This is a genomic window from Ensifer sp. GW101-20A05 (assembly GCF_059424735.1).
The window spans coordinates 1-115,343 of record NZ_JBWKZT010000011.1; the positions used below are offsets into that span (position 1 = coordinate 1).

Consider the following 115,343-nt stretch of genomic DNA (forward strand, 5'->3'; position numbering starts at 1 on the left):
TCAGCACCAGCCAACTCAGCGTGATCCCGAGCGACAGCCCAAAGCCAGGCAAAACACTCGGCTGGCGAAATCGCCAGGGCGCAGTCTTCGTCGCTTCCGTCAATGACACTACCTTTACAAAGCTCGCGAGACGTAGTGAACCGCGCTTCGTGCCAAGGGCCCGGCGCGGCGCAAAGCAAGACGCGCGGCCGGATTGTCCGGCCGCGCGTCCAAGGTCGGTCTTATTGGCCCGGCTTGTAAAGCTGGTCGAAGACGCCGCCGTCGCCGAAGAATTTCGGCTGGGCTTCCTTCCAACCGCCAAAATCTTCGATTGTGACGAGCTTCAGGTCGCCGAACCGCTTGATATCAGCCGGATCGGCCGCTGCCGGCTTGAACGGCCGGTAGTAATGCTTGGCCGCAATCTTCTGACCGGCATCGCTGTAGAGGTAGCCGAGATAGGCTTCCGCCACCTTGCGGGTGCCCTTGGCGTCGACGTTGCCGTCAACGAGCGCCACCGGCGGTTCGGCCTTGATCGAGATTGACGGCGTGACGATCTCGAATTTGTCGGGGCCGAGTTCCTCGAGCGACAGATAGGCTTCGTTTTCCCAGGCGAGCAGCACGTCGCCAAGGCCGCGCTGCACGAAGGTCGTCGTCGCGCCGCGCGCGCCGGTATCGAGCACCGGAACATGCTTGAAGAGTTCCGTCACATATTCCTGCGCCTTGGCGTCATCTCCGCCATTGGCAGCCCGGCCATAGGCCCAGGCAGCCAGGAAGTTCCAGCGCGCGCCGCCCGAAGTCTTCGGGTTCGGCGTGATCACCTGGATGTCCGGCTTCACCAGATCGCCCCAGTCCTTGACGCCCTTAGGGTTGCCCTTGCGCACCAGGAATACGATCGTCGATGTGTAAGGCGCGCTGTTGTTCTCGAACTTCGTCTTCCAGTCCGCCGGGATTTTGCCGGTTTCCTTGGCGATCGCGTCGATATCGGCTTCGAGCGCCAGCGTTACGACATCGGCCTGCAGGCCGTCGATGACGGAGCGGGCTTGCTTGCCCGAGCCGCCGTGCGACGTCTGGATCGTCACGGTTTCGCCAGTGTCGGCCTTCCACTTCTCAGCGAAGGCAGCGTTGAAGTCCTTATAGAGTTCACGTGTCGGATCGTAGGACACGTTCAAGATCGTCGTGTCGGCAAACGCAACACTCGCAGCTCCCAGCTGCAGGCCCCCGAGCACAATTGCCAGTCCCACCATTCCGGTAATTCGTCCAAAGACCATTTCGACCTCCATCGGTTACCAGATAAAACTATCAATTTTATCGACTGCTACAACGCAAACAGATGACCCTGAGGGCGGCAAACGGGAAATGTCCTATCGTTCTCGCCGCCTTTTCGGGAACGGTTTGCCTGCAACCGCCCAGTATGGCCGTGCCGGCCCGCCAAGGTCATTAGATGGAGGGCGCGATGCCGGTGTCCAGTGGACGCGCGTCGATTCTCCTTTCGAGCGTTTGCTGGACCAGCCCGTCGAAGAGCCTTCAGCCCTGCATTTCTGGCGAATGCGCGGTTCTCCCGGCGAGCACAGATTTCTGCAGAATAGGGTCTCTAAGGCGCGATTCTAAAGCACGCGGCCGCGGGCGACGATCGGCCAGGTGTCCTTGAGCGTGGCGCCTTCGACGATGTGGACCGCATCGACCATGTTGGTCACGACGCAGGCATGATTGGGCACGATGCGCAGCTGATCACCGACCTTGAGGTTGATCGGCCCATCGGTGACGAGGCGGCCGTGTTCCTCCGAGAGCTGGTCGATGCGGATGTCGTCGCGGCCAAGAACGTGGCCGTAGCCGGTGAGCCCAAGCAGATCCGAGGTCAACACCTTGCTGCCGGCATCGATGATCGCGCGGTTTTCGGAGGGGACCGAGACGACGGTCGCAAGCACGGTCAGCGCGCAATCGTCCCAGCTGGCGACACCGCGCGAAACCAGGGAGCGGTCGTTGTAGATATAGGTGCCCGGCCGATACTCGCTGGCAACCGGCGCACCGGCGGCATGCATCATGCTCGGCGTGCCGCCTGAGGTGATCACCGGCACCGCGTTGCCGTCGGCTTCGATCAGGCTTTTTGCTTCGCTCATGAAGGCCTGGACCTTTGCCTCGCCGTTGACGGGCGGATAGGTCATCAGTCCACCGAAGACGAGCCCTTGGGCATCGGCGATCCGCCGCGCCAGCCGGGCCGCCGCCTCGGGAGCTCCAACGCCACAACGATCGGCGCCGGTGTTGCATTCGACGAAGACTCGAAGCGGCTTGTCCTTGCCGGCGAAATAGCCCGCAAGCCCGTCGATGACGGTCTCGCTGTCGGCGACGACGGCAAGCGCGACGCGGCCATTGAGCCGCTCCAGCCGTGCCATCTTGGCCTCGCCGAGAATGTTGTAGGTGATCAGCACATCCTGGATCCGGTCGCTGCCCTCGACCATTGCTTCGGCTTCGGTCACCTTCTGGCAGGTGATGCCAACGGCGCCGGCCTCAAGCTGAAGCTCGGCCATCTGCGGCAGCTTGTGCGTCTTGATGTGCGGGCGCACGCGAATGCCATGTTCATCGGCATAGGCCTGGAAGCGCTCGATATTGCGCTTGGCAATTTCGAGGTCGACGAGAACGGCCGGCGTTTCGATCGGCAGGGGCATCGCGGTCACTTCCTCTTCTCGCGCGGGACAACGTGTGATGAACGATTCTCACAAGAAGGAAAAGGCGTTGCCAAAGCAATCCCGGTCGTCGCCCGCAGGCACCCTCAGTCTTTCGCCAGCGATCGGCCGGTGTCGGGATCGAAGAGATGAAGGGCATCCGCCTCGATCGTGAAGGCGCGCTCTTCGCCCGACAGAACCGCACTGCGCGGTGGCAGGCAGGCGGTGATGCGCTGGTCGCCGATCCGCGCCGTGGTGACGAGTTCGGGACCGGTCAATTCGACCACCTCGACGCGTGCCTTGAACTGCGGCACCGGCTCGTCACCAGCGGCAAGTCGCAGCGCTTCCGGGCGAATACCAGCCTTGACGCGCTGGCCATCGGAGACAACGTTGCGGAGGCGTGCCGGCAGGGCGATCGCCTGGCCGTCGCCGGCGATTTTCAACCGACCTTCCACAACGGTCGCATCCAAGATGTTCATCGGCGGCGAGCCGACGAAGCCGGCGACATAGAGCGTGGCCGGGCGGTCGTAGATCTCTTCCGGCGTGCCGAGTTGCTCGATCCGCCCGTCACGCATCACCGCGATGCGGGTCGCGAGCGTCATCGCCTCGATCTGGTCGTGGGTGACGTAGACGATCGTGGTCTTCAGCATCTGGTGCAGGCGCTTGAGCTCGGTGCGCATCTCCATGCGCAGCTTGGCGTCGAGGTTGGAGAGCGGCTCGTCGAAGAGGAACACCTGCGGATTGCGCACCAGCGCCCGGCCGATGGCGACGCGCTGGCGCTGGCCGCCCGAGAGCTGGCTCGGCTTGCGGTCGAGCAGGTTCTCGATTTGCAACAGCTTTGCCGTCTCCGCCACCGCCTTTTCGCGCTCGGCCGAGGGGACCTTGCGCATTTCAAGGCCAAAGCCGATGTTCCTTGCAACGCTCATGTTCGGGTAGAGCGCATAGGACTGGAACACCATGGCGATGTCGCGATCCTTCGGATGCGCGCCGAGAATGGATCGGTCGCCGATGCGGATATCGCCGCCGCTCGGCTCCGCAAGCCCGGCGATGATGTTGAGCAGGGTCGACTTGCCGCAGCCGGAGGAGCCGAGCAGCACCAGGAACTCGCCGCTCTCGAGATCGATGTCGATGCCCTTCAGCGTCTCGACCTCGCCATAGCGCTTGTGAATGTTCTGAATGGCGAGTGCGCTCATGCGCCGGTCTCCTGAAGGTAGGACGAAAGCGGTTTGCCGTAGCTGCGCGGCAGGGTGGAAATCGCCTCCGAGGCGATGGCGACGCCGGTGCGAAGACAGGCCTCCAGAGGCATCTCGGCGGCAAGGGCTGCCAGGAACCCGGCATTGAAGACGTCGCCGGCGCCGATGGTATCGACCACAGTAACCGCTGGGGCGGCGGCCGATGAAAGACGGCCTTGCGCATCGATAGCGATCGCGCCATGGGGACCACGCTTGACGACGACGATTGCGCCTTCGGGCATGTGGTTCCTGAGCTCGTGGGCTGCCTCGGTCGGGTCGGAGAGGCCCGTCAGCGTGGTCGTTTCAACCTCGTTGAACAGTGCGAGCCGGCAACGCTTGAGCCAGCCCACGGTCGCCGCGCAGTTCGTTTGCGTCCAGCCGTCGAGCGGCCAGCCGGTGTCGAGCGCGACAGCGATGTCGTGGGCATCGGCCCAGTCGAAGAAGCGGTCATAGTCCGATGTCAGCGCATCGGTCAGGAAGGCACCGGTCAACAGCGCATAACCACCGCGGAGCTTCTCGCCGTTGAGCATGGTGCGGACTTCGTCGAAGCTGAGCAGCGGCAGATGCCCACGCGTCGTGAAGAAGGTGCGCTCGCCGTCGGGATGGGTGATGCCGACGGAAAGCGTGGTCCCGACATTTTCGACCGGCCAGGACTTGGACCGCGCGGGAAAAGCCTCTTTCAACCAGGTGCCGAACTGATCGTTGCCGACATTGGCGGCGATCGCGTAGTCGACGCCGAGGGAATCCCAGGCGAGCGCGCTGTTGCCGGCGCAGCCGCCGACACGCAGCTCGTCGTGGTCGACGATGATTTCGGTTCCGGCTTTGGGCCAGGGGGCCGCCGGCCCGAGGATGAGATCGACATTGGCATTGCCGACCACGGCAAGAGGACGCATCGTTTATTCGCTCCGGGTGATCTTGGTCGAGCGCACGGGAGTGCCGGCATTCTCGACACGCGACGCCGCAAAGGCGATCATGAAGGACTGGGCGACGGGCAGCATGGCGAAGATCGCCGCCATGCCCGCGGCCGGCGCAAAGGGAATGGTGGTGACGCCTTCGATGGGCGCCTCGCCGGAGGCATCGAAGACGATGACCGGCGAGCCGGCTTCGGCGGCGGAAAGCGCCATGGCTTCTACAAGGCCGGCGGTCGGATCTGTCGCGCGGAAGAGCACAACACCGACGGATGGACCGAGCATTTCCATCGGGCCGTGGCGAAGCTGGCCGCCTTCAAGCGAGAAGCAGGGCAGGCGGGAAAGCTCGGTCAGGCCGAGGCCGATCGCTTCGGCGAGGCCTTGCAGCCGGCGGCCCGAAGTTACAACGGATCGGACGCTGTGCAGGGCTTCGAGTGCCGCCGACGTATCGGGCGATTGCGGGTTTTCCAATGCGTGAAGGGCATCGGCCGGATCATCAGCGAGGGCGGCGAGAATGGCGAGGTGCAGGGCGAAGCTGATGGTCAGGCTGCGGGTGGCGGCAAAGGCCTTTTCGGTTCCGCCAACGCCGACCAGAGAAGGCGCATTGCTGGCGAGGAAGGAACCGCCTTCAAGCGTCAGTCCGAAGGTGTGCGGCGTTGCGCCATTGGTTTCGCTGAACCAGCGCAGCACCTCGGCGCTTTCGCCGGACTGCGAGGTGATGAGGATCGTCTTGCCTTCGATGACAAGCGGCTGGCCGAGTTGTTCCGAGAGCGGCAGGGCAATGGCGTCGATGCCATGGGCGCGGTAGAGCGGCTCGACGGCGCGACCGACGGCATGCGAGCCGCCCATGCCGAGCAGCAGCAGCTTGCCGGTAGACTTCAGTGAGGCAGCGACACTGGCCGCCATCGCTGTCGCCTGGTGCACGGAGGCGATGGCGTCGGAGGCCTGACGCGCCATTTCGCGATCGATCGCGACGAGCCCGGCGGGGCGTTCCGAATTGGTCATAGCCGTCATCCTTTGACGCCGCCGCTGGTGAGCCCGGAAATGAGGGCACGCTGCATGACGAGACCGATCAACACCGGGGGCAGGGCGGCCAGCACCCCGGCTGTGGCGATCAGCCCGTAATCGGAGACACGGCCGCCGGCGAGATCGGAAATGGCAACCGTGAGGGTCTTGGCGCGCAGATCCGACGTGAAGAGCAGCGCGTAGAAGAATTCGTCCCAGGCGAGCAGGAAGGCAAAGAGCGCCGACGTCGCCATGACGGGTGCCGCGAGCGGCAGGGTGATGAGCCGGAGGATCTGGTCGAGACGGGCGCCGTCGATCATCGCGGCACTCTCGATTTCCTTCGGGATGGAATCGAAGCCGGATTTCAGCAGCCAGGTGGTGAAGGGCGCCAGAATGGTGAGATAAACAAGCGCGAGGCCGAAGACCGAGTTCAGAAGGCCGAGATAGGCAAGCCCCATATAGAGCGGCACGGCAAGCGCTACTGGCGGCAGCATGTAGGTGGCGATGACCGCATAGAGCGACCAGGAAACGTTGGATGTGCGCGATACCGCCCAGGCGGCGGGAATGGCGACCGCGATCGCCGCCAGCGTCGCCATCCCGGCAACCTTCAGGCTGTTGAAGAGCGAGGTAGTAAAGGCGGCGCCGGTGCTGTTTTCGATCGTGGACAACAGCAGGCGGTAGCGCGACAGATCGATCTCGTTGGGCCACCAGTTGAGCGGCTTGGTCGAGAGGTCGGCGGCCGACGAAATGCTCATGACGAAGAGCCAGAGAATGGGGGCCAGGATGATGGCTGCCAGCAGGAGAGCCGCAGCATAGACGAAGGCGGTGAAAACCGGGTTCTGGCGTTCCATCAGGATGCTCCTGCGGCTTTGCGCACCATTGCTGCATAGGCGACGGCGAGTACGGTGACGAGCAGCGTGACGATCAGCGCCAGCGAGGCGCCCGATCCGGCACGCTGGAAGGAGAACGCTTCCTGGTAGACGAGGATCGATAGCGTGCGCGTGCTGTTGGCCGGCCCGCCGCGGGTCATCACCCAGATCAGGTCGAACACCTTGAAGGCCTCGATCGTGCGCAGCACCAGGGCCACCAGCAGGGGACCCGCCAGATACGGCATGATGACATAGCGAAAGCGATTGAGCGGACCCGCGCCATCGACGAGCGAGGCGGCGGTGATGTCGCGCGGCACGGCCTGGAGTGCCGCGAGCGCGATCAGCGCAACCAGCGGAAAGTTCTTCCAGCAGTCGGCGATGATCAGCGCCGTCAGCGCCGAGCCGGGTTCGCCGAGCCAGGAGCGGTAGCTGTCGATCAGGCCGATTTGCGTCAAGGCGGCGTTGAGCGCGCCATATTCCGGATTGTAGATCAACCGCCAGAGCGTGGCGTTGACCACCGTCGGCAAAGCCCAGGGCAGGATCATCAAGGCTCTGAGAGCCGTGCGCCCGCGAAATTGTTGATTGAGCAGCAGGGCTGCGAGCACCCCGAGCACCATTTCAGCGGTGACCGAGACGACGGCGAACCAGGTCGTCGTCACGAAGGCGCGCAGGAAGTTCGAGCCGCCGAGCATCTTGGCATAGTTGGCGAGGCCGACGAACGTGCCTTCCGTGCCGACGAGCCTGGCGTCGGTGAAGGAAAGCCTGACCGTATCGATCAACGGCCAGCCGATGACGGCGATCATGACCACCAGCAGCGGCAGCATGAGCAGCCATGCGCGCGTTGTTATCCAGGTGCCGGACATAAGATGGAAACCTTCTCGGGCCTAGGGAGCCCCGTCATGCTATCGCATATTGCCCCGGATCGTCATCGACCCAAGCGAATGATGCACCAAATCAAAGTGTTAAAGCGCGTGGATGCCAGCGCTACCGCATAATTCCCGCGGTCCCCGGGCGGTTACCCGCCCGGGGCTTGGGAGGGCGGCTCAGAGGCCGCTGTTTTCGGCCGCCGTCTTCAAGGCGTCCTCAGGCGAAGCCTGGCCGAGCAGTGCTTCCTGGATCGCCTGCTGAAGCGCAGTCGAAAGTTCCTGGTATTTCGGTGTCGTCGGACGCGGATACATGGCCGCGAGGCCGAGCTTGGCGGCGCCGATCAGCTCTTCCTGGCCCTTGGTGACGCTGGCATCTTCGTAGGAAGAGGCCCAGATCGGCAGGCTGAGCTTGGCGTAGGCATTCTGCGTCTGCTGCGAGGTCATGTAGACGATGTACTTCCAGGCCTCGTCCGGGTTCTTGCTGGTCGAGGTGATGCCAAGACCCATCGAGCCGTTGACGGCGGAGACTTCGCTCTTGCCGGCAACGCCCGGCGCCGGCACGACGCCGACCTTGCCTGCAACCTTGCTTTCCTTCGGATCGTTGGCGAGGTTGTACATATAGGTCCAGTTGAGAGCGAAAGCGGCTTCGCCGTTCTGGAACACCTTGCGGACATCCTCCTCCAGAAACTCCTTGGAGTTGGGATTGGTGAGGCCCGAAGAGTAGCTCGCCACCATGTAGTTGAGCGCGTCGAGGCCGCCACCGGACGCGAAGGCCGGCTTACCGCCGTCAATGAACTTGCCGCCGTAGGCGCTGACGAGCGTGGTATAGTCGCAGATCGCGGCTTCGGCCTGCGACCAGCTCCAGGCGATCGGGGTCGCGAGCAGACCCTTGTCCTTGATCACCTTGGCCTGTTCGGCAAGCTCGTCCCAGGTCTTCGGCGGCGCCTTGATGCCGGCCTTCTCCAGGATTTCCTTGTTGTAGAACAGGTATTTGGTGTCGAGGATCCAGGGCATGCCATAGCGCTTGCCGTCATATTCGACGGTCGTCCAGGCGCCCGGCAGCACGCCGGATTTCATCTCGCCTGTGATGCGGTCGGTCACATCGACGAGCACTTTGTTGCTTGCATATTCGGCCGGCCAGATCACGTCGAAGAGCACGACGTCGTAGCCGCCGCCGGAACCCTGCGCCAGCACGGTCTTGTCGTGCAGGCCCTCATAGGGCACGAATTCGAGATTAACCTTCACGTCCGGGTTGGCCTTGGTGAAGGCCTCGGTCATGGCGCGCACATCCGCCTCGCTATAGGCGGCCTGGGCCATGAAGAGGGCGTTGAGCGTCGTTTCCGCATGCGCGTGGCCGACGAAGGAGACGCCGGCGAGGGTCGCGCAAAGCAAGGTGGTTCTTATCGATTTCAACATGATTTCCTCCAGTAACTTGAGCGTTTCAGCCTTCTTCGGCGCGCCTCTGCGATGCGCCGTATGCGAGAAGTCCGTCCGTTTCCGAGCGGCCGTCGACATATCCATCGGAGCGCCCGCAGCGGTGCTTGCCGCTGCTTTCGTTCCCCCGGAGCTCTTTTGGGCTCCTATTAAGTCAATTGTCTTGACTTATTTTTTGTTCAATATTCTAACAGTGTCAAGAGGGGTTTTTTGGATGAACGATATGCGCCTGATCCGGGCGAAGAGCGGCACCAACCAGGAGGGGACGAGCGCACACAACCGGCGCGTCATGATCGACGCGCTGCGGCTGAACGGTCAATTGTCCCGGGCGGACCTTGCCCGCGCGACGGCGCTCACGAAGCAGACGGTCTCCAACATCATCGAAGACCTGGAGCGGGACGGGCTGGTCGAATCGCTCGAGGCGGTGCGCAACGGCCGCGGGCAACCTTCGACGCCCTATCGCCTGGTGCCGGAGGGTGCTTTCGCGATCGGCCTGCAAATTGACAGGCATGTGACGCGGACCATCGCTGTCGATCTCGTCGGCCGGGTGCTCGCCCGTGGCGAGGCCAACCTGCCGGTCGGTGGGCCGGCGACAGGCGTGCGGACGATCCTCGAACTGATCGAGAAGACCCGCCGTGATCTCACGGAGATCGCGCCGCAATCGGAGGATCGCCTCGTCGGCCTTGGGGCGGCGATGCCCGGCCCCTTCGGTATCGAAGCCGACGACGACGATACCTGGATGATGGCGGCGTGGCAGAATTTTCCGTTGCTCGAGACGCTTGCGACCGGCACGGGGCTCGATGTCGGCTTGCAGAACGACGCGGCCGCGGCCGCTACTGCCGAGCGCATGGTTGGCGCTGCGCACGGTGTCGACCATGCCATCTGCATCTATCTCGGCTATGGCCTTGGCGCCGGGCTGATCCTCAACGGCGAGCTCTACCGCGGCGCCAATGGCAATGCCGGCGAGATCGGCATGATCCTCAGCCTGCCGCGTGGCGCATCGCTGGACGAACGCACGCCGCTCGAACATCGCGCTTCGATCGCCTCGCTCTGCAGGCTGCTCGACCTCGATCCCGCCGATCCTGAGCTTTACGCCCATATCGATGCGATTGCCGCCGGCCCGGACGAGCGGGTGCGGCGCTGGCTCGATGCGGCGGTCTTTGAACTACGCGCCGCCGTTCAGGCGCTCGAAACGATCTTCGACCCGCAGACGGTGATCCTGTGCGGTGGGCTTCCGCCGGGGCTCGCGCGCCTGTTGGTCGAGGCGATGATGCCGCTGCTCCCCTCGATCGCCGATCGGCGAGACCGCAGTCTCCCGCGATTGCAGATCGGTTTCACCGATCCCTGGGCGGTGGCGATCGGTGCGGCGGCAGAGCCGATCAGCCGCACGTTCGATCCGCGCTTCTCCGCGATCTTGAAAACACGAGAGCACGCCACGGTGTAATGGCGCGACCGTCAGGTTCTGGGCTCGTCCAGACGGGCAAGTTCAGCATATCCGGCGGCCAGAAAATCGAGCAGGGCGCGCACCGAAGGAAGCAAACCCCGGCGTGAGGGAAAGACCGCGTGAATGATGCCGGCCCTCGGCGCCCAGTCGGGCAGCACATCGACAAGCGTGCCATCCTTCAGGTCTTGCCGTATCACCATCTCCGGCAGTTGGCAGATGCCGACACCGCGCAGGGCGGCAAGCCGCAACGTCACCATGTCTTCGGTGGCGAGCCGCGGCCGATGGCGCACGATTGCGGTTGCGCCGCCGGGGCCCTCCAGCCGCCAGTCGTGCTCCGGGCGATCAGGGTTCCAGGCAAGGCTTGGGAAGGCGGCGAGGTCGGCCGCCATCAACGGCTTGCCGATGGACGCGAGCAGCCCCGGGCTGGCGACCAGCCGCTGCCGGCTCTCGGCAAAACGTTTGACGACAAGATCGCTTTCTTCGAGTGGCGGAAAGCGGACGCGGACGGCGATGTCGATGCCTTCGCGTAGCACGTCGGCGCGCCGGTTGGTGCTTTCGAGCACGACCTCGACCTTCGGGCATTCTGCCATGAACCGGGCGATCATTTCTGCGACCTGGAAATAGACCACTGAAGAGGGGCAACTGACATGGACCACGCCCTGTGGCTCGGATCGCATGCGCTCGATCATCTCCTGCGCCGCTTCGGCTTCCACCAGCATGGCGACGCAATGGCGGTAATATTCCCTCCCGATCTCGGTGATGACGAAATGACGCGTCGAGCGCTGCACCAGCCGCACCCCGAGCCGCTCTTCCAGAAGGCCGATGCGGCGGCTCAAACGTGAGCGCGGCATATTGAGCTTTCGGGCGGCAGCGGCAAAACCGTTCTGCTCGACCACGTCGACGAATAGCTTGAGATCGTTCAGGTCCTGCATGAGTAATTGTCCTATTTTCAGGACATTATAGCTCGATATGGCCGTCTACTGCTAGGTTTGGTGCAGGGATATCTTCTCCTCAACGCCAACCACCATGGATGGGGTGGTTGCTCAACCGAAAAGGAGCAAGACCATGACACCTGCAAACTTCAACGGACAGCGCCCGGTCATCGACCCCGATGACGCCGTGATGCTTCTGATCGACCACCAGAGCGGCCTGTTCCAGACCGTCAACGACATGCCGATGCCGAAGCTGCGCGCCCATGCGGCGGCACTCGCCAGCATGGCGACGCTGACCAAGATGCCCGTCATCACCACGGCCTCCGTGCCGCAGGGCCCGAACGGCCCGCTGATCCCGGAAATCCATGCCAATGCGCCGCATGCCAAGTACGTCGCCCGTCGCGGCGAGATCAATGCCTGGGACAACCCGGATTTCGTCGCCGCGGTGAAGGAAACCGGCCGCAAGACCCTGATCATCGCCGGCACGATCACCAGCGTCTGCATGGCCTTCCCGGCAATCAGCGCCGTCCATGATGGCTACAAGGTCTTCGTGGTTGTCGATGCTTCGGGCACCTATTCGAAGATGGCTGAGGAGATCACCCTTGCCCGTGTCGTTCAGGCCGGCGTGGTGCCGATGGATACGGCGGCAGTCGCCTCCGAACTGCAGCGCACCTGGCACCGCGACGACGCCCAGCAGTGGGCAGAGATCTACACCAAGATTTTTCCGGAATATCAGTTGCTGATCGAGAGCTACCAGAAGGCGCAGCAGGTCGAAAAGGACCAGGAACAATTGGACTCGCAGCGCGGCTAAGAACGCAGGCAAGCCGTGAAACCGGTTTGCAAGCACCCACGGCAGACTGTCTGCCGTGGGTGCTTGGCTTTATCGGTCAGCGCCGGTCGAGTTCCAGGATGGTCTGGAACAGAACCTCTGCGCCACGGGCGCACTCTTCGGGCGCGGTGTATTCCGCTTCGTTGTGCGACAGCCCGTCCTTGGAAGGCACGAAGATCATTGCGGTCGGCATGATCGTCGCGATATGCGCCGCATCATGCCCGGCACCGGAAACGACGTCCGTGGCCGAATAGCCGAGCGCTTCCGCGCTGTTGCGGACGGCATCCACGATCGATGGATCGAAGACGACCGGCGCTTTCGACCAGATGCGCGTCAGTTCGGCGCTTGCCCCGACGCTGCGGACGGTATCCTCCAGCGCCGCCTGCATCCGATCAAGCCCGGCCTCGGACGGGTGACGCATGTCGGTCTGAAGCCGGACGGTGCCGGGCACGACATTGCGCGAATTGGGACCGACATCGACGAAGCCGACGGTTCCGACACCGGGCGGATTTTCGCGGGCGATGTTGCGGACGGCGAGCACGATTTCGGCCGCGGCGACAAGCGCATCGTCGCGCTGCGCCATCGGCGTGCTGCCGGCATGGGCCTCGGTGCCGGTGACAGTGATATCGAACCAGCGCAGCCCCTGGATGCCGGTGACGACGCCGATCTCGGTTGCGGAGGCTTCCAGCAGCGGTCCCTGCTCGATATGGAGCTCGACATAGGCGGCGAAGACGGCCGGCGCGACCCGTGCTTCGCCGCGATAGCCGATGGCGTCGAGCGCCGCGCCGACCGTGACGCCGTCTCGGTCGGTGAGCGCGTGCGCCGCATCGAGCGAAAGCGCACCGGTAAAGACGCCGGATCCCATCATCGCCGGCGAGAAGCGCGACCCTTCCTCGTTCGTCCAGTTGACGACCGTCAGCGGGTGGCGCAGCCGGGTGGAGGTTTCCTTGAGCGTGCGCAGCACCTCAAGGCCCGCAAGCACGCCGAGGATGCCATCGAACCGGCCGCCCTGTGGCTGCGTGTCGAGATGGCTGCCGACGGCAATTGCCGGCAGCGACATGTCTTCGCCCGGATAGGTCGCGAAGATATTGCCGATGCCGTCGACTTCGACCGTGCAGCCGAGCGTCCGGCACGCGGCGACGAACCAATCGCGGACCTCACGGTCCTCCTCAGTCAGCGTCAGGCGGGTGACCCCGCCTTTATCGGCGGCGCCGAAGCGTGCGGTCGCGACGATGTCGTTCCACAGCCGGTCGCCGTTTGTAACCGGCGTGTTGATGCGCTTGGGCTCAGTGCGCAAGGCTTCGGCGCTCATTTCGGCTGCTCCGGTGCGTCCTTGTTCAGCTTGTAGCGGAAGTCGCAATGGGAGGCACCCTGCATCACCGTCTGGGTGCGCTCCAGCGTGATGCGCGGATCGTAGCCGGTACAGAAGACGCCGTCGCGGTTGCAGGAAAGCAGGTGCCCGATATGGCCGAGCCCCATCTCGCGATAGGTTTCGGCGTAGCGACAGCGCTTCACATTGTAGTGGAATTCCTCATCCGTCGCCTTGGTCACCTCGATGACAAGCGCGTCGTCCTGCGTCCAGAGGTCCTGCAGTTCCTGGAAGGTGCGCAGGTTGGTGCCGCCAGGCGTCTTTGCCGCAAAGGTCCTGCCGGCTTCGATCGCGGCCTTGGTGATCGCCTTGTCGAGGATTGCTTGCGCGCGCTCCTCGCCGATCTCCTCGCGCATCGCCTCATAGATCGGCGCGATGATGCCGGCCTCGATGCGGCGGCGCGCGAGTATGCCGATCTCGCCATCCATTGCCGCCCGCGAGGTGGTTTCGGTGTTTTCTTTGTCCGTCTTTTCCATGGAATGCCTCCCTGTCTGCCACAGGGCAGAACAACGGCGGCAGGATACTACGTGGGCAATGCCTCTGTGTTGCAAATCTGTGCCGGGGGTATTTCGCGTCGTGCAAAAATTTTGCGCTATTCCGCGATTATGCAGGAATCAATCTTAGCCCGACCGATGCCACGCGAACTGCAGTCGCGTGGGGGCCCGGATTCGGCTGTGCGCAATCAGCGCTCGCTGCTCGAAACGAACCAGCGGTAATAGGGATTGTCCGGCTCCACGCGCATCAGCAGTTCCATGTCACGCGCCCATTCGTCGCGATAACCGGCATAGGCGTTGAGCGAAGCCTGATAGAACAGCATTAGCCGGTTGTGGGCGTCCGCTACGGATTTCTCGAGCGCCGCGTCCGCTCCGACGAGCGGTGCCTTGCTGCGCAGGCCGACGAGCGCTGGGAGTGTGCGCTGCAACTCGTCGGGACGAACCCAGCTTGCATATTCGATCCGCGGCTGGTCGTCGGTGACAGGCTGCGCCGGTCCGGCATAACGATCAAGCCCAGCGCGGTCGGTCATCCAGGTCGCGAGCAGGTCGGCCGCACCACCTATGCCGACTTCCCTGAACGCCGCAGCGACGGACGGGTCGGCCATGCGCTTGGCAATGCGCGCGACGTCGAGCGCCTGTGGTTCGACGGAGCCGACGAGCAACATCTCGTGCAGCTCGGTCGACCAGAGCGAGGCATGCGGGAAACTGTCGAGGAAACTGCGCACGAGCGCGCGCGTGTCCTCGTCGTTCTGAGTGGCGATCGGCAGCCATTGCGCAACAAGACCGTTTGGCGCGAGGCGTTCGCGTGCCAGCTTGTAGAAGTCGGACGAATAGAGATTGACCACGCCAGCAGCCGATGGCGGCGGCGGTTCCAGCGTGATGAGATCGTAGCGCTCCGCGCTGCGCATCAGCTCGCGGCGACCGTCTGCAACGCGCACTTCGAGGCGGCTATCCCCTGCCGCGTTGAAATTGCCGGCAAACAAGGTCGAGGCGCGGGCGACCGACGGCAGCAGTTCGGCAGCGACGCGTCGGTCGAGCCCAGGATAGGCAAGCAATGAGCCGGCGGTAATGCCGGTGCCAAGCCCGATGACGAGCGCCGATTTCGGCTCGCCCTTGTGGATCATGAGCGGCAAGAGCGCCTGCAGCCGCATGTAGCGCAGCGACGGCATGGCGTCGCCGGTGTTGGACACGCCTTGGATATAGAGGCGGCGGAAGCGCCGGTCCGGCTGGCCCTGTTCGATGACGGCGACCGTCGCACCGAGACCCTCCTCATAGGAGACGATCATGCCGTTGCCGCGTGAGAGATTGAGCAAGGTGGCCAGCCGGTCCGATGGCACCATCACGGCGATCAGCACGGTGACGACGCCGAGCGCTGGCGCCGCAAGGCGCCAACCCTTCCAGCCGGTTGCCCCGCGGCTGGCTGCGATGACGCCGATGATGGCTGCAGCGACGGCGAGAACGGCGAAGCTTCTGACGATACCGAACGACGGAATCAGCACAAAGCCGGTCAGAAGCGTGCCGGCGATGCCGCCGAGTGTGTTGAGCGCCAGAACGCGCCCGGTGTCGCGACCGACATGATGAGGATCGACGGCGAGCCGCAGGGCGACTGGGAAGGCGGCGCCGAGGATCAGCGTCGGGACGAAGACGATCGTGAGCGCCGCGACGAGGAAGCGTGCGCACATGCCGGCAAAGATGCTGCCAGTGATACCGGCGATGGCTGCTTCCGCGCTGGCCTGCAACGCCGTCAGCCAGGGGCCGAGCAGGGCAAGCTCGGCCAGCGCCACGAGGCCGGCCAGCGTGATGAGCAGGCCGAAGGCACTCCAGGGATCCGACAGGCGGTCGGTCCGGCGCGCAAAGAGTGCGGCGCCGAGCGCCAGCCCGGCGAGATAGGTGGCCAGCACCACGGAAAAGGCAAAGGAACGGGTGGAGATGAATTGCACGATCGCCTGCGACCAGGCGACCTCATAGCCGAGGGCGATGCCGCCGGCGATCGCGTAGAGGAGCAGCGCCAACCTTGAACCAGCGGTGCCCTGCGCCGGTATCGGCATATCAGCTTGCGCGTCTTCGCGAATCGCGGTCGTGCTTAGCGATAGCGCGATCGCCGCGGCGCCAAGCCCGAGGCCGGCGGCGGCAAGGCCGCTTGCCTGCACGCCGAGAGTGGGGATGAGAACGAAGGAGACCGCAAGGCAGCCGAAGATGGCGCCGAGCGTGTTGGCGGCATAGAGCCGGCCGCCCTTTGCGCCGACGCCTCTCGGCGCCCCTTTGAGCGCTCGCAACAGCAAGGGGAGGGTGCCGCCCATCAGGAAGGCGGGTGTAGCGACGATCAGGATCAGCAGGGCCCAGGCGGCGAATGCTGTGGTGTCCTCGATTGCGACGAAGAGCGGCGCGATATGGGAAAGGATGAGGGTGACGCCGGCGCCGAGCACGGCCACACCGGTTTCGAGCAGGGCATAGAGGCGGAGCGGCTGTCGGGAGCGGTCGCCAATGCGCCCGAGGGCGAAGCTGCCGAGCGCCAGGCCGAGAAAGAAGGCGCTGACCCCGGTGCTGACCGCATGGACATCAATACCGGTGATGAGCGAGAGCTGCTTGATCCAGAGAACCTGGAAAACCAGCGCCGCGGTGCCGGAGAGGAAGAGCATGAAGGCGGCGATTGCCGGCGCGACGTGTGCCCGCGGTCTCGCCAAAGGGTCTTCAATCGACCCCTCGTAGGCGATCGTTCGAGCGGGCTGAATGTTCTTCGTCATCGCGGCACGCCATATTTAGCAAAAGTGAAAGAGAAGGCGGTGCGAGACGCCGCCCTCTCAAGAGCGTTATTGTGCCGGCCGGGTCTTCGCCAGGATCTCGTCGATCTTCTGGTGCACGCTTTCTTCGATCTGGTCGACCGAGAAGCTTGCCGGCTTCTGGCTTGGCGGATACGCGACGAAGGTTTCGAGGAATGCCGCCGATTTCCCCACCGCTTCGGCGAAGAGATAAGCGTTTTTCGTCCGCCAGTCGTTGTACTGATCAGAGACGATATCCGCCCGCTCGTAAGGGTCCATGCGCAGGTTGAAGATCTTTGGAACGCGCAGGCAGGTGAAAGGATCCTGCCAGACGTCGAAGCCACCGGGCTTGCGCATTTCGCAGAAGACGGCTTTCCAATTGTCCCAGCGCATGCCGACGAGCTTGGCGTCGTCATTGAAGTAATAGAACTCGTTGCGCGCGCTCTTCGGCTGTTCGCCGGTGAGGTAGGGCAACTGGTTGTAGCCGTCGAGATGCACCTTGAAGGTCTTGCCGCCGAGGTCGGCGCCCTTCAAGAGCCGCTCCTTGATGTCCTTGTCACCGGCTGCTGCAAGCAGTGTCGGGAACCAGTCGAGACCGGAGAACATGTCGGTGGAGACGCCGGGCTTGATCTTGCCCGGCCAGCGGACCATCGCCGGGACACGGAAGGCGCCTTCCCAGTTGCTGTCCTTTTCACTGCGGAACGGTGTGGTTGCCGCGTCCGGCCAGGAGAACTGGTTCGGGCCGTTGTCGGTTGTGTAGACGACGATGGTTGTCGGCGATCTTCAATTCGTCGAGCAGGTCCAGAAGCTTGCCGACATCGTTGTCGTGCTCGATCATGCCATCGGCATAGTCGTTGCCGGGCATACCGCTCTGGCCCTTGTATTGGTCGCGCACATGGGTGAAGAGGTGCATGCGCGTCGTGTTCATCCAGGTGAAGAAAGGTTTCTTCGCCTCCGTCTGTTTCTTAATGAACTCCATCGCCGCGGCGGTCGTCTCGTCGTCGATCGTTTCCATGCGCTTGCTGTTGAGCGCGCCGGTGTCCTCCACCTTGCCGTCCGCGAAGGAATGCAGCACGCCGCGTGGCGCGTAAGACTTGAGGAACGCGGGATCGTCCTTCGGCCAGTAGGGCCGCTCGGGCTCCTCCTCGGCGTTCAGGTGATAGAGGTTGCCGAAGAACTCGTCGAAGCCGTGGGCTGTCGGCAGGAAGCGGTCCTGGTCGCCGAGGTGGTTCTTGCCGAATTGGCCGGTGGCATACCCAAGCGGTTTCAGCGCCTGGGCGATCGTTACGTCGCGGTCCTGGAGGCCGACTGGGGCACCGGGAACGCCGACCTTGGACATGCCGGTACGCAGCACCGTCTGCCCGGTGATAAAGGTGGAGCGGCCGGCGGTGCAGCTGTTCTCAGCGTAATAGTCGGTGAACACCATGCCGTTGCGCGCGATCCGGTCGATATTGGGGGTCCTGTAACCGACGACGCCGAAGGAATAGGCGCTGATGTTGGTCTGGCCGATATCGTCGCCGAAGATCACAAGGATGTTCGGCTTGGCGGCATCCTGCGCAAAGGCCGACGGTGCCGAAGCGGTGATGGTCGACATCAGCACGGTGCCGGCCAGTGCCAGCGCCTTCGGCTTCATCGACCGCTCGACGGCGCACGCCGCGAGCCTCCCAAGCCTGGTCTTCAAATCGATACTCATTTCAAGTCTCCCTGAGGCCGCAAACAAATCGCTCTCGGAATGCAGGCAAAGTTTCGAATTTACCGATGCAATCTCCGCGCGAACGCGCCCTCAGGTAAGTACGTAACAGTTACGAAGGCAGCGAGGACGCGTAACGCGCCGCCTCACATCGCTTCAGCGGTTCTGCCGCAAGGTGCTGTCGAACATCGGGTTGAGCTCGGGCAATTCATCAACCGCTTCGTCGCCGTCGTCGGAGAATTCTTCCAGCCAGCGTCGCCGCGCCGACTTCAATCCACTTCGCAGCCGGGAGAAATCCGGCCGTTCGTGATGGGATTGTGGGGTGCCGTAGCGGTTCTTTCGGTGCAGAGCGAAAGCGACCCTCGCCTGCGGATCGGCAAACCGGTCGAACCATTTCGCAAGAGGTACATTGCCGGTCTTGCGCGACCAGCGATCGAGTGCCACGTCCAGTCCCGCTCTGTCGTGATCGCGGCAGGCGTCGAGAACATGGCGGAAGGCCGCCTCCTCCGACTGCGCCTTGCGCGAGAGCGCCGCACCGATCCAGGTTTCCACCCGTCCGAACAGATTGGCGGCGAACTGGATGACAATGGCGACGGCGAGGACAGTGGCCATCGCGATGCCCCACCAGAGCCAATCGAAGGGTTCCTTTGTCGGCGGAGGAGCGGGTGGTGCGATGGCAACCTTCGTTGCCGGCCCGGCACCGACGACCACTTCCGCGCCATCGGCCTCCGCGGTTTCGGTCTTTCCGGTCTGAGGATTGAACCACTCCAATGTGATTGCCGCCAGAGAGAAGGTGCCCGGCTCGGCAAAGACGTAGGTTGCGGTGTCCTTGCGCAGTCCCGCAGCGATCTCGCCGCGCGGCGTGCGCTCCTCGGAGAGTGCCGGATCATGCTGATAAACCTGCACGCCCTCTGGAGCCTTCAAGCTGGGCTCGGGAATCATCATCGGCGCGAGGCCGGCTGCGCGGGTGGTGACCGTGCGCACCAGCGCATCGCCCGCATGCAGGCCGGCTGGGTCGCGGTCGAATGTCTGCGTGATGGTGATTTCGCCAGCGGTCACGCCGGGCGTGCCGCCGACACCTCCTGGTACCGCTTCCACGGTAAATTTGAGCCGCGGCACGGTAACCTTACCCTGTGTCGTTTGGCCCGGCACGGCGGCATAGCCAAAGGGGATCACGATTGTCGGCAGGGCATAATTACCTGCCGCCTGTGGCGTGATCACATAGGTTTTGCGGATGCCGGAAAAGGCCTCGCCATCGACGGTCTCGTTGAGGTTCAAGCCGCGGTCGTCGGGCATGGTGACCACCGCACCCCTAAGATCGAAGAGCGGAAACTGCGGTGGTGTCAGGAAGTAATTCGGCACGAAGACGTCGATGTCGATCTCTATCTGCTGCCCGGCATAGATCGTTCCCTTTGTCGCGAGCGTGGCGCGCGCGAAGGGGTTGTCGGCGAGCGCATGGCCCGCAAGCCAGAGCGACAGGCCGACGAGCCAGACCAGTAACCGAGGCATTCCGGACAAGGCACTCACGGCGTCGCCTCCTTTGCCTCGATCGCGAATTTTCGCGCGAGCAGCTCGGCGGGCGAGACCTGGATGTTGCGCATCCACATGTCCGCCGTCTGTGGTCCACCCTGGATCGTCGCCTCCGTGCCTTTCTTGCCCTTTTCGTCGAACTGGACCTGATCGGGGTCCATGCCCGCCTGTTCCTGTTGTGCGTCCTGTTCCTGCTTGTCCTTGTCGGCCTTGAATTTTTCGGCAGCCGCCAGGTTCCTTTTCGCGTCCGGCCAGTCGGGGCGGCGTTTCAATGCCTGCTTATAGACGGTAATCGCCTCTTCCGCCTTGTCGAGGTGCATCAGGGCGTTGCCCTGGTTGTAGTAGCTCTCGGCCGTATCGGTTTCGGCAAAGGCGTCGATCGCATCCTGGAAACGGCCGGCCCGGTAGAGCGCCGCTCCGCGCCAGGTGGGATCGGCGAACTTTTCGGCCGCGCCCTGAAAGTCGCCCTGCTCGAAGGCGCGACGGCCCTGCTGGTCCGGCGTCAGCCAGAGATCGAGGAAGCGGTTATCGGCCGCCTCCGCCCGCTCGTTGCTCATGAGCAGGCTGATGGCGAGCAGATAGACGGTCCAGCGCACGGTCCAGCCGCGCCGGAACCAGAACAGCCCGAAGACGGCGATCGGGATCGTCAGCCACCAGCCGGCATCGTGCCAGCGGGTCAGCCCCTCGGCGGTCTTTGCGGCAAAGTTGGTCTGGATGCGCCTGACGATCCAGCGCACATCGGCATCATCAGCTGTCAACGTGGCAACCTCGGCCTTAGATGCGGACTGCAACGCCTTGAGGCTGTCGACATCGAGCTTGGAGCGAACATGACCGCCGGTCGCGTCGGTCAGGAACCCGCCGTCGGCTGTCTTCACCGGGCCGCCTTCTACCGTGCCGATGCCAAGTACCATCAGCGCGTTGCGGCCCTGATACTGGCTGAACGCCTGAAAGGCGGAGCGCTCGACCCCGTCGGTCATGAAGAGGATCGTGCCAGGCGCGGTTTCATTGGCCAGGGCTTTCTCGACCTCCTGCAGGGCCTTTGCCGTATCCTTGCCTTCGACCGGCATGATCTGAGGCGAGAGTGCCGCGAGATAGGTCTTGACCAGTGCCGCATCGTCGCTCAGCGGCAGCACCATATGGGCGGAGCCGGCATAGGCGAAGAGCGCCGTGCGCGAACCTTTTCTGAGGCTCAAAATATCCTGGACCTTGAGCTTGGCGCGTTCGAGCCGCGTCGGCGAGATGTCCGTCGCGTTCATGGTCGGGTTGAGGTCGATGGCGATCGCTAGCGGCGCGGTGTCCTCGACGAAGGGCGGGCGCTCGCGCTGCCAGGTCGGACCGGCCGCGGCGATGGCTGCAACGGCGATCAGCGCCGCCGTGATGTGCACGGGCTGGAGGCGCCGCTTGCCACCCTTCTCGATCAGCAGGTGATCGAGCAGATGCGGCGCGATCATGCCTTGCCATTGCGAGCGGACATCGCCGCGCCGGCTGACGAGGTAGACGAGCAGGGGGACGGCGAGCAGTGCCAGCAGCCAGAGCGGTCTCAGGAAGTGGACGTCCGAGATCATGGCGCTGCCTCCTGCCGCCGGCGGCGCTCCGCAAGCGAAGAGAGGAACCACATGATGGCGTGGTAGGCGAGGACGATCAGCAGTGCTGCGCCAAGCGGGTAGTGGAACAGTTCGATGCGCGGCCGCCAGGAGAGTGTCTTCTGGTTCGCCGGTGTCAGTTGATCGAGCAGTTCATAGATGTTCTGCAGGCCCGCCTGGTCCTGGCCGAAGAAGTAGCGGCCCTTCGTCGTCTCGGCGATACCCTGAAGGGTTACCGTATCGAGCTTCTGTTCGCCTTGCGCACTGGGGTCACCAATCCCCACCGTGTGGATCACCACGTTCCGGTCGGCGGCAATGCCTGCGGCCTTGTCCGGCGGCATCTTGCTGGCGGTATCGTTGCCGTCAGTCAAAAGTATCATCACCTTGTCCGGCGCGGTGCTGGCGTCGAACATCTTGATCGCGAGCCCGATCGCATCGCCGACCGCCGTGCGCGGGCCCGCCATGCCGGGCAGGCTGTCGGCCAGCATCAACTTGACGGTCTTGTGGTCGAGCGTAAACGGTACCAGCGGGTAGGGCGCGTCGCCGAAGGCGATCAGGCCGAGCCGGTCGTCCGGCCGCCGGTCGATGAAGTCGGCGACAACCTTGTGCACCGCCTCGACGCGGGTCTGCAGATTGCCGGAGGGATCGCGAAAATCCCGCGTGTCCATCGACTGCGAAAGATCGATCGCCAGCATCAGGTCGCGCTGTGGCTCGGTCTTTTCGATTGGCGGTTCGACATATTGCGGCCGCGCCAGCGCCACTACGATCAGGGCCCAGCAGATGGGCGCAATCGCCTTCTGGCCGAGATTGGTCCTTGGGACGACGGAGCCCTCGGTCGGCCCGAGATTGGCGGCGGCCGTTATGTCCTTGAAGAAAGGTATTCTGACCGCGGCCGATTGCTCGCGGTAGGGTGGAAGCAGCCACCAGACGACGAAGGGCAGAGGCAGAAAGATCAGCGCCCAGGCGTGGTCAAGCACGTACATGGTGCGCCTCGATCCAGTGACGTGCCGCGGCGGCATAGGTCCGCGCTTCGGGTTCCGGGACGGCGCAGAGCGCCGCGCTGCCGCGATATTCGGCTTCCTCGAAGAAACGCGCCGAGGCGATCGGGAACACCGGGCCGCCGGAATGGGCATCGAGGAAGCCGGTCCATCCCGTGCCATGGAGCCCGGCTATCGTTTCGCGCGGCCAGAGCACCAGGGCGGTGCGCTTCAGGAGGACGGGCAAAGCGACGAGCGCCTCGCCGCGGGTCGCGGGCGCGGTGAGCCGTCCCTCGATTTTCTTGAGGTCGGCGAGCGCTTCGCGACGGTAGCGATTGGCCTCCCAGCGCCGGTACCAGCGCCAGCATGCGAAGGCGATCAGCAAGAGTATGACGCAGCCGAGCGCCGCCCAGGCCCAGGTCTGCGGCATCATCGAGACGGGCTGAGGCATGGCGATGTCGGCGAGCTGCCGAAGGGTTGCCTCGAGCAACGGGTCTTTCGCAGGGGCGGCCGTCGCCATCGCTATCGCCTCCGTTGCCGGCTGGCGAGCTGGCCGAGCATGGTGCGCAATTGTGGCGCGACCTCCTCGGCGGCGGAAATCGGCAGCATCGGCAGGCCGAGTTCTTCCTGCCAGGCGCGCAGTGCCCGCCCGCGTTTTCTGGCAAAACTGTCGATCGCCTCGCGGACATTGCCGTGGGCGAATTGCACTTCGGCCTGAAGCAGGCCGCCGCTGAAGACGATATCGCCCTTGCGTGGCAGTTCGAGCAGGAAGGGATCGTAGATGAGAACGGAGATCACATCGTTGTGGGCCGAGAGCTTCAACAGCATGTCGCGGGTTTCGAGGCTGTAGCCGTCGAAATCGCTGATGACGATGACCAGGTGGTCGTGCCGGGCAATGTTGGCGACGGTCGTGAGGACGACGTCAAGCTGCTCCGCGCCATGCGGCGCCTGCGAACCGGCCTGCAGCGCCGTATTGTGGCGAACGATGCTGCCGGCAAGCCGGACCACCGCCTCGCGGCTGCGGTAAGGGCGCACCTCGGTAACCTCTTCGTCGCCGAAGATGAAGCCGCCGACACGATCGCCGAGCGCCAGCACGCGCCAAGCCGAGAGTGCGGCGACTTCGGCCGCCGCGACCGACTTCATCGCCCGGCGGCTGCCGAAGAACATGTTGATGCGCTGGTCGACGAGGATCAGGGCCGGCCGGTCCTTCTCTTCGTCATAGACACGGACGACCGGCTTGCCGGTGCGCGCCGTCACCCGCCAGTCGATCGTGCGGATGTCGTCGCCCGGGAGATAGTTGCGTAGCTCCTCGAAGGAAAGGCCGCGGCCGCGCATGCGCGATTCATGGCGACCGGCGAGCAGGCGCTGCACCGGTGCCTTGCGCAGGAAGGTCAGGTCTCGGGCCATGGCCTCGAGGCCGACGAGCGTGTCGACCGAGGTGTAGACGCCCGTCGTATCGACCTGGCGGGGTTTTACGATGCCGCGGGAACGGGCGAGAGCCGGCAGGGATATGGCCATCGGCAAACCTCCATCCTCAGGCGACCGCGACGAGTTCGACGATACGGTCGATTACCTGGTTGGCGGTGGTGCCGCCGGCATGTGCTTCGTAGGAAAGCACCAGCCGGTGGCGAAAGACGTCGTGCACGGTGGCCTGCACATCGTCGGGGGTCACGAAGTCGCGGCCGTTCAGCCAGGCGTGGGCTCGCGAGACCTTGTCGAGACCGATGACACCGCGCGGGCTGACGCCGACCTGCAGCCATTTGGCGAGATCCTTGTCGACCTTGTCGGGGTAGCGTGTCGCCATGACGAGCGCGACGATGTAGTTCTCGATTGCCTCTGAAACGGTGATCGCCGAGATCTCCTGGCGCGCGGTAAACACAGCATCTTGGGTGAGTTTTTCCGTCGCGTGGTTGTTGGATTTCGCGTGGATTTCCTCGGAGCGCACGAGCCGCATGATGTCGGCTTCCGACGTGGCGTCGGGATAATCCACCTGGATATGCATGAGGAAGCGGTCGAGCTGCGCTTCTGGCAAGGGATAGGTGCCTTCCTGCTCGATCGGATTCTGCGTCGCCATCACCAGAAACAGATCCGGCAGCGTGTGACTCTTGCCACCGATGGTGACCTGGCGCTCCTCCATCGCTTCGAGCAGGGCCGATTGCACCTTCGCCGGCGCACGGTTCACCTCGTCCGCGAGGATGAGGTTGGCGAAGATGGGGCCCTCCTGAAACCGAAACTCGCCTTTGCCGCCGTCGGAAAAATAGATCTCCGACCCGGTGATGTCGGCGGGCAGGAGGTCGGGCGTGAACTGGATGCGCGACAGCTCCGCGTCGAGGTTCTTCGCCATGCTCTTGATGGCCCGGGTCTTGGCGAGCCCCGGCAGGCCTTCGACGAGCAAGTGGCCGTTGCTGAGCAAGCCCAGCAGCAACCGCTCGATCATGCCCTCCTGGCCGATGATCGCTTCGCCTATGCGCTTGCCGAGTTGCTCGATATCGTCGCGTGCACCCATGAATTCCTGCTCCCTCTGCCTCTCCGGCAGCATCAGCCATCATGAAATTTCGGCAAAGCTTATTGTTAAATCAGGCCAATTGGAAAGAACGTAACAGTAACGAAGACCCCCGCAAGGACCACATTTGGCCGATTTTCATCGTGGCCACGAGGTTTTGTTTGCCATCGTAACGGTTACGTACTTTGGGCCGGCGAGGAATGGCGTTAGCTTGGACCGGTTTGGTGGTCGAACCCGCCACCTTCGGGAGATGGAAACCGCATGCAAGGTTCGCCGAAGATACCGCTTCTCAACAAAACGCCGGCAGCAATCAGCGCGCGCGAGCCGATCTGGATCGAAGGTGGCACCTTCGTCATGGGGTCGGACAAGCACTATCCGGAAGAAGCGCCGGCGCATCCGGTCAAAGTGGACGGCTTCTGGATCGACGTGGCGCCAGTGACCAACCGGCAGTTCGCCGCTTTCGTCGAGGCGACCGGCTACGTCACCGAGGCGGAGAAGACGCCGGACCCCAAGGATTATCCCGGCGCCCTGCCGGAGATGATGCGTGCCGGCTCGGTGATCTTCGATCCGCCGAAGCGGGTTACCAGCAACAGCCCGTCGCAATGGTGGAACTTCAAGTTCGGTGCCGATTGGCGGCGGCCCTATGGGCGGCAGAGCAATATCCGCGGCAAGTTCGATCATCCGGTCGTCCAGGTCTCCTATCTGGATGCCAGGGCCTATGCGGAATGGGCGGGCAAGGACTTGCCGACGGAGGCGGAATGGGAGTTCGCGGCAAAGGGCGGGCTCGAAGGCGCGGAATTTGCCTGGGGTGACGAACTGGTGCCGGAGGGACGTTTCATGGCGAACACCTGGCATGGCATGTTCCCGACGGAAAATCTCAGACCCGACGGCTTCGAACGGACCTCGCCGGTCGCAAGTTTCCCACCGAACGGCTACGGCGTCTACGATATGATCGGCAATGTCTGGGAATGGACGAGCGACTTCTGGTCGACCAAGCATCCGGCGCCGGCGCAAAAGAGCTGCTGTATCCCTTCCAATCCGCGCGGCGGCGACAGGGAAGCAAGCTTCGATCCGAGACAACCAACGATCCACATCGCCCGCCGGGTGGTGAAGGGCGGCTCGCATCTCTGCGCGCCCAACTATTGCCGCCGCTACCGGCCGGCGGCGCGCCATGCGCATGAGGAAAACGCGGCGACCACCCATATCGGGTTCCGCTGTATTCGGCGGCCCTGACCCTGCCAGAGGCTTCAAATCGTTCCCGCAAGGAGGATGCGTGATGAGGGCAACAGCGATGCGATCCAACTCGGTGCCAAGCGGGTACCGCTCGCGGCTCGTCTGTCTCCTGTTCCTGCTTTCCACGGCGTTCGCTGCTCCGGCTGCCGTCGTCGCGGCCGATGCGCCGGCCGACAATCTTCCGTCCTGGAACGAGGGCGAGGCGAAGTCGACCATCGTCGATTTCGTCACCCGCGTGACCAGCGAGAACGGAGCGGACTTCGTGGCGCCGGAGGAACGGATCGCCGTCTTCGACAATGACGGCACGCTCTGGACCGAGCAGCCGAACTATTTCCAGGGCATGTTCGCTGTGGATCGCGTCAAGGCGATGGCGCCGGAACATCCGGAGTGGAAGGACAAGGAGCCATTCGCATCGCTGCTCAAGGGCGATATGGCGGCCGTCGCCGCCGCCAGCGAGAAGGGCATCGTCGAACTCGTGATGGCGACCCATGCGGGCATGGCGACGGATGCGTTTACCAAGACGGTCAAGGACTGGTTTGCGACCGCCAAACATCCGCGCTTCAACCGTCCCTACAACGAGATCACCTATCTGCCGATGCGCGAGCTGCTCGATTATCTCCGGGCAAACGGTTTCAAGACCTACATCGTCTCCGGCGGCGGCATCGAATTCATGCGGCCGATGACCGAACAGATGTACGGCATCCCGCCCGAACAGGTCGTCGGCAGCAGCATCACGACGAAGTATGACCTCGATGGCGATACGCCGGTGCTGACACGCGAGCCCAAGATCGACTTCATCGACGACGGCCCGGGCAAACCCGTCGGCATCAACAAGTTCATTGGCCGGCGGCCGATCTTTGCAACTCCGACGGCGACTATGAGATGCTGCGCTGGGTAACAGCGGGCTCCGGTCCACGCTTCGGCCTGATCGTGCACCATACGGACGGCGAGCGCGAATGGGCCTATGACCGGCAATCGCCCGTCGGCAAGCTGGACAAGGCGCTGACCGAAGCCGAACAGAGAAACTGGCTGCTGGTCGATATGAAACAGGACTGGCGCAAGATCTATACTTTCGACAAGTAAGGAGCGGACAATCAACCCCTTTGGTTGCGCGCCCATGTAGGTCGACTTCGCCTGCGACGTTCCGGCCGACGGATTCTAGTCTTTGAGGAGTTCCGGAGACGATGACCTACGGTTCGACAAAGGCGTCCAAACCGGTCTGTCATCGATAGGGATCGCCTTGGCGATACCGGGACCTGCTGAGGCATAAAGCTTGTCGTATCCAGGGACGAACTCGGACGATCATATCGTCGGCGTCAAGACTATCGGGGCAAAGTTACTGTTACGTACTTCCGAAACGGAGCGTCTGTTGTCACGTTAACCACCGAGGGAGAGGTCCGGTCCGGCTGCCAGTTTTGGTTGAGCGCTGGGCGGGCTGATGTGTCGTCACGGTCCCGGAGAAAATGATCCTTGAGAAATGGTGCGCCAGCGTATCGGGCCGGCGGCAAGGTCATCGATTGTCGATCAGGCGGGTAGGAAACAATGCCCAACGCGGCCGTACAGCGCGGACTTCTGAAGCTCATGCTGAAGCTTCCGGCGTTGCGCGGCCAACTGCAACTGCTGAGCGTCAAGAACCTTTCTCTTTCCAACCTCTGCGAGGCCTATGAAGAGGCGAGCTCCATGCTCGACCGGCAACGTAAGCTCGATCCGCTGGATCATTCGATGATCTCGGAGTATGAATTGATCTGTCGCGAGATCGAAGAAGAGGTAATTTCCATCTGTATCATCGATTCAGGCCGCGAACCTAGTCCATTGTGATTAACAAATAGCCTTATCGGGTTCATTCATTTCATGTAAATCCCGTGAAAATTCTGTGGGATTTTCGATTGGTTCTTGCTCTATTTTGAAATGACTCATTTCCTTCGTGAAAATGTTTTGTGATGGCGCAATATTTTTCTTTTCGCCACTGCGGCTCTCGTCTAGAGTTCGTCTCGCGTTTGCACTCTCTTTGAGGTTGTGGGCAGTTGGGAGCGCATCATGGAAGCCAGAAATGCGGGTCAAGCAGCGCATTGTGCCGTTGCCGAATGTGACGCACGCCCTGCACTTGATCGTATTCTTGCCGATAGTCAGTTTCATGCCACTGAGCGCCACCGGAAACTCCTGCGCTACCTGGTCGATGAATTCTTCGCTGGGCGCTCGGGGCAGGTCAAAGCCTATACCATCGCGATCGACGTTTTCGGTCGGCCGGCTTCCTTTGATCCGGCAACCGATCCGATCGTGCGTGTTGAAGCTTCGCGCCTGCGCGCCGCGCTGACGCAATATTACGAGACCGTCGGCGATAAGGCGGGGCTTCGCATCGAGCTTCCCAAGGGCAACTACGTTCCGCATTTTGTGACAAGCGACCGCTCACCGGGCCGTTCGGAAATCGCAACGGCTCCCACGCAGATGGCGAACGAGTCGGAGGAACTGGTCGCCGTCACTCCCGCGATCGTCCAGCCGAAGCGTCGTCCATTCGGTCTGATCGCCGTCGCTGTCGCAGGGACGGCGGCAATGGCTGGAGCCTTCTATCTCTCCGTCGTCGAGCGCCTCCCGTGGCAACCGGTGCTTTCCGCCAAGCCGACGATCGTCATCGACGTTCCGGCGGCCAGCGGAGCCGGTGCCGAAGAGCAGAGGAGGGCGGGCGACTATCTGGTCCACGCGCTGTCGCAGTTCTCCGCGGTGCGCACTTTGGCGCAAGCGCCGGCGCTGGGCGTCGATGTTGCATCGGTCACCGGCTGGGTCGCGTCGGCACCGCCGGTGAAGCTGCAGGGGAGCAAGGAGTACCGGCTCTCGGTCGCTTTCAGCGCTGACGTCAAGGAGCATCAGATCTCGTGGCAGGTTGTCGATGCGCAAAGCAATGAGGCGCTCCGAGCGGGTACGGCGAAAGCCGATATCGACAGCGGTGACGCACGAGCAGTTCAGGAAAAACTGCTGGCTCGGCTTGCCCGATCGCTCGCCGGCGAAGAAGGTGTCATCGTCAGCCTGGAGGCGGCGCGGCAGCTCGTGTCACCGTCGATCGGCTACGGTTGCGTGCTTCTTGCCGATGTCGCGCTGGCGCGGATCGACCCGGAAGGATTGGCTTCGGCACATGCCTGCCTGGAGCAATCGGTGACCTATCAGGCCACAGACCCTGACGTCCTTGCCAGCCTGGCCACGGTGCTGGTGGCGACCGGCGAGGCAAGCGCCTCGCCGACGGTGGCGGCGCGGGCGGTGAAGCTCGCGGACAAGGCCGTGGCTCTCGCACCGCAATCGAGCCAGAGCTACATCGCTCAGATGCAGGCGCGCTTCGCCTCAGGCGACACCGAGGCCGCGTTCATGTCCGGTCGCCGCGCCGTTGCGCTCAATCCGCTCGATGATGCCATTCCCGCTCGGCTCGGCCTGCTGCTCTTCGTCAGCGGGCAATATTCGGAGGGCGTGAGTCTTGCGCGGGTGGCGGAAGTGGGCTGCGAATATGTGCACCACGACGCGGCGCTCACGCTGGCGCTCGAAGACTACCGAAACGGCAAATACCGCGAAGCACTGACGCGTGCGCGCCAGCTCGCCAATCCCGCCGACACTGCCGTCAACCTCCTGCGGATGGCGGCGGCAGGTCAACTCGGCCTGACGAGAGAGGCCACGAGTGCCCTTGACGGCTTACAGCGGAACAAAGCTGGCTCGATGCGGTCGATTGAGAGCGAACTCGCCGCGCGTGGTTACACGCCCGAACTGATCGCGCTTCTCGATGATGGTCTTGGCAAGGCCGGCGTCCGCCTCGCCAGCCTGCACTGATCGCTCGCGAGGCGTGGTTTTCAGTTCTCGGCGGCCACCCGCACGACCAGCTTGCCGAAGTTGCGGCCTTCGAGCAGCCCGATGAAGGCATTCGGGGCGTTCTCGATGCCATCGACAACGTCCTCCTTGTAGCGAACCTCGCCGCTGGCGATCCAGCCTGCCATCTCATGGTAGAAAACCGGACGCTGATCGGCGAATTCGCGCTGGATGAAGCCCCTGATCAGCAGGCTCCTGCTCAGAACTTCCCGCATGACGCCCGGCAGCCTGTCGCCACCAGCTTGCGGACCGCCGGCCTGGTTGTATTGCGCAATCAGGCCGCAAACGGGCACGCGGGCGAAGTCGTTCAGCAGCGGAAAAACCGCGTCCCAGACATGGCCGCCGACATTCTCGAAATAGACGTCGATGCCTTTGGGGCAGGCCGCGGCGAGCTGCTCGGCGAAATCCGGTGCACGGTGATCGATCACCGCATCGAAGCCGAGCACGTCGCGAACGAAAGCGCATTTGTCCGCACTGCCCGCAATGCCGACCGCGCGCGCCCCCTTGATGCGGGCGATCTGGCCGACAGCCGAGCCGACGGCGCCGCTTGCGGCGGCCACGACGACTGTCTCGCCCGGCTTCGGCTTGCCGATCGTCAGCAGTCCTGCATAGGCGGTGAAACCGGGCATGCCGAGAATGCCGAGCGCGGTCGACAGAGGTGCCGCCGACGGATCGAGCTTGCGCAGGTCCGCGCCGCGCGACAGCGCATAGCTCTGCCAGCCGGAATGGGAGAGCACGAAATCACCGTCGCTGAAATCCGGGTGGCGCGAGCGCACGACGCGGGCAACCGTGCCGCCCTCCATAACCGCGCCGATCTCCACCGGCTTGGCATAGGACCGGCCGGTGTTCATGCGCCCGCGCATGTAGGGATCGAGCGAGAGGTAGAGGATTTTGAGCAGAACCTCGCCTTCGGCCGGCTCCGGTATTGCCGTCTCGACGATGCGGAAGTCGCTCGGCGTCGGTCGCCCCGATGGCCGGGCGGCCAGCAGAACCTGGGTGTTCGTGCTCATTGTCTTTCCTTCCTTATGCATGGCCGGATCTGCGCCGGGGTGCCATCCGACGGACGCTCGATTAGAGCATGTTGTGGCATGAAACCGAACGGAGGCCTACCGGCGCGTTCGGACGCCAAAATGGCGCCGCGGGCCCGGCCCTAAAGGGCGAGCCCGCGGCAACTCCCGCAAAAGCGTTCGATCAGGCGGCGTCAATCGCCTGCTTGATGTCGGCGATAATATCGTCCGGATGCTCGATGCCGATCGAGAGCCGGACATAGCCCGGCGTTACGCCGGTCTTCAGCTGGTCGTCCTCGGTAAGCTGCGAATGCGTCGTCGTCGCCGGGTGGATGGCAAGCGAGCGCGCGTCGCCGATATTGGCGACGTGGTAGAGCAGCTTCAGCCCGTCGATGAGACGGCGTCCCGCCTCTCGTCCATCCTTCAATTCGAAGCCGACCAGGGCTCCATAGTGTCCATTCCGGAGATACTTCTCGGCGCGAGCCTTCGCTTCGCCCTTCTGGAATTTTGGAAAGATCACGCGCGCCACTTTCGGGTGGGTGCGGAGGAACTCGGCCACCTTGATCGCATTCTCGTTATGCTGGCGGATTCTGAGCGGCAGCGTCTCCAGGCCCTGGATGAACTGGAATGCGTTCAACGGACTGATGGCGGCGCCGAGGTCGCGCAAGAGAACCGCGCGGGCGCGCAGAATATAGGGATGGAAGGCGATCGCCTCGGCCTTTTCGAGCCAGGTCTTGCCCTGGTAGCTCGGGTCCGGCTCATGCAGGTTCGGGTGCCGCGTCTCATGGTCGTGCCAGGGGAAGCGGCCACTGTCGATGATCGCGCCGCCGATCGAAGTGCCGTGACCGCCGATATATTTCGTCGTGGAGTAGACGACCACTGCGGCGCCGTGATCGAAGGGGCGGATCGTCAGCGGTGCGGCCGTGTTGTCGACGATCAGCGGAATGCCGAAGCGCAAGCCGACTTCGGCCACTTCGGCGATCGGAAAGACCTCGAGCTTCGGGTTCGGCAGGGACTCGGCATAGTAGGCGCGCGTCCTGTCGTCCGTTGCCCGGGCAAAGGCCCCCGGGTCGGCGGCATCGACGAAGCGCACCTCGATGCCGAAGCTTTTGAGGGTCGCGGCAAAGAGCGCCCAGGTGCCGCCATAGAGGCCGGCGGCGCTGACGATGTTGTCGCCGGCACGGGCAAGGTTCAGCAGCGCGAAGGCCGATGCCGCTTGGCCGGAACCGAGCGCCAGTGCTGCTGCGCCACCTTCGATTTCCGCCAGCCGCTGCTCGAACGCATCCTGGGTCGGATTGGAGACACGGGTGTAGAGATGCCCGGGAGCCTCCAGCGCAAAGAGCTTGTCGGCGCCATCGGTGCCCGGCAGCTGATAGGAGGTCGTCTGATAGATCGGAACGGCGACGGCGCCGCTTGCCGGATCGAAGCGATAGCTGCCGCCATGGAGCGCCAGCGTTTCCGGATGCAGCCGTCCGCCGGGCTCGCGCAGCCCTGTCGGTGCCTTGATCTCGGCTGCTGGTTCTTCCGGCTTCTGATGGATCGTCATGCCATTTCTCCTTGGTTCTCAGGTTGATCGGCGCTGTCCGGTCAATCAGGCGGGCACGGCCGCCTTCTGCTGCTCCAGCAGGTCTGCATGGTGCTCGGCGGCGACATCGGGGTGCGAGCGCAGCCGGGATTTCAGCACGTTGCGGCCGACCTCGTGGAAGAGCGGGTTCTGCGGATCCTGGGTGACGCCGCGGACCTCGGCCGCAAGCGCCGGCGGCAGGTCGAGCACCGGGATGGTGGAGGCGAGGTTGGCGCCGAGGAAGAAGGCGACGGAAAGCCGGTCGCCGCCTGCAGGTGGCGTAACCACCCGGTGGATATTGGCGAGCAGATAGCCGTTCGACGCCAGTTCCAGGAGTTCGCCGACATTGATGACGAAGGTGCCGCGCTTCGGCGGCGCGTCGATCCAGCCGCCCTTGCCGTCATCGACCTGCAAACCGCCGACCACGTCCTGCAGCAGGATGGTGACGAAACCGCCGTCCTTGTGGGCGCCCACCCCCTGGTCGCTTTCCGTCTTGTCGCGGCCGGGATAGCGGATGATCTTCAGGAGCTGGTTGGGGCCATCGCGGTAGATCGGCCCGAAGACATCTGGCTGCTGGCCGAGCGCTTCGGAGAAAATCTCGATCAGTCGGATACCGAGCCCGGTGACGGCGTCTATGTAGGCGAGGATCGCCAGCTTCAACTCGGGCAGAGCTTGCGGGAACTGGTTGGGGCCGACCAGCCGCTTCCACGGTGCATCCTCGGGCTTGACCTCAAGGCTCTGGCGCTCGGGGCCGAAATCGACCTGTTCGCGCCAGTCCTGGGTGCCGCGGGTATATTCGAGCCCGGCGCGATTGTAGCCGCGGAAATGCGGCGACTTGCGCATCTCGATTGCCCGCTTGTCATCCTCAGGCAGTGCGAAGAAACGCCGCGAAAGCGAAAGGACACCGTCGATCTCTTCCTGCGGAATCCCGTGGCCTTCGAGATAGAAGAAGCCCACCGAGCGGGCAACGCTGCGCAATTCATCGAGCGCCGTCGCCCGCTCGGGGTGGCCCGCCGCAAAGCGCGAAAGGTCGAGGACGGGTAGGGTAGGGGTGGTCTGGCTCAAGATAGTCTCCGTTGTTTCATTAGGCGTGCCGCTGGCTGCCGAAACCCGCGGATTAAGCGGAGCGAGCAGGGGCACATCGAAGGACTTCAGGTGATGCCGGCCGATGCGGCAGCAGCCGCAGTGCCTATTGGTCGCGAGGGGGTGCTTCGCGACAAAACGCTGGTCGTTGAACGGTGTTGGCTCATGGCATCCCCGCTTGTGTCGAGTGGTTCAAGCCTAACCGGTGGCACCAATTATTCAATAATATCTATGGAAATTATGGACTAAATTCCGAGTGTCAGGCGAAGCAAACATTCGAACGGGCCGAGGTTCCGGGGAAATTCCGTCCGTCCTCTTCATCTCGCCGTGGCGAGCGTACCCTCGCGACGAAATTGAAATATCCAACGACTGCACGGTGACGCAGCGGCGGAGCCGCAATGCCGTCACCTTAAGCCGCGCCGTGCACATCGCAGCAGGCGAACTCGCTTGCAGGCGGAAAATGAAAAGCCCCGTTTTGCTTTTCTGCAAAACAGGGCGTTGTAACGATTGGGTTGATCAGATCATTCCATCGTTCCGGAAGACGGAGGACGATCCTTCACGGCTGCGCAATTCTGGACGCAGAACACCCGAACTTGCTGGCCTCAGCAGCGGCCGAGGCTCGGTCGCGTCAGCAGTTCGTTGGTCAGATGTGCGCGCTTGTCTCCGCATTCCTCTGCCTCCTTGAGCAGCGATGCGAGCGCCAGCTCGAGACAGTATTGCACACCTTCGACATTGAGGGTCTTGGCGGAGTCTCGCGCATAGGTGACAAGGCGAGCCAATGCCAGTAGCTCCTTCTCCTTGTCTTCCGGTTCCACCGGTACAGCAAATGAAGACAGCATGATTTTCCCCAGCTCCCTATGGATCAGCCAGATCCAGTTCAGCGTGACCAATCATAGCGTGACTGCGCGGCAGTGCGCGTGACATGAGCGTGACACACGTTGTATGGGAAAACCGCGCGCTTAAGATGAGGCGTCAGGTTGACCGGACAACCTCTTCCACATGCTGGTAGAATTGAATTCCCAGTCTCGCACCACAACCGTTCGTTGGTTCGGCGCGTTGTGCAGTGCGTCGAGCAGAAGCAGCGCATCGATACGTTTCTGATCGACGAATTCGACGGCAAGCAGATCTGCGAGACACGTGCGGTCTGTTCCGGCGGGAAGGCGCGCGCGCTCGACAACCGCGGCCCAGGTGCGCTCCTTGTAGAAGACGCCGGCTGCCGCGGCGCGGACCGCCGCCACCGCTTCAACAGAAAGCAGCTGGCGATCCGCCAGGCGTCTGAGGGTCACGTCCACATTGACGAGCGGCAAGGTCAGCGGCAGGTATCCAAGCTCAGCCGGACTATGGATCAGGGCGACATCGGCATCGTCCACTCGCTCGCCTTGCGCATATTGCCGATAGATCTCGCCGATGCCCGTCATGCCGAAGGGAGCGCATTCGGCAGCGCGAAGCGCGCCCATGCTGGCTGCCCCGAAAACCTGAACGCCTTGCGTCAGCGCGTAGAGGATCTCCTTGTGCCAGACCGGCGCGACCTGTTCAAAATTGCCGTCGATCAGACCGATAGCCGTTGCACCACGCTCGGTCGCGCGGAGAATGTCGCCCTGCATGGCAGGCGGCTGGAGCGTGATGGCGGGGCCCGCAACGCGGCGCGCGTCCGGCAGGGTCGGCCCGACGAAGACGATCTTCATCCGACCTCCAGTGCGCGTGCCAGCGCCCGCTCTCCGAAACGGCGCTTGCGCAGCCCATCGGGGTTTTCCAGGCCCGGAACGAGAACCTTGACGACAGAGAACGGCACGGCGCCTTCTTCCACCAGCGGTACGACCACAACCGAGCGGATACGCGCCTCCCTGAGCCGCTCGATTGCGAAGCGCAGCAGCGCGGGCAGTCCGCCCTCGGCACCTGTGGGGATCGTCGTTTTCCGTTGCGGGACCGCCTCGAACAGGCGCCGCGTCTCGCCCGGAAGGGGGCGGATAAAGGTCTCGGGAAAGACGTCGTCGCGGGCGCCGCTGATATAGGTGAGCCTTGACTGGGCCGCCTCCGTCACGGCGCGGATGGCGGCTCTGCGCGCCACCAGGTGCGCACCGTGGCCGATTGTCACGTCGTGGTACCGAGGTTGCCGCGCGGTCAGAATGCCAGCATCGGCAAGTGTCGCCGCATAACAGGGGACGGCGACGTCGCTGGTCATGTCGAACAGACGCAATTGCAGGCCGCAAGCCGTGATCTGCCGCGCCATCTGGTCGAGGAGCGGGTCCTCGAACGATGCCGGATCAATGCACGTCGCGAGCTTTCCGCTTAGCGGCAACAGGCGCCAGAGCGTTTCGGCGTCGCGCTCGATCCGCTCGAGCAAGCCATGCAGGATGGCTTCGGTCTCGGTGTTGCCGGAGGCAAGGCCATCGGAGGATTGCCAGTATCGGCAGCCCTCGATGGTTCGGTCGAGGGTGGTCGCATGAAGCGGCGCCCATGTGGTGGTTCCGTCTGCCAGATCGAATCCGCGAAGCCAGGCGATCGTCTCGTCGTCGCCGAGGTCCGGCTGGCCGGTGGCCACCAATCCCGGAAGCGTCAACGCCCGATCACCGCCTTCGCACAATGCCCGCCGCTTCGCCATCTGGGTCGGCACTGCCGGCGCGCAGGCAACGGCGCGTTCGATCGCCTCCATGGCGGCCGAAACCTTGGCGTCGTTGTCGGTGATGCCTTTTCCTTGATTGATGACGATCGACCGCGCGTTCGGGGATATGGCACTCCAGACCGGGATCCCGATCTTGTCGAGCCCGGTCAGGCGCGCAAGCCTGCTGACGCCGAATGTCGGCAAAAGCGGCTCGATGCGCCGAAGGGTCTCTTCGGACGAACAGGCGCGATCGCTGTATGAAAGCATACCGGCCGTCGCATAACCGAAACAATCATCCGACGGCCGGTCAATTCCGGTGACTTGTGCCACGTGTCGGCGCTAGCCGTCCATGAACCCGCCGGAAACCGAACCGGACGAGGCCGCCACCACAGCGAGGTTCACGCCCTTGTGCACCGTTGCGCCACCGTTGACGCGCAGATCGTTGGCCGCTGCCAGCGGCCCTTGCGTCGGCGTCGGAATTTGCGTCACCGTTCCCGCGTCCAGATCCGCCATCCAGAGCCTGTCGTCGCCCGCCACGCCAATTACCACCACTTTCGCCATTTACCCCTCCTGGCTTTCGTTGAATGAAGACGTCAGAAACCTGCCTTGCGCAGGCCCTCGCAATAGTGGACTCGCTGCCACTCTTCCCTGAAGGGAACGATGGCCATCCATTTGTCGAGATCAAAATCCGGATGTACGTCGAACGTTTTGCGGACGAAGTGGCGGGACTTTTTCTTGTTGCCAAGCATGCCCCAACTCGCCGCCGACAACCGGTCTGCAGGCGTCGGATCGCGCATGCGCTCGATATAGGCGATTGCCTGCTCGTACTGGCCAAGCGAATAGCTGGCGCCCGCCGCGGTCCAGAAATATTCGTCCGGCGCGATCGGGTTGAGGTCGAGTGCCGCCTGGATCTTGCGTAGACCACCTTCGGGACGCGAGGCCTGCACCAGCGTGTCGGCATAGCTTGCGATCACGTTGGCATGCTGCGGGCTCAGCGCCTCCGCCTTGTCATGGTACTCCATGCTTTCATCGAACTGCCTCAGATAGAGCTTGACGACACCGAGCTCGCGATAGCCGGTTGCCAGCGTGTCGTCGGCCCCCACCGCGTCGCGCGCATGCCTTTCCGCAAGCGCCAGCAATTCGCTGTCGCCACGCGCCGTCAACAGCCATTCGAAGAAGTAGCTGCGCGCCAGCCCGCTCATCGCCGGTGCGAAGTCGGAATTCTCGTACAGCGATTCACGGAAACTCTTGCGAGCGCGCCGCACTTCCGGAAGGTTCAGCTGCTTGAGATAGCGCTGCCCCAGCAGGAAGCTGCGATAGGAGCCAACATTGGTTTCGTAGGTCTTGCGATGCGCCTCGTTGCGTTCCACCTGGCTGGCGATGGCATAGGCGATCTGGCGTGCGATCTCCCGCCTGGACGTCATCAGCCCGTCGCCGTCGAGATTGAAGCGGTCAGCCCAGATCACTTCGTCATTGGCAAAGAAGATCAGCTGCGTGAATAGAGTCAGCCGGCTGCCCTCGTCCGTCAGGCGAGTGTCGAGGATGTAGCTGATGGCGTGCTTCTGGTAGGTGTTTGCCTTGTCGGCCTGGAGGCTGATTTGTGCGGCCGTGTAGGGGGCGATGACCGAAACCGAACGAAGCGCGCAAAGGCCGATGGTGACGTCCTCGATCAAGGCGCCAGCAAACTGGGTGGCGGGACTGTCGATTGCTCCGTTGCTCGGCGGCAGCAGCACGACGCGCGGCGGACGCAAGTCCGCGGCCGCCTCGGAGGCCGGCGCAAAGATCGTCGAGGCTGGCCGCCATTCCGCGATCGCCGGAACGGCCGGCGCATTGCTGTGCGCAAGTGCTCTCGCTTCCAGGTGATTGCCTTCCAGCTGAAACACCTGGGTCAGGATCTTGCGCACCTCCTCGTCGAGCGGATTGCGCTCGAGGAGCCGCGCTGCCGCGGCCTTGACCAGCTTGCGATGACTCTTCGCCGCTTCCGGCGCGGCTGCGATCAGGTTCTCGCGCAAGAGCGTCATGTGTTCGCCGCGCTGCCGTTCGATCCAGCCGTGCAGCGCTTGCCCCTGGGACTTCAGGTCCTTGAGGAAGTCCTCCTGGAACGTCGTTGCTGCCAGTTGGAAGCGGTTGAGCGCATCGCCCGGATCACGACTGATTTCGTCCAGGTCGCTCTGCAGTCGATCGACGTCAAGTCCGACCGACGATGGAGAGAAGCGCAGGAAATGACAGCCGAGTTCGTCCTGCCGTGCACTAATCCGGGAGATCGTCTTGCGCAGATTGACGAAGGCCTGACTGGGAACGACTTCGTCCCACAACAGCTTGGCGATGTCGTTTCTCGATTGTTCGCGATATCCGCCGACGATCAGATAGCAAAGGATAAGCAGCCCCTTCTCCGGGAACGTCACTTCGCGCCCGTCCTTATCGACGAGACGCAAGCGCCCGAGGGTCTGCAGTCTGAATGTCATCCGGTCATTCCTGTCGGGTGCAGGCGCTTATCCGTGCAGATCCTGGGCGTGGCTGGTTCCTGTACGGGTGCTCTCCGTCTCGGGCGTCTGGGCGACGGCGGCGACGAGCGAAATGATCTTCTTGCGCAGCACCGGATCGGTGATCTTCAGGAAGGCGCGGTTGAGAGCGATGCCTTCCTTTGACGATACGAAAGAGGAGATTTCGCTCGGCTCGCGCGTCGTGTCGCCGTTGCGGGCAGCGGCGTCGTCGCCTTCCTGGAAGAAGAAGCTTGGATGCACGCCGAGGATATCGGCGATCGCCTGGAGGCGGCTGGCGCCGATGCGATTGGTGCCTTTTTCGTACTTTTGAACCTGCTGGAATGTGATCCCGAGACCGTCGGCCAGCTTTTCCTGGCTCAACCCGGCCATCAACCGACGCATCCTGACGCGGGAACCGACAAAGACATCAATCTGGCTGGGGGCTTTTGTGTTCACTTGCATTTCCTCCGCACGTAGGAATGGTCAAATCATACATATGAGTTTGCTTGAATAAATCTTCTGATGCAATCACCACGGGCTAAAACGCGGAGATTTGTGGCGCTGTCCCGGTTTTCCAGGGGATGGGCCGGGCGATGCTGCCGTGATCGGGGCGCAAGCGCGCGAATTGTGGCGGATCGAGTGCGTCACGTTGCCTCGATCGCGCCAAAATGCGAGGCGGCCCGCGCGAATCGATCCTGCGTCAATCTGCGTTCGGCCGCCCGAAGGGAGGCTCATGTTGCGGGGCCTCATCGTCCCTTTTCAACGGCCTGTTACGGTCGCCGTTACTGTTACGTACTTGTGCTGCCACCGATGCCGAAGATGCTGCGATCATACCGGTCCGGTGTCTGCTCCTCACCTGCCAACGACGTGGCACAGGCGGCGACAGCACGGTGCCGGTTCGGATTGCTGCTAGACGCCGGAGAACCGTGATGCGCAGATTGACCCTGGCCTTGACCCTTTTCGCGATTGCCTCCGTTCCGGCCGAGGCCGGTCCGGCTACGACAAACGCGTCCGTCAATTTCCGGGAAGGGCCGGGCACCGCCTTCGACAGCCTCGGCACGATTGCGGAAGGCGCGGAAGTCGACGTCAAGGAATGCGACGATGGCGGCACATGGTGCGCGGTGAGCTTCAATGGCCAGAACGGCTTCGTCAGCGGCAAGTATCTGAACGATGCCGATCCCAAGGGGCTCGGCTGGCCACGCGCCTTCAAGACCGACAGCGGCGCGACCATTACGCTCTACCAGCCTCAGATCAACGCTTGGAAGGACTTCACCGATCTCGATGCGTTGATCGCCGCCGAATACAAGCAGTCCGACGATGCCAAGCCGATCTATGGCGTCATCGGGGTGACCGGCATGACCGACGCCGACAGCGCATCCGGCCAGGTCGTCGTATCGGACATCAAGATGACGGAGATCAATTTTTCCGTCCTCGACCGGAAGGAACTGGCGGATCTCGCCCTCGAGGTCGGCAAGCTGATGCCGGTCGGAACCATCACGGTTTCGGAAGACAAATTGACGGCGAGCCTGGCGGACTACGAGCGGCTCGGCAATGTCGAGGGGCTGAAGGCCGACCCGCCGCCGATCTTCGTCAGCAAGGCGCCGGCGGTGCTGCTGCAGACCGACGGCAAGGCGGTGTTCGCGCCGGTCAAGGGTGTCGAAGGCCTGTCCTTCGCGGTCAACACCAATTGGGACCTGTTCAAGGTCGATGCGGACAGCGCCTATTATCTGCGCAACGACAAGGCGTGGCTGCAATCGAAGGACCTGGCCTCGGGGTGGCAGCCTGCAGCGTCCCTGCCGGACATTTTCGGCAAGCTTCCGGACGACGACAACTGGAAGGATGCCAAGGCGGCTATCCCGCCGCAAGCGGACAAGGCCGTGGTGCCTGACGTCATCTATTCGGACAAACCCTCCGAGTTGCTCGTCTTCGACGGCGAGCCGAAGCTTGAGCAGGTGCCGGGCACCGGCCTCAAGGTAGCGACCAACAGCGAGAGCGACGTCTTCTACCGCGATGCGGATTCCAACTGGTACATCCTCGTCTCCGGTCGCTGGTTTGCGAGCTCGTCCCTCAACGGTCCGTGGGCTTTCGCCACGCCCAAGCTTCCCGAAGATTTCCAGAACATCCCGCAGGACGCGGCCTATTACACGGTGCGTTCGTCGGTTCCCGGCACGTCCGAAAACGCAGAGGCGCGGCTGAAGGCAAGCATCCCCGAAAAGGCGCGTGTGGCGCTCGACGGTTCGGTCAAGGTGGACGTGGCCTATAGCGGCGATCCGAAATTCGAGAAGATCGACGGCACCTCGCTCACCTACGCCGTCAATACCAACGAGACGGTCATCAAGGTCGGTGACAAGTATTTCGTCGTGAAGGACGGTGTCTGGTTCGTCGGCAATACGCCGACCGGACCCTTCAGCGTCGCCAAGGCGGTGCCCGACGAGATCTACAAGATCCCGCCATCCTCGCCCGTCTACAACGCCACCTATGTACGGATCTACGAGATCGAGCCCGACGCGGTCTGGTTCGGCTACACGATGGGCTATCTCGGTGCCTATCTCGCCTGGGATAGCTTCGTCTACGGCACCGGCTGGTACTATGACGATTATTGGGACTATGGCTGGGCTGGCGGCGGCTACTGGCCCTATTATCCGCGTCCCGTGACCTATGGCGTAGGTGCGTTCTACAACCCGGCTGTCGGAACGTTCGGCCGCTACGGCTATGCCTATGGGCCCTATCGCGGCATCGCCGCCGGTGCGGCCTACAATCCGCGCACCGGTACCTATATGCGAGGCGCCCTCGGCTACGGGCCGAACGGTGACCGGGGCTTCGTCGCCGCCTACAATCCGCGCACCGGCAACGCGGCGATCGCGCGTGGCGGACACAATGTCTACGGGAGCTGGGGAACGGCATCCGTCAAGCACGGTTCTGACTTTGCGCGCATTTCCGGCGGTTCGACTGCGGGCGGCGCGGGTGCCCATTGGCGCACCTCAGACGGCAACCATGGTTTCGTCGCCGGTGGCAAAGGTGGCGACGTTTACGCCGGGCGCGACGGAAACGTCTATCGCCGCGACGACGGGCAATGGCAGAAGCACACGCCTGACGGCTGGCAGCCGGTCGACAAGCCTTCCATCCAGGACAGGGCCAAGGCGGGCGAACAGTTTTCCGGCAAGCATCCGGACGCTGTCCAAAACCTGAACCAGCGGATCGAATCCGGCCAGGGAGCGCGAACGCTGGACCGCGCGCCCGATCATCTGGCCATCGACAATATCGGCCGACAGCTCGGCAACCAGCGTTCCTTCGAGCGTCAGTCCTTCGATCAGCGGCCGCTGAACTTCCCGAGCAGTGGAGGCGGGGGTTTTGATCGCCCGGGCGGCTTTGGTGGCGGCGGCTTCGAGGGAGGCGGTTTCCACGGTGGTGGCGGCTTCCACGGCGGCGGTGGCTTCCAAGGCGGCGGTTTCCATGGCGGCGGCGGCTTCCGTCGTCGTTGATCCGCGGCGCGGCGAAAGGGCGTTGGTAGAACCGCCTACAGGTATGTTAGCATTTGTAAAAGTTGAGAATCGTGCCGGTCGGGGCCGGCATGATCCCTGGGGGTGGTAAGAATGGGCTGTGTCGGGTCGTCGCGTCGTTTTCTGGGGCCGGTCTTCGGCCTTCTCGCGTTTCTTTCAATTATCTTCGGTCCCGTTTCCAAGGGGGTTGCGCAGGAGGCGGCGCCCGCCGCGCCGCCCGCCAAGGTCCAGCAACTGATCCAGCTACTCGACGATCCCGAAGTGAAGCAGTGGCTTTCGGCGAAACGGGCGCCTGCCGTGGCGGCGACTGAGGCGCCTGCGACGGGCGTCGTCGCGCGCTGGACCGCCGAGATCAGGCGGCGCCTGACCGGCATTCGCGATGCCGTGCCGCGCGTTCTACCGGAAATGCAGGCGGGGCGGGATCGGTTGGCCGGCGTCATGGAGAGCCAGGGCCGGGCGCCCGTTCTCAGGGGTTTCTTCTTCATTCTCCTGATTGGCTACGGTGCCGAATACCTGCTGCGCTCGCTGTTGCGGCGTAGCCTGCAAGGGACCGCGTTGGCAGGACCGGCGCGGAACATGTTGGCACGCGTTCTGCCGCTCGCCGTCTTTGCTGCCGCCAGCATGGCCGTTCTCGCCTTCGCAGAATGGCCAAAGCTGCTTGAGGCGACGATCGCGCCGCTGCTTGGAGCCTGGATCGGCGCTCGCCTGCTGATGATCATCGCATCCGCCGTCCTGAAAGGTGGTCGCGAAGGCGAGGAGAGCGCCGACGCCCGTGGCGGCTATCTGTCTCTAACCGCAGACGAGGCAGGCTTCTGGTATCGTCATTCTCTCTGGCTGATCAGTGCCGCCGCGCTCGTCTGGGGCGTCGGTGATGCGATGCTGGCGCTTGCCATATCCGCGGACGTGCGCGAACTGGTTGCGACGATCCTTGGGCTCGTGGTCCTGGTCCTGGCGATCGCAACGGCGTTACGGCGACCGGCAAGTGCGGTTACCGGCTCGCGCCGCGTCGTCGGCAATGTGCTGCTGGTCGCCTTCCTGATTGTGCTGTGGCTGATCTGGGTCGCGGGCATGGAGGTCCTGTTCTGGATCGGTGTCTATGTGATCGGCCTGCCGCCGCTGCTGCGCTTCACCAGCGCCTTTACGAAGACGATGCTGGATGCCTCCGCCGCCGATGATTTCAGAGTGATGCGCAACGTCCTGATCGAGCGGGGCGCCCGTCTCCTGATCATCGCCCTCGCGGCCGCCTGGCTGGCAGTCGTGTTCAAGATCAACGCGATGGCGATGATGCAGGATGATGTTTTCAATCGGATCTTCCGCGGCGCGCTCGCCGGCATCGTGATCTTGCTGGCGGCGGATCTCGTGTGGCAGTTAGTAAAGGGTTTCATCAGCCTGCGCCTGATGCAGGCGCATGCGGTGGCCGCCGATCCCGTGCAGCAGGCTCGCAACTCGCGCCTGATGACCCTGTTGCCGATCCTGCGCAATTTCCTCGCGGTTTTCATCGCCGTCGTGGCGGTGCTGATGGTTCTCTCCGGCCTCGGCGTTGAAATCGGCCCGCTGATCGCCGGCGCCGGCGTGTTCGGTGTCGCAATCGGCTTCGGATCGCAGTCGCTGGTCAAGGACGTCATCAGCGGCGTTTTCTACATGACGGATGACGCGTTCCGAGTGGGCGAGTATATCCAGAGCGGCAGCTACAAGGGCACTGTCGAATCCTTCAGCATTCGCTCGGTCAAGCTGCGGCACCATCGGGGCCCGGTCTTTACAGTGCCGTTCGGCTCGCTGGGTGCGGTCCAGAACATGAGCCGCGACTGGGTGATCGACAAATTCATGATCAACGTTTCGTTCGATACCGATGTGGCGAAGGTAAAGAAGGTGGTGAAAGGTATCGGGGCCAAGCTGCTTGAGGATCCCGAACTGGGGCCGTTGATCCTGGAAACGGTCAAGATGAAAGGCGTCGAACAGTTTGGCGATTATGGGATGACGCTCAGCTTCGCCATGAAGACGAAGCCGGGAAATCAGACCCAGGTCAGACGTCGGGCCCAGGTCATGATCAAGGAAGCCTTCAAGGAAAACGGCATCAATTTCGCTTCGCCGACGGTGCAGGTGGCGGGCGACGAGCAGCAGCACTCTGCTGCAGCCGCTGCCGCGACCCGTGATGCCATCGAAAAGAAGAAAGCTGCGGCCGCCCTTGCCGAAGGCGGTGCGCCGCAGGAATAGCCTTTATCATCGAGGTTTCTCGGGGGCATGGGAGGCCGGATATGAAACGCCTGCTTTTGGTGGCAATGCTCCTCGTATTTTTCGGGGGGGATAACGGCTGGGCGCAATCGAACGAGCAATTCGTTCGGTCGATGTTCGTTCCGCACACGGACGACTTCGACGGGATGGAAAAGCGACGCGTGATCCGCATCATCGTACCGTTCAGCAAGACGACCTATTTTATCGATCGCGGTCAGCAATTGGGCACGGCTGTTGAATTCGGGACGGCGCTCGAAAACGAGCTCAACAAGGATCGCAAGAAGCAGATCGACAAGATCCGCGTCGGTTTCGTACCGATGCCGCGGGCGAGAATTGTGTCGGCGCTGGAAGAAGGTCTCGGCGATATCGTCATGGCAAACCTGACGATTTCGGAAACACGACTTGCCGAGGTGGATTTCAGGGCGCCGCTCTACAACGAAGCCAAGGAGGTTCTCGTCACTGGCCCATCCGCGCCTGCAATCGCCAGTCTTGATGACCTGAGCGGACAGGAAATCCATGTGCGACGCTCGAGCAGCTACTACGAGCACCTGGCGGCCCTGAGTGCCGGTTTCGAAAAGTCAGGCCGGCCGCCTATTGCCTTGAAGGAGATGGATGAGAACCTGGAGGACGAAGACGTCCTGGAGATGATCAATGCCGGCCTGCTGCCGTGGACGGTCGTCGACATGTACAAGGCGAACATCTGGTCGAAGGTCTTACCGACCTCAAGGTGCGGGAGGATATTGCTGTGTCCGATCACGGCGAAATCGCCTGGGCGATCCGCAAGGACAGCCCGAAGCTCAAGGCCGTGCTCGACCACTTCGTCAAGACCCACAAGGTCGGCACCACCTTCAGCAACATCTTGAAGAACACCTACTACAAGGGCGACAAGATGCTGAAGCGTGCCTATGATCCGGCGGATGTCGAACGCTACAAAGTGCTGGTCGAGATCTTCCGCAAGCACGCAAAGACCTATTCCTTCGATCGCCTGATGCTGATGGCGCAAGGATACCAGGAATCACAGCTCGATCAGTCCAGGCGCAGCCATCGCGGTGCTGTCGGCATCATGCAGCTCCTGCCGTCGACCGCAGCGGACAAGGCGGTCAACATCCACGGCATCGACAAGGACGAGAATCTGAATGTCGAAGCTGGGTCGAAGTATCTGCTCTTCCTCGTCGATACCTACATCAACGACCCGGCCGTGACCCCGCGAGATCAGTTGCTGTTTGCCTTCGCGGCCTACAATGCCGGGCCCGGGAACCTACGCAAGTTCCGGGCAAAGGCCAAGGATATGGGGCTCGATCCGGCAACGTCGAAATTGCCGCCGCCGCGATCGTCGGGCGCGAGACGGTTCAATATGTCAGCAACATCTATAAGTACTATGTGGCCTATAGCCTGCTGGACGCCCATGACGCTGACGCGGCCGAGGCGAAAGTCGAAAACAGGTCGGCGGCCACCGCGCCATAGGCGTGCGGCGCACGTGTTCTCGCGAGATGTGGAGGTGGAGGTCTCGAAATGGTCGCGATGAAAAGCAACTCGCCTGTGAGGCGGTCGGCAGCCCTTCTTTGCCTTTTCGCTCTGACGCTCGCCGGCTGTACCACGCCGGATATCGAGCCGATCCCGGGCAGCATCACCTATGGCGGACAGCCCCGCACGAAGCTGACGAAGGCGCCGGTGGGCAGCATCGTCCCGCACCGCTTCACGAGCGGCAACAGTTTCGTTCAGGAGACCTATGTCATTGAACCGGATCGCACGCTCAGGCTTATCCGACGCGACTACTATGATTTGCCGATCGATTGACGAGCCGGTTGTGCGCACGGAAACCCGTTGGTTGACAGTCTCGCGCGAAGGCACGATAGCTCGCTGCGGATGAAGATCGCCTTTTATGCACCGCTGAAATCCCCCGATCACCCGGTGCCGTCAGGCGACCGGCTGATGGCCCGCATGCTGATCGCGGCACTGCGGATCGGTGGGCACGAGGTTGCGATTGCATCGGATCTGCGCAGTTTCATGGCCAAGCCATCGGATCAGGATTTCCGCGAACTTGAGCTTGCGGCGGAAACCGAAACCGCGCGCCTTCGGACACTCTGGCAGAGCGAGGGCGTTCCCGATCTCTGGTTCTGCTACCATCCCTATTACAAGGCGCCCGACCTTCTCGGGCCCGGGCTTTCGGACGAATTTTCCATTCCCTATGCGACGGCGGAAGCGTCATACTCGATGCGGCGGAATGAGGGTGTCGGCGCGATTGCCCAGCGCCATGTTCTTGCGGGGATTTCGCAAGCTGCCGTCAACATCTGCCTGACGCGCCGCGACCGCGGCGGCCTTCTTGAAGCCGCTCCCTCATGCCGCCACGCGATGCTTGCGCCGTTCATCGACGCTGCGCCGTTCATCGACGCTGCGCCGTTCATTGAGAGCAAGCCATCAGCCGATGCCCCCTGCCGGCTCGTCGTGGTCGCGATGATGCGCAGCGGCGACAAGATGAATAGCTACCGCATGCTGGCGCAGGCGCTGACGCGTGTTGCCGCCGCCGCCTGGACCTTGACGATCGTCGGCGACGGACCTTGCCGCGACGAGGTCATGGGGGCCTTTGCGACTTTGCCTCCCGAGCGATTGATGTGGCTTGGCGAAAAGGATGCAGCCGACCTGCCGGATATTCTTGCCAGCACTGATCTCTACGTGTGGCCCGGCTGCGGCGAGGCTTACGGGCTTGCCTATCTCGAAGCGCAGGCCGCAGGCCTGCCGGTCGTTGCGCAACGAACGGCCGGCGTGCCGGAAGTTGTGAGAGACGGTGAGACCGGGCTGCTGACGCGGGACGGGGATATCGGCGCCTATGCGGCGGCGATGCGCGACCTGATCGAGGATCCGGCCGGCCGCAAGCGATTGGGCGCAGCCGCCCGACGGTTCGTTCATCAGGAGCGCTCGTTTCCGGCAGCCGCCCGACGGCTTCGCTCGATTTTCGATGAATTTCTGGAGACGCAGAAATGACCGAGGAAATCCATTGGCAGCGCCTTGCTGCGGAGCTCGATCGCCTTGAAGCGTCGGGACGGCCGGTGGATTTCTGGCTGCGTGACGACGACGCAGCCGAGCCGACGCGGGCGCTCGATCGGCTGCTGTCGCTGGTCGACCGACACGCTCTTCCGGTCGTTCTGGCCGTTCCGCCCGCCCAGACCGGCGAAGCGCTCGCACGCCGCCTGGGCGGGCTCGCAGATGTCAGCATTGCCGTGCACGGGTGGGCGCATCGCAATCATGCGCCGCCCGCGGAAAAGAAGCAGGAGCTTGGCGCGCACCGGCCGCGCGGCACGGTGCTCCACGAACTCGAGCTCGGCTATGACCGCCTGCGGACGCTCTTCCCGGGCGGCTTCGTGCCGATGCTCGTTCCCCCGTGGAACCGGATCGACAACACGCTTCTCGACGGCTTGCCCGACATCGGTTTCAAGGTGCTCTCGGTCTTCGGGCCGGAGAAACCATCGCCGTTCAAGCTCGTCAACACGCATGTCGATGTCATGGATTGGCGCGGGACGCGCGGTTGCCGCGACCATGCACTGATCGTCTCCGACATCATTGCGAGGCTTCGGCAGGTGACCGGCGACGTCGAGGAGAGAGCGGAGCAGAAGGGCCGCACGATCGGCGTGCTGACGCATCACCTCGTTCACGACGAGGGCGTCTGGACATTCCTCGAAAAGCTCTTTGCGGCGACCAGCGGACATCCGGCCTGCCGTTGGCTTGCCGGCCGCGAGATTACAGCTCGATGATCTGTCCGTCGCGGGCGGCAAAGGCGCCGGCGAACGTCGCCTGAACGTCGCGTTCCATCGCGGCCAGCGCCTCGTCGGTGCGGGACGGATCGTGATGGAACATGGCGAGATGCTTGACACCGGCGGCCATCGCCAGCCGGGCGCCATGCATGCCGGTCGAGTGCCCAAAGCCCTGAAAATGATCCATCTCGCTTTCGAGATAGGTGCAGTCGTAGACCATCAGATCACAGCCGGCGATCAGATCGAGAACCGTGGGATCGAGAATGCCGGGCTCGTGCTCGGTGTCGTAGACGAGTGCGACGGCGCGCCCGTTCCATTCGACGCGGTACCCGACACAGCCGCCCGGATGCCTGAGGCTTGCCGTGCGGACCGTGATTCCCGCCCGTGGCGTCAGCACGTCACCGGGTTTGAAATCCAGGCCGTCGAGGCTTGCCTGACAGATATCCGGGTCCACTGGGAACCACGGTGGGCGCATAAAGTCGCGGATCATTTCCTTCGTGGTCATCGTGCCGTGCAGATGGCCGGACCAGAAGCGTACCGAGTTCTGACACTTGTAGATCGGCTTGAAATAGGGAAGGCCGATGATGTGGTCATAGTGGCTGTGGGTGAAGAAAAGGTCGAATTGGTCGATGCCTTCGGCGATCAGCGAGTAACCGGCCTCGCGCAGCCCAGACCCCGCATCGAAGAGCAAAACATCCTTGCCGCATCGAACCTCGATGCAGGATGTATTTCCCCCATAGGCGACGTATTGTTGGCCGGATACCGGCAAACTTCCTCTTACGCCCCAGAACCGCACTCGAAAGTTGTCGTCACGCATTCAGTTTCGGCTTCACTACGCACGCTCGGACCATTTTGATCCTTGTGTGACTGTTAAACAAGCACAATGGCCACACCCCTGCAATGCCATGGGATATTATTTGGAAAGTAACCTTAGCGTCGCCAAGGGCGCCCGGTTGGAAATCGTCCGACGGAACCGCATTTCAACGGGGGGGCGCCGGATCGATGGCGAGGCCATAGCAGCAGCACATGAAACTTTTCCTTGCGCTGTTACGTGGATTATTTATCGAACGCAGTAACGTAGGGAACAGGTCACATGGTTGAGGCAACAGACGGGCGGTTCTATGACAGCGTACCTCTCTTCGATGCGTTCGAAGGGGTCGCGGACGAGGCGAATTATCGTCCGCTGCCGGACGGCTGGCTTCTCGCCGTTGCCGACATCGTCAACTCCACCGGCGCGATCGCCGAAGGCCGCTATAAAACTGTGAATATGGCAGGCGCCAGCGTCATTTCGGCGTTGATGAACGCGCTCGAAGAAAAGTCGATGCCCTTTGTTTTCGGGGGGGACGGCGCGCTCGCCGTGCTGCCGGCGCCGATGGCGGACCGCGCACGCGCCGCACTCGCCGCCGTGAAGACCTGGGTCGCTGAGGAGCTCGGGCTCGAATTGCGCGCCGCCCTGGTGCCGGTCAGCGATATCCGCGCCAACGGCCTCGATATGCGCGTCGCCCGCTTCAAGGCGAGCGAAGAGGTTTCCTACGCGATGTTTGCGGGAGGTGGCGCCAGTTGGGCCGAAGCGGCGATGAAGGCGGGACGCTATCCCGTCGGCGCCGCGACGGCTGGCAGCCGGCCTGACCTCACCGGGCTTTCCTGTCGCTGGAACCCGATCGAGTCCCGCCACGGCGCTATAGCCTCGATCATCGCCGTGCCGGGGCCTAAGGGCAATGGACCGGAGTTTCAGGCGTTGATCGCCGACATTGTCGCATTGGCCGAGGAGGAAGAACGCAACGGCCATCCTGTTCCCGAACTTGGGCCGAGGCCACGTTTCTCCTTCAAGGGTATTGAAGCCGAGACGCGGGCCGTGGCACCGAAAGGACGGCGCTTTCTCGCCCGTTGCTTCATCACCGTGCAGACGCTGGTGCTGTTTGTCTGCCTCAGGATGGGCTGGAATCTTGGATCCTTCGACACGAGCCGCTACCGCCGCGACCTCGCCGACAACACGGATTTCCGCAAGTTCGATGACGGGCTGAAAATGACGATCGACATCAGTGCCGAACGGCTCGAACGAATCGAGACGAGGTTAAGGCAGGCAGAGGCGGCGGGTGTCGGGCACTATGGCTTGCATCAACAGGATTCGGCGCTGATGACCTGCATCGTGCCGACGCCGATGACGCGGGATCACATGCATTTCGTCGACGGCGCGTCGGGCGGCTACGCAGTGGCGGCAAGCAAGCTCAAGGCCGCGCTGGCGCGCGTGCAGGCCGCATAGCCAACACGCGCGGGATGCCGCGCCTCGTGGCCCAAGACGGGCTCGCGCCGGGTCAAGCCTTGACGATATGTTCGCCGGTCAGTCTGTTGCGGTAGAACACGTTGCGCGTATCGACGATGAGCGAGGCGGAAGCGGCAAGGGCCGCGTAATCCACCTGGTCGTGATCGGTGGCAATCAGCACGGCATCGAATGTCGCGACTGTTTGTGCGTCGAGCGTCACCGATCGCCGGCCCTTCAAAGCACCGTGTTCGCGTGTCGGTGGGATCTCGGCGACGTAGGGGTCGTGATAGGAAGTGCGTCCGCCGCGCTCTTCGATCAACTCGATCAAGCGCAGCGACGGGCTTTCGCGAATATCCGGAACATTCTTCTTGTAGGCGAGGCCGACGACGAGGACGTTGGAACGGCTGAGCGCCTTGCCAGCCTTGCGGTCGAGTGCCTCGGCGAGGCGGCTGACCACATGGCGCGGCATGGCCGAGTTGATCTCGCCGGCAAGCTCGATGAAGCGCGTCGGCAGCTCGTATTCCCGCGACTTCCAGGTGAGGTAGAAGGGGTCGATCGGGATGCAGTGGCCGCCAAGCCCCGGTCCGGGGTAGAACGGCATGTAGCCGAACGGCTTGGTCTTCGCCGCTTCGATCACTTCCCAGACGTCGATGCCCATGGCCTCGTAGACGATCTTCAATTCGTTAACGAGGGCGATGTTGACCGAGCGGAAGATGTTCTCGGTGAGCTTCACGGCCTCCGCCGTGGCGTTGGAGGAGACCGGCACGACGGTTTTCACCACGGCTGCATAGAACCGTTCCATCAGGGCCGAAGCCTGCGGTCCATCGCCGGCGACGACCTTTGGAATGCTGACCGTTTCGTAGGTCGGATTGCCGGGATCCTCACGTTCCGGCGAAAAGCCGACGAAGAAGTCGCTGCCGGACTTGAGCCCGGTTTCCTCGAGGATGGTGCGCACGACGCCGTCGGTTGTCCCGGGATAGGTGGTCGATTCCAGGACGACGAGTTGGGCGGGCCTGAGGGTCGCCGCGATCGCGCGTGACGTCTTTTCGACGAAGGAAAGATCCGGGTCGCGGTGTTTGGTAAGCGGCGTCGGCACGCAGATGATGATGACGTCGCAGTCCGCCAGTTTTTGAAAGTCCGTCGTCGAGCGGAAGCGGCCGGCACCGCTCTCTTTTGCGAGCGCGGCGTCCGATACGGCGGCGATGTAGGACTTGCCCGCGTCGAGCGCGACGATCTTGGTGGGGTCGATGTCGAATCCAATGACGGCAAAACCTGCGCGAGCAGCGGCGATGGCGAGCGGCAGGCCGACATAGCCGAGACCGATGACGCCGACCTTGGCGCTCGAGGCGGAGATGGACGAGAGCAGGCTTTCGAAATGAGGTGAGGTCAAGTTTGCTTTCCGGATCTCGTGGACAGACGCGTGGCGCCGCGCGAACATGTCGTGGTTTGTTGGAGAGAAACAAGTCCCAAGTCAAGCGAGGCACTGCGTCACGCCGAAGGACAGGCCTTTGAGCCCTTTATCAAAACATCATGCGAGAAAAACTTTGCCCGGCCTCTGGAAATCGCCGGGTGGCATCAATATCTGCACCATATAAGTGCCGCATTCCGGGTGCCTGCACGTCATCGACGCCGGAATCGGTTGGAGCATTTTCTTAACGGGCACGGCTCATCATCATCCACCGCGAACATGGACCGGCAATTTGCCGGGGCGTTCGTCGTCTCCGGATGCTGACGCGGGACGGTCTGTCATGGTGAGGACGCGAAATGGCCCCGACGAACGACAACGTATCCGAAATCCTCATCGACAAGGTTGCCGACTGGCTGATGCGGACGTCGCTCAGCGACGCGCCGCTGGAAACGATCGTCAAAGGCTTTTGCGAGCGGCTCGCTGCCGCCGGCCTGCCGCTGATGCGCGTCCATCTTTCCTTTTCGATGTTGCATCCGCTTTATGATGCGCTTGGTTTTACCTGGATCCGCGGCAAGGGCGTCGAGGTAAGCGGCCTTCGGCACGAAGAACTGGCGCTCAATCCCGAGCGTTTCCTGCAGAGCCCCTACTACTATCTGCTCAACAACAATCTCGAGCATATCCGGCGGCGTCTTTACCAGGATACGCCGTCCGAGTTCCCGATCTTCGACGATCTCAAGGAGATGGGCGCCACGGACTATCTGGCCTTCATGCAATCGCTCGGCGCCGATTCGGGGCATGGCATGGTCGGATCCTGGACGACGGACCGCCATGGCGGCTTCACCGATGATGTGATCGGGGCGTTGCTCAAGCTTCAGCACCACCTAGCGGTCGCCGCGAAGATGGCGGTGCTCGGAAAGCTCGCCGACAATATGCTGACCACCTATCTCGGCTCCAGCGCCGGCCGGCGCGTGATGAGCGGCCAGGTCCGCCGCGGCGACGGCGAAACCGTGCGCGCGATCCTGGTCATGGCCGACATGCGTCGCTCGACGATGCTGGCGGAGAAGGAGGGGCGGCAGTCCTATATCGAGACGCTGAACACCTATTTCGACGCGATCGCCGCGCCCTTCAATCGCAATGGCGGCCACATCTTGAGCTTCGTCGGCGACGGGTTCATCGCCGTCTATCCGTGTGGGCGCCATAAGGAACCGTCCGAATTTGCCGCCCGCGAGGCCTTTGCAGCCGTGCGCGCAGCAACGGCGCGCATGGAGATGCTGAACGGCGAACGGCGCAAGCAATCCCGCGACTCGATCGGCTACGGCATCGGGCTGCATGTCGGCAACGTGATGTTCGGCAATGTCGGGCTGCGCGACCGGCTGACCTTCTCCGCCTTCGGCTCGGCCGTTAACGAAGTGCAGCGGTTGCAGAACCTCACCAAGAAATATGCGCATAGCGTCGTCGCCAGCGAGGCCTTCGTCAATTACTGCGGCGGAGATTGGACGGCGCTCGGCCAGGAAAAACTGCGCGGAGTGCGGCAGAAATTCACGATTCTCTACCCCAACGATGCAGCGTTGCTTGCCAGAGCAGATGAGCGCTTCGACGATGTGTTGCAGGATGGACTTTCCGAGGCGGAACATGTCATGCTGCTTCACCGCAATACTCGTCCGCTTCAGCCGCCGCGCGGCCTTATCGACAAGATGCTTCAATAGGGGGAAGAATGTTCCGAGCCGTGTTTGTCGCCGCCAGCATCGCCATGGCCGGAGGCGCGATGGCGCAGCCGTGGGAAAGCAAACTTTCAGACGGCTTCGAGGGACAGAACTTCGCACCCGAAGGCGGGCTCTACTATCGCGATAACTTCGAGCAGAGTGCGGGCACGGTGGAATTTCAAAACCAAGTGACGCACACCGGCAAAGGCGCACTCAAATTGAGCGTCGTTCCGACCTGTCCGGATTCCCTCGACGGTTGTAGCGAGCGAGCCGAGATCTGGGAGAAGACGGCGCTGCGCGTGCCCTACGACCAGGGGGTCTGGTATGGTTTCGCGGTCAAGTTCGCCGATCCGGTCCCGAAGGAGGATCATCGCTATCTGATCGCCCAATGGAAGCGTGAGATCGATCCCGGCGCCGAAGGTGATTTCAGTCCGTTCCTTGCTTTACGCCTCGAGGCGGGCAAGCTCTTCGTCACGGTGGAGACGAATTACATCGCGCCGCTGTCATCCGGCCCGGAAGGTACGCCGGCGAGCTGCAAACCTGGCGAAATCCCCGTGTGGGGGCGGCCTAGCGTCAACCAGATGCGTATGCTGGTCGCCGCCGACAGCAACTGGAAACCGGAAGACGGCAGTCTGTTCAACGCCTGCACAGATGCCATCAAGGTGACGAACCATGGCAACCCGCTGCCCGATCCGAAGTCCGGCTGGATCGACTTCGCGATCTACACGCTGCCGGGGGCCGGTGGCACGGGACGCATCGAACTCTTCGCCAACGGCAAGCCGATCATCACGGTGGCGGGGCATGTCGGCCACGCCGACAAGGGGCTCGGCAAGAACCAGTACTTCAAGTTCGGCCCCTATCGAGCTGCCGATACGACCGACTGGACGCTGTTTTATGACGACTTCCGCCGCTCGCCGAATTGCGCCGACGTGCTGAAGGGCGGGACGTGCCCCGCGCTCTAACCAACTGAAGATGCACGAGGCAATGCTCCGGTTGCAGTTGGCCATGCTGGACAGCCCTCTGAAGCTGCGCTAGTCTTTTTTTAGAGGCGGCGGATAAAAAGCAATGAGGGAAGCGTGCTGCTATGACATCTGGGGCGGACCTGCTTCGAGTTGAAGGTCTGCGGATCACATTCTCGGTGCTTGGCGGCGAAGTTCAAGCCGTCAATAATGCGAATTTCAGGATTTTGTCCGGCAAGGTCACGGCGCTCGTTGGCGAGTCGGGATCGGGCAAGTCGGCAATCAGCCAGGCGGTGATGGGCATCTTGCCCAACGTCGCCAGGGTTGGTGGCAAAATTCTGTTCAACGATCCCACCACGGCGGCAAAGCCCATCGACCTGCTTTCGCTGGAGCGGGAAGGTGATGAGATACGTAGCCTGCGCGGCACGCGTATCAGCAAGATCTTTCAGGAGCCGATGACGTCGTTGTCGCCGCTCCATACGATCGGAAACCAGATTTCCGAGGTGCTGAAGATCCACACGGATGCGGAAAAGGCTGAACGCCGGGCACGGACCGAGGAACTGCTCGGCTATGTTGGCTTTGCCAATCCGAAGCGCGCCTACGAAATGTATCCGTTCGAGCTTTCCGGCGGCATGCGCCAGCGCGCGATGATTGCTATGGCGCTGATCTGCCGACCGGCCCTCTTGATCGCCGACGAGCCGACAACTGCGCTCGACGTGACCGTACAGGCGCAGATCCTTAAACTTCTGCGCGAGCTTCAAGTGAAGCTCAATATGGCAATGCTGCTGATCACGCACGACCTCGGCGTCGTCGCCAACATGGCCGACGAGGTTGTGGTGATCTATCATGGGCAGATCGTCGAGGCGGGCCCTGTCGAGGCCATCTTCCGCAACCCGCAGCATCCCTATCTTAAGGGCCTGATGGCCGCCGTTCCGCATTTCGACATGAAGCCCGGCGAACGGCTGAAGGCGCTGCGCGAAGTGCCGGTCAAGGCCGGGTCAGTGCTTGGGACTTCGGTGGCAAACCGGCGCGCCGGCCCACAGGTGCTGCTGTCCGTCCGTAACCTCTCGAAGACATATGGAACGCGAAAATCGTCCTGGTTTGGTGGCGGCGAAAGTTCTCATCACCGCGCCGTCGATGATGTCAGCTTTGATATCCGCCGCGGTGAATGCCTCGGCCTCGTCGGCGAGAGCGGCTGCGGCAAGACGACCGTCAGCAAGATCCTAATGCGGGCGGTAACGCCGGACACCGGCTCGGTGACTTTCGACAACGGCGAAGGTCCGGTCGATGTGCTGAAGGCTCAAGGCGACGAACTGAAGGCGCTCCGGTCGAAGATCCAGATGGTGTTTCAGGACCCGGTTTCGTCGCTTTCCCCGCGCATGACCGTCAAGAACATTCTCAGCGAGCCCCTGGAGATCCATGGGCGCGGAACGGGCAAATCGCGCGTCGAGACCGTGCGCGAGCTGCTGCAAGCCGTCGGACTCGACCAGCGCTTCATCAACCGCTATCCCCACAGTTTCTCGGGCGGGCAGCGTCAACGCATCGGCATTGCCCGGGCTCTCGCGCTGGTGCCGGAACTGCTGATCTGCGACGAGCCGGTATCGGCGCTCGACGTTTCCGTTCAGGCGCAAATCCTCAACCTTCTCAAGGATTTGCAGAAAGAACTGGGACTGACCTGTCTGTTCATCTCGCACAACCTCGCGGTCGTGGATTACATGGCGGACCGCATTGCCGTCATGTGCGCCGGGCGCATCGTCGAGCTTGCGCCGCGCGAGGTGCTGATGCGCAAGCCGGTTCATCCCTATACCAAGTCGCTGTTGGCGGCCGTTCCCTATCCGGATCTCGATCGGCCGCTCGACTTTGACAGGCTGAAGGACAGCGAAGGATCGGATATGCGGCGCTGGGGACCGCAGTTCCGCGTCGACGACGCTGGCGACACGCTCATCCCCGCCGATCTCGGTGGCGACCACTTCGTGCTGGCGCGCCGGTCCGTGGATGCAAGGGAGTTACGGCCATGATCACCCGCCGAACTGTACTGGCATTGCTTGCAACCGTGGCATTTCCCGTGCGGCTCCTGGCTGCTGGGAGTGAACCGGCGTTTCTTGAAAAGCTGATTGCCGACGGCAAGCTTCCGCCGGTGAACGAGCGCTTGCCCAAGACGCCGCGTGTCATCAACGTCGCGGCGCTGGGGCGCACGCCCGGCAAGCATGGCGGTATCGTGACGATGATCATCGGCAGTGCCAAGGACATCCGGCTCATGACCGTCTACGGCTATGCCCGACTGGTCGGCTATGATGAAACGCTGAAGCTCGAAGCGGATGTCCTCGAAAGCTACGAGACGGTAGAGGACCGCATCTTCACCTTCCACCTGAGAGAAGGGCACAAGTGGTCCGACGGGACACCGCTCACGACCGAGGACTTCCGCTATTGCTGGGACGATGTGCTCAACAACGAGAAGCTGAGCCCCGCCGGTTTGCCGACTGCGCTGGTGATGGACGGCGAAGCCGGAAAGTTCGAAGTCATCGACGAACGAACCGTTCGCTATACGTGGTCGACGCCGAACCCGGACTTCCTGCAGAAGCTCGCCGCACCGCAGCCGCTGGTGGTGGCGGTGCCTTCAGCCTATCTCAAGCAGTTCCACGAGAAATATCAGGAAGAAGACAAGCTCAAGGCTTTGATGAAGGAGCAGCGCGTCAAGAAGTGGAGCCAGCTCCATATGCGCATGGCTCGCTCCTATCGCCCTGAGAATCCTGAGCTTCCGACGCTCGATCCATGGCGCAACACGACGTCGCTTCCTGCCGAACAGTTCATCTTTGAGCGCAACCCCTACTTCCACCGCGTCGACGAGAACGGGTTGCAGCTTCCCTATATCGACAAGTTCGTGCTCAACGTCAGCTCGTCGGCGCTGATCCCGGCGAAGACGGGCACGGGTGAAAGCGACCTTCAGGCGACGGGCATCGACTTCGTCGACTATACTTTCCTCAAGGATTCCGAGAAGCGGTACCCGGTCAAGGTACTGCTGTGGAAGAAGACGCAAGGCTCGCGCCTGGCGCTGTTGCCGAACCTCAACTGCTCCGACACGGTCTGGCGGTCGTTGCTGCAGGATGTGCGGGTTCGCCGTGCGCTCTCGCTGGCCATCGACCGCACCGAGATCAACAAGGCAGTCTTCTACGGCTTGACCAAGGAGAGCGCCGACACGGTTCTGCCGGACAGCCCGCTGTTCCGTCCGGAGTTCGCCAACGCTTGGGTGGCCCACGATCCAGCTCAAGCCAATGCACTGCTCGACGAAGCGGGCCTGACGCAACGCGATAGTGACGGCATTCGCGTCCTGCCCGATGGCAGGGCCGCGCAAATCGTCGTGGAAACGGCCGGCGAAAGCACGCTCGAGACGGACGTGCTGCAGCTCGTCACCGACTACTGGCAGAAGGTCGGGATATCGCTTTTCATCCGCACCTCGCAGCGCGACACGTTCCGCAGCCGTGCTGTCGGCGGCGAGATCGTCATGTCGATGTGGTTCGGGCTCGACAACGGCGTTCCGACCCCGGGCATGAACCCGGGGCAACTGGCGCCGACGGCCGACGACCAGCTGCAATGGCCGGTCTGGGGGCTCAACTACCTGTCCCATGGCGAAATGGGCCAGCCGCCGGATCTGCCTGCCGCTGTCGAACTGACGGAGCTGTTGCAACGCTGGCGGCATTCGGCTGAAGACGCCGAGCGCACGGAGATTTGGACCCGCATGCTGTCGATCTACACAGACCAGGTCTTCTCGATCGGTATCGTCAACGCCTCGCTACAGCCGATCCTCGTGGCGAAGAAGCTGCGGAATGTGCCGGAAACGGGGCTCTACGGCTTCGATCCCACGTCCTATTTTGGTGTTTACAAAACCGATACCTTCTGGATCGAGCAGGAAGCCTGACATGCTGCGATATATTCTCTGGCGTATCGCAGCGATGGTTCCAACCCTCCTCATCATATCGGCTCTTGTCTTCACCATCATCGAACTGCCGCCCGGCGACTACTTCGAGAGCTATGTCTCCGAGATCAAGGCGCAGGGCGAAGGCGTCGACATGGAGCAGATCGAGGCGCTGAGGAAGGAGTACGGCTTCGACCAGCCACCGGTCCTGCGCTACGTCTACTGGTTCGGCGGCATGCTGCAGGGCGATTTCGGCTATTCCTTCGAATACGAACTGCCGGTCAGCGCCGTCGTCGGCGACCGTCTGTGGCTGACGATCCTCGTCTCCTTCGTCACCATCATCTTCACCTGGCTGATCGCCTTTCCGATCGGCATCTATTCCGCGACCCACCAGTATAGCTGGGGCGATTACGGCCTGTCGCTGGTGGGCTTGATCGGCATTGCCATTCCGAATTTCATGCTGGCGCTGATCCTGATGTATTTCGCCAATATCTGGTTCGGGATTTCGATCGGCCACCTGATGGACCAGCAGTATCTGGCCGAGCCGATGAGCTGGGCCAAGGCGAAGTCTATCCTCGAACATATCTGGATCCCCGTCGTCATCGTCGGCGCGGCGGGCACGGCCGGCATGATCCGGCGTCTGCGCGCAAATCTGCTCGACGAGCTGCAGAAGCAGTATGTCGTAACGGCCCGCGCAAAGGGCCTTTCGCCGATGCGCACGCTGGTCAAATACCCTCTGCGCATGGCGTTGAACTTCTTCATATCGGATATCGGCTCGATCCTGCCGGCGATCATTTCCGGCGCTGAAATCACCGCGATCGTGTTGTCACTGGAAACCACCGGGCCGATGCTGATCAAGGCCCTGCAAAGCCAGGACATGTATCTCGCCGGTTCGTTCCTGATGTTCCTCGCCTTCCTAACCGTGATCGGCGTGCTGATTTCCGATATCGCGCTCGCCATTCTCGATCCTCGAATTCGGCTGCAAGGCAGGAGCACCAAGTGACGTCATTTCTTCCGGCGCCCGGCGAGCCCTTGCCGCATTACGTATCGACTGCTCCCTTCGATCCCTATTCCGTCGAGGCGATGACCGACGAGCAGGTGCGCGTCAACCAGGCTTCCCAGCTTCGCCTGATGTGGTGGAAATTCCGCCGCCACAGGCTCGCGCTCGTCTCCGGCATCTTTCTCGCGGTGTTCTACTTCACGATCGTCGTCTCTGAGTTTCTGGCGCCTTACAACCTGCATACCCGCAACATGGATTACATCTACGCACCGCCGCAGGCGGTGCACCTGTTCCATGAGGGCCAGTTCGTCGGTCCCTTCGTCTATGGACGGACCATGACGCTGGATATGGAAACGCTGAAGCGCAACTATGCCGACGATGTCACGGACGTGCAGCGACTGCGTTTCTTCTGCCGGGGCGACAGCTATCGTTTCTGGGGCCTGTTCGACAGCAACGTGCATCTCGTTTGCCCGGCGAAGGACGGTCAGGCGTTCTTCCTGGGGACGGACCGTCTCGGTCGCGACGTGTTGTCGCGCATCATTTACGGTGCCCGAATTTCGCTGACGATCGGCCTGCTCGGCATCACCGTCAGTTTCGTGCTCGGCATCGTCATCGGTGGCCTTGCGGGTTATCACGGCGGCGTCTTCGATCTCGTCGTCCAGCGCGTCATCGAAGTCCTGCAGTCTATCCCGAGCATCCCGCTCTGGCTGTCGCTCGCAGCGATCATGCCGGCGACCTGGAGTCCGATCCTGATCTATCTGGCGATCACGATCATCCTTGGCCTCCTGGACTGGACGGGGCTTGCGCGCGCGGTGCGCTCGAAACTGCTGGCGCTGCGCGAGGAGGATTATGTGCTTGCGGCCCAGTTGATGGGCGCAAAGAGCAGCCGCATCATCGGCCGGCATCTCGTGCCTGGCTTCATGTCGCATCTGATCGCCACTGCGACGATCTCGATCCCCGGCATGATCCTCGGCGAGACGGCTCTGAGCTTCCTCGGTCTCGGTCTTAGACCCCCCATCACCAGTTGGGGCATTCTCTTGACGGAGGCCAAGAGCGTCAGCGTTATTGCTTTCTACCCCTGGCTCCTATTTCCCACAATTCCGGTCATTCTTGTGATTTTGGCGTTCAACTTCTTAGGAGATGGGTTGCGTGACGCAGCCGATCCCTACAAATGAAGCCCGATTTGAAGCTGACAACCAGTCAGCGCCAAACGGTTCATTGATCCTGAGCGAAAGGTTTCTTGCATGATGCGGCGCTTTGAAGATGCCCGGATCCTCATGTATAGCCATGATACGTTCGGGCTTGGGCACCTCCGGCGGTGCCGCACGATCGCGCATTCCCTGGTGGAAGACTACCGCGGTCTGAACATCCTGATCATCTCCGGCGCGACGATCGCCGGTGCGTTCGACTACCGTGCGCGCGTCGACTTCGTGAAGATTCCGAGCGTCATCAAGCTGCACAATGGCGACTACACCTCGCTCGACCGTCATATCGAGCTCGACGAGACGCTGAAGATGCGTCAGGCAATCATTCGCCACACAGCCGAGACCTTCAAGCCGGACATCTTCATCGTCGACAAGGAGCCGATGGGCCTGCGCGGCGAGGTAGAGGAGACGCTGACCTATCTGAAGGCGCATGGCACGACGCTGGTCTTGGGCTTGCGCGAGGTCATGGATGCGCCGCATCTGCTGGAAGCGGAGTGGAAGCGGCGCGACACCATGCGCAAGATCGAGCAGTATTACGATACGATCTGGGTTTATGGCCCGCCGGATTTTTACGATCCGCTGACCGAGCTCGAAGTGCCGCCGGCTGTCCGCGACCGGATGAATTTCGTAGGCTTCCTGCAGCGCAGCGTTCCGCGGGAAGAACTGCCGGGCCACAAGCCGCAGGGCGATTATATCCTGGTCACCACGGGGGGCGGCGGCGACGGTGCGGACCTGATCCACGACGTCATCCACGCTTACCAGCAGGACCCGGAGCTTACGCACAATGCGTTGATCGTGCTCGGGCCCTATATGCCGGTCAAGAAGCGGGAAAAGCTGATCCGCAAGGGCAGCAAGATCCCCTATATCAAGATCATCGAGTTCGACAATCGCATGGAAGAGCTCATCGCCGGCGCAAAGGGCGTCGTCGCCATGGGCGGCTACAACACCTATTGCGAAATCCTCTCCTTCGACAAGCCGGCGCTGATCGTGCCGCGCATCCAACCGCGCGAGGAGCAGTTGATCCGCGCCCGCCGCGCGGCCGAGCTTGGGCTCATCGAAATGCTGTTGCCGGACGAAGCGGACGATCCGCTGCGGTTGGCGGCGGCGCTGAAGGCGCTGCCGTCCCGGGCGCCGCCTTCGAAAAGCACCGCCAACGGCTTGCGGCTGGAAGGGCTCGTGCATATCTCCGAGATCGTTGGTCGGTGGCTCGACCGGCCGTCGAGCGACCACTTGAATATCGTGAAGAAATCGAGCTGAAGCATTGCCGACAGATCGCAAGATTGCAGTCGTGCTGAAGGGCTATCCGCGTCTTTCGGAAACCTTCATCGCGCAGGAACTGCTTGGCCTTGAGCGGGCCGGACTAGATCTCGTACTGATCTCGCTTCGCCGTCCGACCGACGGCAAACGTCATCCGGTGCATGACGAGATTCGTGCCGATGTTCACTATCTGCCCGAATATCTGCATGAAGAGCCGCTGCGGGTGCTGCGCGGTCTCGTGCGTTCCCTGCCGAAGCCGGGTTTCTGGCCGGCATTCGGGCTCTTTCTGAAAGACCTGCGCCGCGATTTCAGCCGCAACCGCTTTCGCCGGTTCGGGCAGGCGGTCGTGCTCGCTTCGGAATGGCCGGGCAATCCGCGCTGGCTGCATGCGCATTTCATCCATACGCCTGCTTCGGTGACCGCCTATGCCAGCGTGATCGCCGCTACGCCCTGGACCTGCTCGGCGCATGCCAAGGACATCTGGACGTCGCCGGACTGGGAGCTTTCCGAAAAGCTTGGCCGGGCGCGCTGGACGGTCACCTGCACGCGCATGGGCTACGAACATCTGAAGAGCCTGACGAGCGAAAAGGCGAGGGTGCATCTGAGCTACCACGGCCTTGATCTTGATCGTTTCCCTTGTTTCGAGGCCACGCATTCTGACCGCAATGGTTCCGACCCTTCGGATCCCGTCCGCATCGTCAGCGTCGGCCGCGCCGTCGACAAGAAGGGCTACGACGTCTTGCTGAAGGCACTCTCGCTGTTGCCGGCGGACCTTCATTGGCGGTTCGAGCATATCGGTGCCGGTGAACTGACCAGCACGCTCAAGAGGCTTGCGGCCGAGCTTGGCGTTTCCGACAGGGTTGCCTGGAAGGGTGCGCTCGACCAGACCGACGTGCTGGCGCATTACCGGACGAGCGATATCTTCGCGCTTGCCTGCCGGATCACCGCCGACGGCGATCGCGACGGGTTGCCCAACGTGCTTGTCGAAGCGTCGAGCCAACGGCTGCCGTGTGTCTCGACGGCGATTTCCGGCGTTCCGGAACTTCTCATCGATGGCGAGAACGGCAGGGTCGTCCCGTCGGAAGACCCGCAGGCGCTTGCACGGGCCCTGGAGCAACTCATCCGAGATCCCGCGCTCCGTCACGGCCTGGGCGGTGCGGCGGAGCGGAAGGTCCGCGCGCAATTCGATCACCACACCAGTATCGATCAGCTTGCCGGGCTGTTTGCCAGCGAATGGAGAGCCGCGTGATGCGTGCGCGCCGTGTCTTTTTCTACGTGCAGCATCTCCTCGGCATCGGCCATCTGGCGCGGGCGAGCCGGATCGCGAGCGCCCTTGCCGCCAGGGGCTTCGAGGTGACCGTCGTGACCGGCGGCAGCCCGGTTCCGGGATTCCCGGGGAGTGACGTAATGCATGTGGCCCTTCCGCCGGTGCTCGCCGGCGACAAGGGCTTTTCCGGCCTTGCCGACAGCGAGGGAAATCCGGTGAGCGACGCCTTCAAGGATCGGCGCCGGGAGCTGTTGATCGAGGCGTACCTTGAATGCGATCCCGATATCGTCATCTTCGAAGCCTTCCCTTTCGGCCGCCGCCAGATGCGTTTCGAGCTGATGCCCTTGCTCGAGGTGATCGAAAGGCAGACCCCAAGACCCCTCGTTGCCGCTTCGCTTAGGGACATCCTGCAGGAGCGGACGAAACCCGGCCGCGCCGAGGAGACACTCGACGTCGTCAGGGCGTATTTCGACCTCGTGCTCGTGCATGGGGACCCTGCCTTCGCGCGACTCGAAGAGACCTATCCCTATGCGGCCGAGATCGAGGACAAGGTCGCCTATACGGGCCTCGTGGCGGGGCCGACACCGGACGCTCCGACGGAAACGTTCGACGTACTCGTTTCGGCCGGTGGCGGTGCGGTGGGCAAGGAACTGATCGGCGCGGCGTTGCAGGCGGCGAGCTTGCTGCCGCGCGAGCTGCAATGGTGCCTAGTCACGGGGCCAAACCTGCCGCAGCAGGACTATGACGCCTTGCAAGCTGCCGCGCCCGGCAACGTGCAGCTCTTCCGCTTCCGCAAGGATTTCGCGAGCCTGCTTTCGGGCGTGCGGCTTTCGGTTTCTCAGGCCGGCTACAACACGGTCTGCGACATCATCCGCGCCGGTTGCGGATCCCTGCTGATCCCCTTCGTCGCCGGCGGCGAAACCGAGCAGTCGACCCGGGCGGAACGGCTCGAAAAGCTCGGCCTTGCCGGCGTTCTGCCGGAGGCCGAGGTGACGCCCGAGAGGTTGGCGCGCGATGTCGAAGCGATGCTGGCGCGACCGAAGCCGAACATTCCGCCGCTGGATCTGGACGGCGCGATGAAGACCGCCGAAATCCTGGAAGGACGCACGGCTCTTTGATCGGTCTCCGCGCGCGGGCGCGACTTCTGTGAACGTGTGGCGGGTTTGCGGTGCTATTCGACAGACAGATAGCTCGCTTCGCTGCGGCGCCCCAGCCGCCCTCAGACCGTGCCGATCAGCATGAAGCGGGTATATTTTTTCGTCGGCAGCGCGCCGGCAAATTCGACCGTCGAAAGCGCCGCCTGTTTCGTGAACTCCTCGACGGAGGCCACGCAATTGATATGGGTGGGCTCGCTGAAATAGTTGTTGGATTGCAAGAGGACGCGCGTGCCAGCGGGAATGCGATCGAGCCACGACCTCAGATCGGCGATGTGTTCGCAGCTCGTGTTGATGACCAGGTCGGCCCCAAGCGTCGTATAGTCGATCGCATACATGTCGGCCGTGACCGCACGGAATTTCTCCGGGAAGGCAAAATTAAGGGTTCGCGCAACCGTTTCCACATCCGGGTCGATGTCGAAGCTGTCGACCGCAGTCACGTTGAAGCGCGCATCCTCCAGCAGCATCGCGCCCAGGATGCCATACCAACCGCCGAGGATAGAAATCCTGGCGTAGGATGAACCAGCAACACTCAAAAGCGTGTCGCGCGCCCAGACCTTGCAGGCAACCTGCTTGTGATTGAAGGCGTTGGCGATGTGGGCTTCGGGATGTTTGGCGATTACCTTCGCGACGCCTTCGATGAGGGGGCTCTGCGTATAGGCGGCGATACCGCGTGCCAAATCAAAGGCATGCTCGTACCAATCGCTGGTTTGGGAAGGCGGGTGGCTGGTGTGTTTCATGCTCTCGTTGTAAGCTGGGCGCCGGGCGAGTGCAATAACGGCGTGTGCTTCGGAGAGTGACGTTCTCTGTGGTTGCCTTCGCGGCAGTGGAGTCGAAACCACGTCCATTGCAGATTTCCCTCGCACCTGCATAATCGACAGAACCGGATTCGGCGCCGGACGGAATATGCAGGCATCCACTTCGCGATCGAGCGCCGACAGGCACCCATCCGGAGGCTTCGCCGAGGAATGATGCGTGGTGAAGCAAACGGCAGCCCGCCACGCCAGCAGCTATCGTGTTCAATAAGGTCCTATTGCCAGACACATGGAACCACGCCTTTCCCGCTACATCTGGGCCCACACGCGCAAGGATCAGCTTTGGATTCTGGTGATCGTCGCGCTGTCGATGATCCCCTATTTCCTGTCCTTCGACCTGCCGAAGCAGATCGTCAATGGACCGATCCAGGGTGACGGCTTCGACAGTCCGGAGGCGACGCAGGCCTTCCTGCCGATTTCGTTCGACTTGCCGTATTTCGGAACGATCAATGTCTTTGACGGTTTCCATCTCGGCCGAGAAGGCATGCTGCTCGCGCTAAGCCTGGTGTTCCTGCTGCTGGTGGTCATCAATGGCCTCTTCAAGTTCTACATCAACACTTTCAAGGGCCGGCTCGGCGAGCGCTTGCTGAGGCGCATCCGCTTCGAACTCGTCGATCGTGTCCTCCGCTTCCCGCCAAGCCACTTCAAGAGAGTGAAGCCGGCCGAAATCGCAACGATGATCAAGGATGAGGTCGAGCCGCTCGGCGGCTTTACCGGTGACGCCTTCGTCTCGCCGGCGCTGCTCGGCGGCCAGGCGCTGACGGCGCTGGTGTTCATCCTGCTGCAGAGCTTCTGGCTCGGTCTGATCGCGACGCTGATTGTCGCCGTGCAGGCGATCATCATCCCGCGCATGCGCAAGCGGCTGCTGGTGCTTGGGCGTGAACGGCAGCTGACGGCGCGCGAACTCTCCGGTCGTGTCAGCGAAATCGTCGACGGTATCGGTGCCATCCGCGGGCACGATACCTCCAACTATGAGCGTGCCGACATCGCGGCGCGGCTCGGCCGGATCTTCAAGATCCGCTACGACCTCTACCAGTGGAAGTTCCTTGTCAAGTTCATCAACAATTTCCTGGCGCAGGTCACGCCGTTCCTGTTCTACGCGATCGGCGGCTATTTCGCCCTGCAAGGTCGCCTGGATATCGGTCAGCTCGTTGCCGTCATCGGCGCCTACAAGGACCTGCCAGGTCCGCTGAAGGAACTGATCGATTGGGATCAGGCTCGCCAGGACGTTCAGGTCAAGTACGCGCAGGTCGTCGAGCAATTCAGCGTCGATCCGTTGCTCGATCCGAAGGTTCAGGCCGTTTCGGCGGGGGCCATCGAATCGTTGAGTGGCCCGCTGGCGGCGGTGAACCTGACGGTGATCGACGACGGCGGCTCGACCGTGCTCGACCACGTGTCGCTTCAGGTGCAGCCGGGCGAGAAGGTGGCGCTGACAGGCGGTGGCGAGGTGCTGGCGGAGGCCTTCGGCCGGCTGGTCTGGCCGGCGAGCGGCAAGGTGGTCATCGGCGGCCAGGATATTCTGGAGATCCCGGAATCAGTTACCGGGCGTCGGATCGCCTACGCTTCGTCCGATGTCTACGTGTTCCAGGGCAGCCTCGGCGACAACATCCTCTACGGCCTCAAGCACGCTCCGCTGACGGAAGTAAACTACGAAGGGGAGGGCGCTACGCACCGCAAGTGGGAAGTGACCGAGGCGCGCCTGGCCGGAAATCCGCATCTGGATGTCAACAGCGACTGGGTCGACTACGGCTCGGCCGGGGCGAGCGGTCCGGATGATCTACTCGTGCAGATCCGCCCGGTTCTCGACGCCGTGCTGCTGACCAATGACGTGATGGCGCTGGCCGTCCGCTCGACGATCGACGCGAACCGCCATGCGGCGTTCGCAGCCGGCATCGTCGAAATGCGCAGCGCGCTCAGGCAACGTCTTGAAAAGGAAAAGCTCAGCGATCTCGTCGTGTTCTTCGAACCGGGAACCTACAACATCGAGGCGACGATCGGCGAAAACATGCTGTTTGGCACGATCACCGATCAGGCGATGTGGGCGAACGCGCTTGAGAACCACCCGTTCTTCAAGACGATCCTGCAACGGGTCGGGCTGCGTGACACATTCTACGTGATGGGGATCGAGATCGCCGAGAACGTCGTCGAACTGTTCCGCGACTTGCCGCCGGATCACCCGTTCTTCCAGCAGCTGACCTTCATGACCGCCGAGGAAATACCTGTCTACGAGGCCATCCTGCAGAAGGTGCGCAGTCGCGGCAAGGCCGAGGTTTCCGAAGACGATCAGATCAAGATCATCCGGCTGTGCTTCGATTACATCGAGCCGCGGCACCGCTTCGGTTTGCTGACGGAAGAGGTCATGACGAAGGTTGTTGCCACGCGCCGTGAGTTCGATGAGGGTTTGCCGGCCGACCTCGCTGGAATGATCGAGCATTATCGTCCGAACCGTTACATTGCGTCAGGCAGCATCATCGACAACGTGCTCTTCGGGCGTATTGGCCACAAGCATGCCGATGGGTCGGAAAAAATCCGGGCGATTGTCCGCGATCTCTTCGAAGCCGGCGGCCTCTATAACGAAGTGCTGGCCTTCGGTTTCGACTACAATGTCGGTGCGGGCGGCAAACGTCTGACGGCAGCACAGCGACAGAAGCTCGATCTTGCGCGCGCGCTTATCCGCGCCTGCGATTTCTATATCTTCAACCAGCCGCTGCTTGCGCTCGATCAACGCGTCCAGGAGCAGGTCGTGCGCAACGTCTTCTCGATGCTTGACCGGGCCGGGCGCGATCCAGCGATCGTCTGGGTTCTTGCCAATCCCTCGTTGATGGACCTCTTCGACCGTGTCGCAAAGTTCGAGAATGGGCGCCTGATTCATGACACCGGTGCCGATGCCGCAGTGGATGACGGACGCGACTACAAGGAAATGGCATCTTGATGTAATATTAATGTCAGGGCACGAGCATATGGTCCCGCCGCGATGCGGGAGGCAGACTGCTCCCGACGGGAAATCGGAGACACGGATTGTGATGTTGCTCAAGGATGAAGTTGAAATGCTGCGCCGGATAACCCTGTTTTCAGGATTGCCGCCGGCAAAGTTGAAGCTTCTTGCCTTCACGTCCGACAGGGTGATGTACGGTGCCGGCGACGCGCTGTTCTATCAGGGTGACATCGGCGATGCGGCCTATGTCATTCTCTCCGGCAAGGCGGAGGTACTGATCAACACCGCCGGCGGGCCCTTCAAGATTGCCGAGTTCGAGCAGAATTCGATCGTCGGCGAAATCGCCATCCTCTGTAATACGCCTCGCACGGCGACCGTGCGGACCACCACACCGCTCGAAGCCTTGCGTATTCGCAAGGAGGATTTCCTCAAGCTGCTGGCCGACTTCCCCGAGATGGCGGTGGAAATCATGCGTGTCCTGGCTGACCGCCTGGCCCAGACCACGGCCGAGCTCAGCGAAGCCCGTAACCAGGTCGAGCGGGTCGACGCCTGACGCACCCCGCAACCTAAGCTGTATCATGTGGAGACATTCCCTCAGGGCATGTGAGCCTTTCGCAAAAGCGATTCCGCTTGGCGGGTTTATCGGCTAGACAGGCGACATGCGTTCGATCACCTATTTCCGCAAAACCGTTCAGTTTCCCGACAAGCCGGAGAAGAAGCGTTTCTTCGCGCGGCTGCAGAATGGCGATTGGGAGCCTTGTACGTTTCAGAACATCGAGCGCCTTGTCGATCGCAAGACGACCTTCATCGACATCGGCGGATGGATCGGGGTGACGCCCTATTGGGCGGCGCAGATCGCAGACAACGTCATCACCGTCGAGCCCGACCCCGTCTGCTTCGGTATCCTCAAGGAGATGCAGCCGGAAAACAGCGGTGAGGTGCGCGTGATCAACGCCGCACTTTCCGAGGACGAGGTACTGGTGTTGCACTCTGTCGGCGGCGGTTTCGGCAGCTCGGAAACTTCCGCGCTGATTGCCGACGACAACGGCGAGGCGATCCGGGCGCAGACGGTTACGATCGCCGAGCTTCAGACCATGGCCCGGACCGAGCGGCTCTGCTTCAAGATCGACATCGAGGGATATGAGTATCGTGCCCTGGATCAGTTCCGGGCGATCGATCCGCAACGCACAGCCGGCGTCCTGCTTGCGGTGCACCCGCAAATCCTCTTTGCCTCGCTGAGCGGTCCGTCGGTGGTGCGCGCCATTCGCACGATTATAGCCACGATGCGCCTGATCCGCAGCCTGCGCGGCTTCCGCCTCGACAATCCCTCGGCGATCTGGGCGGCGCTGCGCAAATCGATCGCCCGCCGGGAGTTTCGGGGCTTCGACCTTTTGTTCGTTTCCAGGCGGCGCGACCGCTAGGCGGTTGCGAGAACGGCACCGATCGCTTGAAGCAGATGGCTGTCTCTTCGCGCAGACGCGCTCGGCGATAGGCGTTCAGGTCACGTCCTGCGGGATCATTCTCGAGCGAGACAGGCTCCCGCGGACAACAGGCGCGGAGCCGGCATGGTTAACCATTCTTTAGAGAATGTTAATTCTTCGTTTAAAGACGTAATTTTCAGTGCTATAAATTTCTTGGCCCCCTATTGTCTACCGCGCCGCGCGTCATATGAGACGCGCAAAGGTTGTTGTAGTACTTTGATTTGCTGCATGCCTTTGTCCTCATCTTGAGGTCGATCTAAGGGTTCATGCAGGAAGCTTGATATTGTATCGTGAGGGCGACCGCATGTTATGGATGTATTTTGCGTCTGCCGCTTATTGCCTGACCGCCTTGTTTCTCCTGGCGATGACTTATCTCGAAGGTTTGCAGGCGCGTGCGCCTTGGAACATGTATCGTTTTGCCGGGCTGGTCATCTGCATTCTTTGGCCGGTCCTGTTTCTCTATCTGATGTTTAAAATGATATCGAAAACAAGAATTTCGGAGCGATAAGGTTAGACTTCCCTGCCTCTATGTCGGGTTTTGCGCCCGAACCGTGGCATTTACCATACAACCAGAAAATGCCGGAGATTTAACCCATGAGTACCTCATGCGGATTATGCTTCGGCGGTGATCGACCGGTGCGAAAGTATTTGAACATGTGCGGTTTCGGTGGCTATTTCGGCTCAATTCCAGACGCAAAGCACCTCCTCGAGAGAATGGTTTCCGCGATTGCCCATCGCGGGCCGGACGAGAACGGCGTCTTCGTCGACAAGGAGGCCGGGCTTGGTCATGCGCGCCTGTCGATCGTCGGTCTCGGCGACGGCCAGCAGCCGATGTCGGACGAGAGCGGTGAATTGACGATCGCCTTCAACGGCGAGATTTTCAATTATGTCGAATTGCGCGACGAACTGCGCGCCAAGGGCCGGCGCTTCCGCACCGCGAGCGACACCGAAGTGATCCTCCATCTTTACGATGTCATGGGGGAGGAATGCCTGTCCCGTCTCAATGGCGATTTTTCCTTCGCCATCTGGGATCGCCGTCGCCAGCGGATGATGCTGGCGCGCGACCGGATGGGCGTACGCCCGCTGTTCTACATGAACCATGGCGGCACGCTCTATTTCGCATCCGAGATCAAGGCCCTGCTTCAGGTGCCGGGCGTTTCTGCCGAGCTCGATCCCATCGCGCTCGACCAGATCTTCACGCTCTGGGCGCCGATCGCGCCGCGCACCGGCTTTCGCGACATTCATGAGCTTGAGCCGGCGCATCTCATGATTGCAGAAAAGGGCAAGGTCGCGATCCGCCCCTACTGGCAACTCGACTATCCCGACCGCGGGGCGTCGCCGCTGTTCACGGACGAACGTGTCGCTGCCGAAGAACTGCGCGCGCTGCTCACGGATGCCACCCGGATCCGGATGCGCGCCGATGTTCCCGTCGGCTCCTACCTTTCGGGCGGGCTCGACTCCTCCATTGTCGCGGCGATGGCGACCGGCATGGCGCCGCAGGGGCTGAGGACTTTCTCCGTCACCTTCGACAGCGTGGAGCACGACGAGAGCGCCTTCCAGATGGAAATGGCGACAGCGCTTGGTACCCACCACAGCGCCGTTGCCTGCCGGGCGGGCGACATCGCGCGGTCTTTTCCGGAGGTGATCCGCTTTGCGGAACGACCGATCATCCGAACGGCGCCGGCACCGCTCTATCAGCTTTCAGGTCTCGTGCGGGAGCAGGGGCTGAAGGTGGTCTTGACGGGCGAAGGGGCCGACGAGGTCTTTGCCGGCTACGATATCTTCAAGGAGGCGCGGGTCCGCCGGTTCTGCGGCCGCCAGCCCGGCTCGCGCATGCGCCCGCATCTCTTCCGCAAGCTCTATCCCTACATCCCGGGCCTGCAGCAACAATCGGCGGAGTATCTTGCCGCGTTCTTCGGCGCCGGCGACGTGCCGCTCGACGATCCGCTCTTCTCGCACCGGCCACGCTTCAAGAGCACGGCGGCGACCAAGATCTTCTTCTCGGGCGACCTGCGTACGCGGCTGAGCAACTACGATGCGGCGGAGGATCTGGCGAGCCGGCTTCCGGCAGCCTTTGGGCGCTGGCACCCCTTGCACCAGGCGCAATATCTCGAAAGCCGCTTCCTGCTGCCGGGCTATATCCTGTCGAGCCAGGGCGATCGCATGGCCATGGCCCACGGGATCGAAGGGCGCTTCCCGTTCCTCGATCATCGCCTCGTCGAGTTCGCGACCCGTCTGCCGCCCGAGATGAAGCTGAAGGGGCTGGTGGAGAAGCATATCCTGCGCGAAGCGACCAAGGATCTGTTGCCCCCGTCCATCGGCCAGCGAACCAAGCAGCCCTATCGCGCGCCGGACAGCCATTCCTTCACCGGGGTGGGCGAACTCGATTACGTCCGCGATGCCATGAGCGAGGCGCGCGTCAGCGACAGCGGGCTTTTCAATGCCAAGGCCGTGACGAAGCTCTACGAAAAATGCCAGTCGCAGCCGGTCACCGGCTTCCGCGACAATGCGGCTTTCGTCGGAGTCCTGTCGACACAGCTCTGGCTGCAAACCTTTACCGGCACCAGCGTCCGCGCGGCGGAAGCAGCCTGAACTATTGAGGAAAGGAAACCACATGATGGAAACCATCAAAGACAAGGTTAGAGCCTTCGTTATCGAAAACTTCCTGTTCGGCGATACGTCCTACGATCTCGCCGATACAGCCTCGCTGATCGAGAATGACATCATCGATTCAACTGGCGTTCTCGAACTGGTGGCCTTCATCGAAGACCAGTTCGGCATTGTCATGGGCGACGCCGACATCGTGCCTGCGAATCTCGATTCGCTTGCGCGCATTTCGGCCTTCATCGAGGCCCGGGTCGGGGCGCCGGCCACGGCATAATCTAGGCGCGAGGGGGCGTCCATGCGGTTCGAGCAATTCCTTATTGGCAATGCCGGCAGGCAAGCGGCGAAAACGGCGCTGGTCACCGACCGCCGTCGCCTTAGCTACGGCGAATTCGACGACCTAACGGGCAGGCTGGCTGCCGCGCTGGCGCGGGCCGGCGTCAAACGCAACGATCGCGTGCTCGTCTTCATGGACAATTGCTGGGAAGCGGCTGTCTCGATCTTCGCGATCCTGAAGGCCGGCGCGACCTTCAGCCCGATCAACGCCTCGACCAAGGCGGACAAGCTCGCCTATATCATCACCGACTGCGAGGCGGCGGCGATCCTGACGCAGGCAAAGCTGATGCCGATCGTGGCGGAGGCCCAGGCGCTGAGCGGCAACTCGGATCTCTTCGTTGCCTCGACGGCTGCGCCCAATGGCCAGACGCCGGCTGACGCGATCTCCTTCGAAACCTGCCTCGCGGAAGTGGCAACGCCCGTGCCGCATCGCGGCATCGATGTCGACCTTGCGATGCTGATCTATACCTCGGGTTCGACCGGTCGGCCGAAGGGCGTGATGATGACCCATCGCAACATCGATGCTGCATCGGATTCGATCACCACCTATTTGCGCAACGAACCGGACGATATCATCCTCAACGTATTGCCGCTTGCCTTCGACTACGGCCTCTACCAGATGCTGATGGCGATCCGCATCGGCGCGACGCTGGTGCTCGAAAAATCCTTCGCGTTCCCGCATGCGATCTTCGAGCGGATCCGGGAGGAGGGCGTTACCGGCTTCCCACTGGTTCCGACGATGGCGGCGATGATCCTGCAGATGCGCGATCTGGAACCCGGCTTCCTGCCGAGCCTGCGTTATCTCTCCAACACCGCCGCTGCCTTGCCGCCGCCGCATATTGCGCGGCTCCGCGAGCTCTTTCCGGGCGCCCGGCTCTATTCGATGTACGGGCTGACGGAATGCAAGCGATGCACCTATCTGCCGCCGGAAGAACTCGACCGCCGGCCGGGTTCGGTCGGCATCGCGATCCCGAACACCGAGGCGTTCGTCGTCGATGACGAAGGCCAACGCGCGCCGCCGGGCGTTCCCGGTGAACTTGTCATTCGCGGTCCCCACGTCATGCAGGGCTACTGGCGCAACGATGCCGCGACCGAGCGCATGCTGCGGCCGGGGACGAACCGATGGGAAAAGGTGCTCTATACGGGCGACCTCTTCCAGGCCGACGAAGAGGGCTTCCTCTATTTCGTCGGCCGCAAGGACGACATCATCAAGACGCGCGGCGAGAAGGTCGCGCCCAAGGAAGTCGAGACCGTGCTGCATGCGCATCCGGGCATCGCCGAGGCCGTGGTGGTCGGCGTCGCCGATCCGGTGCTCGGCCACGCGATTGCAGCGCTAGTGGTGCTGTCCGATCCCAGCCTGACGGACAAGGACATTATTCGCCACTGCGCCCGCCATCTCGAAGATTTCATGGTGCCGAAGATTGTCGAGTTCCGCACCGAACTTCCGAAGACGGATACTGGTAAGGTCAGCCGCCGCCTTGCGGCTGAGACGATGGAGCCCGCCCAATGAACATTCTGATGACTGAGGGCGCGCGCCCGTTTTCGGCCGAGACGCTGACGATCGATCATGCGGCCGAGACTGACCGGATCGTCGCCGGGCTGCGTGAGCAGTTGCGGTCGATGAAGAAGCGCGGTCTGGTGCTCGGGCTCTCCGGTGGTATCGACTCGAGCGTTTCGGTCGCGCTGGCCGTGCGCGCCGTCGGCGCCAAGAATGTCTTTTGCCTGTTCATGCCGGAAAACGATTCCGATCCGGAAAGCCTGCGCTTTGGCCGCCTCGTCGCCGAGACCTTCGGCGTCGAGGCAATCATCGAGGATATCGGTCCGACGCTGAAGGCGATGGGCTGCTACGAGCGTCGCGATGCATTCATTCGCGAACTGGTTCCGGACTATGGTGACGGATGGGCCTCGAAGATCGTGATCGCCAATGCGCTCGAAGGCGAAGGCTACAACATTTCCTCGCTCGTGGTTCAAAGCCCTGAAGGCACGCAGTCGAAGCATCGCATGCCGCCTTCGGTCTATCTCGGCATCGTCGCCGCCACCAACATGAAGCAGCGCACGCGCAAGCAGGTGGAGTATTACCACGCCGACCGGCTGAATTTCGCCGTGCTCGGCACGCCGAACCGGCTGGAATACGACCAGGGTTTCTTCGTCAAGAACGGTGACGGCGCGGCCGACGTCAAGCCGATCGCGCATCTCTACAAGTCGCAGGTCTACGCGCTTGCCGCCCATCTCGGCATTCCTGAGGAGATCCGGCGCAGGCCGCCGACAACCGACACCTATTCGCTGGAGCAGACGCAGGAGGAATTCTACTTCTCGCTGCCATACGACCGCATGGACCTCTGCCTCTACGGGCTCAACAACGGTATCGAGATCGACGCCGTCGCTCAAGCGGCAGGCCTGACGGTCACGCAGGTGGAGCGCGTCTGGGCGGATATCGCCGCGAAGCGCAAGGCGACGCGCTACCTGCATCTGGGTCCCCAGCTCGTGCAGCCGGTGGAGGAGATCAAGGGCTGAACGCGAGCCGCGTAGCTCGGCGAGGTTGTTGCGGTGGCTTCAAGGAAGCGCCGCAATAACCGAAGCCCTGGTCAGTCGAACTGTCCGGCGATCAGCCGGCACCAATGCTCTCCGGCAATACCATTGAAAAAGCCTTGCCCGTCCCGGCAGGCCTGGACGATTGCCGGGTCACGGGAGTGGAGCACGGTCGAGGCGACATGGACGAAGGCAATCCGGCGCCCGAGCATGGCTTCCATAAGCACCGGCTGTGTCCGTCCCCGTAGGCCCGGAAGTCCACGCTTGGCGGCATGATCGACAAGACAGTCGATGACCGGGCCGGCCTGGCCCGGCAGCGCCAAAACCTGGAGGACCCGTCCGATCGCACCCGCCCTGGCGTAATAGGCGAAAGCGCCAACGAGCGTGCCGGTGCGCGCCGCGACCAGAGCGTAGACGAGCTCTCCCTGTTCGGGCTTTTGCTCCGCATCACCGAGAATGTAGTCGAGCTGCCCTTCGGCCCATTCGGGGCGCAGCGGAAACTGCGCGATGAAACGATCGACCACAGCGGCAAAGCCGTTGCGATCGGTTTCCTGTGTCGTGAAACCGGCCTGGCCGATGCCGGCGGCAGAGACGGCGGACCAACGTTGTTCGCCCGGCGCCATCCGCTTGCGGTAGGCACTGTCAATGGCCCGCGCGAAGGGTGCGGCAAGCCGCGCCGGCTTGATGCGGTTGGCCGCTACACTCAGGCTGAAGGAAGCGGGTTGGATGACACGCACCCAATCGAGGCTGTATTGCGGCAGGACGACGCCCCGAAGCCGTGTCCACATCTGCATCGAGACGTCGCTTGCGGTTTCGCTGAAGGAAAGATCCTGTGGGCCGGCCAGAAAGGCCTTGAGGATGCGCGCTCCGGCCAGGGGGTCGCTCTCGCGATCCTCGACCATCAGCGAGCCGCAGATGGCGGCGCGCAGCCGGCGGCCATTCAGCACCATTGGCAGGACGTTGACGCCGACAAATCCGGAAATGACGCCCTTGTCGTTCACGTGCACGAGGGGGCGTATCTGCGGATCGCAGCCGGGCGCATCGAGGTAAAGCTGCTGCATGTAATCGGCAAGTGCCGGCGGCGGTGTGCTCTGGTCATTGCGGAACACCCGCTGGAACATGCCTGCAATCGCCGGGATGTCCGCGCGTTCGAGCGAACGGATTTCGCTCATGTGGGTAAGCTTCCGGCCCGGTCATCGATTTTTCTGACGATGGCGACGCGTGGCTTGCCGTCGCGATCGGTTGCGAACGTCACAGGCTCATAGGTCTTGATGCGCGACAGAAGGGCCGCCGCCTGTCGATCCTGGCCCTCGCCAAACTCGAACAGCAGCCAGCCGCCCGGCTTCAGAAAGGCGACGGCGTCGCGGATCAGGCGCTGGTGAATGGATATGCCATAGGGGCCGCCATCAAAGGCTTCACGCGGCTCGCTTTCAAGCAGGTGCGCCCGGTCTCCCTCCAGCCGTCCGGTCGAGATGTAAGGCGGGTTGCAGACGATCATATCGACCGCGCCTTCGAGATTATCGCCTTCGAAGGCGGCGAAGAGATCCCCCTGCCGGATGCCAACGCGTGCGCCGGTTCCGAGCCGGTCGACGTTGCGGCGCGCCAGCGCAACGGTGCTGTCCGTGAGGTCGGCGCCCCAGACGCGGGCAGACGGGACATCGTTGGCGATACCGAGTGCGAGATTTCCAGAGCCGCAGCACATGTCGATGACGGTCGGTGCCGAAGGGCCATCCGCGAGGATCGACACGGCTTTTCTTCCGAGGAGCTCCGTTTCCTCGCGCGGGACGAGAACGTCGGGCGCCAGTTCAAGCTCCACGCCCATGAAACGATGCAGACGGATATGATTGTCGTTGTGCGGCACGGCCACCCCCTCATGTCCTCGGTCGAATTGTTCCTGGATAAATCTGTAGACGCGCAGTGCTGCAGCCTATTGTAATCGGGTAAATGAAGCTCAAATGCAATTGCGGCGCATGTGTTAACCGCGCAATCATCTCTACCTGCTACCTTGCGCAGCGATCAAAGGCGATTGCTCGCTGTCATTGAGTGCGCTTCTGGGCAATGAACGGCTGGTTGGTGTCAAAGGCAGATCGGAATGGCTTCGGAAGGTGTGAAGGAACGCGCGCACAGACCGTTCCTCTCGATGATCATGTCCTATGCTGCATCCGGCGGCAGCCTCGTCATCGGGTCCGCCGCCCAGCTTCTGACGTTTGCTATCCTGGCGCGCTGGCTCGGCGTGCATGAGTTCAGCGTTTTCGTCGCAATTACCGCTGTCGCCAACATCGCCGTGCACCTGTGCGGTCTCGGCGCGATGGAATGCCTGGTGCGCCGCGTGGCGCGCGATCGCAGCATGTACGCGCGCATGCTCGGGCACAATATTCTGCTGACCGCCGTGAGCGGCGTGATCCTGGTTCTGCTCGGCGCTGCCGTCCTGCCATTCTTCTTCACATTGTCACCGGATCCCGCCACCAATGTCGCGGTGATCACGCTGATGCTCATCACCAACATCGTCTTCGTTCGCATCATCGTGCTGGCGGAGCAGATTTTCCTCGCGCATTCGAATTTTGCCTCGGCAAACAAGGTCGTCGTCGGCTTTGCCGTGGCGCGCACCATTGCCGCCGCGCTCGCCTGTATCGCGTTCGGAGTTGCGACGGTCGCCTCCTGGGCGGTGTGGCAGTTCATCTGTCATGTGCTCGTGGCTGTCGGATGCTGGCGTGCCGTCAAGGTGCTGGGGCGTCCGACCTATGGCATCGTCCGTGAAGAGTTGCCGCTGGGGCTCTATTTCAGCATCCCGTTCATCCTGCGGGCCGTCAGGCAGAATGCCGACCTCTTGGTTTTGAGCCTGGTGGCGACTGCCGAGGTCATGTCGAGCTACAGCGTCGCGCGGCGTATGCTGGAGAGCAGCTACCTGTCGGTTGAAGCGCTGAACCGGTTGATCTATCCCGGCTCCGCGAAAGCGACTGCAACCGGGCTGCACCATGCGTTCGAACGTGTGCGCAAGGTGCTGATTGCCGCCACCTCGATCAGTATCGCTGCCGCCGTCGCGGTCTTTGTGCTCGCTCCAGTCTTGCCCTATCTTTTCGGCAAGGATTACGTGTCGCTCGTTTCCTTCGTCCGCATCCTCTGCTGGGTCGTGGTGCCGCTTGCCATGTGGACGGTGGCGATGGAGGCGCTCGGCGCATCTGGGCACCATCCGGCGCGCGCCTCGGTCATGGGCCTCGGCAGCGTGCTCGGCGCCGCGCTTACGGCCTGGGCCACCTGGCATGCGCCGCCGACCGGAACCTTCGTCTCCTTCTATGTCATCGAAATTGCGATGGTCTTGGTGTCCTGGACCGTCTTCTTGCGCTTCGTGCGGAATGATCGGGAGCAGGCCGCTGGCGGCGCGTCTCTGGCAACGAGGATGGCCCATGAAGCTTGAGGCCGAAAACAGCCATGCCGCAAGGCCGCTCGGCCGGGAAACGCCGCGCCTGGGCAACGTACGGGCCATGGAGCCGCGGGATATTCCCATCGTCAGCAGCATGTTCACCCGCATCTTTCGCAAACGCGAAGAGGCGGCGAGCGAAGAGCTTCGACAATATCTCGAGACCACCTTCTTCGGCAGCCCGCTCTATACGCCGGAAAACGGCAGCATCGTCTATGACGACGGGACTGGCGGTATCGGCAGCGCCATACTGGCGCTGCCGATGGAGTTCACGGTCAATGGCCGACATACGGTGGCGAAACTGCTTTGCGCCTTCATGTCCGAAGGCAAGGCCGGCGCAGTCGGCGCGGCCTGCCTTGCCCGCGCCATGCGCGCCGCCAGACAGGACATGTGCTTTTCGGACAATTCGTCGCCGGTCAGTGCGGACCACTGGGTGGCAGGCGGGGGCGTCGTGCTTCCGATACAGAGCCTCGATTGGCGCCGTGCCTTTCGGCCGCTCAAAGCCTGGGCTCTGACGATTGGCCGGCAGGCACCGCTCCTCCGGTCGCGCGTCGTCATGGGGCCGCTTGCTGTTGCCGATCGAATCTTGCGCCGCCGTCGCCCCCGGACGAAGCCGGATGCGCGAGCCGGTTGCACGACGCGCGCCATCGATCCCGCGGCCTTTGTCGAATGCGCCGAGCCGATGCTCCTGCGTTTTGCCGTCAGACCCGTCTGGTCCCGCAGTGAATTCGACTGGCTGACGGCCGTCGCCGGTTTGAACAGCACTCTGGGGGAACTCCTGAGCCGGGAGGTCGTGGATGAGGGCGGGCGCGTGATCGGCGCCTATCTCTATTTCGGCAAGGCCGCTGAGACGGCGACGGTGCTCAACATCGTCTGCGAGGCGGGCCGTGAGTTCGACGTCACCGCGCAAATGTTCCATTCGCTTGATGCGGAGGGCTATGCGCTTGCCGTCGGCAGCGCGCAGCCTTTCCTGATGAACGCGATCTCTCGCCAGAGATGGCTCTCCTTCCATCATCGCGGCTACTTCTGCATGGTGACCCGGCACGCGGATCTCAAGGATGCCGCGCAACGCAACGACATCTATGTCGGCGGACTGGCGTCGGAGAGCTGGAGCCGGTTGCTGACTGACTTCTGACCCCGCGCGTTAAGCGGCAAGCCCTGCCGTTTAACGGAATATTCACCCTACAACCTTAATTCTGCGATAGATGGCGGCTCGCGGGGTCACGATCTTCGCGTCTTGATGGGCGTGCGTGAGGGATGCTTATGTACAGGCCGGACGAGGCCGAAAAACGGAGGCCCAGCCAGCAGGCGCACGATCAGCGTGCACCGGCCGCGAGAGGCTCGTTGCTCGATCTGCTGTCGTCTGACTTGCCGGAATCGGAGCAGGTGGCCGAGAAGTATGTAAACGCCCGGCCGCAACCCAATGAACCCTCGGAAGTATCAAGGCGCCAAGTCAAGGCCGCTGCGTCACCCCCACCGGTGCGTCGCGACAGCTATCTCCCCGGATTGAACGAACTCGGCAACATTGGCGTCGATGATATCATCGGCTGGCTGCGCGACGGGCTCCTCTGGATCGTCGTCGCAGTGATGCTCTGTGTGGCCGCCGCGTTTGCCTATGCGATGACGGCGACGCCGCGCTACAATGTCTACACCGACATCGTTGTCGACCCCTCCAATCTGAATGTCGTCAGCGATGACGTTTTCACCTCCAACCCGCAGCGCGACGCGCAGTTGCTGGAAGTCGAAAGCAAGCTTCGCATTCTCACGTCGCGCAACGTGCTGTCGCGTGTGATCGACCTGTTGCACCTTGCCGAGGATCCGGAGTTCGTGAAGCCCTCGGCCTTCGGTTCGCTGAAGAGCCTCTTTTCGACGAAGGCGGAGCAGCAGGCAGGAAATGAACTTGCCGCGATGCGAGCGCTATCGGAGCGCGTCGAAGCCCGGCGCGAGGAGCGCTCCTTCGTCGTGGTCATGAAGGTCTGGAGCGAGGAGGCGGCGAAGGCGGTGACACTGTCCAACACGATCGTCGCGGCCTTTGAGCAGGAGCTGTTTCAATCTGCCGCCGAGAGCGCCGGCCGTGTTGCCCAGAACCTCAATGCGCGCCTCGATGAATTGCGCCACAATGTCACCGAGGCTGAACGCGCCGTCGAGGATTTCCGCCGCAAGAATGGTCTGCAGTCGACCAATGACGGCCAGCTCGTCAGCAATCAGCTTTCGAACGAACTGAACACGCAGGTTCTCGACGCCCAGCAGCGCTTCATCCAGGCGGATACGCGCTATCGGCAGATGAACGATGCTATCGCTCAGGGCCGAATCGCGAGCGCCTCGGAGTTCGAATCCGTCAACATGACGAACCTGCGCGAGCAGTACAACGTGCTGCAGCAGCAGATCGCCTCGATGCAGCGCACCTATGGCGAGCGTCACCCCCGTCTCGTCAATGCCCGGTCCGAGCGCACGACGCTGGAAGGCGCTATGACCGACGAAGCGCGCCGCATTCTCGATCGTGCCAAGGCGGACATGGGTCGCGAGCAGCAGGCGTTTGCTGCCCTGCGGGCCAAGGCGAGCGACGAGAAGTCCAACGTGTTTTCCGACAACGAGGCTCAGGTGCAACTTCGGGATCTCGAGAGAGATGCCCGCGCCAAGGCCACCATCTACGAGACCCACCTGGCGCGCGCCCAGCAGATCACCGAGCGCCAGCAGATCGACACGACCAATGTCCGCGTGATCTCGCGCGCGCTGCCGCCGAATGCGCGGAGCTGGCCGCCGCGGACATTGATCCTGCTCGCGGGAGGCGTAATCTTCGGTCTCGCACTTGGTATCGGCCTGGCCCTGACGCTAGGGCTCTGGCGTTTCCTGCGCGGACGCCGGCTCGCAGTGGCCTGAGAAGGGGGACGGCATGACGAGCGCCGTCTATCGCGAGGAGAGCCCGGCGGACCTGCTCCGCGTCCGTATAGGAACCGTGCTCTTCATGGCGACGTTCCTGTTTTTCTGGATAACGACCACGCCCTTTATCGACCTGACCGGGGCGGCGGTGCTGGATCCTTCGGCCGGCAACTCCAATCGGTTGAACCAGATCGTATCGCTTGCACTCTTCGCGGCCATGTTGGCCTATGGGCTGGCGCACCCGATGCGGGGCATCATCCTGCAGCCGCGGCCATTGCTGGCCGTGCTCTACATCTGGTTCCTGTTCGTCTCGGCCATATCGGCCTATCCGATGTTCGGCATCAAGGGGACCGTGCTCGCCGTAATGGTGACGATCAATGCCAGCATTTACCTGCTGCTGCCCGCTTCGGAGCGACATTTCGCCAAGATGCTCGGTATCGGCACCCTGTTCATGCTGGCGGTCGCCTATTACGGGATTCTCTTCAAGCCGACCCTGGCGATCCACCAGGCCTCCGAACTGCGCGAACCGATGAACGCCGGCCTTTGGCGTGGTCATTTCCCCCACAAGAACAGCGCTGCGGCGGCCATGGTGATTGCCGCCTTCTTTGGCCTCTTCGTCATGAACGTCTGGTCACGACTGGCTGGGCTGGTTATCGTCGTTTTATCGTTCAACTTCCTGCTCCACACGGGCGGCAAGACTTCGACCGCCATGCTGCCGGCGATCGTGCTGCTTGCCTGGGTTTTTGAGCGGTTCCGCTTCCTGCGCATCCCGATCGTTATCGGCGGGGTCGGTCTGTTCAATCTCTTCGCCGTCGGCTCCGCGGTGTTCAAGCCACTCAGCGACTTCGTCACCGAGCTTGGCATCGATGCGACCTTTACCAATCGCGCCGATATCTGGCGCTTCGCCTTCACGGCGCTCGCCGAACAACCAATCACCGGCTATGGCTTCAAGGCTTTCTGGCAGACGTCGGAACTGGTCAACAGCGGCGGCTCGATCGAGACCTGGGCTGTGGCGGCCGCAAATGGTCACAACTCCTATCTCGATATCGCCCTGACGACGGGTTTTCCCGGATTGTTGCTGACGGTGATCTGGCTTTTGGTTCTGCCTCTCCGCAACATCGCGCGCCTGGCACCGGCCGTGGAGCATTCGCATCTGACCCGGCTTTACATCCGCGTCTGGCTCTACACGATCTTCAACGCCGGCCTCGAAAGCCTGTTTTTCGAGGGCGGCAACCTGCTGTGGTTCACATTCCTCTTTTCCCTTTACGGCCTGCACCTTCAATCGCGCGCGGTTCTTTCGGTGGCCCCGCAGCAGGTAAAATCCGGAGCCGTCTATGCCTGATCTCCTGCAAACCGTCGACGGCCTTGTCGATCGCGTCGCCAACCGGTTGATCTGGCGCTTCGCGGCCAAGCCGCGCGACGTTGTGACCGATGTGCCACTCGTTTCCTTCACCTTCGATGACGTGCCGGATACTGCGCTTCATAACGGTGCCGCGATCCTCGAGCGCCACGGTGCGCGGGGAACGTTCTACATCGCCGGCGGATTGGCTGATCGAGTCGAAGCTGATCGCACTCTGATCTCAGCGGAGGGATGCGCCGATCTCGCCGACCGCGGCCACGAAGTCGGCTGCCATACCTTTTCACATAGCAAGATCAGGCGCCTGGGTGCCGCCGGTCTTGCTCGGGATCTCGACCGCAATACCGATTATCTGAAGCGCAGCGGTGTCGGGGCGGCAGCGACGAATTTCGCCTTTCCCTACAATGCCGCCTGGCCGCTGTCGCGCCGGGAACTGGGTCGGCGCTACCGCACCTGCCGCGCCGCTGGCGAAAGCATCAACCGCACCGCCGTCGACCCGTTGATGCTGAAGGCAGTAGAGATCCGACAGCCGGAAGCGGATGCGCGCGCACTGAGCGGTTGGATCGACGATGTGGTCGCCCGGCCCGGTTGGCTCGTGTTTTTCACCCACGACATCGCCGCGCGTCCGACGCCCTATGGCTGCACGCCGGAAACGTTGGAACACCTCGTCGAATACGCGGTCGCAAAGGGATGCGTGGTCCTGCCCGTCGAGCGGGTGCTCGACAGGCTTGGCTGGTAGGAGAGCGCCATGTCTGGCCAACGAAACGGCAACAACAGGCTGCTCGCCATCAACAACTACTTCTATCGCCGCGGCGGCGCCGAAGCGGTTTTCTTCGACCATATGAAGATGTTCGGCGATATCGGCTGGGACGTGGTGCCCTTCGCCATGGAGCATGAGGACAATAAGCCTTCGCCATGGTCCGACTATTTCGTCTCCGAGATCGAATATGGCCGGCGCACCAATCTGCTGCGCAAGGTCGTGCAGGCGGCGAGCGTGATCTACTCGCGCGAGGCGCAGCGCAATGTCGACCGGCTGATCCGGAGTGCCCGGCCCTCGATCGCCCATGCGCACAATGTCTATCATCATCTGTCGCCGGCGATCTTCTCGACGCTGAAGCAAGCCGGCATCCCTGTCGTCATGACGGCGCACGACCTGAAGCTTGCCTGCCCCTCCTACAAGATGCTGCGTGATGGCGCCGTCTGCGAGGACTGTCGCGGCGGGCACGTCTACAACGTGTTGCGCCACCGCTGCATCAAGGGAGAGGTGACGCTGAGCGCGGTGGTGCTGGCGGAAACGCTGGTCCACCGCGCGCTCGGTCTCTACCGCAACCAGGTGGACCGCATCGTCGTGCCGAGCAAGTTCTATGTCGACAAGTTGGTCGAGTGGGGATGGCCGCGGGAGTGCATGGTCCACATTCCGAACTTCGTCGACGTCGAGGACTATTCCGACCAATGGACAGAGGGCGACTACTTCGTCTTCGCCGGACGTCTGGCGCCGGAGAAGGGGTTGGGGACGTTGGTAAGAGCGGCGGCATCGTCGCGTCAGCGCCTGGTGATCGCCGGAACCGGGCCCGAGGAAGCGATGCTTCGCGAGCTGGTCGAGCAGACCGGGGCCGGTGTCACATTCGCCGGTTATCTCTCGGGCCAGGCCCTGCACCGTCTGATTGGGGAAGCACGCGCCCTGGTCCTGCCATCTGAATGGTACGAGAACGCACCGATCAGCGTGCTTGAAGCCTATGCGTTGGGACGACCAGTCATCGGCGCATCGATCGGCGGTATCCCCGAAATGATCCGGGAAGGTGAGACCGGGATGACGGCAAAACCCGGTGATGCTGACGATCTCGCACGGGTACTGACGCGGATGGCGGCGCTCCCTTCCTCCGAACGTGCGGCGATGGGGGCATCGGGCCGGCGTTGGGTCGCCAGTGAATTCTCCGCTGCCGCCTATCGAGACAGAACACTTGACCTCTATGCATCGCTCGGGGCGGGGGAGGGCCGGCGCCGTTAACCGTCGCGCGCAATTTGTAGTAATGTGGGCTCGCCGTATGGTTTCTGGTCAGTTATATAAGTGGTCAATGAAATATTTACTTGGTTGATAAGTATTTCGCCGTGAAATCCGGTACGGACAACCTTCGAGGCGACGCATGAGCAGTAACTCTGATGTCTCGCGAAGTCACCGCCAGCAGCCGGTGATTGCACAGGAGATCGCACAATCCGGGCTGTCCGAGGGACGCGCGCAGATGCCCCGGCGCGGCGCGGCTCTGTCTGGAAGGCAGCGGGCTCTGGCCGTCCAGAGTGGAGCTGTTGCCGCCAGAGGCGAGCGCAAGCGCGTGATGATGCTGGGTTTGCGCGGCATTCCGAACGTTCAGGGTGGTGTCGAGAAACACGTCGAAATGCTCGCCAGCAAACTTCTGGGCTACGGCTGGGATGTCGAGGTCGTCGGGCGTCGGCGCTATCTTCAGGAAAGCGACTGCTACGCCTGGAACGGGGTCGAGGTCATCCCTCTCTGGTCGCCGCGCCGCATGGCGCTGGAGGCGCTCGTTCACACCTTCCTCGGCGTATGTCTTGCCGCCTGGCGGCGACCGGACGTATTGCATATCCACGCCATCGGCCCGGCATTGATGACGCCGCTTGCACGCGTTTTCGGACTGAAGGTTGTCGTCACCCATCATGGCTACGACTACGACCGGCAGAAATGGGGCGCCTTTGCCAGGCGCACGCTGAAGCTCGGTGAGTTCTTCGGCATGCGGTTCTCGAATGGGCGTGTGGCGATATCGCAGGATATCGTCCAGACCATGCGCGCGCGCCACCATGTGTCGATGACGCTGGTCCCAAATGGTGTCGCGATTACGCTGCCCTCCGGCAACGCCGGTATCCTGCGTGAATTTGGCCTGGCGCCGCGATGCTACATCCTGCTCGCCGCACGATTGGTTCCGGAGAAGCGGCAGCTCGATCTCATCAGGGCCTTTGCGAAATGTGGGCTGACGGATGTTCGGCTCGTGATCGCCGGTGGCGCGGAGTTCGAGACACCCTATGTCCGAGAGATGAGAACCCTCGCCGCCGAGGTGCCGGGGGTGGTGCTTACCGGCTTCCAGTCCGGCGATAGACTGGCAGAACTCTTCGCCAATGCCGCCCTGTTCGTGCTGCCTTCAAGCCATGAGGGCATGCCGATCGCGCTGCTGGAGGCGATGGCCTACGGCCTGCCCTTGCTGGCAAGCGATATCATTCCCAACCGGGAACTGGACCTTGCGCCCGAAGAGTACTTTCCGCTGGGCGATATCGATGCGCTTGCAGCCGGCATCACCGCAAAGCTTGCTGCGCCACTCAGCGATGACGATGTGCGGGAGCGCGCGGCCCACGCGGAAGCTACCTACAGTTGGACAAACGTGGCGCAAAAGACTGCGGCGGTGTATAGCGCATTGCTGGCGAAATAGGCCGACGTTCGCGTCTGCCCGTGTCTTCGCCAATCAAGTACGACAGCGCGCCTTGCACGTTTGGACGGGCAGGCGGGCGCCGTCGTGGTCCGTTCGACGATTGCCGTGCCTTGCACGCCGCCTGGAAGACAAGCTGACAATGAACCTCAAACGCGCCGCCGGCCTTTTCGCATGGCTCCTTTTTGCCGTGATCGCCTATTCGACGATGTCTCCCCTCGAATTGCGTCCGCGCATCGGGCATCTCGTTCATCTCGAGCGGTTCGGCGCTTTCGGCCTGCTGGGGCTGCTGTTCGCGATCGCCTATCCGAAGCACCTCGTGCGTGTCTTGGTTCTCGTGCTTGCCACTGCGATCGGCTTCGAACTTTTGCAGATGATTTCGGCGGATCGCCATGCGCGGGCGGCTGATGTCGCCGTCAAGCTTCTCGGTGGTGTCTGCGGCGTCTTCGGCGGCTGGTTCCTCTTTCGCTATCGGTTGCCATTGCTGCGTTTGCTGGGGCGGTAAACCAAAACGCAAAATATCGCGGGTAAGATCGCCCGCGACTTGGGCGCGGTTGTCGACGCGCTGTTGATATGAGGAGAATGCGTGGCAGTATCCGTCATCATCAAGACGCTGAACGAAGAAAAGCGCATCGCCGCGAACATCGAGAGCGCGCTTGTCGCCCTCAAGACGGTCGGCGGTGAGGTCATCGTTGCCGATAGCGGTTCCTCCGATAGAACCATAGAGATTGCCTCCCGCTATCCGGTCGTCATCGCCCAGATCAGCCCGCCGGCGCTTCCAAGTTGCGGGATCGGTCCGCAGCTCGGTTTCCAGTATTCCCGCCACGAGCACATCTGCCTGCTCGATGGCGACATGCTTCTGGACAGCGATTTCCTTGAGGTTGCCGAGGTGTTCCTGGCCGACAATCCTAAGGTCGGCGGCGTCACCGGTCATGTCCAGGAGATGCTGACTTCCAACCTCGAATTTGCCCGGCGAGTAACGCGCAATGCGCCGGAGAACCGCATCGGCGCGATCGACCGCATGAACGGCGGCGGCCTGTATCGCCGCTCGGCGATCCAGGCGGTCGGTTACCTCTCCGATCGCAATCTCCACGGCTACGAGGAGTTCGACCTCGGTATCCGGCTGCGCAGTGCCGGCTGGAAGCTGCATCGCCTCGACCGCCGCTTCGTCCAGCATTTCGGCCACACGGACAATTCCTACCGGCTGCTCGTCCGCCGCTGGAAGAGTAAGTATCTGTTCGGCATTGGCGAGCTGCTGCGCGCATCGCTTGGCCGGCCCTATTTCCTGCAGCTCATCAGGGAGCTGCCGGAGCTCAAGCTCTGGGCTCTGGTTTATCTCTGGTGGGCGGTTTCGCTCGGCCTGCTGCTTTTCATGCCCAACAGGGCGCTCGCGCTCGGCGTGGTCCTTGCGATCCTCGCCGGCGTCGTCGGGCTCATGAGCCTGCGCAAGGGGGGCATCAGCATGGGGCTCTACACCGTCGTTGCCTGGTTCTTCCATGCGGCGGCCCTGCCGGTCGGCTTCTTCCGGGCGCGCCGGAAGCCTGATGCGCCAATCGAGAGCAAGCTGCTCGGGGCCCCGGCGTGATAGGGCGTCGGCTGTTCGCTGCTGCGGCAATGCTCCTCGCATTCGGTTCGCCCATGCGCGCATCGGATCAGTGGCTTCCCTTGCGCGAAGTCTCACTCGAACTAGAGGCTGGCAGCCCTCTCGACTTCTCATCTTTCCTGCCGAACGGGACGATCAATGCGGATCGTCGCCTGGTCGCAGGCACCAATGGCCGACTCGCGTTCGCGAGCTCGCCCGAAAAACCTGAAAGGATGCTCTGCGCGTCACTCGCCTGGAGCCCGGCGTCCGGCGGGTTTCCCGATCACGTAACGGCCGATCGCTACGCCCGGCAGTTGGCGATGCACGGCTACAATCTCGCTCGACTGCATTTCGTCGATGCCAGCCTGATGTTCGGCCGTGACCGGGATTTCGACTACGACCCCGAGACCCTCGACCGCATTCAGTATCTGCTGGCGGCGCTGAAGCGCAACGGCATCTACTGGATGGTCGATGGCCTCTCGTCGCTGCGCGGCGTCTATGGCGGCTTTGACGACCGTTGGGACGATGGAGGAAACCTCAAGCTCGAGCTGCTTGTGGATGACCGGGCGTTCGATCACTGGAAGCGCATGCAGGAAACGATCCTTGCGCGCGTGAACCCCTATACGGGCGTCGCGCCCATCCGCGACGATGCCCTGGCGGTCGTCATTCTCGCCAACGAGAACGGGATGGAGTTCGACGCTGTCGTGCACGATCGGCCGGGAAAAGCGCCTTACGATCCGTTGCTCGCCAAGCCCTTCAATGACTGGCTGGCGAAACGCTATGGCTCCACCGAAGCTTTGGCCAAGGCTTGGCCCGATCTTCGCTCCGATGAGACGATCGAGGCGAGATCGGTCGAGCTTCCCGCAGACCGCTACGGCGACAGCGCGCGTCTGCGGGATCTGCAGGCTTTCTTCATCGAGACGGAACGGGCCACAACCGCACGAATGAGCGAGGTGCTGCGCGGGCTTGGCTACCGCGGCCTGATCAGCAACTACAACAATTGGCCGACGATCCAGGCGTCGCTCAGCCGGCGCGACCTCGAAGCCGTGACCATGAATACCTATCACGACTGGGTCAGCGGCTACGCGCCGGGCAGCAAAACCACCCAGGCCAGCTCGATTGCCGACGGGGTGAACTATATCCGGATGATCGCCGCAGCGCGCTGGCTCGGCAGGCCCTTCGTGATCAGCGAATACGATCATCTCTTCTGGAACCGCTACCGCTTCGAGGCGGGGCTGGCGATGTCGGCCTATGCGGCGCTCCAAGGCTGGGATGCGCTTTGCCGCCATGGTCACGGCCCGATCGTTCTTACCTATGGCGAGCCCTTCGCACACAAGAAGGCAATGCTTCCCTATGCGATCGCCCTCGATCCCGTCGCCCGTGCCGGCGAGACGCTGGCAGCGTTGCTTTACCGCCGCGGGGACGTTGCGACATCGGACGTAACCGTCCCGTTTGCCGTGCGTGGTGAAGAGGATCTATCTGACGACATGCAGGCGCGGGAGCCGGAATATCTGACCGACCTCGCGCTCGTCGGGAGGATCGGACTTGAGGACGTAAAGGATCTCGACAAAACACCTGCCGTACTGCAACCACGTCAGCAAAACAACGAAGCGCTGCTCGAAAGCCTGCGCCAAAGCGGCGCGCTTCCGGCGGACAATGGCACGAACATCGATGCCGGCATCTATCAGAGCAGCACAGGCGAGATCGTGCTGAACCGTTTTGCCGGGCAATTGCGCGTTGCAACGACCGCGACCGAAGCAGCAGCCTTCTCGTCGCTACGCGAGCCTATCGATCTCGGGGTCCTGAGCATCGACGGGGCCGACGGCAATGGGCTGATCGCGGTCTCGGCCCTCGATGCGGAAGCATCCCTGAGCAAGAGCCGCCGTTTCCTCTTGATCTTTGCGACCGATGCGCAGAACACCGGCATGACATTTCGCGACACCGAAGAGAAGGTGATCGAGGATTTCGGGCGGTTGCCCGTCCGGATCCGGGAAGGCTATGTGGATCTTTCGCTGGAGCGAAGCGCTGCGAGCTGGAGCGTCTCGCCTGTTGGTCTCGATGGGACTGTGCATGCGCCCGTCGTGAAGGGGAAGGGCGCCGTCGCCTTCCGTCTCTCAAACAAACTTCCCTCCGGTCCGACGACCTATTTCCTTCTCGAGCTGCAATAGAAATCGTCTGTCGCCAGTGGATCAATGAATGGCCACGATGTCAGCTTATTCTCCGCCGCTTTCAAGCACAGGAGGGTACGATGAAAATATCGGAAGCCATGCATCCCGGCGCTCGCTGGATCTCTCCCGAAACAGATATCAAGACGATCGCACGCATCATGCGGGACGAGGATATTGGGGCCTTGCCCGTCGGCGAAAACGACCGCCTGATCGGCATGGTCACGGATCGCGACATCGCCTTGCGTGCCTTTGCCAATGGGCGCGATCCCGCTTCGATGACGGCACGCGACTTGATGACCAGGGATATTGTTTACTGCCGCACCGGTGAGACGATCGAACACGCCGTCCACCTGATGGAGGCGAAACAGGTCCGGCGTCTGCCTGTAATCGACGAGGACAAGCGCATGGTCGGCATGCTGTCACTGGGCGACATATCCCATGCCAGCAGCCGGCAGTTGTCAGGTGAACTTGCGCGGGCAGTCACGGCTCATCACCTCTAACATCCTGCCTCTCTACAGTTGCGGCGTCTACTACGGCGCCGCAAACGGTTTCTCGCGTCGCTCCGCGAACGGATCAGAAGCGGTAACTGATGCCCGTGCCGATCAGCCAGGGGTCGAGTTTGACCTTGCCGCTGACCGCACCGGCACCGGGCAGCGTCGCGTTGACCTCAGGCTCAAGGAACAACTTCTTGACGTCGAAGTTCAGACCCCAATGGTCGTCGAGCTTGATGTCGACGCCCGCCTGCAGCGCCACGCCGAAGGTGTTCTTCATGTTGAAGCTCGAGAAATCGCCCCGGGGCTTCTCGTTGTAGAACATCGTGTAGTTCACGCCAGCGCCGACATAGGGCTTGATCTCGTCGGTGACGTTGAAGTGGTACTGCAATGTCAGCGTCGGCGGCAGCAGCCACGCCTTGCCGATTTCGCCGAGACCGGAGATCGAGCCGCTGCCGCGCGCCGTGTGCGGCGTCGTGCCGAGGACCAGTTCAGCCGCGATGTTGTCGGTGAAGAAGTAGGTGATGTCGAGTTCCGGCACGACGGAATTGCTGACGCCGACCTTTTCGCCATCAAGCGCTGTGCCATTCAGGGAGAGCGAGGCTTTGTCGTCGGGCAGGACGGCCAGCGCGCGGGCGCGGATCATCCATCGGCCCGGCTCGCTGGCGAGAGGCATTTCCGGTGCCGCGACCGCGCTCGGCTCGGAGAGATCTGCCGCCGTCGCGATCGCGAGCGGCGCCGCGAGTACGGCAAAGACGACGGCAGATGGCAAGATGGCGCGAGTAGGCATGATTTCCGGACCCCCAGAAGAAATTGAACATCGCCGGTCAGGGCGTTCGGCCACAGGGTATCTGCGGCCGGCGGCACTATGCTCACGAAGTGCGTCTCAGGGGTTGTCCTGGATCAATGCGGCCACGAATCACCAAGTCCTTGGGGGTAAAGGCGGATTCGTCCGGACCCAAGAACTTCGTGCAATCCCTTGTCAGGCAGGCATGCGCGGAATGCTGGCAAGCAACCGCTGCGTATAGGGGTGCTTGGGTACAGCCAAAATGTCGCGGGTCTTGCCGCTCTCGACCACCTTGCCCCGTTCCAGGATGATCATTTCTTCACAAAGGGCGGCAACGACGCCGAGATCGTGGGAGACGAACACCAGCGTCAGTTTTTCCGAAAGCGTCTTAAAGAGCTCGACGATGCGGATGCGGGTCGAAAGATCGAGCGCACTGACCGCTTCGTCGGCGAGCACGATCTGCGGACGGGCGACGATCGCACGGGCAATAGCGATGCGCTGGCGCTGGCCGCCCGAGAATTCGTGCGGATAGCGGCGCATCGCGTCAAGGGGCAGGCCTACCGCTTCGAGCGCTTCGGCGACCGTCTGCGTGCGATCGCCCGGGATCCGCAACGACCTGAGCGGCTCGCCGATGATGTCGATCACCCGCTGGCGCGGGTCGAGGGACGAATAGGGATCCTGGAAGACCGGCTGCACCGCGCGTCGATAGCGCTGCATGAAGGCACTGTTTCCAGTATCGAGGCTCTCCTCGCCGAAGCGAATGACGCCGCTGGTCGGGCGAATGAGCCCGAGCATCAGCCGCAGAAGCGTCGTCTTGCCGGACCCGGATTCGCCGACGAGGCCGACGCTGACACCGGGGCGGACAGACAGCGAGACGTCGTTGAGCGTGGTCTGCTCGCGGGAATAGCCGAAGCTGACGTTTTGAAGATCGAGCATCATCATCCGGTTGCCCCGAGCGCTTCGTCGAACAGGCGGGCCGCTTCAACCAGGGTTTTGGTGTAGTCGTGTTGCGGGTTGCCGAAGACCGCCTTGACGGGCCCTTCTTCGACAGCAACGCCGTTCTTCAGCACGATCACGCGCTCCACCACCTGGGCAACGACGGGCAGGTCGTGGCTGATGAACAAAAGCGCCATGCCGGTCTCGCGCACCAATTGATCCAATAGCTTGAGGATTTCCGCCTGCGTCGTGACGTCGAGTGCGGTCGTCGGCTCGTCGGCAATCAAGAGCTTCGGGCGGCAGGCGAGCGCCATGGCGATGGCGACGCGCTGGCGCTGGCCGCCCGACACTTCGTGCGGATAGGAGTTGATGATGCGTTCCGGCTGCGGCAGCGCCACCTTGTCGATGAGGTCGCGGACTTCGCGCTGGACGACATCCTTCGATGTCTTGCCGCTCTCCCGCTCCAGTCGGCGGCGAACCGGTTCGGCGATCTGCCGGCCGATCTTCATCAGCGGGTCGAGTGCTGTCAGCGGTTCCTGAAAGACGACGGCGGCGGCAGCGCCGCGCAGACGGTTCATGACGCTGTCGGTGGCGCCGACCACCTGCTGGCTGTCAAGCTCGATCGAACCGCTTACGCCGATCGACACGGGCAGCAGGCCGGTCGCAGCCATGGCGGTCATCGACTTGCCTGAGCCGGACTCGCCGATCAGTCCGATGCGCTCGCCCGGCCGGATCGAGAAGGAGAGATCGGATACCAGCGGCTTATCGCCGGCGCGAATGTGGAGGCCCTGGATGTTGAGAAGCGCTGTCATCGCGATCTCCCGCGTGTCGGATCGCCGATGTCGCGCAGGCCGTCGGCGAGAAGGTTCATGCCGATGACAAGGGCGACCAGGGCGATGCCGGGAGCAATCGCGCCGATCGGCGCCGTATAGACGGTGCCCTGCGCTTCCTGCAGCAGCCGTCCCCAGGAGGCGTTTGGCGGCGGTGCGCCGAGACCAAGATAGGAGAGCGACGCCTCGGCGATGACGGCAAGGCCGAACTGCAAAGCGAAATTGACCGAGAGCGTCGGCCAGATATTGGGAAGCACGTGGCGAAAAACGACGCCGGCCCAAGAGGTTCCCGATGTTCGCGAGGCGACGATATAGTCCTGGCGCAGTACCCGTTTGGCGAGGATGCGGGTCAGTCGAGCGACGATTGCGGAGATCGCGAGGCCAAGGGCCAGGATTGCCGTCCACAGACTGGCGCTGTCGCTTGCCGCGACCACCAACATGGCCAGAAGCAGGGTCGGGAAGGCGATCAGGATATCGAGCGTCGCGGCCATCACGTCGTCGGCAAGGCGTGTTGCAAAGGCGGCGAGAACGCCGAGACTGACGCCGACCGTCGCGCCGATCGCAACGGCGCCGGTGCCGACAAGAAGCGCCGTTCGCGCACCGATCATCAGTTGCGTGAGCAGGTCGCGCCCCAGCCGGTCGGTCCCGAGCCAGTGCAGGAGCGATGGCGCTTCCAGTCGGCCACCGGAGGCGTTCAAAGGATCGTACGGCGTCCAGAACAGCGTGAGCAGGGCGACGAGCAGATTGATGCCGACGAGCGCGAGCCCGAGGGTGAGGGCAAGAGAGTGCCGTTGCTCCCGTCTGGATACCGACGTCTCGACCGGGCTCATGCGCTGCCTCCAACGGCGCGCTCGCGCAGGCGCGGATCGATCAGCCGCTGGGTAAGATCGGCGCCAAAGCCGATCAGCAGCACCAGTAGCGTCGAGATGAACAGCACGCCCTGGACGTTGGGATAGTCACGCTGCTCGATCGCGAGCAGCAGCATCGAGCCGAGACCCGGCAGCGCGAAGACACGCTCGATGACGACGGCGCCGAGCAGGGTCGTGGCAAGCTCGATGCCGAGAATGGAGACGATCGGCACGGCGCCGTTGCGGATGCCGTGGCGAACAAGCGCTTCAGGAAAGCTGGCGCCGAGGGCGCGCGCGGTGCGCAGGTAATCGCTGCCGAGAACATCCTGTGTCGCCGAACGCACGTAGCGCAGCAGCGATGCGCCCATGACGAGCCCGATCGTCAGAACAGGCAGCGCCAGCGCATAGAGCACCTGTCCCTCATTCTGCCAGCCGCGGCGGGGAAAGCCGCCTGATGGAAACAGCCGGAAGGTGACGGCAAAGACAGTGACGAGCAGGATGCCGACCCAGAAGACCGGAATGGCGATACCGAGCTGCGAGACCGTCGAGATCAATCCGCCATACCAGCGGTCGGCCTTGACGGCCGAGAGAATGCCGAGCGGCACCGCGATCAGAATGGACAGCAGGAAGCCCATCAGCGCCAGCGGTACGGTGACCGTCAGCCGCGCGGCGATCTCCTCGATCACGGGCTTGCCACTGACGAAGGAGGTGCCGAGATCGAAGCGGGCGAGGCTGCCGGCAAAACGAAGGAACTGCTGCCAGAGCGGCAGGTTCGAGCCGACCTGCTCGCGAGCCTTTTCGATCTGCGCGGCATCGGCGCCGACGGACAGAAGCGCATTGGCCGGGTCGCCGGGGAGCAGGCGCAACAACACGAACAGCACCACCGCCGCGATCAGCAGCGACAGGATGAGGATGGCAAAGCGGCGGACGAGATAGGTGAGAATGGCTGCATTCCTTTCTTCTCACGGGGTCCCGCGATCAGAGAAGTTGGCTTTTGCATCAAAACGGAGAGGGAGGCTAGAGCGGCGGCTCTATTTTAGTGTGGCCTGTATCGGACTGGACGAAACGGCTCGGGCGAGGCCAAGCAAGCTTGCGGAACGCAAAGCCCCCGGATTGGATCCGGGGGCTCTTCATTGCCGCCAAAAGCGGAAGTCGTTTCGCTTACTGCTCGCTCTTCTTGATGCCGTAGGCAAAGAACTGCGAGTTCAGACCATTCACCGGGTAGCCTGACACAGCCGAGCTCGAAACAACGATCTGCGGATAAAGATAGAGCCAGTTGCTGGCGGCATCCTCGGCGATGATCGTGTTGGCTTCCTTGAGCTTGGCGGTCTGCTCGTCGGTGTTGGCGGCGGCTTCCGAGGCCTTGATCAGGTCGACAACCTTGGGGTTGTTGTAACCCCAGTAGAAGTCCGGGTTGCCGTAGAAGACGATGTCGCGGTGGTTGACGTGCTCCTGCAGCGTCGCCTGGAAATCATGTGCCTTGTAGACCTTCGTGTACCATTCGTTGGCGGTGATCACGTTGATCTCGACCTTGATGTTCACCTTGGCGAGTTCGCTCTGGATGAACTGGGCGACGATCGGGTGCGGGTCGTAGTTCGGCGTGTCGAGCTTGAAGGTGAAGCCATCGGCAAAGCCTGCTTCCTTCAGGAGCGCCTTGGCGCTTTCGACGTCATAGGTGTCGACGGCGGTGAGGTCCACGTACCAGGGATCGGTCGGCGGCACGAAGGAGCCGATCAGCGTGCCGTACTCGCCCCAGATCGAGGTCAGCAACTTCTTGTCGTCGATGGCGCGGGCGATCGCCTTCCTGACCTTGACGTTGTCAAAGGGGGCGACGCGGTCGTTGAAGGCAAGCAGTTGCTTGGTGGTCGACTGGCCGGCGGTTACGGTGAAGTCAGGATTGTCCTTGAACTGGGCGATCGAGTCCGGGCTCTGGACACTGGTGATGATGTCGACCGCGCCGGTCAGAAGCGCATTGTTGAGTGCGGTTGCGTCGGTGAAGTACTGGAAGACGACTTCGCCATTGGTCGGTGCTGTGCCCCAATATTTGTCGTTGCGGGTCAATGCCAGCGACGAGCCGCGGCGCCATTCGTCGAGGCGATAGGGGCCGGTGCCGTCTTCGCTGGCGTTCAGGTCCTTTGCCGCATCGTTGACGATCCAGACGTAGCTCAGATTGTAGGGGAGCGAGATCGAGCGTGCGGACAGCTTGACGACGACGGTTTGGTCATCGGGCGTCTCAATCGCGCTGATCGTCGAAAGGCTCTTCTTGCGCGAACTCTTGGAATGCTCGGCGGTCACGCGCTCGATGCTGTACTTCACGTCGGCTGCGGTGAGCGGGTCGCCGGAATGGAAGGCAACGCCAGGGCGAAGCTTGAACGTGTAGGTAAGGCCGTCTTCGCTGACGCTCTGCGCGGCGACCAGACCCGGCTGGACGTCGCCCGCATCGGTCAGCGTGAACAGCGCTTCATAGACATTGCCGTTGAAGGCTTCGTTGATGCCCTGGCCGGCGCCGGCGGTGTTGTCGAGGTTCTGCGGCTCGTAGAGCGACCCGATGGTGATCGAGGCGTTGGGGTCAAACTTGGCGTCCTCGGCGAAGACGGCTGTGCTCGTCGACAGAGCGAGCGCCAGTGTGGCGGCAGCCAGAGTTGCCCCTCGTGCGCGGCGGGCTTGTCCCGCGGTCTTGCCAAAACCGATGATAGTGCCAGTCATGTCCCAAACTCCTGCATTGTGCCTGTCACGCGGATCGCGTCGCCACCCGAATGTACGCACCGGATGATTGCGATGCATCATACTTATTCCCTAGTAATTTAGTGGGAAAATTGGTTTCTTTTGTCCGTCGAAGTTGAAAATTGTACCCGCGGCCGTGGCGGATGGGCATACGCGTATTTCGCCTTCCGTCGTCCGGCGCACTATCGAGATATATCAGGGAGCCTTCACGGACCAGTTTGGTTCCGGCGAATTGGGCCGCCACCCAACTCTGATTTTGAACGGTCTTCTCCATAAGCTTTATGCAGGATTGCCGGCTTGGAATAAGGGGGGCGTCGATTGTTATTCATGACGATTTTCCCTCGAAAATTGCAAAATGCAACACGTCGACAAAAGGATTCGACACCCAGGAGATTCTGATATATCGCATGATTAATCGTTTAATCATGCGATAGCGGAAACCACGGATTTTGGCGCGTTCCGGACCAAAACTAACGAGGATTGCCAGAGCGCTCGGCGTGTCCGCAGCCACGGTTTCGAACGCGCTCTCCGGCAAGGGCCGCGTGTCTGCCGAAATGGTGGAGAAGATCCGCGCGACCGCGGCCGAGCTCGGTTACGTACCGAGCCAGGCGGGCAGGGCGCTCAGGACCGGTCGCACCGGCGTCATCGGTCTCGTTCTTCCCGATATCGCCAATCCGCTCTTCCCCCAGATCGCCCAGGCGATCGAGCTTGCCGCCTCGTCGTCGGGCTACGGCGTGCTGATTGCGGACTCGCGCGGCGACGTCTCGACCCAGACCAAGGCGATCGAGCGGCTGATCGACCGCGACGTCGACGGCCTGGTGATCGTGCCGCGGCGCGGTACCCGCGTCGCCGATGTCGGCTGTCCGGTTGCCGTCATCGATACGCCCTCGACGCCCGGCAACACGGTTGCCGCCGACCACTGGGGTGGCGGCCAGCAGATCGCCGAGCACCTGAAGGCGCTCGGGCACCGGCGCGTGCTGATCATCGGCAACAATCCCGCCTCGAACGTGCAGAACGACCGCGCCGGCGGCATCCGCTCCGTCTTCGGCCAAGGGCTTCATACCGACACGCTCTGGATCGAGCCCTTGGAGAAAGTGTCCGGAAAGGGCTGTCCGCTCGGGCTCGCCGGGAAGGTGGCGGAAGGCTACACCGCGTTTGCCTGCATCTCCGATCTCCATGCGCTCCGGGCACTGACCGAATTGCAGCGCGCCGGCATCAATGTGCCGGAAAAGGCGAGCGTGACCGGTTTTGACGATCTGATCTGGTCGCCGGTTATCACTCCAGCGCTCACGACTGCGCGCATGGACATGACCGAGATTGCCGCGATTGCCGTTGCCGCGCTCGTCAAGGCGATCCGCGAGCGCGATCCGTTCGATCCCGAGATCGGCGCACCGGTCACGGCCGAGAAGTCGAAAGTGCCGATGCATCTGGTCGTCAGGCAATCGGCCGCCGCACCGCCCGCGCTTCAACCCGTTCATACCACTGCCACCGCAGCCACATCCGTCACCGAAGGAGGACACCAGTCATGAAGAAGTTCCTGCTTGCCTCGAGCGCGCTCTTGCTCGTCGCCCCTGCCGCGTCTGCTCAGGAAAAGACGCTCACAATTTCCGTCTACGGCTTTGCCCAGGACGCATTCAAGGAGCTGGTCTACACGCCGTTTGAGCAGAAGTGCGGTTGCAAGCTGGTGGTCGAAACCGGCAACAGCGTCGAGCGCCTGGCAAAGATGGAAGCCAACAAGGCAAGCCCGGTTGTCGACATGGCCGTCGTTTCGATGGCCGACGCGCTCTCGGCTTCGCGCGCTGACCTGATCGAAAAGATCGACACCTCGAAGCTCCAGAACTTCAACAAGCTCTATGACCTTGCCAAGGATCCGAACGGCGACGGCATGAGCGTCGGCTACACCTTCTACGCAACCTCGATCGTCTATCGCTCGGACAAGATGGAAGTGAATTCCTGGGCCGATCTGCTCGACGAGAAGAACGCCAGCCACGTCGCCTTCCCGAACGTCACGACCAACCAAGGCCCGCCGGCGCTCTACATGGTTGGCGAGGCCATCGGCAAGAATACGCCGGACCTCAAGGAAGCGATTGCCGCCGTCGGTGCCAAGAAGGACGACATCGTCACCTTCTACGTCAAGTCTTCGCAGCTCGTGCAGTTGATGCAGCAGGAAGAGATCTGGGCCGCACCGATCGGCCGCTTCTCTTGGGAAGGCTTCACCAAGCTCGGCCTGCCAATCAAGTGGGCAACGCCGAAGGAAGGCCAGACCGGCGGCATGAATGTGATGGTGCTGACCAAGGGCGGCAAGAACCAGGACTTGGCGCTTCAGTTCATGGATTTCTGGCTCTCGACCGAAATCCAGACGGCGCTCGCCGAAAAGCTGGTCGACAGCCCGGCCAACAAGGACGTCAAGGTTTCGCCGGAGATCGCCGAGAACCTGACCTACGGCGAAGAGACGGTGAAGAACCTGAAGCTGATCCCCTCGGCTGTTGCCCTCGACAACCGCGAAGCGTGGCTGTCGGAGTGGAACGCGCAGGTCGGCCAGTAAGCCAAACAACTGAACTCCATCGGCCGGACTTTTCGGCCGGTGGAGCCACGGCCACCGGGACGGGCAGGCCGCTCTACTTGATGCCTTGAAAGGAAGAAGGATGTTTCAGAACCGCGCCGAAGCCCTGGCGCTCGCTCTGCCCGCAGCGGTCTTTGCGGCGATCGTCTTTCTTGCGCCGGTGGTGATCCTGCTGGCGGAAGGCTTTCGCAACGCCGACAGCTGGTCGCTGTCGGCCTATACGACCTTTTTCTCGGATCCGCTGAACCGCACCGTCTTCCTGCGTACCTTCCGACTTGGTCTGATGGTCACCGCTGTTTCGGCGGTCATTGGCTATGCCGCGGCCTTTGCCATCGTCAATCTGACGCCGCGCAACAAGGGGCAGATGATCGGCCTCGTCGTGCTGCCGCTGATGATCTCGTCGGTTGCCCGCACCTATGCCTGGATCGTCATCCTCGGCCGCACCGGCATCGTTAACCAGGCGCTGCAACTGGTCGGCCTCTCGGATGAGCCGATCCGCTTTCTCTTTACCGAAACGGCCGTCTTCATCGGTCTCCTTCAGCTCTTCCTGCCGCTGATGATCCTGTCCTTGATCAGCGCGCTTGAGAACATGCCGAAGGATGCAATTCCTGCGGCGCGTGTTCTTGGCGCCAACTGGTTCCAGGTGTTCTTCAAGGTGATCCTGCCGCTCACCAAAGAGGGCCTTGTGATCGGCGGCACGCTGGTCTTCACCGGCTCGCTGACGGCCTACATCACGCCTGCGATCCTCGGCGGTTCCAAGGTGCTGATGCTCGAAACGCTGCTCTACCAGCGCGTCACCGTCGCCAACGATTTCGTCGCAGCCAGCGTCATCGCCTTCATTTTGATCGTCATGAGCTTTGCCGCCAATCTTCTTTTGAAACGGCTTGCCACCGCGAGGAACAAGCGATGACACCCCGCGTCTTTTCACCCCTTGTGCTCTTCCTGGTGATTGGCTTCCTGATAGGGCCGTTCTTCATCATCGTCGCCGCCTCGCTTTCAGGCGGCGAGACGCTGGCCTTCCCACCGCAGGGCTTCTCGCTCAAATGGGTCGCCAAGGTCTTCACTGTCGAGAGCTTCCGCGAGAGCTTCGCGATCTCGATGCTTTTGGCGATCGGCGGTACGGCTGCGGCGCTTGTGCTTGGCGTTCCCGCGTCCTATGCGCTTTCACGCTACAAGCTGCCGTTCGGCGAAACCATCCGCACGATCGTGTCGCTGCCGATCATTGTGCCGGGCATCATCGTCGGCCTGGCGCTGCTGCGCTACATCGTCGTGCCCTTCGGTTTCAACATCACGCTGACCCTGTTTCTCGCGCATACGGCGCTGGTTCTGCCCTATGCGGTGCGGGTGGTCTCGGCGAGCCTCAACAACCTGCGCTCCGACATCGAGGAGGCGGCCGTGCTGCTCGGCTCCTCGCGCGCCGGCGCCTTCTTCCGCGTGGTGATGCCGAACATCCGCAGCGGCATCTTGGCCGCCTTCATCCTCGGCTTCGTCACGAGCTTCAACCAGGTGCCGGTATCGCTCTTCCTTTCCGGCCCCGGCGTGCGCACGCTGCCGATCGACATGCTCTCCTACATGGAGATCACCTACGATCCGTCGGTCGCCGCCCTCTCGGCACTGCTCGCCTTCATGTCCATCGGCATCGTCTTCCTTGCCGAACGCTTCCTGGGATTCTCTCGCTATGTCTGACGCCGCCTTCCTCAGCCTTGAAAAACTGACGCTCGCCTATGGCGATACCGTTGCGGTGAAGGATCTCGACCTTTCGATCCGCAAGGGCGAACTCGTGGCGTTCCTCGGACCGTCCGGTTGCGGCAAGACGACGACGATGCGCTCGATCGCCGGCCTGCTGACGCCGGCCTCCGGTGCCATCAGGCTCGACGGTGCCGATATCACTCGGGTCTCCGCAAACAAGCGCTCCGTCGGTCTAGTCTTCCAGTCCTATGCACTGTTCCCGCACCTGACCGTGTTCGAAAACGTCGCCTTCGGCCTGCGGCTGAAGAAGCTGCCGGCGACAGAGATCGAGAGCAAGGTAACGGCCGGGCTGAAGTCGGTCGGGCTTTCGAAGTTCTCCGCCCGTAAGCCGGGCGAACTCTCGGGCGGCCAGCAGCAGCGCGTGGCGCTGGCGCGCTCGATGGTCATGGAGCCGAAGGTGCTGCTTCTCGACGAGCCGCTGTCGAACCTCGACGCCCGCCTGCGCCTCGAAATGCGAACGGAATTGCAGCGCGTCCAGAAGGAAACCGGCGTCACGATGATCTTCGTCACCCACGACCAGGGCGAAGCCCTGTCGCTGGCGGATCGGATCGTCGTCATGCTCAACGGCGCGATTGAGCAGATCGGCACGCCCGAGGATATCTACAACCGCCCGATCTCGCGCTTCGTCGCCGATTTCGTCGGCTTCGAGAACATCTTTGCCGTCGAGGGCGGCAAGCTTGCGGTCGGCAACGGCCCGATCGATCTTTCCGGATCCCTGCCGCCTGACACGGCAGGGCTTGCGTGGCGTCCGCGCATGGTGACCCTTGGTTCAGGTCCTTTCCAAGGCACCGTGCGCGGAGCCTCTTTCTCCGGCAGCACGCGCGAATACCTGCTCGATACGCCGCTCGGTGCCATCAAGGCCGAGGAAGATGCCGCATTGGCGGCGCGCGAAACCGGCTCTACGATTGCCTTCGATCTCCCGGTCGACAAGGCTGCGCGCCTCAAGAAGTTCGGTTGACGTCATATGGGTGTCTGGATCGATACGGACATGGGCTTCGACGACATCGCCGCGGTGCTTGTCGTCCTTCATGCCGCTGAAGAAATCGACGGCGTTTCGCTCGTCTTCGGCAACACGCCGATCGAACAGGTGAAGCGCAACGCCGCCAGTGCCGCGCTCGCCTTCGGCTGGAACTTCCCCATCCATGAGGGCCGCGCCTCGCCAGTGCTTGGCAGGCTTGAGACTGCCGAACGTATTCTCGGCGAGGCCGGCATGCCGACCGCCGGGCTGACGCTGCCGCGAGCCGATGCACTGCCGCAAACCGACGCTTTCGCTGCTCTCTCAGCCTGGTTGGAACAGGAAGGGCCAAAGCGCATTCTCGCTCTCGGGCCGCTCACCAACCTTGGCGCGCTCTGCCTTGCCCGCCCGGACCTTGCCGCGCGCATCACCGACCTTACCTGGATGGGCGGCGGCGTCACCAGCGGCAACCACACAGCCTCCGCCGAATTCAACGCCTTTGCCGATCCGGAGGCGCTTGCCATCGTGCTCGCGCACGGCCTGCCGCTGCGCATGGTCGATCTCGATCTCTGCCGCAAGGTCTTTGCCTATCCGGACGACGTTGCGCCGATCCGCTCGGCCGGCGGCGTCAATGCCGCGCTGATCGCCGATCTGCTTGCCGGATACATCTCGATCGGTACCAGCCGTGGACGCCCGGGCATGGCGATCTATGACCCCTCAGCCGCCGTCGCCTTCGTCAACCCCGGCGCAGTCTCCTTTAAGAGCGCACGTATCGATGTCGAGCTTGGCGGATCCCTGACGCGAGGGCGTACCGTCGTCGAAACCCGCGCGAGCCATGCGACCTTCAATGCCGAATACGCCGTTGACGCACACGTCGAGACGACGCGGGCCCAGATCCTGGGTGCGTTGATGAAAGAAGCGCAGAAATGAACTCCGTGCTGCAGCCTCAGGACCTGGCCGATGCGGCGCTCCGGACCCGCGCGGTGGCCGCAGCGCGCGGTGAGCAACCCTTCGACATCCTGATACAAGGCGGGACGCTGGTCGACGTGGTCACCGGCGAGCTTCGTCCGGCCGATATCGGTCTGGTCGGATCGTTGATCGCGAGCGTGCACGAGCCCGGCACGCGCAGCGACGCGGCTGATATCATCGATGCGGGCGGTGCCTTCGTTTCACCTGGCCTGATCGATACGCATATGCATGTCGAAAGTTCGATGGTGACACCGGCGACCTATGCCAACGCGGTGCTGCCGCGTGGTGTCACGACCGTTGTCTGGGACCCGCATGAGTTCGGCAACGTCAACGGTGTCGCTGGAGTGCGGTGGGCTGCGGATGCCATTCGCGATCTGCCGCTGCGCACCGTTCTGCTGGCGCCGTCCAGCGTACCGTCGGCGCCGGGTCTGGAACTGGCCGGCGCCGATTTCGACGCTGGCATCATCGCCGACATTTTGAGCTGGCCGGAAATCGGCGGCATTGCCGAGATGATGAACATGCGCGGCGTCATCGACGGCGAGGCGCGCATCAGCGCTATCGTCCAGGCCGGGCTCGCCGCCGGCAAGCCGGTCAACGGCCATGCGCGCAGCCTTGCCGGCACCGACCTTCAGGCGTTCGTCACCGCAGGCGTCAGCTCCGACCACGAGCTCGTGTCCGGCGACGATCTGATGGCGAAGCTGAGAGCAGGGTTGTCGATTGAACTGCGCGGCTCGCACGATCACCTGTTGCCTGAGTTCGTCAATACCCTCAATGCCCTAGGCCATCTTCCTCAGACGGTGACGCTCTGTACCGACGACGTCTTTCCGGACGATCTCGCCCGCGCTGGCGGCCTTGATGATGTCGTCCGCCGGTTGGTCCGCTACGGCCTGCCCGCCGAATGGGCGCTACGGGCGGCGACGCTCAACGGTGCCGTCCGGCTCGGCCGGCACGATCTGGGGCTCGTTGCGCCCGGACGCCGGGCGGATATCGTGGTCTTCGAGGACCTGAGCGAGTTCCGCACGCGCACGGTGATCGTCCACGGCAAGGTCATCGCGAAGAGCGGTGACATGATCGAGCCGCTGACTGACATCGATGTCGCGCCGTTATACGGCACGATGAAAATTGCACCGCTCGCAGAGGCCGATTTCCGCATCTGCGCTGCCGGAACGAAGGTGCGCGTCGCGACCATCGATCGCCCGCGTTTCACCCAATGGGCCGAAGCAGTTGCCGAGGTGGAAGGCGGCTTCGTCGTGCCGCCCGAGGGGACTACGGTGATCGCAGTCGCGCACCGCCACGGGCGCGCTGACAGCCGGCCACGCGTCGGCTTGCTTTCGGGTTGGGGCGCCTGGCGCGGGGCCTTCGCCACCACGGTCTCGCACGACAGCCACAACCTCACCGTCTTCGGTGGCAACGCTGCAGACATGGCTGTGGCGGCCAATGCGGTGATCGCCGCCGGCGGCGGCATGGCCGTCGCGTCCGGCGGCAAGGTTGACGTTCTCCTGCCGCTACCGATTTGCGGGTTGGTTTCGGAACAGCCGCTCGCGGAGATAGCTGCCGGCTTCGCAGAACTTCGCGATGCTGTTGGCCGCATTGTGGATTGGCAGCCACCCTATCTGGTCTTCAAGGCCTGTTTTGGCGCGACGCTCGCCTGCAACGCCGGACCGCACCAGACCGACCGCGGCATCGCCGATGTCGCAATCGGCAAACTGATGGAAAGCCCGATATTGGAAGTGCTTTGAGGTGTAACTCGCGCGGTCAGCTCGGTTTAAGCCGCCTGTGCGATCCGCTCTCAGCTCCAATGGGACAGATCACTTCTCCGTTCAGAGAACTGATACAAGCCCCTGAAATTGCGCATCTTCGGGTGATTTGCGGCCACGCGCCCGGGCTGGCGCGCGCTATTCGGCGCGCGGCAGCTCCTGCTCCACCAGCGTCGACCAGAAGGCAACGCCCGGGCCGATCGCGGCGTCGTTGAAATCATAGGCGGTGTTGTGATGCAGCGCGCCGTCGACGGCGGGGCCGTTGCCGAGCCACACATAGCAGCCCGGAGCTTCGAGCCCGAAAAAGGCGAAATCGTCGCCGGCGGTGGAGGGCGGAAATGCCGTGCGGGTCTTTTTGCCGAAGACGGCTTGGGCCGCCTTCAGCGCCCGGGCGGTCGCATCGCCATCGTTGACGACGGGTGGGATGCGGCGCTCGAATTCGTAGTCGACCGCAATCCCGTACATTTCCGCCGTGCCCCGGGCCAGTCGTCCGATCTCGGTTTCGAGCTGGTCGCGCACTTCGGGTGTATAGGCGCGGGCGGTGCCGCCGATTTCCACGATGTCGGGGATCACGTTCAGTGCTTTTGGGTCGCCGGCACGCACGGAGCAGGCGCTGACGACGGCCGGTTGCAAGGGATCGACGACGCGGCCGACGATCGACTGCAGCGAGGCAAGGAAGGTACCGGCCGCCGTTACGGGGTCGCGGCCGAGATGCGGCTTGGCACCGTGGGTTCCGACACCGCGGAAGGTCAGACGCCAGCTGTCCGAGGAGGCGAGCTGCGGCCCGGCGACGACGGCGATTTCGTCCGGATCGAGGCCGGGCATGTTGTGCAGACCGTAGACGGCGTCGCAGGGAAAACGCTGAAACAGCCCTTCCTCGACCATGCGCTTCGCGCCGCCGCGGCCTTCCTCGGCCGGTTGGAAAATGAAATGAACGGTGCCTGAGAAATTGCGGGTCTTTGCCAGATGGCGGGCGGCACCGAGCAGTAATGTGGTGTGGCCGTCATGGCCGCAGGCATGCATCTTGCCGGCTTCGCGGGACTTGTAGGGTCGGTCGGCGATTTCGGGCATGGCGAGTGCGTCCATGTCGGCGCGAAGACCGATCGAGCGCGTGCCGTTGCCCACTTGCAGGGTGCCGACGACGCCGGTTTTTCCCAAGCCTCGATGGACCTTTAGCCCGGCGGCCTCGAGCCATTTGGCAACGAGGTCGCTGGTGCGCTCCTCCTCGAACCCGAGTTCCGGATGGGCATGCAGATCGCGACGGAAGTCCGTGAGGAAGGCGAGGTCGTCAGCAATTCCGTCTGGCAGGCGCATGTTCAGGTATTCCCGTGGTTCATCTGGCGAAGGGCTTGTGAATTCCGCGCGCTTTGCTCGCTGCACGGTGCCCTTTCGGTTTGATCGAAGTCGCAAACGGTATAGACGAAAACCACCGGGATCAGAACAGCGAACCGGCTTTTTGGGTCGCCTTTCAATCCGGGCGAAATGCGCAGACGAGGACGGAACCGATGCAGCCTCACGACTTCTGGCAGGAGGTCTACCCGCCGAAAAGTTTCGGCATTCAGGCGGGTTATCGCGATTTCTTCCCGGCAACGCTCGGCGACGGCCGCCAGATATTGCTGCCGATCCGGCCGCTCTCGGATGGCAGGCACGCGCTCGCCTCGCTGATCGTCAACCAGGCGAGCTTTGCGGTGGAAGATGCGCTGGCCACCGAACTTGCGGCAAAGCTTGCCGCCTTCGAGCCCGATGTCGTGGCCGGTCTCCCGACATTGGGCCTGACGCTTACTTCTGCCGTTGCGCGCAAGCTCGGCCATAGCCGCTACGTGCCGCTCGGTACATCAAGAAAATTCTGGTATGTCGACGACCTGTCGGTGCCGCTCTCCTCGATCACGACGCCGGACCAGAAGAAGCGGCTCTACGTCGATCCGCGCATGCTTCCACTGCTCGAGGGGCGACGTGTCGCGCTGATCGACGACGTGATATCGAGCGGCACGTCGATCCTGGCCGGGCTGACCCTGATGGAGGCTTGCGGCATCGAGCCGGTCGCGATCGGCGCCGCCATGCTGCAGACCGAGCGCTGGCGACAGCCGCTCGCCAACCTCGCGCCTTATTGGCCGGAACGCGTCGTGGGGGTGTTCCAGACCCCGATGCTCGCGCGCAGCGACGATGGCACTTGGCAGGTGGTCTGACCGCGTAGAGATCGCAAACAGGCGCGCTACCATGAAACGGCCGAGCCCGAGAGGGCTTCGCGAACGGCATTCTCTTTGCCATCTTTCAACGTGAAAACTTTAGGCAAGCTTTGGTCCGAGCGGCAGTCTTCGCGAAAGGAAGTCCATGCGCTTCGTCAATCCGATCCCTTTCGTCCACGACATCGCCCGGTCGCGGGAATTCTACGAGAAGACGCTCGGCCTGACAGTTCGCGAGGACTTCGGAAACTTCGTCCTCTTCGAGAGCGGCTTTGCCGTCCACGAAGGCCGCTCGCTCGAGCGAACAGTCTGGCGGGAAGAACTCGCCTCGGCGGAACCCTATGGGCGAGGAAACCTGCTCCTGTATTTCGAACACGATGATGTCGACGCAGCTTTCGCACGCGTCGCGCCCCATGTGGAACTGATCCATCCGGTCGAACGGCAGGATTGGGGGCAGCGCGTGTTCCGTTTCTATGATCCGGATGGGCACGCCGTCGAGGTCGGGGAGCCGCAGGCGCTGGGATCCACGGTCGAACTGGAGAAGCGCTAGCTTCCTGCGAGGCTGAGCTTCATTGGGGGCCAGACGCTTCCGACGAAAGAGGAAGCGCCCAGGTTTCGTGCTTGCGAGGCGCTTCGGGGCCGAAGCGCTGCCGCTTTGCAGCCAATGCCCTAATTCGCCGGACGGACCTGATAGTAGACCGTCGACTGGGCGCCTGCCTTGGCGATCGTATAGACGTCGTAGGACGCCTGCGGGTCATTGCCCATGCCGAGCGAGCCTGCGGGCATGCCGGGCACGGCGATGCCGGCGATATCGGGCCGCTCAGAGAGAAGCTTGCGAACCGCTTCCAGCGGCACATGCCCCTCGATGACGTAGCTGTCGACTACTGCCGTATGGCAGCCTTCCACGTCGGCGGGCACCGCGAAGCGCGTCTTGATCGCCGACATATCGGCCTCGTCGTGCACCTCGACCTTGTAGCCGGCCGCCTCCATCGCCTCGGCCCATTGCTCGCAGCAGCCGCATTGCGGATCCTTGTAGATGGCCATGGTGCCGGCCGCAGCCGCGGCGGCTGTCGCAAAGAGGGTGATGCCTGCGATTGCGCCTGCTACGAAATGTCTACGTAACACGTCCATTGGACGCTCCTTTCCGGTTCTGCCTGACTATAGCATCGTGCCGGCCCGGGCGGCGTGATTTCGACCCGGGCCGTTTGTCGCAGCTTACTTGACTTCGGTCACGGTCAGCTTGCCGTTGACCCGGTCGGCGACGAATTCGATCGAGGCGCCTTCCTTGAGCTTGGCAAGCACCGCATCGTCGCCAACGCGGAACACCATGGTCATGGCCGGCATGTCGAGGTTCTTCAGGTCTTCATGATCGATCGTCACCTTCTTGGCCTTGGTATCGATTTTCTTGACGACGCCCTTGGTGAACTCCGCCGCGTGTGCGGGAAGGGCAAAGGCGGCGGCGGAGGCAGCGAGCGCAAGCGCTGCGAAGAATGTACCTACGGTCTTCATGGTCAGATCCTTTTCTATGATCGGGGATTACTTCTTCACGACGTCGAGCGGACCGTGCATGCCGGCGTCGTAGTGGCCGGGCACCAGGCAGGCGAACTCGAAGGTGCCGTCATTGGTGAAGGTCCAGTAGATGTCGCCGGATTTGCCGGGCTCGAGCCGGATGGCGTTCGGGTCGTCGTGCTCCATGTCGGGGAACTTCTCCATGGTGATCTTGTGTTCCTGGATCGTCGCCTTGTCGTCGAGAACGAATTCATGGGCCAATTCGCCGGCATTCTTGATCGCGAAATGAACGGTCTGGCCCTGACGCACCTTGATGGTCGCCGGGGTGAAGATCATCTTGCCGTCGTCGGTTTCCTTCATCGTGACGCGGATCGTCTGCGTCGCCTTCTTGCTATCACCGGGCTCGCCGACGGACACTTTGTCGTGGCCGCCCGCGTGGCTGCCCGATGCGAGCGCCTGGGCGGAGAAGGCAGAGGCGACAACGAGCGCCAGAGCGAATGCTGTTTTCTTCATCGTATGGTTCCTGGTGGAATTGAGAGAATTCATCGTGGTCAGCCGTTGCTTCATGGTTTCGGCGTGATCACGGTCTTGGCACCCTTTGCCCGCGTTGCTTCCGGCAGTTCGCCGGTCCACTCCCAGGCTTGTGTTCCCGGCGGGTTCTCGTACCAGCCGGGATCGCTGTAATCGCCGGCGGAGATGCCTTCGCGCACCTTCACCACCGAGAACATTCCGCCCATCTCCAACGCGCCGTGCGGACCCCAGCCGGTCATCATCGGGATCGTGTTGTCGGGGAGCGGCATTTCCATTTCGCCCATGTCGGCCATGCCGGCCGTTCCCATGGGCATGTAGTCGGGCTTGACCTTGCGGATCTTCGCCGCGACCGATGTCTTGTCGGCGCCGATGAAGGTCGGGATATCGTGGCCCATCGCATTCATCGTGTGGTGCGATTTGTGGCAATGGATCGCCCAGTCGCCCTCATACTTTGCGTCGAATTCGTAGGCGCGCATGGCGCCGACGGGGATGTCGATCGACACTTCCGGCCACCGCGCCTCCGGCCGCACCCAGCCGCCATCGGTGCAGGTTACCTCGAAATCGTAGCCGTGCATGTGGATCGGATGGTTGGTCATGGTGAGGTTTCCGACCCTCACCCGCACCCGGTCGTTCTTGGACACGACCAGCGGGTCGATATCGGGGAAGATCCGGCTGTTCCAGCACCACATGTTGAAGTCGGTCATCTCCATGATCTTCGGCACGTAGGTGCCGGGATCGATGTCGTAGGCGTTGAGCAGGAACACGAAGTCGCGGTCGACGCGCATGAAGTCCGGGTCCTTCGGATGCACCACGAAGAAGCCCATCATGCCCATGGCCATCTGCACCATCTCGTCGGCGTGGGGATGGTACATGAAGGTGCCCGACTTCACGAGGTCGAACTCGTAGACATAGGTCTTGCCCGAGGGGATGTGCGGCTGCGACAGTCCGCCCACGCCATCCATGCCCGAGGGCAGGATCATGCCGTGCCAGTGGATGGTGGTGTGTTCCGGCAGCTTGTTGGTGACGAAGATCCGAACGCGGTCGCCTTCGACCGCCTCGATCGTCGGACCCGGCGACTGGCCGTTGTAACCCCAGAGATAGGCGGTCATACCGTCGGCCATTTCGCGTTCGACCGGCTCGGCGACGAGGTGAAATTCCTTGACGCCGTTGTTCATGCGGTGTGGCAGTGTCCAGCCGTTGAGGGTGACGACCGGGTTGTAGTCAGGTCCGCTCGTCGGCACCAGCGGCTTCTGGGTCGCGGCATTGTCCATGCTTGCCGCTTCGGGCAGGCCGGAGTTGGAGGTTTGCGCCCATGCGGCGGTGGAAACGAGAGCCGCGCCTGCACCAAGGAAGTGTCTTCTGTTGAACATGATCCTATTCCTTCTCAATGCCCTGCAGCGCCGGCTTCCGCCGTCGCGGGGGCGGCCGTTGCTTCGGCTGCTCCGCCTGATCCGCCACCGTGGATCGCCGTCATCAGATCGCTGTCGGCGAGCCAGAAATCGCGTTTCGCATTGACTGAGAGAACGGTCGAATCGACCCTCGCCCTGACGTCGGCAAGCAGTTCGAAGGTGCTGGTGATCATCCCGTTGTAGCTAAGCGTCGCCTCCTCCTCGATCTTGCTGCGCAGCGGCACGATGCTGTTGCGATAGTGGCGGGCGATATCGTAGCGCGAGCGATAGGCCTCATAGGCGGAGCGCGCCTCGGAGCGGATGTTGACCGCCTTTTCGGCAAGCAGGTTGGCCGAGCGCATGTGGGCAAGCTCTGCCTTGCGCATGCGCGCGTTGCCGCTGTCGAAGATCGGGATGACGAATTCGAGCTCGAACTGGCCCGTCGTCTCGACCTTGGTGCCGTGATCCTCTTGCTCCCGTTCCGCTTCCGCACCAGCGACGAGTTCCAGATCGGTGACGAAGCGGGTCGCCTCGGTCAGCTTGTAGGATTTTGCGACGGCCTCGAGATCGAGACGGGCGATCTGCAAGTCGACGCGTCGCTTCAGCGCCTCCGCCTCGATGCTATCCTTGCGGGCAAGCGTCTTCGGCAGGTCCGGCAGGCGGTTCGGTACCTGGTAGTCGACATCGGATCCCCACAGGCCCATCCGTCGTGTGAGGTTCTCCTTGGCAAGCCGCGCGGCAAGTCGCGCCTCGGCCGCCTGTCCGGCAAGTTCCGCATTGAAGACATGTTCCCGCGCCTGCGCGCCCTTGCCCATGGCACCGGTTTCACCGAGCTTGGCGGCAAGTTCCGAGGAGGCGTCAGCAGCAATCTGGGCCCGGCTCAACTGTCCGACGGTTTCCCAAGCAGCGACGGCCTCGATCCAGGCGCGACGGGCTTCAGCGGCAAGTTCCAGGGTCCTGAGCGCTGCTGAAAGTTGCGCCTGGCGAAAACGGGCATCGGCGATGGCAATGGTCTTGTCGCGCGTCAGCAGCGCCAGGATGTTGGTGGTGACCAGGCCCTCGATTGCGCGGTAGGCTTCGAGTTCCGGCGCGCCGATCCCGGTCGTGCCGATCGAGACGGTGGGGTTAAGGAAAAGGGTCGCCTGCCAGGCGTCGGCCGAAGCGTCGCCGAGATCGGCATAGGCGGCCTGCAGGCCCTTATTGTTGAGAAGCGCGATCTGGACGGCCGTGTCAGCGTCGATCGTCTTGCGCTTCAAGAGCGCCTTGACCTCGGCATTGACCTTGGCGGCCTGCGCGCGGTTCTGGATCCAGACGCTTTTCTTGGTCGCAGCTGTCGCAACCTTCGCATCCACCGTCGTAAAGCCAGCGTCCCTGGCCGAATATTCGGCGTTGGTGGCGCAGCCGGCGAGCGCGAGCGGCAGGCCGATGAACGCCGCCAGCTTGATCTTGCGGCTCATCATGACGCGTCTCCCTTGGCGGTCGACTGTGCGTCGTTGAGTGGGCCCCAGGCCTTGGGGCCGGTCGGCTCGCGGTGGGTGTAGCCTGAAATGGGGCTACGATACTGCGTGCTTCGAATGCTGCTGGAGCTATCGGCGGGATCGCCAAGGCTTGAAACCTCGGCAGGCAATGTGGCAGCGCATCCGCCCAGGATCATGGGCAGGAGCGCCATGGAAAACAATCGTTTCATGGTCAAACCTGAAATGTGAATGGCAGAGGTCGGCGACCGACCGGCAGTGGTCCGGGCGGGCCTCATCGCTGACCGTGCTACGGTGCCTCGCGTTTCAGTTGACGCGCAAAAGGCGGCCACAGCGCTTTGCTCTGCTGCATGTTTTTGCCCTTCAATCGGCTAGGATAAAAGGCAACATGCAGAAGCGGTCACGGCTTCACAAAGTCAGGCTTTTGGAGGGCGATGTAGGCCGTCGAGCTCACCTGGGGTCAGCTGCGGCTGCGGTCCGAAGTTGCGGATGGAGCGCGGGAAAACGGGATGGCTAGCGCCGGTATCGGCAAGGACTGCAACGGCGGCACAGAAGGTCTTGCAGCAATCCTTCTTGTCGGCCTTGCCGCTATCCTGGGTCGGCTTCACCTTGCCCTTGTCGAGGCTCGGGCAATGCTCGGTCGCTGCCTGGATCGGGTTGTCTGAGGACGCTTCGATCTGCTTCGAGCCGTGCGTGGCCGCATGTGTCATGCCGGATGCGGTGGAATAGGGCAGCAGGGCCAGCGACAGCATGACTGCCAGCTTCAGCACAATCAGCAAACGCAGATATGTGGTTCGCACCTTTTCCATAATCGATCCGTAAAAACGCCCGCGATTCCTGTCAATGCCGCTTGCGCTTCGCACCGTCACGAATGCGTGAGACTTTGCCAAGCGCATGGGACCACGTCATCCGCGGCGGCGGTTGCGAACAGGATCGATGCCGGCCGTGCCGAAACGGGCGGGCTCCGCCTGCTTTGCTGGGGTGTTCCCGGCATCGGCCAGATCGTCAAGAATAGGACAGTCCGGTCGTCCGTCGCCATGGCAATGGGCCGCGAGATGCTTCAGCGTCCGGCTCATCGCCTTCAGCTCCTCCGCCTTGCGTTCCAGGATCTCGACATGTTCGAGGGCGATCTTCTTGACCTCGCCGCTGGCACGCGATCGGTCGCGCCACAGCGCCAAAAGGTCGGCCATCTGCTCGACGGTGAAGCCGAGATCCCGCGAGCGGCGGATGAAGCGCAGCGTATGGACGTCGTTGTCGCCATAGTTGCGGTAGCCGGCTTCGCTGCGGTCGGCCTGTGGAATGAGGCCGATCGTCTCGTAATAGCGGATCATTTTCGTCGAGACGCCGGAGGCGCGTGAAGCTTCGCCGATATTCATGATTTCATCCTTGCAGCCGCCTTCGCGGCCATTCCCTTCGAATATAAGGGCTCTCCCCGGCTTCCGCCATGCTGTGGCGGGAAGCCGGGGAGAATGTCGATCTTACGCCGCGCGTCCTGCCGCGACCGGGCGGAATGCCCTCAGCCGCAGCGCGTTGCCGAGCACGAAGACGCTCGACAATGCCATGGCGCCGGCCGCGAAGATCGGCGACAAGAGCAGGCCGTAGGCCGGATAGAGCGCGCCGGCTGCTACCGGGATCAGCACAACATTATAGGCGAAGGCCCAGAACAGGTTCTCCTTGATGTTGCGGATCGTCGCCTTCGACAGTGCGATCGCATTCGGGACACCGAGCAGATCGCCGGACATCAGCACCACATCGGCGCTTTCGATGGCGACATCCGTGCCGGTGCCGATCGCCAGCCCGACATCGGCTTCGGCCAGCGCCGGCGCGTCGTTGATGCCGTCGCCGACGAAGGCGACCGCGCGTCCGCCTTGCTTCAGCTTCTTCAGCGCTGCGACCTTGCCGCCGGGCAGGACTTCGGCGATGACCTCGTCAATGCCGAGCTTGGCGGCGATGGCTTCGGCGGTGCGGCGGTTGTCGCCGGTGATCATCGCGACCTTCAAGCCAAGCTCGTGCAGCATGCGGATCGCCTGCGGCGTCGTCTCCTTGATCGGGTCGGCAACGGCGATGATCGCCGCAAGCTTGCCGTCGATCGCCGCATAGAGCGGGCTCTTGCCTTCGGAACCCAGGCGGGTCGCCTGCTCGGCGAAAGCGGAAACGTCGAGCTTCAACTGCGCCATCAGCCGGTCGGCGCCGACATGGACGGTGCGGCCCGTGACTTCGGCGCTGGCGCCGAAGCCGGGGATGGCCTCGAACTTCGCCGGCTCGGCGATCGCCAGGCCCTTTGTCTTTGCGGCCTCGACGATTGCTTCGGCGATCGGATGCTCGGAGCGGGTTTCGACGGCGGCGACCAGTGCCAGAACGGTATCGCGGTCGAAGCCTGCGGCGGTTTCTAGGTCGGTCAGTTCAGGCCGTCCCTTGGTCAAGGTACCGGTCTTGTCGACGGCGATGACGGCGGCATTGCGCAGCGTCTGCAGTGCCTCGCCCTTGCGGAAGAGTACGCCCATTTCGGCGGCGCGGCCGGTGCCGACCATGATCGACGTCGGGGTGGCAAGGCCCATGGCGCAGGGGCAGGCGATGATCAGAACTGCGACGCCGTTGACGAGCGCGAAGGTCAGCGCCGGATCGGGGCCGAAGACCAGCCAGATGCCGAAGGTCAAAAGCGCGATGGCGATGACTGCGGGCACGAACCAGGCGGTGACGCGATCGACCAGCGACTGGATCGGCAGCTTCGCGCCCTGGGCCTGCTCGACCATGCGGATGATCTGCGCCAGCACCGTGTCGGCGCCGACCTTGGTTGCACGGAAGGTGAAGGAGCCGGTCTTGTTGATCGTGCCGCCGACCACCTCGCTGCCGGCGATCTTTTCAACCGGAACCGGCTCGCCGGTAATCATCGATTCGTCGACATAGGAGTTGCCGTCGATGACGCTGCCATCGACCGGAACCCGGTCGCCGGGACGCACCAGTACGGTATCGCCGGCGTGCACGTCGGAAAGCGGGACCTCGATCGTCTCGCCGTTGCGGACCAAGCGGGCGGTCTTTGCCTGCAGGCCCATCAGATGCTTGATCGCCTCGGATGTCCGGCCCTTGGCGCGTGCTTCGAGGAAGCGGCCGAGCAGGATCAGCGTGACGATGACGGCCGCCGCCTCGTAGTAGACGTTGGCAGTGCCGTCAGGCAGCAGATCCGGTGCAAAGGTTGCGACGACCGAATAGATCCAGGCGGCCGACGTGCCGATCGCGACAAGCGAGTTCATGTCGGGCGCCAGGCGGAAGAGGGCGGGGACGCCCTTCTCATAGAAGCGCAGGCCCGGGCCGAAGAGCACCAGCGTCGTCAGCACGAACTGCAGATACCAGCTTTCCTGCATGCCGATATTGGTCATGACGAAATCATGCACGGCCGGGATGAAGTGCGAGCCCATTTCGAGCACGAAGATCGGCAGCGTCAGGACGCCGGCGATCAGCAGCGAGCGTGCGAGCTTGCGGGTCTCCTGTTCGCGCTTCTCGCCTTCGCGGTCGACGCTTTCGTCGCCGGTGATGCGCTTGGCGGCGTAGCCGGCAACGCGAACCGCCTCCTCGAGCGCGGCGGCCGTTGCGATCCCCTTCGTCACGTGTACGGAGGCGCGCTCG

98 protein-coding genes and 3 pseudogenes (1 of these 101 running past the window's edge) are annotated in these 115,343 nt (G+C 62.7%); 51 read left to right on the plus strand and 50 right to left on the minus strand.

The genetic code is table 11. The features are described 5' to 3' along the window. The 9 genes and pseudogenes from AC070A_RS23735 to AC070A_RS23775 all read right to left on the minus strand — a co-directional run. Positions 1 to 103 (minus strand): annotated as a pseudogene (locus AC070A_RS23735) (molybdate ABC transporter permease subunit); the annotation flags it as partial. Positions 104 to 221: 118 nt separating this feature from the next. Further along, on the minus strand, positions 222 to 1,223 hold the full coding sequence (locus AC070A_RS23740) for a sulfate ABC transporter substrate-binding protein (RefSeq protein WP_425988230.1): 1,002 nt from the start codon (positions 1,221 to 1,223) through the stop codon (positions 222 to 224). 360 nt (positions 1,224 to 1,583) lie between these two features. After that, positions 1,584 to 2,642, minus strand: a complete 1,059-nt coding sequence (locus AC070A_RS23745) for a D-TA family PLP-dependent enzyme (protein ID WP_492384395.1) — start codon at positions 2,640 to 2,642, stop codon at positions 1,584 to 1,586. Between the two features lie 104 nt (positions 2,643 to 2,746). Next, complete coding sequence (locus AC070A_RS23750) at positions 2,747 to 3,832, minus strand: ABC transporter ATP-binding protein (protein WP_057251337.1); 1,086 nt, start codon at positions 3,830 to 3,832, stop codon at positions 2,747 to 2,749. Next, the gene (locus AC070A_RS23755; RefSeq protein WP_113133821.1) at positions 3,829 to 4,764 is read right to left on the minus strand and encodes a PfkB family carbohydrate kinase; all 936 of its coding nucleotides are present in this window, start codon (positions 4,762 to 4,764) and stop codon (positions 3,829 to 3,831) included. The genes AC070A_RS23750 and AC070A_RS23755 overlap by 4 nt, the downstream gene beginning before the upstream one ends. Before the next feature lie 3 nt (positions 4,765 to 4,767). Continuing rightward, positions 4,768 to 5,784, minus strand: a complete 1,017-nt coding sequence (locus AC070A_RS23760; RefSeq protein ID WP_112996892.1) for an SIS domain-containing protein — start codon at positions 5,782 to 5,784, stop codon at positions 4,768 to 4,770. Positions 5,785 to 5,789: 5 nt separating this feature from the next. Continuing rightward, positions 5,790 to 6,635 carry a carbohydrate ABC transporter permease gene (locus tag AC070A_RS23765; RefSeq protein ID WP_492383860.1) on the minus strand — a complete coding sequence of 282 codons (846 nt, stop codon included), beginning with the start codon at positions 6,633 to 6,635 and terminating at the stop codon, positions 5,790 to 5,792. After that, complete coding sequence (locus AC070A_RS23770) at positions 6,635 to 7,516, minus strand: carbohydrate ABC transporter permease (RefSeq protein WP_057251333.1); 882 nt, start codon at positions 7,514 to 7,516, stop codon at positions 6,635 to 6,637. Before AC070A_RS23770 ends, AC070A_RS23765 begins: the two co-directional genes overlap by 1 nt. Before the next feature lie 180 nt (positions 7,517 to 7,696). Next, positions 7,697 to 8,935 carry an extracellular solute-binding protein gene (locus tag AC070A_RS23775; RefSeq protein WP_057251344.1) on the minus strand — a complete coding sequence of 413 codons (1,239 nt, stop codon included), beginning with the start codon at positions 8,933 to 8,935 and terminating at the stop codon, positions 7,697 to 7,699. A gap of 232 nt (positions 8,936 to 9,167) precedes the next feature. Here AC070A_RS23775 and AC070A_RS23780 point away from each other — a divergent pair, with 232 nt between their 5' ends. Continuing rightward, positions 9,168 to 10,397 (plus strand): ROK family transcriptional regulator, encoded by a 1,230-nt coding sequence (locus AC070A_RS23780; RefSeq protein WP_057251332.1) that lies wholly within the window; start codon positions 9,168 to 9,170, stop codon positions 10,395 to 10,397. Positions 10,398 to 10,408: 11 nt separating this feature from the next. Here AC070A_RS23780 and AC070A_RS23785 read toward each other — a convergent pair whose 3' ends face one another. Further along, the gene (locus tag AC070A_RS23785) at positions 10,409 to 11,329 is read right to left on the minus strand and encodes a LysR substrate-binding domain-containing protein (protein ID WP_057251331.1); all 921 of its coding nucleotides are present in this window, start codon (positions 11,327 to 11,329) and stop codon (positions 10,409 to 10,411) included. A 133-nt stretch (positions 11,330 to 11,462) separates the two neighbouring features. On the opposite strand from AC070A_RS23785, the gene AC070A_RS23790 reads away from it, so the two are divergent. Further along, entirely contained in the window at positions 11,463 to 12,140 is a 678-nt protein-coding gene (locus AC070A_RS23790; protein WP_492383861.1) for an isochorismatase family protein, read from the plus strand. 76 nt (positions 12,141 to 12,216) lie between these two features. Here the strand turns inward: AC070A_RS23790 and AC070A_RS23795 are convergent, their stop codons facing one another. The 10 genes and pseudogenes from AC070A_RS23795 to AC070A_RS23840 form a co-directional block, all read right to left on the minus strand. Next, positions 12,217 to 13,470, minus strand: coding sequence for a Zn-dependent hydrolase (locus tag AC070A_RS23795; RefSeq protein WP_492383862.1), 1,254 nt, complete (start codon positions 13,468 to 13,470; stop codon positions 12,217 to 12,219). Then, complete coding sequence (locus AC070A_RS23800; RefSeq protein WP_112996889.1) at positions 13,467 to 14,003, minus strand: L-2-amino-thiazoline-4-carboxylic acid hydrolase; 537 nt, start codon at positions 14,001 to 14,003, stop codon at positions 13,467 to 13,469. Before AC070A_RS23800 ends, AC070A_RS23795 begins: the two co-directional genes overlap by 4 nt. Before the next feature lie 206 nt (positions 14,004 to 14,209). Further along, on the minus strand, positions 14,210 to 16,765 hold the full coding sequence (locus AC070A_RS23805; protein WP_492383863.1) for a spermine/spermidine synthase domain-containing protein: 2,556 nt from the start codon (positions 16,763 to 16,765) through the stop codon (positions 14,210 to 14,212). 66 nt (positions 16,766 to 16,831) lie between these two features. Next, positions 16,832 to 18,413, minus strand: a pseudogene (locus AC070A_RS23810) (arylsulfatase). Between the two features lie 213 nt (positions 18,414 to 18,626). Next, the gene (locus AC070A_RS23815; RefSeq protein WP_492383864.1) at positions 18,627 to 19,997 is read right to left on the minus strand and encodes a BatD family protein; all 1,371 of its coding nucleotides are present in this window, start codon (positions 19,995 to 19,997) and stop codon (positions 18,627 to 18,629) included. Then, positions 19,994 to 21,565, minus strand: a complete 1,572-nt coding sequence (locus AC070A_RS23820; protein ID WP_492383865.1) for a VWA domain-containing protein — start codon at positions 21,563 to 21,565, stop codon at positions 19,994 to 19,996. Before AC070A_RS23820 ends, AC070A_RS23815 begins: the two co-directional genes overlap by 4 nt. Continuing rightward, positions 21,562 to 22,566: a vWA domain-containing protein gene (locus AC070A_RS23825; RefSeq protein ID WP_492383866.1), complete on the minus strand. Its 1,005-nt coding sequence runs from the start codon at positions 22,564 to 22,566 to the stop codon at positions 21,562 to 21,564. Before AC070A_RS23825 ends, AC070A_RS23820 begins: the two co-directional genes overlap by 4 nt. Beyond that, entirely contained in the window at positions 22,553 to 23,080 is a 528-nt protein-coding gene (locus AC070A_RS23830) for a DUF4381 domain-containing protein (RefSeq protein WP_113133815.1), read from the minus strand. Before AC070A_RS23830 ends, AC070A_RS23825 begins: the two co-directional genes overlap by 14 nt. Before the next feature lie 2 nt (positions 23,081 to 23,082). Continuing rightward, positions 23,083 to 24,078, minus strand: a complete 996-nt coding sequence (locus AC070A_RS23835) for a DUF58 domain-containing protein (protein WP_218373079.1) — start codon at positions 24,076 to 24,078, stop codon at positions 23,083 to 23,085. Positions 24,079 to 24,094: 16 nt separating this feature from the next. After that, a complete protein-coding gene (locus AC070A_RS23840; RefSeq protein ID WP_218373080.1) occupies positions 24,095 to 25,066 on the minus strand; it encodes an AAA family ATPase in 972 nt (323 codons plus the stop codon). Between the two features lie 258 nt (positions 25,067 to 25,324). Between AC070A_RS23840 and AC070A_RS23845 the strand changes: the two genes are divergently transcribed. The 4 genes and pseudogenes from AC070A_RS23845 (at position 25,325) to AC070A_RS23860 (ending at position 30,103) form a co-directional block, all read left to right on the plus strand. Further along, the gene (locus AC070A_RS23845) at positions 25,325 to 26,296 is read left to right on the plus strand and encodes a formylglycine-generating enzyme family protein (protein WP_492383867.1); all 972 of its coding nucleotides are present in this window, start codon (positions 25,325 to 25,327) and stop codon (positions 26,294 to 26,296) included. A gap of 58 nt (positions 26,297 to 26,354) precedes the next feature. Then, positions 26,355 to 27,379: pseudogene (locus AC070A_RS23850) on the plus strand (HAD family hydrolase). A gap of 498 nt (positions 27,380 to 27,877) precedes the next feature. Continuing rightward, positions 27,878 to 28,114, plus strand: a complete 237-nt coding sequence (locus tag AC070A_RS23855) for a hypothetical protein (RefSeq protein ID WP_492377274.1) — start codon at positions 27,878 to 27,880, stop codon at positions 28,112 to 28,114. A 219-nt stretch (positions 28,115 to 28,333) separates the two neighbouring features. Beyond that, complete coding sequence (locus AC070A_RS23860; protein WP_492383868.1) at positions 28,334 to 30,103, plus strand: tetratricopeptide repeat protein; 1,770 nt, start codon at positions 28,334 to 28,336, stop codon at positions 30,101 to 30,103. Positions 30,104 to 30,123: 20 nt separating this feature from the next. On the opposite strand, the gene curA is transcribed toward AC070A_RS23860, so the two are convergent. From curA to AC070A_RS23905, 9 genes are all read right to left on the minus strand, one after another. Further along, positions 30,124 to 31,149 (minus strand): NADPH-dependent curcumin/dihydrocurcumin reductase, encoded by a 1,026-nt coding sequence (gene curA, locus AC070A_RS23865; RefSeq protein ID WP_492383869.1) that lies wholly within the window; start codon positions 31,147 to 31,149, stop codon positions 30,124 to 30,126. 181 nt (positions 31,150 to 31,330) lie between these two features. After that, positions 31,331 to 32,692 (minus strand): O-acetylhomoserine aminocarboxypropyltransferase/cysteine synthase family protein, encoded by a 1,362-nt coding sequence (locus AC070A_RS23870; protein ID WP_082615863.1) that lies wholly within the window; start codon positions 32,690 to 32,692, stop codon positions 31,331 to 31,333. Positions 32,693 to 32,737: 45 nt separating this feature from the next. Continuing rightward, positions 32,738 to 33,775, minus strand: a complete 1,038-nt coding sequence (locus tag AC070A_RS23875) for an isopenicillin N synthase family dioxygenase (protein ID WP_492383870.1) — start codon at positions 33,773 to 33,775, stop codon at positions 32,738 to 32,740. Between the two features lie 620 nt (positions 33,776 to 34,395). Continuing rightward, complete coding sequence (locus AC070A_RS23880) at positions 34,396 to 34,632, minus strand: hypothetical protein (protein WP_058328064.1); 237 nt, start codon at positions 34,630 to 34,632, stop codon at positions 34,396 to 34,398. A gap of 120 nt (positions 34,633 to 34,752) precedes the next feature. Beyond that, positions 34,753 to 35,478 carry a TfuA-like protein gene (locus AC070A_RS23885; protein WP_492383871.1) on the minus strand — a complete coding sequence of 242 codons (726 nt, stop codon included), beginning with the start codon at positions 35,476 to 35,478 and terminating at the stop codon, positions 34,753 to 34,755. After that, positions 35,475 to 36,662: a YcaO-like family protein gene (locus tag AC070A_RS23890; protein ID WP_492384396.1), complete on the minus strand. Its 1,188-nt coding sequence runs from the start codon at positions 36,660 to 36,662 to the stop codon at positions 35,475 to 35,477. Before AC070A_RS23890 ends, AC070A_RS23885 begins: the two co-directional genes overlap by 4 nt. Positions 36,663 to 36,734: 72 nt before the next feature. Next, entirely contained in the window at positions 36,735 to 36,956 is a 222-nt protein-coding gene (locus tag AC070A_RS23895; RefSeq protein WP_057251314.1) for a hypothetical protein, read from the minus strand. Between the two features lie 32 nt (positions 36,957 to 36,988). Beyond that, a complete protein-coding gene (locus tag AC070A_RS23900) occupies positions 36,989 to 38,860 on the minus strand; it encodes an AfsR/SARP family transcriptional regulator (protein WP_492383872.1) in 1,872 nt (623 codons plus the stop codon). 27 nt (positions 38,861 to 38,887) lie between these two features. Continuing rightward, positions 38,888 to 39,334 carry a helix-turn-helix domain-containing protein gene (locus AC070A_RS23905; protein WP_057251312.1) on the minus strand — a complete coding sequence of 149 codons (447 nt, stop codon included), beginning with the start codon at positions 39,332 to 39,334 and terminating at the stop codon, positions 38,888 to 38,890. 473 nt (positions 39,335 to 39,807) lie between these two features. On the opposite strand from AC070A_RS23905, the gene AC070A_RS23910 reads away from it, so the two are divergent. From AC070A_RS23910 to AC070A_RS23940, 7 genes are all read left to right on the plus strand, one after another. Beyond that, entirely contained in the window at positions 39,808 to 42,360 is a 2,553-nt protein-coding gene (locus tag AC070A_RS23910) for an SH3 domain-containing protein (RefSeq protein ID WP_492383873.1), read from the plus strand. 111 nt (positions 42,361 to 42,471) lie between these two features. After that, complete coding sequence (locus AC070A_RS23915) at positions 42,472 to 44,592, plus strand: mechanosensitive ion channel family protein (protein ID WP_492383874.1); 2,121 nt, start codon at positions 42,472 to 42,474, stop codon at positions 44,590 to 44,592. Between the two features lie 41 nt (positions 44,593 to 44,633). Then, positions 44,634 to 45,473 (plus strand): transporter substrate-binding domain-containing protein, encoded by an 840-nt coding sequence (locus AC070A_RS23920; protein ID WP_492383875.1) that lies wholly within the window; start codon positions 44,634 to 44,636, stop codon positions 45,471 to 45,473. Continuing rightward, a complete protein-coding gene (locus AC070A_RS23925; protein WP_492383876.1) occupies positions 45,356 to 46,135 on the plus strand; it encodes a transglycosylase SLT domain-containing protein in 780 nt (259 codons plus the stop codon). The genes AC070A_RS23920 and AC070A_RS23925 overlap by 118 nt, the downstream gene beginning before the upstream one ends. Next, the gene (locus AC070A_RS23930; RefSeq protein ID WP_065375613.1) at positions 46,132 to 46,407 is read left to right on the plus strand and encodes a hypothetical protein; all 276 of its coding nucleotides are present in this window, start codon (positions 46,132 to 46,134) and stop codon (positions 46,405 to 46,407) included. The genes AC070A_RS23925 and AC070A_RS23930 overlap by 4 nt, the downstream gene beginning before the upstream one ends. Positions 46,408 to 46,476: 69 nt before the next feature. After that, a complete protein-coding gene (locus tag AC070A_RS23935; protein ID WP_492384397.1) occupies positions 46,477 to 47,592 on the plus strand; it encodes a glycosyltransferase family 4 protein in 1,116 nt (371 codons plus the stop codon). Then, positions 47,589 to 48,359: a polysaccharide deacetylase family protein gene (locus tag AC070A_RS23940; RefSeq protein WP_492383877.1), complete on the plus strand. Its 771-nt coding sequence runs from the start codon at positions 47,589 to 47,591 to the stop codon at positions 48,357 to 48,359. Before AC070A_RS23935 ends, AC070A_RS23940 begins: the two co-directional genes overlap by 4 nt. Here AC070A_RS23940 and AC070A_RS23945 read toward each other — a convergent pair. Continuing rightward, positions 48,346 to 49,176, minus strand: coding sequence for an MBL fold metallo-hydrolase (locus tag AC070A_RS23945; RefSeq protein ID WP_492383878.1), 831 nt, complete (start codon positions 49,174 to 49,176; stop codon positions 48,346 to 48,348). The genes AC070A_RS23940 and AC070A_RS23945 overlap by 14 nt on opposite strands. A gap of 276 nt (positions 49,177 to 49,452) precedes the next feature. Between AC070A_RS23945 and AC070A_RS23950 the strand changes: the two genes are divergently transcribed. After that, a complete protein-coding gene (locus AC070A_RS23950; RefSeq protein WP_218373090.1) occupies positions 49,453 to 50,622 on the plus strand; it encodes a DUF3095 domain-containing protein in 1,170 nt (389 codons plus the stop codon). Between the two features lie 52 nt (positions 50,623 to 50,674). Here the strand turns inward: AC070A_RS23950 and AC070A_RS23955 are convergent, their stop codons facing one another. Next, positions 50,675 to 52,012: a nucleotide sugar dehydrogenase gene (locus tag AC070A_RS23955; protein WP_492383879.1), complete on the minus strand. Its 1,338-nt coding sequence runs from the start codon at positions 52,010 to 52,012 to the stop codon at positions 50,675 to 50,677. Between the two features lie 374 nt (positions 52,013 to 52,386). On the opposite strand from AC070A_RS23955, the gene AC070A_RS23960 reads away from it, so the two are divergent. From AC070A_RS23960 to AC070A_RS24000, 9 genes are all read left to right on the plus strand, one after another. Further along, positions 52,387 to 53,736, plus strand: coding sequence for an adenylate/guanylate cyclase domain-containing protein (locus AC070A_RS23960; protein WP_218373092.1), 1,350 nt, complete (start codon positions 52,387 to 52,389; stop codon positions 53,734 to 53,736). A gap of 8 nt (positions 53,737 to 53,744) precedes the next feature. Then, positions 53,745 to 54,695: a polysaccharide lyase family 20 protein gene (locus tag AC070A_RS23965; protein ID WP_058328054.1), complete on the plus strand. Its 951-nt coding sequence runs from the start codon at positions 53,745 to 53,747 to the stop codon at positions 54,693 to 54,695. A 122-nt stretch (positions 54,696 to 54,817) separates the two neighbouring features. Next, on the plus strand, positions 54,818 to 56,710 hold the full coding sequence (locus tag AC070A_RS23970) for an ABC transporter ATP-binding protein (RefSeq protein ID WP_058328053.1): 1,893 nt from the start codon (positions 54,818 to 54,820) through the stop codon (positions 56,708 to 56,710). Then, positions 56,707 to 58,608: an ABC transporter substrate-binding protein gene (locus AC070A_RS23975; protein WP_218373093.1), complete on the plus strand. Its 1,902-nt coding sequence runs from the start codon at positions 56,707 to 56,709 to the stop codon at positions 58,606 to 58,608. Before AC070A_RS23970 ends, AC070A_RS23975 begins: the two co-directional genes overlap by 4 nt. A 1-nt stretch (position 58,609) precedes the next feature. After that, positions 58,610 to 59,608 (plus strand): ABC transporter permease, encoded by a 999-nt coding sequence (locus tag AC070A_RS23980; protein ID WP_492383880.1) that lies wholly within the window; start codon positions 58,610 to 58,612, stop codon positions 59,606 to 59,608. Beyond that, complete coding sequence (locus AC070A_RS23985; protein WP_218373094.1) at positions 59,605 to 60,780, plus strand: ABC transporter permease; 1,176 nt, start codon at positions 59,605 to 59,607, stop codon at positions 60,778 to 60,780. Before AC070A_RS23980 ends, AC070A_RS23985 begins: the two co-directional genes overlap by 4 nt. Positions 60,781 to 60,849: 69 nt before the next feature. Beyond that, positions 60,850 to 62,067, plus strand: a complete 1,218-nt coding sequence (locus AC070A_RS23990; protein WP_057251298.1) for a glycosyltransferase family protein — start codon at positions 60,850 to 60,852, stop codon at positions 62,065 to 62,067. Between the two features lie 4 nt (positions 62,068 to 62,071). Next, complete coding sequence (locus AC070A_RS23995; RefSeq protein WP_492383881.1) at positions 62,072 to 63,316, plus strand: glycosyltransferase family 4 protein; 1,245 nt, start codon at positions 62,072 to 62,074, stop codon at positions 63,314 to 63,316. Continuing rightward, complete coding sequence (locus tag AC070A_RS24000; RefSeq protein WP_218373096.1) at positions 63,316 to 64,452, plus strand: glycosyltransferase family protein; 1,137 nt, start codon at positions 63,316 to 63,318, stop codon at positions 64,450 to 64,452. The genes AC070A_RS23995 and AC070A_RS24000 overlap by 1 nt, the downstream gene beginning before the upstream one ends. A 101-nt stretch (positions 64,453 to 64,553) precedes the next feature. Here AC070A_RS24000 and AC070A_RS24005 read toward each other — a convergent pair whose 3' ends face one another. Further along, positions 64,554 to 65,228, minus strand: a complete 675-nt coding sequence (locus AC070A_RS24005; RefSeq protein WP_492383882.1) for a class I SAM-dependent methyltransferase — start codon at positions 65,226 to 65,228, stop codon at positions 64,554 to 64,556. Between the two features lie 304 nt (positions 65,229 to 65,532). Here AC070A_RS24005 and AC070A_RS24010 point away from each other — a divergent pair, with 304 nt between their 5' ends. From AC070A_RS24010 to nadE, 8 genes are all read left to right on the plus strand, one after another. Beyond that, positions 65,533 to 68,235, plus strand: a complete 2,703-nt coding sequence (locus AC070A_RS24010; protein WP_218373098.1) for an ABC transporter transmembrane domain-containing protein — start codon at positions 65,533 to 65,535, stop codon at positions 68,233 to 68,235. A gap of 91 nt (positions 68,236 to 68,326) precedes the next feature. Beyond that, on the plus strand, positions 68,327 to 68,791 hold the full coding sequence (locus AC070A_RS24015; RefSeq protein ID WP_057251293.1) for a cyclic nucleotide-binding domain-containing protein: 465 nt from the start codon (positions 68,327 to 68,329) through the stop codon (positions 68,789 to 68,791). A 106-nt stretch (positions 68,792 to 68,897) separates the two neighbouring features. Then, positions 68,898 to 69,659 (plus strand): FkbM family methyltransferase, encoded by a 762-nt coding sequence (locus tag AC070A_RS24020; RefSeq protein ID WP_218373099.1) that lies wholly within the window; start codon positions 68,898 to 68,900, stop codon positions 69,657 to 69,659. A 343-nt stretch (positions 69,660 to 70,002) separates the two neighbouring features. Further along, positions 70,003 to 70,227 (plus strand): hypothetical protein, encoded by a 225-nt coding sequence (locus tag AC070A_RS24025; RefSeq protein WP_218373100.1) that lies wholly within the window; start codon positions 70,003 to 70,005, stop codon positions 70,225 to 70,227. Between the two features lie 146 nt (positions 70,228 to 70,373). After that, complete coding sequence (gene asnB / locus AC070A_RS24030) at positions 70,374 to 72,311, plus strand: asparagine synthase (glutamine-hydrolyzing) (RefSeq protein ID WP_218373135.1); 1,938 nt, start codon at positions 70,374 to 70,376, stop codon at positions 72,309 to 72,311. A 22-nt stretch (positions 72,312 to 72,333) separates the two neighbouring features. Further along, entirely contained in the window at positions 72,334 to 72,600 is a 267-nt protein-coding gene (locus AC070A_RS24035) for an acyl carrier protein (RefSeq protein WP_492383883.1), read from the plus strand. A gap of 21 nt (positions 72,601 to 72,621) precedes the next feature. Then, positions 72,622 to 74,169 (plus strand): class I adenylate-forming enzyme family protein, encoded by a 1,548-nt coding sequence (locus AC070A_RS24040; protein WP_057251288.1) that lies wholly within the window; start codon positions 72,622 to 72,624, stop codon positions 74,167 to 74,169. Continuing rightward, positions 74,166 to 75,173 (plus strand): NAD(+) synthase, encoded by a 1,008-nt coding sequence (nadE, locus tag AC070A_RS24045; protein WP_057251287.1) that lies wholly within the window; start codon positions 74,166 to 74,168, stop codon positions 75,171 to 75,173. Before AC070A_RS24040 ends, nadE begins: the two co-directional genes overlap by 4 nt. Before the next feature lie 71 nt (positions 75,174 to 75,244). Here the strand turns inward: nadE and AC070A_RS24050 are convergent, their stop codons facing one another. Then, positions 75,245 to 76,360 (minus strand): hypothetical protein, encoded by a 1,116-nt coding sequence (locus AC070A_RS24050; protein WP_192495630.1) that lies wholly within the window; start codon positions 76,358 to 76,360, stop codon positions 75,245 to 75,247. Then, positions 76,357 to 77,010 (minus strand): N5-glutamine methyltransferase family protein, encoded by a 654-nt coding sequence (locus AC070A_RS24055; RefSeq protein ID WP_192495697.1) that lies wholly within the window; start codon positions 77,008 to 77,010, stop codon positions 76,357 to 76,359. The genes AC070A_RS24050 and AC070A_RS24055 overlap by 4 nt, the downstream gene beginning before the upstream one ends. Positions 77,011 to 77,280: 270 nt before the next feature. Here AC070A_RS24055 and AC070A_RS24060 point away from each other — a divergent pair, with 270 nt between their 5' ends. The 11 genes from AC070A_RS24060 to AC070A_RS24110 all read left to right on the plus strand — a co-directional run bounded on the left by AC070A_RS24060 (position 77,281) and on the right by AC070A_RS24110 (position 90,524). Continuing rightward, positions 77,281 to 78,603, plus strand: coding sequence for a lipopolysaccharide biosynthesis protein (locus AC070A_RS24060; RefSeq protein ID WP_112994696.1), 1,323 nt, complete (start codon positions 77,281 to 77,283; stop codon positions 78,601 to 78,603). Next, the gene (locus AC070A_RS24065) at positions 78,593 to 79,741 is read left to right on the plus strand and encodes a hypothetical protein (RefSeq protein WP_057251509.1); all 1,149 of its coding nucleotides are present in this window, start codon (positions 78,593 to 78,595) and stop codon (positions 79,739 to 79,741) included. Before AC070A_RS24060 ends, AC070A_RS24065 begins: the two co-directional genes overlap by 11 nt. A 128-nt stretch (positions 79,742 to 79,869) precedes the next feature. After that, positions 79,870 to 81,486 (plus strand): GumC family protein, encoded by a 1,617-nt coding sequence (locus AC070A_RS24070; protein ID WP_112994695.1) that lies wholly within the window; start codon positions 79,870 to 79,872, stop codon positions 81,484 to 81,486. 13 nt (positions 81,487 to 81,499) lie between these two features. Beyond that, complete coding sequence (locus tag AC070A_RS24075) at positions 81,500 to 82,828, plus strand: O-antigen ligase family protein (protein ID WP_112994694.1); 1,329 nt, start codon at positions 81,500 to 81,502, stop codon at positions 82,826 to 82,828. Next, the gene (locus AC070A_RS24080; RefSeq protein WP_057251512.1) at positions 82,821 to 83,582 is read left to right on the plus strand and encodes a polysaccharide deacetylase family protein; all 762 of its coding nucleotides are present in this window, start codon (positions 82,821 to 82,823) and stop codon (positions 83,580 to 83,582) included. Before AC070A_RS24075 ends, AC070A_RS24080 begins: the two co-directional genes overlap by 8 nt. Positions 83,583 to 83,591: 9 nt before the next feature. Continuing rightward, entirely contained in the window at positions 83,592 to 84,851 is a 1,260-nt protein-coding gene (locus AC070A_RS24085; RefSeq protein ID WP_112994693.1) for a glycosyltransferase family 4 protein, read from the plus strand. 325 nt (positions 84,852 to 85,176) lie between these two features. After that, the gene (locus AC070A_RS24090; RefSeq protein ID WP_492384398.1) at positions 85,177 to 86,277 is read left to right on the plus strand and encodes a glycosyltransferase family 4 protein; all 1,101 of its coding nucleotides are present in this window, start codon (positions 85,177 to 85,179) and stop codon (positions 86,275 to 86,277) included. Positions 86,278 to 86,416: 139 nt separating this feature from the next. Further along, complete coding sequence (locus AC070A_RS24095) at positions 86,417 to 86,779, plus strand: VanZ family protein (protein ID WP_057251514.1); 363 nt, start codon at positions 86,417 to 86,419, stop codon at positions 86,777 to 86,779. 81 nt (positions 86,780 to 86,860) lie between these two features. Continuing rightward, positions 86,861 to 87,859 (plus strand): glycosyltransferase family 2 protein, encoded by a 999-nt coding sequence (locus AC070A_RS24100; RefSeq protein WP_057251515.1) that lies wholly within the window; start codon positions 86,861 to 86,863, stop codon positions 87,857 to 87,859. 53 nt (positions 87,860 to 87,912) lie between these two features. Further along, positions 87,913 to 90,024: a glycoside hydrolase gene (locus tag AC070A_RS24105; RefSeq protein ID WP_492383884.1), complete on the plus strand. Its 2,112-nt coding sequence runs from the start codon at positions 87,913 to 87,915 to the stop codon at positions 90,022 to 90,024. A gap of 80 nt (positions 90,025 to 90,104) precedes the next feature. Next, positions 90,105 to 90,524: a CBS domain-containing protein gene (locus tag AC070A_RS24110; protein WP_057251516.1), complete on the plus strand. Its 420-nt coding sequence runs from the start codon at positions 90,105 to 90,107 to the stop codon at positions 90,522 to 90,524. A 73-nt stretch (positions 90,525 to 90,597) separates the two neighbouring features. Here AC070A_RS24110 and AC070A_RS24115 read toward each other — a convergent pair whose 3' ends face one another. The 6 genes from AC070A_RS24115 to AC070A_RS24140 all read right to left on the minus strand — a co-directional run bounded on the left by AC070A_RS24115 (position 90,598) and on the right by AC070A_RS24140 (position 96,622). Next, positions 90,598 to 91,305, minus strand: a complete 708-nt coding sequence (locus AC070A_RS24115; protein WP_063891513.1) for an OmpW/AlkL family protein — start codon at positions 91,303 to 91,305, stop codon at positions 90,598 to 90,600. A 192-nt stretch (positions 91,306 to 91,497) separates the two neighbouring features. Continuing rightward, positions 91,498 to 92,244: an ABC transporter ATP-binding protein gene (locus AC070A_RS24120; protein WP_057251517.1), complete on the minus strand. Its 747-nt coding sequence runs from the start codon at positions 92,242 to 92,244 to the stop codon at positions 91,498 to 91,500. Further along, positions 92,241 to 93,050: an ATP-binding cassette domain-containing protein gene (locus AC070A_RS24125; RefSeq protein ID WP_057251518.1), complete on the minus strand. Its 810-nt coding sequence runs from the start codon at positions 93,048 to 93,050 to the stop codon at positions 92,241 to 92,243. The genes AC070A_RS24120 and AC070A_RS24125 overlap by 4 nt, the downstream gene beginning before the upstream one ends. Beyond that, positions 93,047 to 93,898, minus strand: a complete 852-nt coding sequence (locus AC070A_RS24130; protein WP_112994687.1) for an ABC transporter permease — start codon at positions 93,896 to 93,898, stop codon at positions 93,047 to 93,049. The genes AC070A_RS24125 and AC070A_RS24130 overlap by 4 nt, the downstream gene beginning before the upstream one ends. Continuing rightward, positions 93,895 to 94,860, minus strand: coding sequence for an ABC transporter permease (locus tag AC070A_RS24135; protein ID WP_057251520.1), 966 nt, complete (start codon positions 94,858 to 94,860; stop codon positions 93,895 to 93,897). The genes AC070A_RS24130 and AC070A_RS24135 overlap by 4 nt, the downstream gene beginning before the upstream one ends. Before the next feature lie 217 nt (positions 94,861 to 95,077). After that, positions 95,078 to 96,622, minus strand: coding sequence for an ABC transporter substrate-binding protein (locus AC070A_RS24140; protein ID WP_113736581.1), 1,545 nt, complete (start codon positions 96,620 to 96,622; stop codon positions 95,078 to 95,080). 467 nt (positions 96,623 to 97,089) lie between these two features. On the opposite strand from AC070A_RS24140, the gene AC070A_RS24145 reads away from it, so the two are divergent. The 7 genes from AC070A_RS24145 (at position 97,090) to AC070A_RS24175 (ending at position 104,615) form a co-directional block, all read left to right on the plus strand. Then, positions 97,090 to 98,169, plus strand: a complete 1,080-nt coding sequence (locus AC070A_RS24145; protein WP_057251522.1) for a LacI family DNA-binding transcriptional regulator — start codon at positions 97,090 to 97,092, stop codon at positions 98,167 to 98,169. Continuing rightward, on the plus strand, positions 98,166 to 99,185 hold the full coding sequence (locus AC070A_RS24150; RefSeq protein WP_057251523.1) for an ABC transporter substrate-binding protein: 1,020 nt from the start codon (positions 98,166 to 98,168) through the stop codon (positions 99,183 to 99,185). The genes AC070A_RS24145 and AC070A_RS24150 overlap by 4 nt, the downstream gene beginning before the upstream one ends. Positions 99,186 to 99,285: 100 nt before the next feature. Further along, a complete protein-coding gene (locus AC070A_RS24155) occupies positions 99,286 to 100,113 on the plus strand; it encodes an ABC transporter permease (RefSeq protein WP_057251524.1) in 828 nt (275 codons plus the stop codon). Further along, entirely contained in the window at positions 100,110 to 100,889 is a 780-nt protein-coding gene (locus AC070A_RS24160; RefSeq protein WP_057251525.1) for an ABC transporter permease, read from the plus strand. The genes AC070A_RS24155 and AC070A_RS24160 overlap by 4 nt, the downstream gene beginning before the upstream one ends. Further along, positions 100,882 to 101,910 (plus strand): ABC transporter ATP-binding protein, encoded by a 1,029-nt coding sequence (locus tag AC070A_RS24165; RefSeq protein WP_057251526.1) that lies wholly within the window; start codon positions 100,882 to 100,884, stop codon positions 101,908 to 101,910. The genes AC070A_RS24160 and AC070A_RS24165 overlap by 8 nt, the downstream gene beginning before the upstream one ends. A gap of 6 nt (positions 101,911 to 101,916) precedes the next feature. Then, positions 101,917 to 102,837, plus strand: coding sequence for a nucleoside hydrolase (locus AC070A_RS24170; protein WP_113736582.1), 921 nt, complete (start codon positions 101,917 to 101,919; stop codon positions 102,835 to 102,837). Further along, positions 102,834 to 104,615 (plus strand): adenine deaminase, encoded by a 1,782-nt coding sequence (locus tag AC070A_RS24175; protein ID WP_112994680.1) that lies wholly within the window; start codon positions 102,834 to 102,836, stop codon positions 104,613 to 104,615. The genes AC070A_RS24170 and AC070A_RS24175 overlap by 4 nt, the downstream gene beginning before the upstream one ends. 156 nt (positions 104,616 to 104,771) lie before the next feature. Here the strand turns inward: AC070A_RS24175 and AC070A_RS24180 are convergent, their stop codons facing one another. Beyond that, positions 104,772 to 105,947: a M20 aminoacylase family protein gene (locus AC070A_RS24180; protein WP_057251529.1), complete on the minus strand. Its 1,176-nt coding sequence runs from the start codon at positions 105,945 to 105,947 to the stop codon at positions 104,772 to 104,774. A 101-nt stretch (positions 105,948 to 106,048) separates the two neighbouring features. Here AC070A_RS24180 and AC070A_RS24185 point away from each other — a divergent pair, with 101 nt between their 5' ends. Next, positions 106,049 to 106,819 carry a phosphoribosyltransferase gene (locus AC070A_RS24185; protein ID WP_425988219.1) on the plus strand — a complete coding sequence of 257 codons (771 nt, stop codon included), beginning with the start codon at positions 106,049 to 106,051 and terminating at the stop codon, positions 106,817 to 106,819. Between the two features lie 145 nt (positions 106,820 to 106,964). Next, a complete protein-coding gene (locus AC070A_RS24190) occupies positions 106,965 to 107,366 on the plus strand; it encodes a VOC family protein (RefSeq protein WP_057251530.1) in 402 nt (133 codons plus the stop codon). A 119-nt stretch (positions 107,367 to 107,485) separates the two neighbouring features. On the opposite strand, the gene AC070A_RS24195 is transcribed toward AC070A_RS24190, so the two are convergent. From AC070A_RS24195 to AC070A_RS24235, 9 genes are all read right to left on the minus strand, one after another. Further along, positions 107,486 to 107,941 carry a DUF411 domain-containing protein gene (locus tag AC070A_RS24195; RefSeq protein WP_057251540.1) on the minus strand — a complete coding sequence of 152 codons (456 nt, stop codon included), beginning with the start codon at positions 107,939 to 107,941 and terminating at the stop codon, positions 107,486 to 107,488. 90 nt (positions 107,942 to 108,031) lie between these two features. Continuing rightward, positions 108,032 to 108,325 carry a copper-binding protein gene (locus AC070A_RS24200; protein WP_057251531.1) on the minus strand — a complete coding sequence of 98 codons (294 nt, stop codon included), beginning with the start codon at positions 108,323 to 108,325 and terminating at the stop codon, positions 108,032 to 108,034. Between the two features lie 27 nt (positions 108,326 to 108,352). Next, the gene (locus tag AC070A_RS24205; protein ID WP_425987133.1) at positions 108,353 to 108,838 is read right to left on the minus strand and encodes a cupredoxin domain-containing protein; all 486 of its coding nucleotides are present in this window, start codon (positions 108,836 to 108,838) and stop codon (positions 108,353 to 108,355) included. A 50-nt stretch (positions 108,839 to 108,888) separates the two neighbouring features. Next, on the minus strand, positions 108,889 to 110,226 hold the full coding sequence (locus AC070A_RS24210; protein WP_057251532.1) for a multicopper oxidase family protein: 1,338 nt from the start codon (positions 110,224 to 110,226) through the stop codon (positions 108,889 to 108,891). A gap of 14 nt (positions 110,227 to 110,240) precedes the next feature. Then, positions 110,241 to 111,704, minus strand: coding sequence for a TolC family protein (locus AC070A_RS24215; protein WP_112994679.1), 1,464 nt, complete (start codon positions 111,702 to 111,704; stop codon positions 110,241 to 110,243). After that, positions 111,701 to 111,931, minus strand: a complete 231-nt coding sequence (locus AC070A_RS24220; RefSeq protein ID WP_112994697.1) for a hypothetical protein — start codon at positions 111,929 to 111,931, stop codon at positions 111,701 to 111,703. Before AC070A_RS24220 ends, AC070A_RS24215 begins: the two co-directional genes overlap by 4 nt. Positions 111,932 to 112,135: 204 nt before the next feature. Continuing rightward, positions 112,136 to 112,528: a hypothetical protein gene (locus tag AC070A_RS24225; RefSeq protein ID WP_057251534.1), complete on the minus strand. Its 393-nt coding sequence runs from the start codon at positions 112,526 to 112,528 to the stop codon at positions 112,136 to 112,138. A 96-nt stretch (positions 112,529 to 112,624) separates the two neighbouring features. Continuing rightward, complete coding sequence (gene cueR, locus AC070A_RS24230; protein ID WP_057251535.1) at positions 112,625 to 113,095, minus strand: Cu(I)-responsive transcriptional regulator; 471 nt, start codon at positions 113,093 to 113,095, stop codon at positions 112,625 to 112,627. 102 nt (positions 113,096 to 113,197) lie between these two features. Then, on the minus strand, positions 113,198 to 115,343 hold the 3' portion of the coding sequence (locus AC070A_RS24235; protein WP_492384399.1) for a heavy metal translocating P-type ATPase. It continues 287 nt past the right edge of the window; only the last 2,146 of its 2,433 coding nucleotides appear in the window; its start codon lies beyond the right edge, outside the window — the gene reads right to left on this strand; the stop codon is at positions 113,198 to 113,200.

What these genes read in the sequence shown, in the direction of transcription:
- AC070A_RS23740 (WP_425988230.1), bottom strand. Translation starts at nt 1,223, where the DNA reads ATGGTGGGACTGGCAATTGTGCTCGGGGGCCTGCAGCTGGGAGCTGCG.
- AC070A_RS23745 (WP_492384395.1), bottom strand. Translation starts at nt 2,642, where the DNA reads ATGCCCCTGCCGATCGAAACGCCGGCCGTTCTCGTCGACCTCGAAATT.
- AC070A_RS23750 (WP_057251337.1), bottom strand. Translation starts at nt 3,832, where the DNA reads ATGAGCGCACTCGCCATTCAGAACATTCACAAGCGCTATGGCGAGGTC.
- AC070A_RS23755 (WP_113133821.1), bottom strand. Translation starts at nt 4,764, where the DNA reads ATGCGTCCTCTTGCCGTGGTCGGCAATGCCAATGTCGATCTCATCCTC.
- AC070A_RS23760 (WP_112996892.1), bottom strand. Translation starts at nt 5,784, where the DNA reads ATGACCAATTCGGAACGCCCCGCCGGGCTCGTCGCGATCGATCGCGAA.
- AC070A_RS23765 (WP_492383860.1), bottom strand. Translation starts at nt 6,635, where the DNA reads ATGGAACGCCAGAACCCGGTTTTCACCGCCTTCGTCTATGCTGCGGCT.
- AC070A_RS23770 (WP_057251333.1), bottom strand. Translation starts at nt 7,516, where the DNA reads ATGTCCGGCACCTGGATAACAACGCGCGCATGGCTGCTCATGCTGCCG.
- AC070A_RS23775 (WP_057251344.1), bottom strand. Translation starts at nt 8,935, where the DNA reads ATGTTGAAATCGATAAGAACCACCTTGCTTTGCGCGACCCTCGCCGGC.
- AC070A_RS23780 (WP_057251332.1), top strand. Translation starts at nt 9,168, where the DNA reads ATGAACGATATGCGCCTGATCCGGGCGAAGAGCGGCACCAACCAGGAG.
- AC070A_RS23785 (WP_057251331.1), bottom strand. Translation starts at nt 11,329, where the DNA reads ATGCAGGACCTGAACGATCTCAAGCTATTCGTCGACGTGGTCGAGCAG.
- AC070A_RS23790 (WP_492383861.1), top strand. Translation starts at nt 11,463, where the DNA reads ATGACACCTGCAAACTTCAACGGACAGCGCCCGGTCATCGACCCCGAT.
- AC070A_RS23795 (WP_492383862.1), bottom strand. Translation starts at nt 13,470, where the DNA reads ATGAGCGCCGAAGCCTTGCGCACTGAGCCCAAGCGCATCAACACGCCG.
- AC070A_RS23800 (WP_112996889.1), bottom strand. Translation starts at nt 14,003, where the DNA reads ATGGAAAAGACGGACAAAGAAAACACCGAAACCACCTCGCGGGCGGCA.
- AC070A_RS23805 (WP_492383863.1), bottom strand. Translation starts at nt 16,765, where the DNA reads ATGACGAAGAACATTCAGCCCGCTCGAACGATCGCCTACGAGGGGTCG.
- AC070A_RS23820 (WP_492383865.1), bottom strand. Translation starts at nt 21,565, where the DNA reads ATGATCTCGGACGTCCACTTCCTGAGACCGCTCTGGCTGCTGGCACTG.
- AC070A_RS23825 (WP_492383866.1), bottom strand. Translation starts at nt 22,566, where the DNA reads ATGTACGTGCTTGACCACGCCTGGGCGCTGATCTTTCTGCCTCTGCCC.
- AC070A_RS23830 (WP_113133815.1), bottom strand. Translation starts at nt 23,080, where the DNA reads ATGGCGACGGCCGCCCCTGCGAAAGACCCGTTGCTCGAGGCAACCCTT.
- AC070A_RS23835 (WP_218373079.1), bottom strand. Translation starts at nt 24,078, where the DNA reads ATGGCCATATCCCTGCCGGCTCTCGCCCGTTCCCGCGGCATCGTAAAA.
- AC070A_RS23840 (WP_218373080.1), bottom strand. Translation starts at nt 25,066, where the DNA reads ATGGGTGCACGCGACGATATCGAGCAACTCGGCAAGCGCATAGGCGAA.
- AC070A_RS23845 (WP_492383867.1), top strand. Translation starts at nt 25,325, where the DNA reads ATGCAAGGTTCGCCGAAGATACCGCTTCTCAACAAAACGCCGGCAGCA.
- AC070A_RS23855 (WP_492377274.1), top strand. Translation starts at nt 27,878, where the DNA reads ATGCTGAAGCTTCCGGCGTTGCGCGGCCAACTGCAACTGCTGAGCGTC.
- AC070A_RS23860 (WP_492383868.1), top strand. Translation starts at nt 28,334, where the DNA reads ATGGAAGCCAGAAATGCGGGTCAAGCAGCGCATTGTGCCGTTGCCGAA.
- curA (WP_492383869.1), bottom strand. Translation starts at nt 31,149, where the DNA reads ATGAGCACGAACACCCAGGTTCTGCTGGCCGCCCGGCCATCGGGGCGA.
- AC070A_RS23870 (WP_082615863.1), bottom strand. Translation starts at nt 32,692, where the DNA reads ATGACGATCCATCAGAAGCCGGAAGAACCAGCAGCCGAGATCAAGGCA.
- AC070A_RS23880 (WP_058328064.1), bottom strand. Translation starts at nt 34,632, where the DNA reads ATGCTGTCTTCATTTGCTGTACCGGTGGAACCGGAAGACAAGGAGAAG.
- AC070A_RS23885 (WP_492383871.1), bottom strand. Translation starts at nt 35,478, where the DNA reads ATGAAGATCGTCTTCGTCGGGCCGACCCTGCCGGACGCGCGCCGCGTT.
- AC070A_RS23890 (WP_492384396.1), bottom strand. Translation starts at nt 36,662, where the DNA reads ATGCTTTCATACAGCGATCGCGCCTGTTCGTCCGAAGAGACCCTTCGG.
- AC070A_RS23895 (WP_057251314.1), bottom strand. Translation starts at nt 36,956, where the DNA reads ATGGCGAAAGTGGTGGTAATTGGCGTGGCGGGCGACGACAGGCTCTGG.
- AC070A_RS23900 (WP_492383872.1), bottom strand. Translation starts at nt 38,860, where the DNA reads ATGACATTCAGACTGCAGACCCTCGGGCGCTTGCGTCTCGTCGATAAG.
- AC070A_RS23910 (WP_492383873.1), top strand. Translation starts at nt 39,808, where the DNA reads ATGCGCAGATTGACCCTGGCCTTGACCCTTTTCGCGATTGCCTCCGTT.
- AC070A_RS23915 (WP_492383874.1), top strand. Translation starts at nt 42,472, where the DNA reads ATGGGCTGTGTCGGGTCGTCGCGTCGTTTTCTGGGGCCGGTCTTCGGC.
- AC070A_RS23920 (WP_492383875.1), top strand. Translation starts at nt 44,634, where the DNA reads ATGAAACGCCTGCTTTTGGTGGCAATGCTCCTCGTATTTTTCGGGGGG.
- AC070A_RS23930 (WP_065375613.1), top strand. Translation starts at nt 46,132, where the DNA reads ATGAAAAGCAACTCGCCTGTGAGGCGGTCGGCAGCCCTTCTTTGCCTT.
- AC070A_RS23935 (WP_492384397.1), top strand. Translation starts at nt 46,477, where the DNA reads ATGAAGATCGCCTTTTATGCACCGCTGAAATCCCCCGATCACCCGGTG.
- AC070A_RS23940 (WP_492383877.1), top strand. Translation starts at nt 47,589, where the DNA reads ATGACCGAGGAAATCCATTGGCAGCGCCTTGCTGCGGAGCTCGATCGC.
- AC070A_RS23945 (WP_492383878.1), bottom strand. Translation starts at nt 49,176, where the DNA reads ATGCGTGACGACAACTTTCGAGTGCGGTTCTGGGGCGTAAGAGGAAGT.
- AC070A_RS23950 (WP_218373090.1), top strand. Translation starts at nt 49,453, where the DNA reads ATGGTTGAGGCAACAGACGGGCGGTTCTATGACAGCGTACCTCTCTTC.
- AC070A_RS23960 (WP_218373092.1), top strand. Translation starts at nt 52,387, where the DNA reads ATGGCCCCGACGAACGACAACGTATCCGAAATCCTCATCGACAAGGTT.
- AC070A_RS23965 (WP_058328054.1), top strand. Translation starts at nt 53,745, where the DNA reads ATGTTCCGAGCCGTGTTTGTCGCCGCCAGCATCGCCATGGCCGGAGGC.
- AC070A_RS23970 (WP_058328053.1), top strand. Translation starts at nt 54,818, where the DNA reads ATGACATCTGGGGCGGACCTGCTTCGAGTTGAAGGTCTGCGGATCACA.
- AC070A_RS23975 (WP_218373093.1), top strand. Translation starts at nt 56,707, where the DNA reads ATGATCACCCGCCGAACTGTACTGGCATTGCTTGCAACCGTGGCATTT.
- AC070A_RS23980 (WP_492383880.1), top strand. Translation starts at nt 58,610, where the DNA reads ATGCTGCGATATATTCTCTGGCGTATCGCAGCGATGGTTCCAACCCTC.
- AC070A_RS23990 (WP_057251298.1), top strand. Translation starts at nt 60,850, where the DNA reads ATGATGCGGCGCTTTGAAGATGCCCGGATCCTCATGTATAGCCATGAT.
- AC070A_RS24000 (WP_218373096.1), top strand. Translation starts at nt 63,316, where the DNA reads ATGCGTGCGCGCCGTGTCTTTTTCTACGTGCAGCATCTCCTCGGCATC.
- AC070A_RS24005 (WP_492383882.1), bottom strand. Translation starts at nt 65,228, where the DNA reads ATGAAACACACCAGCCACCCGCCTTCCCAAACCAGCGATTGGTACGAG.
- AC070A_RS24010 (WP_218373098.1), top strand. Translation starts at nt 65,533, where the DNA reads ATGGAACCACGCCTTTCCCGCTACATCTGGGCCCACACGCGCAAGGAT.
- AC070A_RS24015 (WP_057251293.1), top strand. Translation starts at nt 68,327, where the DNA reads ATGTTGCTCAAGGATGAAGTTGAAATGCTGCGCCGGATAACCCTGTTT.
- AC070A_RS24020 (WP_218373099.1), top strand. Translation starts at nt 68,898, where the DNA reads ATGCGTTCGATCACCTATTTCCGCAAAACCGTTCAGTTTCCCGACAAG.
- asnB (WP_218373135.1), top strand. Translation starts at nt 70,374, where the DNA reads ATGTGCGGTTTCGGTGGCTATTTCGGCTCAATTCCAGACGCAAAGCAC.
- AC070A_RS24035 (WP_492383883.1), top strand. Translation starts at nt 72,334, where the DNA reads ATGATGGAAACCATCAAAGACAAGGTTAGAGCCTTCGTTATCGAAAAC.
- AC070A_RS24040 (WP_057251288.1), top strand. Translation starts at nt 72,622, where the DNA reads ATGCGGTTCGAGCAATTCCTTATTGGCAATGCCGGCAGGCAAGCGGCG.
- nadE (WP_057251287.1), top strand. Translation starts at nt 74,166, where the DNA reads ATGAACATTCTGATGACTGAGGGCGCGCGCCCGTTTTCGGCCGAGACG.
- AC070A_RS24050 (WP_192495630.1), bottom strand. Translation starts at nt 76,360, where the DNA reads ATGAGCGAAATCCGTTCGCTCGAACGCGCGGACATCCCGGCGATTGCA.
- AC070A_RS24055 (WP_192495697.1), bottom strand. Translation starts at nt 77,010, where the DNA reads ATGGGCGTGGAGCTTGAACTGGCGCCCGACGTTCTCGTCCCGCGCGAG.
- AC070A_RS24060 (WP_112994696.1), top strand. Translation starts at nt 77,281, where the DNA reads ATGGCTTCGGAAGGTGTGAAGGAACGCGCGCACAGACCGTTCCTCTCG.
- AC070A_RS24065 (WP_057251509.1), top strand. Translation starts at nt 78,593, where the DNA reads ATGAAGCTTGAGGCCGAAAACAGCCATGCCGCAAGGCCGCTCGGCCGG.
- AC070A_RS24070 (WP_112994695.1), top strand. Translation starts at nt 79,870, where the DNA reads ATGTACAGGCCGGACGAGGCCGAAAAACGGAGGCCCAGCCAGCAGGCG.
- AC070A_RS24075 (WP_112994694.1), top strand. Translation starts at nt 81,500, where the DNA reads ATGACGAGCGCCGTCTATCGCGAGGAGAGCCCGGCGGACCTGCTCCGC.
- AC070A_RS24080 (WP_057251512.1), top strand. Translation starts at nt 82,821, where the DNA reads ATGCCTGATCTCCTGCAAACCGTCGACGGCCTTGTCGATCGCGTCGCC.
- AC070A_RS24085 (WP_112994693.1), top strand. Translation starts at nt 83,592, where the DNA reads ATGTCTGGCCAACGAAACGGCAACAACAGGCTGCTCGCCATCAACAAC.
- AC070A_RS24090 (WP_492384398.1), top strand. Translation starts at nt 85,177, where the DNA reads ATGATGCTGGGTTTGCGCGGCATTCCGAACGTTCAGGGTGGTGTCGAG.
- AC070A_RS24095 (WP_057251514.1), top strand. Translation starts at nt 86,417, where the DNA reads ATGAACCTCAAACGCGCCGCCGGCCTTTTCGCATGGCTCCTTTTTGCC.
- AC070A_RS24105 (WP_492383884.1), top strand. Translation starts at nt 87,913, where the DNA reads ATGCGCGCATCGGATCAGTGGCTTCCCTTGCGCGAAGTCTCACTCGAA.
- AC070A_RS24110 (WP_057251516.1), top strand. Translation starts at nt 90,105, where the DNA reads ATGAAAATATCGGAAGCCATGCATCCCGGCGCTCGCTGGATCTCTCCC.
- AC070A_RS24115 (WP_063891513.1), bottom strand. Translation starts at nt 91,305, where the DNA reads ATGCCTACTCGCGCCATCTTGCCATCTGCCGTCGTCTTTGCCGTACTC.
- AC070A_RS24120 (WP_057251517.1), bottom strand. Translation starts at nt 92,244, where the DNA reads ATGATGATGCTCGATCTTCAAAACGTCAGCTTCGGCTATTCCCGCGAG.
- AC070A_RS24125 (WP_057251518.1), bottom strand. Translation starts at nt 93,050, where the DNA reads ATGACAGCGCTTCTCAACATCCAGGGCCTCCACATTCGCGCCGGCGAT.
- AC070A_RS24130 (WP_112994687.1), bottom strand. Translation starts at nt 93,898, where the DNA reads ATGAGCCCGGTCGAGACGTCGGTATCCAGACGGGAGCAACGGCACTCT.
- AC070A_RS24140 (WP_113736581.1), bottom strand. Translation starts at nt 96,622, where the DNA reads ATGACTGGCACTATCATCGGTTTTGGCAAGACCGCGGGACAAGCCCGC.
- AC070A_RS24150 (WP_057251523.1), top strand. Translation starts at nt 98,166, where the DNA reads ATGAAGAAGTTCCTGCTTGCCTCGAGCGCGCTCTTGCTCGTCGCCCCT.
- AC070A_RS24155 (WP_057251524.1), top strand. Translation starts at nt 99,286, where the DNA reads ATGTTTCAGAACCGCGCCGAAGCCCTGGCGCTCGCTCTGCCCGCAGCG.
- AC070A_RS24160 (WP_057251525.1), top strand. Translation starts at nt 100,110, where the DNA reads ATGACACCCCGCGTCTTTTCACCCCTTGTGCTCTTCCTGGTGATTGGC.
- AC070A_RS24165 (WP_057251526.1), top strand. Translation starts at nt 100,882, where the DNA reads ATGTCTGACGCCGCCTTCCTCAGCCTTGAAAAACTGACGCTCGCCTAT.
- AC070A_RS24170 (WP_113736582.1), top strand. Translation starts at nt 101,917, where the DNA reads ATGGGTGTCTGGATCGATACGGACATGGGCTTCGACGACATCGCCGCG.
- AC070A_RS24175 (WP_112994680.1), top strand. Translation starts at nt 102,834, where the DNA reads ATGAACTCCGTGCTGCAGCCTCAGGACCTGGCCGATGCGGCGCTCCGG.
- AC070A_RS24180 (WP_057251529.1), bottom strand. Translation starts at nt 105,947, where the DNA reads ATGCGCCTGCCAGACGGAATTGCTGACGACCTCGCCTTCCTCACGGAC.
- AC070A_RS24190 (WP_057251530.1), top strand. Translation starts at nt 106,965, where the DNA reads ATGCGCTTCGTCAATCCGATCCCTTTCGTCCACGACATCGCCCGGTCG.
- AC070A_RS24200 (WP_057251531.1), bottom strand. Translation starts at nt 108,325, where the DNA reads ATGAAGACCGTAGGTACATTCTTCGCAGCGCTTGCGCTCGCTGCCTCC.
- AC070A_RS24205 (WP_425987133.1), bottom strand. Translation starts at nt 108,838, where the DNA reads ATGAAGAAAACAGCATTCGCTCTGGCGCTCGTTGTCGCCTCTGCCTTC.
- AC070A_RS24210 (WP_057251532.1), bottom strand. Translation starts at nt 110,226, where the DNA reads ATGTTCAACAGAAGACACTTCCTTGGTGCAGGCGCGGCTCTCGTTTCC.
- AC070A_RS24215 (WP_112994679.1), bottom strand. Translation starts at nt 111,704, where the DNA reads ATGATGAGCCGCAAGATCAAGCTGGCGGCGTTCATCGGCCTGCCGCTC.
- AC070A_RS24220 (WP_112994697.1), bottom strand. Translation starts at nt 111,931, where the DNA reads ATGAAACGATTGTTTTCCATGGCGCTCCTGCCCATGATCCTGGGCGGA.
- AC070A_RS24225 (WP_057251534.1), bottom strand. Translation starts at nt 112,528, where the DNA reads ATGGAAAAGGTGCGAACCACATATCTGCGTTTGCTGATTGTGCTGAAG.
- cueR (WP_057251535.1), bottom strand. Translation starts at nt 113,095, where the DNA reads ATGAATATCGGCGAAGCTTCACGCGCCTCCGGCGTCTCGACGAAAATG.